The following is a 113,371-nucleotide window of genomic DNA, read 5'->3' as shown; positions in this document are numbered from 1 at the left end:
GTCCTCGCACTCACCCACCAGTCGTGTCAGCTTCACGTACTGCCTCCTCGTCGTCGGATGTCCAGTCCGATGCTCCCGGCACTCACCATGAGTAACAAGGGGTCCGGGTTTCGGTTACTGGAAACCGTAGGGAAGAGTCCGCGTCAGCTACTTGACCACCGTCAGCGGCAGCAGTTTCTTGCCCGTCGGGCCGATCTGGATGTCCAGGTCCAGCTGGGGGCAGACCCCGCAGTCGAAGCACGGGGTCCAGCGGCAGTCCTCGACCTCGGTCTCGTCCAGGGCGTCCTGCCAGTCCTCCCAGAGCCAGTCCTTGTCGAGGCCGGAGTCCAGGTGGTCCCAGGGGAGGACTTCCTCGTACGTGCGCTCCCTCGTGGTGTACCAGGCCACGTCCACGCCGAATTCGGGGAGGGTCTTCCCGGCGGCGGTCATCCAGCGGTCGTAGCTGAAGTGCTCGCGCCAGCCGTCGAAGCGGCCACCCGCCTCGTAGACCGCGCGGATCACCGTGCCGACGCGGCGGTCGCCCCGGGAGAGGAGGCCTTCGACGATGCCGGGCTTGCCGTCGTGGTAGCGGAAGCCGATCGAGCGGCCGTACTTCTTGTCGCCCTGGATCTTGTCCTTGAGCTTCTTGAGGCGGGCGTCGGTCTCCTCGGCGCTGAGCTGCGGCGCCCACTGGAACGGGGTGTGCGGCTTGGGTACGAATCCGCCGATCGACACCGTGCAGCGGATGTCGCCCTGGCCGGAGACGCGGCGGCCCTCGGCGATGACCTTGACCGCCATGTCGCCGATCTGGAGGACGTCCTCGTCCGTCTCGGTGGGCAGCCCGCACATGAAGTAGAGCTTCACCTGGCGCCAGCCGTTGCCGTACGCGGTGGAGACCGTACGGATCAGGTCCTCCTCCGAGACCATCTTGTTGATGACCTTGCGCAGGCGCTCCGAGCCGCCCTCGGGCGCGAAGGTGAGGCCCGAGCGACGGCCGTTCCTGGTCAGCTCGTTGGCCAGGTCGACGTTGAACGCGTCGACGCGGGTGGAGGGCAGGGACAGGCCGATCTTGTCCGCCTCGTACCGGTCCGCGAGGCCCTTGGCGATGTCGCCGATCTCGCTGTGGTCGGCGGAGGAGAGTGAGAGCAGGCCGACCTCCTCGAAGCCGGTCGCCTTGAGGCCCTTCTCGACCATCTCGCCGATGCCGGTGATGCTGCGCTCGCGCACCGGGCGCGTGATCATGCCGGCCTGGCAGAAGCGGCAGCCGCGCGTGCAGCCGCGGAAGATCTCGACGGACATCCGCTCGTGGACGGTCTCGGCGAGCGGCACCAGGGGCTGCTTCGGGTAGGGCCACTCGTCGAGGTCCATGACGGTGTGCTTGGACACCCGCCACGGGACACCGGAGCGGTTCGGTACGACACGGCCGATGCGCCCGTCCGGGAGGTACTCGACGTCGTAGAAGCCGGGGACGTACACCCCGCCGGTCTTCGCGAGCCGCAGGAGGAGTTCCTCGCGCCCGCCGGGGCGGTCCTCCGCCTTCCAGGCGCGGACGATCTCGGTGATCTCCAGCACGGCCTGCTCGCCGTCGCCGATGACCGCGCAGTCGATGAACTCCGCGATGGGCTCGGGGTTGAAGGCCGCGTGGCCGCCCGCGACGACGATCGGGTGGTCGACCGTACGGTTCCTGGCCTCCAGCGGGATGCCCGCGAGGTCCAGGGCGGTGAGCATGTTGGTGTAACCCAGCTCGGTGGAGAAGCTCAGCCCGAACACGTCGAAGGCGGAGACGGGCCGGTGCGAGTCCACCGTGAACTGCGGGACCCCGTGCTCCCGCATCAGCTCCTCGAGGTCCGGCCACACGCTGTACGTACGCTCCGCCAGCACGCCCTCGCGCTCGTTGAGCACCTCGTACAGGATCATGACGCCCTGGTTGGGCAGTCCGACCTCGTACGCGTCCGGGTACATCAGCGCCCAGTGGACATCACACGAATCCCACGGCTTGACCGTGGAGTTGAGCTCGCCACCGACGTATTGGATCGGCTTCTGCACATGCGGGAGCAGGGCTTCGAGCTGCGGGAAGACCGATTCGGCACGCATCAGGAAAAGTTCTTTCGTGGGCCGGCTGGATTGACCCACCAGACTACCCCGGTGCTCAGCCGGCCAGCGCCGCCCGCCATTTCCGGTCGGAGGACTCCGCCCACACCTCGGGCAGCTCGCGCTCCCTGTCCTCGGCGTGCGCCTCCTCCTGGCCGTACAGGAGTCCCCAGGTGAACGCCGTCTCGCCCGCCGCGTGGGCCTTGACCGCGAGGGCGCGCAGGGCCTCGCGGGCCACCACGCTGTCCTGGTGGTCACCGAGCACCGTCTGCACCGCCTTCATCCGGTTGGCGAACCGCTTGGCGGGCCTGCCCAGCGCGGGCTTCGCCGCCTCGCCCGCGTACCGCGCGCGCTTCGCCGCCTTCCTGGCCTCGTGCAGCGCCACGTCCCGCTCCTCGCCGGGGCGCAGGGCCAGCGCGTGCTCGATGCGCCCGGCCAGCCGGGCGTAGTCCTTGAGGATCGCCTTCGGCAGCGCCCTGTCGGGCGGGCCGTCCGCGCCCTTGCGCAGCGGCGGGTCGGCGAGCAGCGCGTCCACCGACTTCAGCAGGGCGAGGTAGCGCTCGCCGTCGAGGACGGCGACGGTCGCGCCGCGCGAGTCGGTGCTTCCCGCCGCGTTCCAGATCTGCACCCGGGCGCGTACGGGGCCGAGGACCAGCGTCCCGGGCAGCGCGTCGACCCGGGCGGTGATGCGCTCGGCGAGAACCTCGTGGTCGCGGTCCACCCCCAGCTCCCCCGCCAGCCATTTCAGCTCGTCCGCGATCGGGTCGGTGACGGACCGGTCGAGGATCCTGCGGTACGTACGGAACGCGGAGCGCATCCGCCGGGTGGCGACCCGCATCTGGTGCACGGCGTCCGGCAGGTCACGGCGGACGGCCGGGTCCTGGGCGGTGATCGCCTCGGCCTGCGCCCTGATGTACGCGAGGACGTGGTCCCCGGCGGTGACCGGCTCGACCCGCTCGGGGGAGCCGTCCACGGCACCCTCCGGGGCGGTCTCCGCCAGGGCCCTGCTGAGCTTGGAGGGGGCGGCGGCGGGCCGCAGCCCGGCCTTGCGGAGCTTCTTCTCGACCGCGTCGAGGATCGCGGGGTCGGCGCCGTCGGCGACCTCCACCTCGACCTCGGCCCAGGCCGCGACCCGGCCGGGCATACCGGTCAGACGCTCGGCGCGGACGGTGTCGACGCTGACCTCGGCGAGCAGTTCGCCGTCCGCGCCGGACAGGTGGGTGACCTCGCGGGAGGTGCGCAGCTGGACGACGGGGATCAGGGCGGAGCCCCGGAGCCGGGAGCGGAGCAGCGCGGCCAGCTCGTCGGGGACGGTGTCCGCGAGCGGGGCCCGGATCTCGTCGCGGATGCCCGTGGACACCGGGAATTTGAGGTGCCAGCCCGCGTCGGCGCCGCCGGTCCTTCGGCGCAGGGTGAGTTTGTTCCCCGCGAGGCGCAGGTCCGCCGTGTCGTAGTAGACCGCGTCGAGCTCCACGACGCCCCGGTCGAAGAGGGACGAGACTCCTGGGACCCGGGTCAGGTCCGGCAGGGCGGGCCGGGCGTCGTCACCGGCACGCACAGGGAGTTCGTACTTGCGTTCGATCTCTCGCTTGGTGTCCGCCATATAGGGAACCTATCCGGCAAAAACGCCCTCAACCGCCGGACGGGCCGGAAAAGCCCGTCCGGCGCCACTTACACACTCACTCACGCGCTCATCGGTCTCTGTACCCGGATCGACTGGAGCAGCCCCACCGCGATCCAGACCGCGAACATCGACGTTCCTCCGTAGGACACGAAGGGCAGCGGGAGCCCCGCCACCGGCATGATCCCGAGGGTCATCCCGACGTTCTCGAACGACTGGAACGCGAACCACGCGATGATCCCGGCCGCCACGACCGTCCCGTACAGCTCGGTCGTCTCGCGGGCGATCCGGCACGCGCGCCACAGCACCACACCCAGCAGCAGCAGGATCAGCCCCGCCCCCACGAAGCCCAGCTCCTCGCCGGCGACCGTGAAGACGAAGTCCGTCTGCTGCTCGGGCACGAACTGCCCGGTGGTCTGCGAGCCCTTGAAGAGCCCCGTCCCGGTCAGGCCGCCCGAGCCGATGGCGATGCGCGCCTGATTGGTGTTGTAGCCGACGCCCGCCGGGTCCAGCTCCGGGTTGGCGAAGGCCGCGAAGCGGTTGATCTGGTACTCGTCGAGCACCCCGAGCGCGGCGATCGCGACCGCGCCGATCACCCCCGCCCCGACCAGGCCGAAGATCCAGCGGTTGGACGCGCCGGAGGCGAGCAGGACGCCGAGCACGATGACGGCCATGACCATGACCGACCCGAGGTCCGGCATCAGCATGACGATCGCCATGGGGAGGACGGCGAGGCCCAGCGCCTTGGCGACCGTCCGGTGGTCGGGATGCAGCTGGTCCCCCGCGTCGACCCGGGCCGCCAGCATCATCGCCATGCCCAGGATGATCGTGATCTTCACGAACTCCGACGGCTGGAGCGAGAAGCCGCCGCCGATGACGATCCACGCGTGGGCGCCGTTGATGGTCGCGCCGAGCGGGGTGAGGACCAGTATCACCAGCAGGACCGACAGGCCGTAGAGCACCGGGACCGCGCCCCGCAGGGTGCGGTGGCCCAGCCAGATCGTGGCGATCATGAGGGCGAACCCTATGCCGGTGTTCAGCAGGTGCCGGAAGAGGAAGTAGTACGGGTCGCCGTGGTTGAGCGCCGTACGGTTCCTGGTCGCCGACCAGACCAGCAGGGAGCCCAGCAGGGACAGGGCGATCGCCGAGAACATCAGCGGCCAGTCCAGCCGCCGCGCCATCGAGTCACGGGCCGCGAGCCGCGCCCACGTACTCCGTTCCGGACCGTAGCCGGAGACCGAGAAGCCACTTGTACCGGCCATCGCTCAGTCCCTCCGGACGTGCGGGGCGGCGCCGCCGGCGACCACCTGGGTGTCGGCCGGAGGCTTCTCCGGCATGTACGGCCTGACCTTCGGGGCGTCGATCGCGCCGTCGGGCCCGATCTTCGGCAGGGCGGTGGCGGGCTGGGGCATCAGCGCCTTCTTCAGGTTCTGCTTGCCCTTCAGGTCCAGCCCGTACATCGCCTCGTAGATCTTGCGGACGGCGGGACCGGAGGCGCCGGATCCCGTACCACCCTGGGAGATCGTCATCACGATCGTGTAGTCCTTGGTGTACGAGGCGAACCACGAGGTCGTCTGCTTGCCGTAGACCTCGGCGGTACCGGTCTTGGCGTGCATCGGGATCTGTTTCTGCGGCCAGCCGCCGAACCGCCAGGCGGCCGAACCGCGCGTCGCCACGCCCGCCAGCGCCTCGTCGATCTCGTCGCGCGTCTTCCGGTCGAACGGCAGCCTGCCGTGCGCCTTGGGGGCGATCTCCTCGACCCGCTTGCCGTCGGCGCTGATGATCGCCTTGCCGACGGTGGGGTTGAAGAGCGTGCCTCCGTTGGAGATGGCCGAGTAGATGGTCGCCATCTGGATCGGGGTGACGAGCGTGTCGCCCTGGCCGATCGAGTAGTTCACCGAGTCACCCGCGCGCATCCGGTCACCTTCGAGGCAGCCTTCGTACGCGATCTGCTCCACGTACGTGCCGCCCTTCTTGCCCTGCTCGCACCAGGAGGCCTTGTTGGCCTTCCAGAAGTTCTTCTTCCACTGCCGGTCGGGCACCCGCCCGGTGACCTCGTTGGGGAGGTCGATGCCGGTCTCCTTGCCCAGGCCGAACTGGTGGGCGGTCTTGTAGAACCAGTCGCCGGGGTTCTTCTTCGGCTTCATCCCCCCGTCCTTCTGCCACTCCTTGTGCGCGATCCCGTAGTAGACGGTGTCGCAGGAGACCTCCAGGGCCTTGCCGATGGTGATGCTGCCGTAGCCCTGGGACTCGAAGTTCTTGAAGACCTGCCCGCCGACGGAGTACGAACTGGGGCAGGGGTAGCTGCCGTTGAAGTCGTACCCGGCGTTGACGGCGGCCGTCGAGGAGATGACCTTGAAGATGGACCCGGGGGCGGCCTGGCCCTGGATCGCCCGGTTCAGCAGCGGGAAGTTCGACTTCTTGCCGGTCAGCTTGGCGTAGTCCTTCGCCGAGATGCCCCCGACCCACGCGTTCGGGTCGTACGTCGGCTGCGAGGCCATCGCCACCACCCGGCCGGTCTTCGCCTCCATCACCACCACGGCACCGGAGTCCGCCTTGTAGTTCACGCCGGTGTTGCGGTCGATCTCCTTGCGGGCGGTCTTCATCGCGTTGTGGAGTTCGTACTCGGCGACGGCCTGCACACGCGCGTCCACGGAGGTGACCACGTTGGCGCCGGGCCGCGCCGCGTCGCTCATGGCCCGGCCGATGACCCGGCCCAGGTTGTCGACCTCGTAGCGGGTCACGCCCGCCTTGCCGCGCAGCTCCCGGTCGTACGTGCGCTCCAGTCCCGAGCGGCCCACCTGGTCCGAGCGCAGGTACGGCGAGAGGGTGTCCTGCGCCTTGGTGATCTCCTCGTCGGTGACGGGTGAGAGGTAGCCGAGCACCTGCGAGGTGTTGGCGAGTCCCGGCGCGGCGTAGCGGCGGACGGCCGTGGGCTCGGCGGTGATGCCGGGGAAGTCCTCCGTGCGCTCGCGGATCTGGAGGGCCTGCTGGGTGGTGGCCTCGTCGGTCACCGGGATCGGCTGGTAGGGCGAACCGTTCCAACACGGCTGCGGCGTCTTCGCGTCGCACAGCCTGACCTTGTCGGTCACGTCCTTGGGCTTGACCCCGAGAACGTCCGCGAGCCGGGCCAGGACCGCCTTGCCGTCGTCCCGCATCTTCATCAGTTCGGTACGGCTGGCCGAGACGACCAGCCGGGTCTCGTTGTCCGCGAGCGGCACCCCGCGCGTGTCCAGGATCGAACCGCGCACGGCCGGCTCGACGACCTGCTGGACGTGGTTGTTCTTCGCCTCGTCCGTGTACTCCTGGCCGTTGCGCACCTGGAGGTACCAGAGCCGGCCGCCGAGCGTGAGCAGCAGGGAGAACACGAGGACCTGAATGACGATCAGCCGGATCTTGACCCGGGGGGTCCGGCCCGTCTCCGGGATGTTGCTCACAGGCGCTTCACCCCCTTGATACGGCCCGCGCGGGCGGCGCGGTTGCGGGCGGCCTTGACCCGCAGCCCGCCGCGCTGGCTCCCGATCTTGAGTCCCGTACCGGTGGTGAGCCAGCCGGCCGCGACGTCACCGCCGCCGCCCCCGGCGCTCTGTGCCTCGGAGAGCGGATCGTTGTCGGCGCGTCTGGCCAGCCACATGATGAGCGGCACGGTGAACGGCGCGAGCAGCAGGTCGTAGACGGCCGCGGTGAACAGCAGGCTGACGAGGCCCACATGGCGGGCCGCGTTGTCACCGACGAGGGCGCCGACGCCCGCGTACAGCAGCGTCGAGCCGACGGCCGCGCCGACGACCACGGCCATCGGGCCGAGCGCCGACCTGATCTGGCCGTTCTCGGGACGGGCCAGGCCCGCCAGGTAGCCGATGACGCAGAGCACCAGCGCGTAGCGTCCCGCGGCGTGGTCGGCGGGCGGGGCCAGGTCCGCGAGCAGCCCCGCGAAGAACCCGATGAGGGCGCCGCCGACATGCCCGTACACGAACGCCAGGGCGAGCACGACGAGGAGCATCAGGTCGGGGACGGCGCCGGGAAGCTGGAGCCGGGCGAGGACGGTCACCTGGATGACCAGGGCTACCACGACCAGCGTGGCCGAGAGCAGCATCCGGTTGAAGCGCATGGGGATCAGCTCTACCTCTGCTCGTCGACAATCTGCCCCGCGTCGGCGCCTGCGGTCGGCGACGGGGTGACCGTGACGGTGACGGTGGGGGTGGGGGTGGGCTTCGGCTTGGCCGGCAGGACGGTGTCCCGCGGGTCCTCCCTGGGCGCCTGGACGACAACGCCGACGATGTCGAGCTTGGTGAAGCCGACGAACGGGCGTACGTACACGGTCCGGGTGAGGTCCCCGCCGGACGGGTCCACGCGCACGACCGTGCCGACCGGGACGCCGGGCACGAAGGGCTTGTCCTTGCTGGAACCGAAGGTCACCAGCCGGTCGCCGGTCCTGACCTTGGCCTTGCCGTTGAGCAGCTGGACGGCGAGCGGGCGGTCGCCCTGCCCGGTGGCGAAGCCCAGTTCGTCGGACTTCTCCATCCGGGTGCCGACGGTGAAGTCCGGGTCGTTGGCGAGCAGTACGGTCGCGGTGCCGGGGCCCACGGTGGTGACGCGGCCGACCAGTCCGTCCCCGTTGAGTACGGTCATGTCGCGGCGGATGCCGTCGTTGGCTCCGGCGTCGATGGTCACGGTCCAGGAGAAGCCCTGGGCCGCTCCTATGGCGATGACCTCGGCGCCCTTGATGCCGTACTGGCCGGTGCCCGCCTTCTTGAGCATGTTGTCCAGCTCGCGCACCCGGCTGCGGTTGCGGTCGTCACTGCCGAGCTTCTGCTTGAGCGCGGTGTTCTCCTGCTGGAGCGCGGCGATGCGGTCATGGCGCTCGCCGGAGTCCCGTACGGCTCCGATGGCGTTGCCGACCGGGTCGACCGCGGAGGCGACACCGTTCTCGACGGGGCCGAAGACGGAGGCGGCTGCCTGCCGCGCGCCGTCGACCGGGGATTCCTCACCCCCGCGGATGTCCACCGTGATCAGTGCGAACGCGATGGCGATCAGCAGCACCAGGAGCAGCCGGCTCTCCTTTGTGTCCCTCACGTGCGGCGGCCGTGCCTTCCTCGTAGGAATGGTTGTGCCTGTGTGTCAACGATCAGCTGGGTCGGTGATCCGCTTGGTCAACGAGCCGCCGTACGGGGAGAAGCGGGCTCCCGCCGCGGGAACCCCCGGACCCGCGAGGGGGCCGGGGGGACGCGCGCGTGCGGCGCGGTGTGATCAGCGGCGCGGCTGGGCGTCCAGGACCTGCTGGAGCGCCTCGAACTCCTCGACGCACTTGCCGGATCCGAGCGCGACGGAGTCCAGCGGGTTCTCGGCGATGTGGATGGGCATGCCGGTCTCCCGGCGCAGCCGCTCGTCGAGGCCGCGCAGCAGGGCGCCGCCACCGGTGAGCACGATCCCGCGGTCCATCACATCGCCCGACAGCTCGGGCGGGCACTTGTCGAGCGTCGTCTTCACGGCGTCGACGATCGCGTTGACCGGTTCCTCGATGGCCTTGCGCACCTCGGCCGCGGAGATGACCACGGTCTTCGGAAGCCCGGAGACGAGGTCCCGGCCGCGGATCTCGGTGTGCTCGTCCTTGTCGAGGTCGTACGCGGAACCGATGGTGATCTTGATGCTCTCGGCGGTCCGCTCACCGAGAAGGAGGGAGTACTCCTTCTTGATGTGCTGGATGATCGCGTTGTCCAGCTCGTCCCCGGCGACCCGGATGGACTGCGCTGTGACGATCCCGCCGAGCGAGATGACGGCGACCTCTGTGGTGCCACCGCCGATGTCGACGACCATGTTGCCCGTGGCCTCATGGACAGGGAGTCCGGCGCCGATGGCCGCGGCCATCGGCTCCTCGATGATGTGCACCTGGCGTGCGCCCGCCTGGGTGGATGCCTCGATGACCGCACGGCGCTCGACGCCCGTGATGCCCGAGGGCACACAGACGACCACTCGCGGGCGGGCCAGATAGCGGCGCTTGTGGATCTTCAGGATGAAGTACCGCAGCATGCGCTCGGTGATCTCGAAGTCGGCGATGACACCGTCCTTCAGTGGCCGGACGGCAACGATGTTGCCCGGCGTCCGGCCGATCATCTTCTTCGCTTCGGCGCCGACCGCGAGAATGCCGCCCGTGTTGGTGTTGATGGCGACGACGGACGGCTCGTTGAGGACGATCCCCCGGCCTCTGACGTACACCAGCGTGTTGGCGGTCCCGAGGTCGACAGCCATGTCACGGCCGATGAACGACATGTTGTTCCCCATGAGGATGCGTCTGGCCTTCCCGAACGAAGCCTTTGACGGCTTTTCAGGAGGGCGAGGTGGGTGCTGTGGCTTGGGCTCATCGTAGTGCCGCCCGCACGCTGACGGCGCGGTGGCCCACCTCAGTAAAGGTGACGATGTTTCGCACCATTGCGTTCCCGGAATCGGCTCGCATATGCCGCAGGGCGACCGAATTCCTTCGGTCGCCCCAGGGCTTCACGGCCGTTTGGCTGACACGCGGTCAGGAAAGTCCGGGGAAGAAAAGCTTCAGTTCCCGAATGGCGGACTCTTCGGAGTCCGAAGCGTGGATGAGATTCTCCCGGACAATCGTGCCGAAGTCCCCCCGGATGGACCCCGGCGCTGCGGCGATCGGGTCAGTCGGGCCCGCGAGGGCGCGGACGCCTTCGATGACCCGCTCGCCCTCGACCACCAGTGCGACAACCGGGCCCGAGGCCATGAACTCGACCAGCGGCTCGTAGAAGGGCCGGCCCTTGTGCTCGCCGTAGTGCTGCTCCAGCGTCTCGTGGTCGAGCGTGCGCAGCTCCAGCGCGGCGATGGTCCAGCCGGCCTTGCGCTCGATACGGCCGATGATCTCGCCGACAAGGCTTCTCTCGACAGCATCCGGCTTGAGCAGGACGAGAGTGCGCTGGGTCATGTGTGCGGCTCCTTGCGGGCATATATACGAGCGGTGCTGCGAGGTTACCGCCCGCCGCCGGGCCCGCGGCACCCGGACCTCGGCTCACCGACCAGTCCTCGGCGGACGGCGTCGGGCGGAACACCCCCGCAGCGGCGGGGAAGAGGTCCGGGTGCCACACAGAGTGAAACAGACGCCACTGACAGCGGCCCTAACGCGCTTCCGCGCCCGATTCCGCCTGGGCGGCCCACCGTGCCTTCGTCTCGTCGATGACCCGGCCGTAATGGACCGACGCCCACCACAGCGCGGTGAAAACCGGGCCGAGGACGAACATCACCGGGACCACCACTCCGCCGGCGATCAGCGCCACGTGGAACGCCCAGCCGAGCGCCACGCCACCGGGGCGGGTGATCAGGCCGCAGAGCAGAACGGACAGGAGCATCGCGACCCCGCAGACCGTCCAGACCGCTCCCGTCGACAGATCGCCCGACTTCATCGCGACCAGTCCGGCAAATCCGATGACGAAGAATTCAGCGATCAGAGTGGACGCACACAGCGTACGCATCGAATTCAGCGCCTTCCCAGAAGCAGCCGGGCCTCGCCCACCGTGATGACCGAACCCGTCACCAGAACACCGGCCCCGGCGAACTCCGCGTCGTCCTCGGCGAGCGTGATCGCCGCCTCCAGCGCGTCGTCCAGCCGCGCCTCGACCACCACCCGCTCGTCGCCGAACACCTCGACGGCGACCGCGGCCAGCTCGTCCACGTCCATCGCGCGGTGGCTGGAGTTCTGCGTGACCACCAGCTCCGTACAGATCGGCTCCAGCGCTTCGAGCACCCCGCGCACGTCCTTGCCCTCGCTCGACCCGACCACCCCGATCAGCCGGCTGAACCCGAAGGACTCGGTGATGCCGTCGGCCGCCGCCCGCGCGCCCGCCGGGTTGTGCGCCGCGTCCAGCACCACCGTGGGCGAACGCCGCATCACCTCCAGCCGACCCGGGGAGGAGACCGACGCGAACGCCTTGCGGACCGTGTCCATGTCCAGCGGGCGCGCGTGCTCGGCGCCGACCCCGAAGAACGCCTCCACTGCCGTCAGCGCCACCGCCGCGTTGTGCGCCTGGTGGGCGCCGTACAGCGGGAGGAACACCTGCTCGTACTCGCCCCCGAGGCCGCGCAGCGTCAGCAGCTGACCGCCGACCGCGATCTCCCGGGCGACGATCCCGAACTCCAGGCCCTCGCGGGCCACGGTCGCGTCGACCTCGGCGGCCTTCTTGAGCATCACCTGCGCCGCGTCCACCGGCTGCTGCGCGAGGACGACCGTCGCGCCCGCCTTGATGATCCCGGACTTCTCCACGGCGATCTCGCCGGGCGTCGACCCGAGCCGGTCCGTGTGGTCCAGGTCGACGGGGGTGACGACGGCCACCGACGCGTCGATGACGTTGGTCGCGTCCCAGCTGCCGCCCATGCCGACCTCGATGACCGCCACGTCCACCGGCGCGTCCGCGAACGCGGCGTACGCCATGCCCGTCAGCACCTCGAAGAACGACAGCCGGTGCTCCTGCGCCGCGTCGACCAGCTCGACGAACGCCTTGATGTCGTCGTACGTCTCCACGAAACGCTCGGCGGGGATCGGCGCGCCGTCCAGGCTGATCCGCTCGGTGACGGACTGGACGTGCGGGCTCGTGTACCGCCCCGTCCGCAGCTCGAACGCGCCGAGCAGCGCCTCGATCATGCGCGCGGTGGACGTCTTGCCGTTGGTGCCGGTGATGTGGATCGTCGGGTACGCGCGCTGGGGGTCGCCCAGCACGTCCATCAGGGCCTCGATCCGCGCGAGCGAGGGGTCTAGCTTCGTCTCCCCCCACCGCCCGGCGAGCTCCTGCTCGACGGCGCGCAGGGCCTTGTCCACCTCGGGGTCCTCGGGACGGGACGGCACCTCGTCACCCCGCTGCGGCCCGGCCTGGGCGCGCAGGGTGCGGCTGCCGGCCGCGATCACGGCGAGGTCGGGGTCTCGGTCTGTCTCGGCGCCGACGATCTCGTCAAACTCGTCGTACTCGCCGGGCTGGTCGGAAGGACGGTGCTCACTCACACGCCCAGTCTACGGAGCGCGCCGTCCCCGTCCGCCGGACGGGCCGATTTCGACCCGTCCGGCGAGCGGGATGTGTGCCTGTCAGCCCTGCGGCAGGCTCGCGATCTGCGCGGTGATCCGCTCGATGTCCGCCTCGGCCTTGGCCAGGCGCGTACGGATCTTGTCCACGACGTTGTCCGGCGCCTTCGCCAGGAACGCCTCGTTGCCCAGCTTGGCCGTCGCCTGCGCCTTCTCCTTCTCGGCCGCGCCCAGGTCCTTCGTCAGCCGCTTGTGCTCGGCCTCGACGTCGATCGTGCCGGACAGGTCGAGGCCCACCGTCGCGCCCGCGACCGGCAGGGTCGCGGTCGCGTGGAACCCGTCGCCCTCCGGCTGGAGCCGGAGCACCTGCCGGATGGCCGCCTCGTGCGCGGCGAGCGACGTACCGGACAGGTCGAGGCGGGCCGGGACCTTCTGGCCGGGCTGGAGACCCTGGTCGGCGCGGAAGCGGCGGACCTCGGTGATCACCTGCTGGAGGTGCTCGATCTCCCGCTCGGCGGCCGGGTCACGGAACCCGCTGTCGGCCGGCCAGTCGGCGATGACCACCGACTCCTTGCCGGTGAGCGTCGTCCACAGCGTCTCGGTGACGAAGGGGACGACGGGGTGCAGGAGGCGCAGGGTCACGTCGAGGACCTCACCGAGGACCCGCCCGGAGACCTTGGCCTGCTCGCCGCCCTCGAAGAAGGTGGTCTTGGACAGCTCGACGTACCAGTCGAAGACCTCGTCCCAGGCGAAGTGGAACAGGGTGTCCGAGAGCTTCGCGAACTGATAGTCGTCGTAGTAGGCGTCGACCTGGGCGACCGTCGCGCCGAGCCGCGACAGGATCCAGCGGTCGGTGGCCGACTGCTGCTCGGGCGCCGGCAGCGGGCCTTCGACCGTCGCGCCGTTCATCATCGCGAAGCGGGTGGCGTTCCAGATCTTGTTCGCGAAGTTGCGGGAGCCCTGGACCCAGTCCTCGCCGATCGGCACGTCGACACCGGGGTTGGCACCGCGTGCGAGCGTGAAACGGACCGCGTCGGAGCCGTACTTGTCCATCCAGTCCAGCGGATTGACCGCGTTGCCGAAGGACTTGGACATCTTCTTGCCGAACTGGTCACGGACCATGCCGTGCAGCGCGATGGTGTGGAACGGGGGGGTGCCGTCCATCGCGTACAGGCCGAACAGCATCATCCGGGCGACCCAGAAGAAGAGGATGTCGTAACCCGTGACAAGAACCGAGTTCGGGTAGAACTTCTCCAGGCTCGGGGTCTGTTCGGGCCAGCCGAGCGTCGAGAACGGCCAGAGGGCGGACGAGAACCAGGTGTCCAGGACGTCGGTGTCCTGGGTCCAGCCCTCACCCGTCGGCGGCTCCTCGTCCGGGCCGACGCAGACCGTCTCGCCGTCGGGGCCGTGCCAGACCGGGATCCGGTGGCCCCACCACAGCTGCCGCGAGATGTTCCAGTCCCTGAGGTCGTCGACCCAGGCGAAGTAGCGGGACTCCATCTCCTTCGGGTGGATCGCGACGCGTCCGTCGCGGACCGCGTCGCCGGCCGCCTTGGCGAGTGTGGCGACCTTGACCCACCACTGGAGGGAGAGGCGGGGCTCGACGGTCGTCTTGCACCGCGAGCAGTGGCCGACGGAGTGGACGTACGGGCGCTTCTCCGCGACGATCCGGCCGTCCGCGCGCAGGGCCGCGACGATGGCCGAGCGCGCCTCGAACCGGTCAAGTCCCTGGAAGGGCCCGGGGACGGTGATGACGGCCCGCTCGTCCATGACCGTGATGTTCGGCAGATCGTGCCGCCGGCCGATCTCGAAGTCGTTCGGGTCGTGGGCCGGGGTGACCTTGACCGCGCCGGTGCCGAACTCGGGGTCGACGTGTGTGTCGGCGACGACCGGGATCGTACGGTCGGTCAGCGGCAGCCTGATCCGCTTGCCGACGAGGTGCGCGTACCGCTCGTCGTCCGGGTGGACCGCGACGGCCGTGTCACCGAGCATCGTCTCGGCGCGGGTGGTCGCGACAACAAGTGTCTCGTCGCCCTCGCCGTACTTGATGGAGACGAGTTCACCGTCGTCGTCCTGGTACTCGACCTCGATGTCGGAGATCGCGGTGAGGCAGCGCGGACACCAGTTGATGATCCGCTCGGCGCGGTAGATCAGCCCGTCGTCGAACAGCCGCTTGAAGATGGTCTGGACGGACTCGGACAGTCCCTCGTCCATCGTGAACCGCTCACGGGACCAGGCGACGCCGTCACCGAGCCGCCGCATCTGCCCGGAGATCTGGCCGCCGGACTCTTCCTTCCACTGCCAGACCCGCTCGACGAACGCCTCACGGCCCAGGTCCTGCCGGGACTTGCCCTCTTTCGCCAGCTCACGTTCGACGACGTTCTGCGTGGCGATACCGGCGTGGTCCATGCCGGGCTGCCACAGCGTCTCGTACCCCTGCATCCGCTTACGGCGGGTCAGGGCGTCGATGATCGTGTGCTCGAAGGCATGCCCGAGGTGCAGGCTGCCCGTGACGTTCGGCGGCGGAATGACAATCGTGTACGGAGGCTTCTCGCTCTTCGCGTCCGCTTCGAAGTAACCGCGTTCTACCCAGCGCTCGTACAGTTTCCCCTCCACCTCGGCCGGCGCGTACTGGGTCGGCAGTTCGGGGGTGCTGGCGGGCTGCGGGTGCTGAGCGTTCTCGGTCACGGGCCCAGTTTAGACCGGCCGGGACTTGGGGGGCGGCGTCACGAGGTCGGGTGCGCGCATCTGCGGCGTTGTCGTCAATCACCATGGCTCCGCCATGCCTCAATCCTCCGCCTTGCAGCTGCACGCACCCGACCTCGCTCCTTCACCCACCCCCCAAGTCCCGGCCGGTCTAAGGTGTCACAGCCCTGTCCTGAAACGAGATGTTCCGTAACGGTGCCGCCCCCGGCGATCCTCAGGGGTGACCCTTCCGTCAGGATGTTCGTATCGCATAAAGCATCTGGAGGGGACAGATCACATGAGCTACAACCAGCCGGGCCCGTACGGTGGGCAGCAGCCTCAGCAGCCAGGACCGTACGGTCAGCCGGGTCCCTACGGCCAGCAGCCGCCGCAGGGTCCGCCGCAGCCCGGCTACGGTTACCCGCAGCAGCCCGGTGTGCCGCCGCAGGGCGAGCCCCAGCCGGGGTACGGCTACCCGCAGCAGCCGGGACAGCAGCCCGGTCCGTACGGGCAGCCCGGACAGCAGCCGGGGCCGTACGGGCAGCCACCGCAGCAGCCTCCGTACGGAGGAGGCCCGTTCCCGCCCCCTCCGGGTGCCGCGCCCAAGAAGCGGACCGGGCTGATCATCGGGGTGGTCGTGGTGGCTCTCGCGGTGATAGCCGGGGGCGCGTACTTCGTGACGCGGGACGGCGGCGGGGGCGGGGGCTCCGTCGCCGACGACGGGGCGCACAAGCTCACCGCCCCGGAGAGCGTGATCGGCGGAACGTACAAGAAGGACAAGGCCCAGAGCGGCGACACCGGCATGAGCGAGAGCGACCTCAAGGACGCCGAGACGTGGGGCGTCAAGAACGCCAAGGACGCGAGCGCCAGTTACAAGTCGGGCGACGAGGCGAACCCGCTGGCCGGCAAGGTGCTGACGTTCAGCGGCGCCTACGGTGAGATCGCCGACCCCGAGAAGACCGTCGACGCGATGTTCGCGTACCTGAAGACGCAGTCCGAGAAGGACGCGGACACCAGCTCCATCGGCACGCTCGTCGGCAGCCCCAAGGCGTTCACGCCGGCCGGGCTCGACAACGCGGTCATGAAGTGCCAGGAGATCAAGGTGAAGACCAGCGACTCCGGCGACGCCGCCGGCGGGCCCGCGGAGATCTCCTTCCCGATGTGCATCTGGGGCGACCACAGCACCGTCGCGTCCGTCACCTATGTCGAGGTGGCGAACGCGGTGACCGGCAAGAGCGCGCCTCTCAAGGACGCCGCCGACATCGCCGCCAAGCTGCGCGACGACGTGCGTGTCAAGCTCTGACGGACTTCCGCCACATGACAGGGGCGCCCGAGCCGGTGTGAACCGGTCGGGCGCCCCTGTCGTGTACTGGATGGCCGCTCTTGCGCGTCGGCCGTTGCGCGGCGTCAGCCGTTACGCGGACTTCTCGTGGCGGCCGTCGTTCTTGACGATGCGCGGCTCCCGCGGGACCAGCGTCGGGTTCACGTGCGAGAGGACCACGTCCTCCGTGATGACCACGCGCGCCACGTCCTTGCGGGACGGGACGTCGTACATCACCGACTGGAGGACCTCTTCCATGATGGCGCGCAACCCCCGCGCCCCCGTGCCGCGCAGGATCGCCTGGTCGGCGATCGCCTCCAGCGACGGGCGGTCGAAGTCCAGCTCCACGCCGTCGAGTTCGAAGAGGCGCTGGTACTGCTTCACCAGCGCGTTGCGCGGCTCGACCAGGATCTGGAGGAGCGCCTCGCGGTCCAGGTTGTGCACCGAGGTCAGGACCGGCAGGCGGCCGATGAATTCGGGGATCATCCCGAACTTCACCAGGTCCTCCGGCATGACCTCCTGGAACTGGTCGCTCGCCTCGATCTCGCGCTTCGAGCGGATCGTGGCACCGAAGCCGATGCCCTTCGCGCCGGCCCGCGACTCGATGATCCGTTCCAGGCCCGAGAACGCGCCGCCCACGATGAACAGGACGTTCGTGGTGTCGATCTGAATGAATTCCTGGTGAGGGTGCTTACGGCCGCCCTGCGGCGGGACCGAGGCCGTCGTGCCTTCCAGGATCTTCAGCAGGGCCTGCTGGACGCCCTCGCCCGAGACGTCACGCGTGATCGACGGGTTCTCGCTCTTGCGGGCGACCTTGTCGATCTCGTCGATGTAGATGATCCCGGTCTCGGCCTTCTTGACGTCGTAGTCGGCCGCCTGGATCAGCTTCAGCAGGATGTTCTCGACGTCCTCGCCGACGTAGCCGGCCTCCGTCAGCGCCGTCGCGTCGGCGATGGCGAACGGGACGTTCAGCATGCGCGCCAGCGTCTGGGCCAGCAGCGTCTTGCCCGAGCCCGTGGGGCCCAGCAGCAGGATGTTGGACTTCGCGAGCTCGATCGCGTCGTCGCGGCCCGCCCCGCCGCCGTTCTCACCGGCCTGGACGCGCTTGTAGTGGTTGTAGACCGCTACCGAGAGGGCCTTCTTCGCGGGCTCCTGCCCGACGACGTACCCCTCCAGGAACTCGTAGATCTCACGAGGCTTGGGCAGTTCCTCCCACCGCACCTCGGAGGTCTCCGCCAGCTCCTCCTCGATGATCTCGTTGCAGAGGTCGATGCACTCGTCGCAGATGTAGACACCGGGACCTGCGATGAGCTTCTTCACCTGCTTCTGGCTCTTCCCGCAGAACGAGCACTTGAGCAGGTCGCCGCCATCACCGATGCGTGCCACGAGGTGCTTCCCCTTCGCCTGGGAGCAGCTTGGTTCAGCGGCTCCTGTGCCTCATATCCGACGGTACCTTGCCCGGGCCCCCGTTCGGGCCCCCCTTGGCGCGGTTCACAAGGTCGTGGGACTCCGCCGTACCGTCCGCGGTGTCCGATCATGACCCGTGCGACCCGCGCCGAGGGCGCCGGGAGCCTCAGGCGGCCGCGGCAGCGGCCGTCGTCTTGCGGGTCGACACGATCTGGTCGACCAGGCCGTACGCGAGTGCGTCGTCGGCGGTGAGGATCTTGTCGCGCTCGATGTCGTCGCGGACCTTCTCGATCGGCGTCGTCGAGTGCTTGGCCAGCATGTCTTCCAGCTGCGCGCGCATCCGGAGGATTTCGTTGGCCGCGATCTCCAGGTCGGAGAGCTGCTCGCGGCCGGTCTGGCTGGACGGCTGGTGGATCAGCACGCGCGCGTTCGGGAGGGCCAGTCGCTTGCCGGGGGTGCCGGCGGCGAGCAGCACGGCGGCGGCGGAGGCGGCCTGTCCCATGCACACGGTCTGGATGTCCGGCTTCACGAACTGCATCGTGTCGTAGATGGCCGTGAGGGCCGTCATCGAGCCGCCGGGGCTGTTGATGTAGATCGAGATGTCCCGGTCCGGGTCCATCGACTCCAGGCACAGGAGCTGCGCCATGACGTCGTTGGCGGACGCGTCGTCGATCTGCACGCCGAGGAAGATCACGCGCTCCTCGAAGAGCTTCGCGTACGGGTCGTACTCGCGCACGCCCTGCGAGGTGCGCTCCACGAAGCGCGGGATGACGTAGCGGTTGTCCACCTGCGGGCCGGTGTAGAGGCCGCTCGCGGAGTAACTCGCGGGATTGTTGTTCATGTGGGTGTTCACCATCCTGATGGCGTTCGCTGGGCGGGGCTGCGGGGGCTGGTCCGGGGCGGGGGCCGTGGGGCTCAGGCCCCGGTGCCGCCGCCGCCCGGAACGTGCGAAGCGGCGGTGATGATCTCGTCGATGATGCCGTAGGCCACGGCCTCCTCGGCGGTGAACCAGCGGTCGCGGTCACCGTCGCGGATGATCGCCTCTTCGGTCTGGCCGGTGTGGCGGGCCGTGATCTCGGCCATGCGCTTCTTCGTACGGAGGAGCTGCTGGGCCTGGATCTTGATGTCGGAGGCGGTGCCCCCGAGGCCCGCGGAACCCTGGTGCATGAGGATGTCCGTGTTGGGCAGCGCGAAGCGCTTGCCGGCCGTGCCGCCGGTCAGCAGGAACTGGCCCATGGAGGCCGCCATGCCCATGCCGATGGTCACCACGTCGTTGGGGATGTACTGCATGGTGTCGTAGACGGCCATGCCGGCCGTCACGGATCCACCCGGGCTGTTGATGTAGAGGTAGATGTCCTTCTCGGGCTCGGCCGCCAGGAGGAGGAGCTGCGCCGTGATCTTGTTGGCGATGTCGTCGTCGACCTGCTGGCCGAGGAAGATGATCCGCTCTCCGAGCAGTCGGCTGTAGACCTGGTCGCCGAGGCCACCACCGAGGGACGGCTCACCGGCGGCGTAAGGCATCAGATTCGTCACGTATCCACCTGCTCGTCTCTGACGGCTGCGGCCGTCTCAGCGTCTTCGTTCCGAGGGTCGGGGGACTCCCCTGCCCTCGTATTCATGGACCCTAACGCGCTGGTCGGCGAGGGCCATCCCGCTTCCGTGACTGTTCGCTGGGAGCGCAAGGCAGTTGGGGCTCCGTACGGCCCTGAGAGGGCCTGGGGCACGCCCGACCCTCCGCCGTGCCGCCGGGGTTCTCCGGGGGCCGTCAGGGGCGCTCCGGGGCGGCGGTGGTGGGTGTCCGCCCGGCGGAAGGGGCGGGCCCCGGGCGCGTGTCGCGTCCGGGGCCCGTCCTCAGTGCGGCCTGCGGGGCGGATCAGGCGTCGGTCTTGCCGGCCTTCTCGGCCTTGCCCTCGTCGTCGCCCTGGTCGGCGGCGGCCGTCTCGACGGCTTCGGCGGTCTCGGCGCCTTCGGCAGCCTCGGCAGCCTCGTCTTCGTCGTCGTCCAGCTCGACGGCCTCACCGTTGGTGTCGATGACCTTCGCCGACTCGACCACCACGGCGAGCGCCTTGCCGCGGGCGACCTCGCCGACGAGCATCGGGACCTGGCCGCCTTCGACAACCGCCTGGGCGAACTGGTCCGGGGACATGCCGGAGGACTGCGCGCGGCGCATGAGGTGCTCGGTGAGCTCCTCCTGGCTGACGTTCAGCTTCTCCTTGTTCACCAGCTCGTCGAGGATGAACTGGGTCTTGATCCCCTTGACCGCCTGGTCCTTGGTCTCCTCCTCGAACTCCTCCTCGGTCTTGCCCTGGATCTCCAGGTACTTCGCGAGGTCGAGGCCCATCTGACCGAGCTGGTGGTGCTCCAGGTTGTGCTTGCGGGTGTTGATCTCGTCCGCGAGCAGCTTCTCCGGGATCGGCACCTCGGCGAGCTTCAGCAGCTCTTCGAGGACCCGCTCCTGCGCCTGGGTGGCCTGGTCGTACTGCTTCATGTTCTCGAGGCGCTTGCGGCTGTCCGCCTTGAGCTCTTCGAGGGTGTCGAACTCGCTCGCCGTCTGGGCGAAGTCGTCGTCCAGCTCGGGAAGCTCGCGGGCGGAGACCGAGAGGACCTTGACGGTGACCTCGGCGGGCTGGCCCTCGGCGGCGCCGCCCTTCAACTCGGAGGTGAAGGTGGCCTCGCCGCCGGCCTCCAGGCCGATCACGGCTTCGTCGATGCCGTCGAGCAGCTCGCCGGAACCGATGGTGTACGACACCTCGCTGGCCACGCCGTCCGGCAGCACCTCGCCGTCGACCTTGGCCTCCAGGTCGATCGACACGACGTCGCCCTCGGCGGCGGCGCGCTCGACCACGTTGGTCGTCGCGAAGCGGTCGCGCAGCTGCTCGACCGACTTGTCGACGTCCTCGTCGGTGACCTCGACCGCGTCCACGGTGACCTCGATGCCGGAGTAGTCCGGGATCTCGATCTCGGGGCGGATGTCCACCTCGGCGGTGAAGGACAGCAGCTCGCCGTCCTTGAGCTCGGTGATGTCGACCTCGGGCTGGCCGAGGACGTTCAGCTCACCTTCGTTGACGGCCTCGGTGTAGAACTTCGGGAGGGCGTCGTTGACGGCCTCCTCCAGCACAGCACCACGGCCGAACCGCTGGTCGATGACCCGGGCCGGGATCTTGCCCTTGCGGAAGCCCTTCACCGTGACCTGCTGGTTGATCTTCTTGTACGCCGCGTCGAGGCTGTCCTTGAGCTCCTCGAAGGGCACCTCGACTGTGAGCCGAACCCGAGTCGGGTTCAGGGTCTCCACGGCGCTCTTCACGGTTCGGTCTCCTTGGTGGCTGATTCTGGGGTTCTGCTGTCTCCGCCGCACTCGCGGCGGCCACAGCGGATTCGGCCCGGCTTCGTCAGATCCTTCAGAGACTCTTCAGACACACAGGCACGCAGCTTGCATAGTAACCGCAAGCGGGAAGAGCCCCACAACGCGATCGTGATCGTGCTTGTCCGTGCGGTCGGGCCACGGGCGGCCGGGCTACTGGTCGGGGTGGCCGGATTCGAACCGACGACCTTCCGCTCCCAAAGCGGACGCGCTACCAAGCTGCGCCACACCCCGTGGTGCGACACGTAGGGTACATGCCCGAAGGCGCTCCGTTCGCCTTTCCCGGCGCGGTGACGGGGAGGTGGCGGGAAGGGGTGACGGGACGGGTGACCGCGAGGGATGCGCCGCACCGGTGCCAAGTGATGTGCGGGGAGCGGCGGTGACCCGCTACGATGCTGTTCGTGCCGCGGTCGTTCGACCGGCGGCGCTCGCTGTGCGGGCGTAGCTCAATGGTAGAGCCCTAGTCTTCCAAACTAGCTACGCGGGTTCGATTCCCGTCGCCCGCTCCACATGACTCAGGGCCAGGTCAGAGGCACGTCCTCCGAAACTGGCCCTGCGCCGTTCTCGATCCGCGATCCGGGCTATGTGCCCGCCACGTGCCCGTCCGGGCCGGACTCCTGCTTCCGAGCCTGCTCGACAGCGGCACTCACCGCGTTGCCGATCAGCCGCTCACGCTCAGCCGTCGCGTGCTGGTAGACCAGCGCGGCGCGAGCCGTACTGTGGCCCATTCTCGTCATCAGCTCACGCGTACTCGCCCCGGTGGCCGCCGCCAAGGTATTGCCGGTGTGCCGAAGATCATGGAAGTGCAAGCCCTTGATCCCCGCCTCTTCACACGCCTTGCGCCACAGCCGATTGAAGTGATTCCGGCGGGGAGTCGCCCCCTTGGCGCCGATGAAGACCTGGCCGTCCGCGCCGTGCTCCGAGTAGATCGCGAGATGCGTGGACAGGTCCCCCGCGATCACTGCCGGAACCGCCACAGTGCGCTTGCCGGCCGCGCTCTTGGGCTCCTTGATCAGCCGCTTGCCGCTGTGCAGTTCGGCGACATTCCGCCGGACCCGGAGGGTGCCCCCCGCCAGGTCCAGATCACGCCTGCGCAGGCCGACGAGTTCTCCCCAGCGAAGCCCTGAGAAGGCCGCCAGGAGGACCAAGGCTCGATAGCGGGGCTGGATCGCAGCGGCGACCGCGTAGACCTCCTGAACGGTCGCCGTAGGCCGCTCGGGCGTGTGTGCCGAACTGGCGCCCTTGATCCGACAGGGGTTGCGTCGGATCAGGCGGTCCTCAACGGCCGTCATCAGGATCGCGCGCAGGAGCGCGTACGCCTTCGCCACCGTTGACGGACCGACCCCGGAACCCAGTCGAGCGACCCGCCAGGCCCTCACCATGGCCGCCGTGATGTCCGCCACGGCCACCTTGCCGAATGTCGGAACGAGGTGGTTCCGCAGCAGCGAGCGGTACAGATCCGCCGTCGAGGCGCTGATGCCCCGTTCCGTGATCCATGTGGCGGCGTATGTGCCGAAATCGACCTTGCCCGCGTCCGGATCGAACCAGTCACCGATCCGCAGTTCGGCCTGTCGCTCAGCCAGCCAGTCATCAGCGTCGCGCTTCGTGCGGAAGGTTGACGGGGCGGGACGGTCCACGCCGTCAGCACCAAGGTAACGAGCCTGGTACCGCCCAGATGCCAGCTTGCGTACACGGCCGAACGATCGCTTCTTCGCTGCCATCAGGCCACCGCCCGCAGCCGTCGGGAGGTAGGCCGGACCGTGTTGGACGCGATGAACGTCGCGACGACGCTCTCCGAGATCCGAACGTGTCGACCCACCTTGACGTACTCGATCCGTCGTTCCTCGATCAGCCGCCGGGGGAACCGGACAGTAGTGCCGAGCAGTTCGGCGACCTGTTCGACGGTCAGCAGTCGGTCAGACATGCTCACCACTCCCCCTCGTCTTGGAGTCCGGCCCGTACCTCGCGGACGATCTCGCGGTTGGCTTGGATGTCGCGGTGGATGTTGGCGGCGAGCCAGGATTCGCCGGGGGTGTGGCCGTGGCCGGCGTAGGCCCAGTGGGCGACCGTGAGCGTGGTGGCTTCGGGGTGGTCGTCGGGGTTGGGCAGGCCGAGTGCGTTGCGTTGTTGGTGGGCGCGGTAGTCGGCGCGGACCTGTCGGAGGGCGCCGAGGGTGGTGGAGTAGCGCCGGGATTTCGTGGAGAAGTGGCCCCGGAAGCCGAGCATGTGCGCCCAGGCCCACAGGCGGCGGTCGGGGTAGGCGGCGTCGAGGTCCCAGCACGCCCGGATCAGGCGGCGCGTGTGATCCGGCAGGTCGGGGAGTTTGTCGAGTTCGGCGAGTTCCCCGATGCGGCGGTCGACGGTGCCGGTGGTCTCGGCGGCTTTGGTGGCGTACTTGGCGACGTAGGAGGCAACGGCCTGTTCGGTGAGGTCTTCGCCGTTGCCGAACGCGCCGATGGGCTGGACGTCGAGCTGTGTGCCCCAGCGCAGGACGCGGGCCGGGTGGTCGCCGGCGGCCGGGAGGGCGATCTCGGCGCGGGCGGCGGCGGCGCGCAGTCCGTCGGTGAGCAGGTCGAGGGTGGCCCAGGCCGGCGGCGGGGAGTCCGGTCCGTCAGGTCCGTCGAAGCGGATCACCGCGTGAAAGTGGATCGCACCGCGCTTCTGGTACTCCGCGACCTTGCCGTAGGAGACCCGAAGGCGTTCGCGTAACGCCTTCTGGGTGATGCCGACGCGGGCGGCAAGCTCACGCGGGAGGTAGATGGTGACGTAGCGCCACAGGTGCCCGGCGTGGTTGTTCCACAGCACCGCCCCGGCGTAGTCGTACGTCCCGGGGTCCAGTGCGGTCCCCAGCTCGGTTGCTCCGTCAAGGTGTTGGGTGCCGCAGCGGCAGCGCCCGGAGGTGGGTCGGTTGTGGACGGGGCCGAAGCTGGGGGCGGTGAGGGTGGCGAAGACGCGGGGGTGGTTGCGGACGGTGTGGGGGGTGCCTTTGGCGGGGTCGCCGGTGAGTCCGGCGCGGATGAGGTGGTAGGTGTCGCCGGCGTAGGTCCAGGCGCAGGAGGGGCAGCGTGAGGCCCGCCGGTTGCCGCAGGCGACGCGGAGCCGGCCGCCGGGTTCGGTGTCGGTGGTGAAGGCGTGGAGGACGGTGCCGGTGGCGGGGTCGATGGTCTTGGTCCCGCCGGAGAGGTGGATGGGGTCGGCGCATCCTCCGGTGCGGCGGATCTGGTCTTGCCAGCGGTCGAAGCCAGTGGACCCGGCCACCCTCAGGAGATCTCCCAGGGTGGTCGAGTCCAGGCCCGCCAGGGTGGCGGAGTCGCTCACTTGCTCTCCTCCGGCGGGGTGTTGGCGTCGATCCAGTTCTCGGCGCAGACCTTGTGGACGGGCTTGCCACGGTCGGAGCGGAGCGGGGTCGGCGTGCCGCAGAGGACGCAGGGCTTGTCGCCGGTGTGGTCGAAGTGCTCGGACGAGCGCCAGTTCAGGAAGGCCATGGCAGTCACCGGCCGACGCGGACGAGGGCGGGGATGGTGGTGTGGCCGGTGCCGTGGCAGGTCCGGCAGGCCACGGTGATCGTCTGGCGGGAGCCGTCCGGGGTGCGGGTGCCGGTGGTGATGGCGACGGTGGGGAAGCCGTCACAGTCCGGGCAAAGGCGCGTCCGGGCAGGGCTGTGCTGGGGCATCATGGGTGGGTCCTTCCGGGTCTTCGGATCGGGATGGGTGGGCGCCCGGGGCGGCGGAAGTTTGGCGACAGAGGCCGCCCCGGGGGCTGCTACTTGCTGCGGTGCGAGGAGCGCTTGAGGGTGAGGCCCACGCCGCCGGTGGCCGAGAGAACGGCGACCGTCGCGGCGGCGGCGACGTGCAGGATGAGGGCGATCATGAGGATGATCAGGGCGATTCCGCCGGTGATCGTGACCGTGAGCAGGATGGGTCCGGTGTAGTTGCGCGGTGCGGCCCGGACGATGACGATCTGTTTCGGGTCGGTGCCGGGCGGGAGCTGTCCGAGCAGGTCGGCCGGGATGTGCCCGGCGTTGAACTGGTCCTCGGGGTAGCGCATGGTGGTCACCCCTTTCCCGGGGGGCAGTGGTGGGTGCGGGCGGCGAGTTCGGCGGCGGAGCGGTCCAGGTAGTCGACGGAGAACCCGCAGCCGGGGGCGGTGCAGGCGGCGGTGTGCTTGGTACGCCCTCGGCCGTCGGTGTGGGTGCCGACCTGGACCGGACCGATACGCAGCAGGTCCCGGAAGCGGTTCGGACGCGGCATGAACTTCCCTCCTTGTCAGGCGAGTTGGGCGACGATCGCGTCAGCGAGTTGCGGCGGGACACCGAGCCGGGCCCGCAGCGTTCCGGGGTCAATCACGCTGCCGGTTGCGGTGTGGTGTGCGTCCGCGATCTTCCGGGCGTGATCGAGCAGGGCGGGAGGCACCGGCGGAGTGGCGGCCGGCAGGGGCGCCGGGGGCAGCTCCGGGACCTCGGGGGCAGGCTCGGAGACCCGCTCGACATCGATCTCCATCACCGGTTCCGTGTCCGGTTCGGCCGGCGGTGCGGGGATGTCGTCCGCGACGGGCGGGGTGACGAGGTTGTGGACCTGTCGCATAAGCGCGCCGAAGGCGAGGAGCGCGGCCGAGGGCGGTACGGCGGCCACGACGTAGTGAAGGCGGGGTGCGCCCGCGCCGACGCCAGCGACGTTGAGGCCGATCGAGCCGAGCGACCCGGCCACGGTCAGGCCGATGGCCCACCAGTCGGTGACACCGCGCAGTGCGGCCCGGAACATGAGGACTTCACCGGCCACGATGAACAGGTCCAGTGTGGCGGGCCAGGCCCAGGTGCGGGCGTTGGAGGCGGCGAGGCCGTTGGTCTTGGCGACGTCGGCGAGGTGGGCGTAGGAGAGCCAGAACGCCACCGCCGTCAGCGCGAGGATCACGACCCCGGCAATGAGGATCGCGGTCCGTTCGGCTTCCTGCTTCGTCATCACAGGGTCCTTCCGTGTGGTCAGGAGTTGTCGGCGGTGCCGGTGCCGAAGCAGGCGAGGCAGAAGCCCTCCTGCTGTCCGACGTTGCGGTGCTTGCGGCCGACGCGGACGCTCACGGCGACCTGTCCCGAGCCCTTGCACACCCCGCACTCAGCAGGCGGGACAGGCGCCGTCTTCGGGGTGGTGCGAGGGGTGGTGGTCTTCCGGGCCATGGCGGTGATTCCTTCCGGTTTCAGGCATGGGCGGGGTAGGGACCTGGCGCGAGAAGGCCGCGCCGACCTGTGGAGCAGGGGGTGTTACTCGGTGACCGGCCGGGGGGTGATGAGCGGCCGGGCGGGGTCCGGGGCCACCGCGTCGGGGGCGGCCGGGCGGAAGGGGGCCAGGGCCGAGAGGTGCGGGGTGAGGTGCGCGTACTCCCGGCAGATCGCCACCGCTTCCGCCGGGGTCATCTCGGGGGTACGGATGCGGGACCAGCCGCCGGACGAGTCGCCAGCCACCGCGACGCCGGGGCGGTCCGGGGCGATCGTGGTCACGGCCGAGACCGCGTCGGGGGCGATGTCCCCGAGGCCCATTTCGGCGGTCTGCTTGTCGTTGACCCGGTGGATCACACGGCCGGTGAGCTGAGCCCGCAGGGTGGTGGCGCCCTTGCCGAGGTCGGAGCCGAAGCGCTGCCCGCAGATTTCCAGATAGATGCCGACAGCGCGGGCCATCTGACCGAGACGGATCATCTGCATGACCATCCGGTCCCGCCGCTCCTCATCCTTCCTCGCGGCCGTGAGGAACAGCTCCGCCACCTCGTCCACCAGGACCACCAGCGGAACGGGCCGTACGGACTTGGGCAGCTCCCACAGGTCCGAGACCTGATGCTCACTCAGCAGCGAGAACCGCGTCTCCATCTCTTCCACCAGGGCATCCAGCAGCGCGGACGCCTCGTCCGGTGTGGTGGCCAGGGCGGAGAGGCGGGAGGCGAAACGCCCTTGCTCGACACCGCGCTTGCAGTCGATGCCGATCAGTCCGACGGGGAGTTTGGCCAGGCCGGCGATGAGGTTGCGCTGATACATCGACTTGCCCGACTGATTCGCACCCAGGGTCAGGGCGTGCGGGATCTTCTGGTAATCGCGGACGAACGCGCTCCCGTCCTCCCGAAGCGCCACCGCAACCACCAACTCGCCCGACGGGCCCCGGCGCGGCATCCGCACCCGACGCAGCACGTCGTACCCGGTCATCCGCAGCTCGATAACCCCCGGCCTGGCCTCCACCACGTGGACGGAGTGGACACCCCAGGCGTGCCGCAACCGCTCCGAGGCGGCGGCCACGTCGGCAGGCTCCAGACCGGCCGGAAGCCGCAGCGACACAAGCAGACCAGTCGAAGTGCCCCGGACGCGGCGGACCTTCGGCGGGACCGGCTGCACATCGCGGCGGGCGACGTTGCGGACCATGAACGCCCGCAACCGGGAAGGCTGCACCGTCAGCCCGCACACATCCATCGTGGAGCCGTACGTCACCGTGAACCGGCCGATCGCGAGCGGCATGCCCACCAGCGACCAGTACACCCGAGGCGCCCGAGCCCTCGCGTAACCGAGACCACCCGCAGCCGCTACAGCCCCGGTGACCTCAGCGATCGTGGTCAGATCCGACATGGCGTCAGATCCCCGCCGTGATCGCGACCGCACGGAAGGAGATGCCGTGACGCTTCTGCCCGTTGAACTCGTTCTCCCAGTCCCGCGCCTTGAGCCCGATCACCGACACCGGCGTCCCCGGGGTCAGCTTCTCCGGGATGCCCGTGTTCGGCACGGTCACCTGGTAGAGGTTCCCCTCCCCCTCGTCCGAGATCAGCAGACCCACCGTCGCGAGCTGAGCACCGGTCTCCCGATCCACCGCGATCTCACCGGTCTGCTTGTTGACCAGCTTCGGCACCGGCGCCGTAGCCACGAACACCACGGCGGTCGAAACGTCAATCTTGAAGGACGGCATGCGTCACTCCTCAGTCGAGGGCACGCGAATCGAGCGTGCCAACTGGCTTGAGCCACTTACTGGCTTAAGCCAGTTGAGCATGGCGCGGCACGCCGGGTCAAGTATCTGGCTTGAGCCAGTTGCTAGACTCCTCACATGACCCCGTCAGGCGCCCCGGCTCAACAGCCGCCCAGCAGGCGCATCGCCGAAGATCTACGCCGCAAGATCGAAACTGGAGAACTTCCGAGCGGCGCCAAACTGCCGTCCGAACGAGTGCTCGCCGAGAAGTACGGAGCAGCCCGCAACACCGCACGCGAAGCCGTTCGGCTACTCGCCGAGCAGGGACTTGTCACTGCGAAACACGGCAGTGGGGTATTCGTGCGGACGCCGCAGCGACTGTTCCGCTTCGGCAGTGATCGCTACTCGCTCAAGAACCGTGAGACGGGACTGACGCCGTTCCGGCTCGAAGCGAAGCGACAGGGCAAGGTGGCGAGAATCGATGTTCCGTCGATCACCAGGGCGATTCCGCCGGCCGACGTGGCGGAGCGACTGCGGGTTTCCGCGACCGAGGAGAGCGTCGTGCACCGCGAGAACCATTACTTCGCGGATGACGAGCCGGTGCAGATCGTTTCGACGTACCTGCGGTGGGACGAAGCCGAAGGGACGCTGCTCATGCAGCCCAAGACGGGGAAAGACGGGATCTACGGTCGTCTTGAGGATCTTGGACACGTCATGACCCGGGTGCGCGATGAGATCAGCGCCCGGATGCCGACACCCGAGGAAGCCGCAACACTGCAACTCCTACCAGGGGTCCCGGTTCTCGAAGTTCTACACACCAGCCTTGACCAGGATGGAGCCCCGTTCGAGGTGTCGCGCTACGTCCACCGGGCGGACCAAACTGGCTTGCTCTACGAACTGCCCGTCGAGTAGCTGGGAGATGCTGGTGGAGAGCGTGGTTGTACGCCCCTTCGAGAACAGCGATCTACCGGGCGCCGCCGCCGCATTGGTCGATGTCCACAAGACGGACGGGTATCCGGTCGAGGGCATCAACGACCCGGAAGCCTGGATCAGGTCTGATGACACTTTGGCAGCGTGGGTAGCCGAATCAGACGGCAAGATCGTCGGTCATGTGGCGGTGATGCGAGCCCATCACGAAACCGCCGTCGAGTTGTGGGCGAAGCAGAGCGGCGACGACGAATCCCACATCGGAGTGCTCGCCCGGCTCTTCGTGGTCCGTACGGCCCGGAAGCATGCGACAGGCCAGCAACTCACTGAGGCCGCCACCGCCTACGCACGGGCGCGGGGGCTGCGTCTTGTCCTCGATGTCATGGCCAAGGACGCCTCAGCGATCCGTCTCTACGAGCGGCTCGGATGGCGCAAGATCGGCGAGACCGTCCACCACTACGGCGACAGCGAGTCCATCCCAGCCGTCTGCTACGTCTCCCCGACCGACTGAGCTGTTACAGGTTTCTCTACCTCATCAAGGCACCCGGCTGCGCTCCGCTCCGCCGGGCGCGCTTCCCGGCTGCGGCTGCGCCCGCGCTCCTGCCTCCGGCCCGCTCGGCGCTGCCGCCGCCGACGCGCGCCCGCAGTGGATAAGCCCGAGGACATGAGACGAGAACCAAGCCGCAGCACAAGGCATGCCTCCGGCGGGGGCGCTACGGCACCGGGATGGAGGGAGCGCCGTACGCGAGTGCCGGCCGGATCGTGGCGAGCGTCGTGGGCTCCCATCCCGACCACCTCCGACCCAGGCAAAGCCGAGCAGTTGGGGCCCAGGTCGTCAAGGTCGTTCGTACAGTGGCGCGCTCCACCTTGACGACCTGGGCCCCAACTGCTCCACGGTGTGTGGGTCGAAGGCGGACGGGATGGGAGCCGGGGTGAGTGGTGGGTTGAGGTAGCGCCTTAGGAACAAAGGTTTCGTGGCCGCGTCGAGGCACAGATTTTAAAATCTAAGGCTACTGACGCTACTCAACCTTCGAACTTGCGGTTGCTGGCCTTCGTAGGTGAGAATGGGACCACACCGTCGCCCGACAGGGCAGCATTCAGGGCGTGTTCCACATCAGAAGGGGGCGAGGTAGCTCATCTCCCGCGAGACGCAGGGACGTTGCAGCGGCTAACCCTGGTATGGTTTGCGGCTACGCACAGGGAACGCCGAAACGGCACTTGACCTCATCTGCTTTGCCGGCTGCAGAGGTCAAGCGCCTTCGACTCTCGCAAGAAGGATCCATGAACAACCAAGAGAACCAACCCGCCTCAACGTATTGCAACTGCAATACGTTGGTGAGACACCAAGTTAGCGTCGAGCCTGCCCCGCGCGCAAGTCGTCAACGCTCGACGGAAGCGATCAACACGATCTCGATGCTGCTCTCAGCCGCTGCGGCGGTGGGAGCGCTCCTGCTCGCCAGCCAGAGCGGAGCACCTCCCGTGCCCGCCGCGTGCCCGATGCCTCAGGAACTCACGGGGAGCCACGGGGAAGTCTGGACATCCGGACGACTCTTCCCAGATGAGCGCCACGGGAGGTCAAACACCCAGTAGATACGGGGTCTTCCAAACTAGCTACGCGGGTTCGATTCCCGTCGCCCGCTCCACAGCTTCGGCCCGACCCGTGTGCGCAAGCCACCGGTCGGGCCGTTCGCGTGCGCCGCTCAGAACGTGATGTTGCTGATCGTGTCCGCTATCGAGTTCAGCGTCCGGTTCACCGCCGGCGCCATGTTCGTGGACGCGAGGAAGAAGCCGAACAGCACGGCGACGACCGCCGGTCCGCCCTTGAGGGAGCCGCCTCGGATCAGCACCACGAGGATGATCGCCAACAGCACCACCACAGACAGTGAAATGGCCACAACTGCTCACACCCTCCGTCGGTCCGCCTCGCTCCGCCCATCGTGCCATCAACGGCCTTGTTGATGTTGCCCTGTGACGAAACATCGACGTCAAGTTCTCGCCAATCGCGCGCCCCGCGCGCCGGATCGCGGCCAACTCCGCCACACCCGGCGGGAGATGAATACCCGCGCGAATTCGATCCGACACCCGGCCGTGCGCACATTTGATCCACAGCTCATTCTCACGTCACTCGCGGACGGCTCACGAAGAGGTCGCGTTGGCAATTGACGCAGCGCCACCTCGGGCGTCACGGAGTCGATCAAGGTCGCCCGTATGCCCTCTTTAACGCTGATTAATTGGTGCATAAGGGGCAGTTGTCGGTGGTGTCAGACGTGCGCGCATTCCCTTCCCCGAGCAGATCGGGAAGGTTTTACGAATCGCTTTGCGCGCGGCTAGGGTGCGGCAGATGTTCCAGGCTCCCCACGGTTATGACAGGACCCCACTCCCTCAGACCACTCCGGCACCCGAGCCGAAGTCCCCCACCGGAACTGATGCTTCCGCTGTGGCCGACACGCCGAGACCCGCCAAGCGGGACGCGTTCTTCGACAACGCCAAGTACCTGGCCATCGTGCTGGTGGCCGTCGCGCACGCCTGGGAACCGGTCATGGACGGCAGCCGCGCCACCAAGGCGCTGTATCTGGTCGTCTACGGCTTCCACATGCCGACCTTCATCATCGTCTCCGGGTACTTCTCCCGGAGCTTCACCGCGCGCCCGCACCAGGTCAGGCGGCTGCTGACCGGCATAGCCGTGCCGTATGTCGTCTTCGAGGTCGGCTACTCGCTCTTCAAGCGGGCCGCCGACAGCTCTTCCGGCACTCCCCACCCCATCAGCCTGCTGGATCCCTGGTACCTCACCTGGTTCCTGGCCGCGCTGTTCATCTGGCGGCTCACCGCGCCGATCTGGCGCGCGCTGCGCCACCCGCTGCCGGTCGCGCTCGTGATCGCGGCGCTGGCGTCGCTGGCGCCGGACATCGGCGACGACCTCAACCTCCAGCGTGTGATGCAGTTCCTGCCGTACTTCGTGCTGGGCCTGAGCCTGCGGCCCGAGCACTTCCAGCTGGTACGGCGGCCCGAGGTGCGGAAGCTGGCGGTGCCGCTGTTCGCGGGAGCGCTGGTGCTCGCGTACGCCGTGGCGCCCCGGATGCGGACCGGCTGGCTCTACCACAGCACCAGCGCCCAGCAGCAGGGCGGACCGTGGTGGTCCGGGCCCGTGATGACACTTGTCCTCTTCGGCTGCTCGGTGGTGCTGTCGGCCGGTTTCCTGGCCTGGGTGCCCCGGCGCAGGATGTGGTTCACGGTGCTGGGCGCGGGCACGATCTGCGGCTATCTGCTGCACGGATTCCTGGTCAAGGGCGCGGTGTTCGCCGGGCTCTTCGACACGTACCCCTGGCTGTCGGATCCGGCCGGTGAGGTGGTCGTGTCGCTGGTGGCGGCCGTGGCGGTGACCCTGCTGTGCACTCCCCCGGTACGGCGGCTGTTCCACTTCGCCGTGGAGCCGGAGATGGCGTGGGCGTTCCGCCGGGACGTCGTGGCGGCGGGCCGGGCGGCCCCGGTGGGCGGGGAGGCCGCCGCTCCTATCGCGTCAGGCCGAGCAGGCGTCGTACCGTCGCGTACTTCTCGGTGAGCCGGGTCCGGGTCGGCTCGTCCAGTACGGCGAGCCGGGCCGGATCGGCGTTGTGCGCGAGGTCGGACTCCTTGACGAGGAGCGCGCCGGGTGTGGCCAGGATCCGCGCGGTGTACGTACGGAGGTCCTCGCCCTTCGCCTTCGTGAGCGCGAGGACCATGTCCTTGACCGGCTGCGGCAGCGGGGCGGCGGCGAGCCACTCCCGTGACAGGGCGTCGTCCTCGACCGCGTCGTGCAGCCAGGCGGCGGCGATCTGCCCCTCGGACCCGCCCCTGGCCCGGACGCCTTCCGCGACCGCGCTGAGGTGCTCGGTGTAGGGCCGGCCGGCCTTGTCGGTCTGGGCGGCGTGGGCCTCGCGGGCCAGGGTTTCGACCTCGGCCAGGGTCAGGTGCGGCATGGCCGGACTGTACCCGCCGCCGCGTTCCGGCGGACAGGTCTCAGGCCGCCGCCCCCGTGCGGGAGAAGGCCGGGGCGGTGAGGGAGGTCATGCGGGCGGCGATGCGGGCCGCGTCGGCGCGGGGCAGGCTGTCCGCGATCAGGCCGTCGGCGAGGAAGAGAACGCGGTTGGCATGGGCGGCCGCCGCCGGGTCGTGGGTGACCATGACCACCGTCGCGCCGAGGGAGTCCACGGCCGTGCGCAGGAGCGCCAGGATCTCGGCCGCCGTGGAGGTGTCGAGGGCGCCGGTCGGCTCGTCGGCGAAGACGACGTCGGGCCGGCCGACGAGGGCGCGCGCGATGGCGACGCGCTGCTGCTGGCCGCCGGAGAGTTCGGCGGGGCGGCGCCCGGTCTTGTCGGCGAGGCCGAGCCGGCCGAGGATCTCGGCGGTACGGCGCCGGTCGGGCCGGTGGCCCGCGAGGCGCGTGGGCAGCTCGATGTTCTGGCCGACGGTCAGCGCCGGCAGCAGGTTGAACGCCTGGAAGACAAAACCGAGGCGGGTGCGGCGCAGTTCGGTGAGCCTGGTCTCGTTCATGCCGGTGATGTTCGTGCCGCCGAGGTGTACGGAGCCGGTCGTGGGGTGGTCGAGACCGGCCGCGCACTGGAGGAACGTGGACTTGCCGGAGCCCGAGGGGCCCATGACGGCGGTGAAGCTGCCGCGCGGAAGGGCGAGGTCGATCCCGCGCAGGGCGTGGACGGCGGCGGGGCCGCGTCCGTACTGACGGCGTACGTCGCGGAGTTCGACGGCGATGCCGCTCTCCCCGCCGCCGGTGCGCAGGTCGCCTTCATCGTGGTTCCGGGTGCGATTGCGTCGTAATCCCATGGCGTCCGCCCTCTCGTCCGTACTGCCGGCCCTTGCCCTCCTGACGCTAGTGAGCGGGGGTGGGGGCGGCCATGGCGGTGCCCGGCGGAGCAGAGGTGGGGGTAGCCCCAGCGGGGCGCCGCCGAGGTGGGGAAAGTTGCTTGTTAAACTCTTTGGTAAAGTAACTACTGACGATCCCTTGACCTTCTCTTGACTCAAGCCGACGGAGGAAAGCCCATCGGACACGCGGAGACCCTCATCGCCATGGGCGGCGCGTTTCTCGCCGCCGCCCTGCTCGCCCGCCTCGGCAGCCGTATCGAGCTGCCGACCATCCCCCTGTTCATCCTGGCCGGGATCCTCCTCGGCCCGCACACCCCCGGCATCGTGCTGGTCTCCGACCCGCACGACCTGGAGATGCTCTCCGCCCTCGGCCTGGTCCTGCTGCTCTTCTACCTGGGCCTGGAGTTCCATCTGGACGACCTCAAGGCGGGCGGCCGGAAGATGGCCCTCGCCGGAGGCGCGTACCTGGCGCTGAACGTCGGGGCGGGGCTGGGCTTCGGCTTCGCACTGGGCTGGGGGACGTCGGAGGCGCTCGTGCTGGCCGGGGTGCTCGGCATCTCGTCGTCCGCGATCGTCACCAAGGTCCTGGTCGACCTGGGCCGGATCGGCAATCCCGAGACGAAGCCGATCCTGGGCATCATCGTGGTCGAGGACATCTTCCTGGCGCTCTATCTCGCGGCGCTCCAGCCGATCCTGTCCGGCGCGGACAGCGTCCAGGCGGCGCTGCTGGACGGCGGGAAGGCCTTCGGGTTCCTGCTGCTGCTCGCGCTGGCGGCGCGGTTCGGGACGAAGGTGGTCGGGCGGCTGATCGACACGAAGGACGACGAGCTGCTCGTCATCTCCTTCCTGGGGGCGGCCGTGTTCGTGGCGGGGGTCTCGGAGTGGTTCGGGGTCGCGGACGCCATCGGCGCGTTCATGGTGGGTCTGATGCTGGGCAGTACGTCGTCGGGCGAGCGGATCCGGAAGCTGGTCCACCCGCTGCGGGACGCGTTCGGCGCGATCTTCTTCTTCGCCTTCGGTCTGTCCATCAACCCGGGCGATCTGCCGACGGTGCTGTGGCCGGTACTGGCGGCGGTGGCGGTGACGCTGGTGATGAACGTGGTCGCGGGGCTGGTGGCGGCCCGTATCAACGGCTTCGGCGCGGGGCCCGCGGCGAACATCTCCACGACGCTGCTGGCGCGCGGCGAATTCGCCCTGATCCTGGCGACGATGGCGGCGGGGGCCGCGCTGGACGAGCGGCTGGCGCCGTTCATCGCGGGCTATGTGCTGGTCCTGGCGGTCCTGGGGCCGCTGGCGGCGGGCCGGTCGCACTGGCTGGCACGGCTGCTGCCGGGCGGGCGGACGCCCGAGGCGGCGGGCGGGAGCGGCGGGGCGGCGGCGGTGAGGGACAAGGAGCCGGTGGGCTGAGGGTGTGGGCGGTGCGGTACGACTGGGAGGTGCGTCCCGCACGTCACACCCAGCACCAGCAGGTCACACCCCTCACGGAGGCAACGCGTGTCACGTCCGGTCACCATCGTCACAGGGGGCAGTCGGGGGATCGGCGCGGCGACGTGCGTCCGGCTGGCGGCGGAGGGGCACGACCTGGCCCTCGGGTACGTCACTGACGGCGCCGCCGCCGAATCGACGGCGCTCGCCGTGCGGGCGGCCGGGGCGCGGTGTGTCACCGTACGGGCGGACACCGCCGACGAGGCGGACGTGGACGGCTGTTCGACGTCGCCGCGGCCGCGCTCGGGCCGGTGGACAACCTGGTCAACAACGCCGCGGTGACCGGCCCGCTGGGCCGGCTCGCCGACACGCGCACCGCGGACCTGCGGCGGGTGCTGGAGGTGAACCTCCTGGGCTACCTGCTCTGTTGCCGCAGGGCGGCCAGGGACATGGGGGCGCTCGGCTCGGGCGCGATCGTCAACGTCTCCTCCACCGCCGCCGGGCTCGGCAGTCCCGGCGAGTACGTCCACTACGCGGCGACAAAGGCGGCCACCGACTCCCTGACGGTCGGCCTGGCGAAGGAACTGGGCCCCGACGGCATCCGCGTCAACGCGGTCGCGCCCGGCATCATCAACACCGGGATGCACGCGACGATGGGCGACCCCGACCGCCCCGCCAAGGCGGCCCCCACCATCCCCCTGGGCCGCCCGGGCGAACCCGACGAAATCGCCGCCGCCATCGCCTGGCTCCTCTCCCCCGACGCCTCGTACACGACGGGCACGGTGCTCCGGGTCTCGGGCGGGCGGTAGGAGACCCATGGACGAGAACCGAGCGGACGCGCCCCAGGGGCCTTTGGCGGTTCCCCCGCCCGGCGACGGTCTGGTGCTGCGGGAGTGGACCGAGGACGATCTCCCCGTGATGGCCGAGCTGTTCGACGAGCCCGACGTGGCCCGGCGTACCCCGCTCGCCTCACCCTTCGACCTCGCCGCCGCCCGCGCGTATCTGCACCGGGCCCGGCGGGCTCAGGAGGAGGGCAGGGCCCTGCACCTCGCCGTCACCCTTGACGGCGGCCGCGCCCTCGGCGAGGTGCTCCTCAACCGCCGTACCGGCGGCATCGGTTACGCCGTCGGCGCCGCCCACCGGGGGCGGGGGCTCGCCGCGCGGGCGGTGCGGCTCGTCGTCGCGCACGCGCTGGGCGTGGCGCGGCTGCCCCGCGTCGTGCTGGAGATCGAGCCGGACAACCACCCGAGCATCGCGGTGGCCCGCGCGGCCGGGTTCCGGCTCACGGACGCGCCCCCGGAGACCGTCACGGACAAGGGGCGTACGTACACGCTGCTCACCTGGGTGCGCGAGGCCGCCGGTACCGGCTGACGTTCCCGCCGCTCACCGGCGCGCGCGGCCCCGGATGCGCCAGGCCTGGTAGAGGAGGTACGCGCCCACCAGGACCACCAGGGCTCCCAGGAACGCGTACTGGCTCTTGCCCGACATGCCCGAGCCGCTCACCGCGCCCGTGCCCTGGGCGATCCAGAGTGCTCCCAGCACGCACAGAATGACCCCGCCCACACCGCGAACCACCATGTTCTGTTCCATTCCGGGTCGCCCAGTCCGCGCGAGTGCGCGCGTGACCGCCCCAGCTTCGCCCTTCGGAGCCCTCGCGGAGGCCGGGAAAGTCTTACGGAAGTGGAACGTCACGCCTCGCGGCAGATCAGCAGCAGCGCCCTGTCGTCGTTGACGTCCTTCGCCACCGCCTCGATCAGATGCCAGGCCGCCCCCTCGAAGCCGCCCGCCACATAGCGGTCGGCCTCGCCGGTCAGGCGGTCGATTCCCTCGGCGAGATCACGGCCCGGGGCCTCCACCAGACCGTCCGTGAACAACATCAGGACGTCACCCGGCCGCAACGAGCCCTTCACGGAGTCGAACTGCGCCGCGTCGTAGACGCCCAGCAGCGGGCCCTCTCCGGACATCTCGTCCCAGCGGCCGCTGCCCGCGTGCAGCTGGAGGGCGGGCAGGTGGCCCGCGGAGAGCAGTTCGTAGTCGCCGGAGTCCAGGTCGAGGACCAGGTGGATGGAGGTGGCGAACCCCTCGTCCCAGTCCTGGCGGAGCAGATAGCCGTTGGCCGCCGGGAGGAAGCCGTGCGGAGGGAGCGACCCGAGCAGGCCGCCGAAGGCCCCGGACAGCAGCAGCGCCCGCGAGCCCGCGTCCATCCCCTTGCCGGACACGTCCGTGAGGACCACTTCCAGCGTGCGCCCGCCGTGCGTACGGGCCGCCACGACGAAGTCCCCGGAGAAGGACTGCCCGCCCGCCGGGCGCAGCGCCATCTCGTGGTGCCAGCCCTTGGGCAGCTGGGGCAGCGCGCTCTGCACGCGGATGCGTTCGCGCAGGTCGAAGAGCATCGTCCCGCCGCGCCGCCACGGCACCCCGACCCGGGCCCTGAACTGGGCGATCAGCAGGCCGAAGAGCCCGCAGGCCGCGACGACCAGCACCACGCCGGGGGTGACCCGGCCGGTGCCTTCCGTGTACGGGCCGAGGACGACCGACTCGACGATCAGCGCGGTGGCCGCGGCGGCGTACAGGCCGAGCAGGCTGGCGGGCCGCAGCAGCAGACCGCCGGCCACGATGGGCAGGACGAGGGTGGAGGGCGCGCACCAGACCGGGACCGCGACCGTGACGACGGCGATGACCGGGACGGTGAGCAACAGCCCCACGAGGGCGATCCAGTCGGACCCGTCCCCGCGGAAATAGTCGACCCCTGATTTGCGCAGGGCGATACGGCCCCGGTGCAGCGTTCTGCGCATCCGGGCCGTGGAGGAGTCCGTTCTCGCGTTACCGGCCATTGTTGTGGACCCTATCCATCCACCTGCTCCGCGTGCAGGGGGACCCCCGTGACATTGTGTTCGAAATCGGGTCGCCCGATCGTCGTACCCCTGCTACTCATGGCATATGACGACTGATCTGCGCGAGCTGGCGCCGGCCGACTGGGACCGCTGGTACAAGGTGCTCGAACACGCCTTCGGCGGCATCACCGAGACGTCCCAGGAACGTGTCCTGTGGAGAGATCTCACCGAGTTCGGAGGGCGCTTCATCGGCGTCTGGGACGAGGACGAGTGCGTCGCGACGGCCGGGGCGTTCAGCTTCGGTCTCACGGTTCCGGGCGGGGCGCGCGTGGACGCGGCGGGGGTCACGATGGTGAGCGTGGCGCCGACGTACCGGCGGCGCGGGGTGCTCTCGGCGATGATGCGGCGCCAGCTGGACGACGTACGGGCGTGGGGCGAGCCGCTGGCGGTGCTGACTGCGTCGGAGCCGCCGATCTACGGTCGGTTCGGGTACGGAGCGGCGACGCAGGAGCTGTCCGCGGAGATCGACACGGTACGGGTACGGATCCCGCCGCCCGCCCGCCCCGGGGACGCGGACCGGATCCGGCTGCGGCAGGTCAGGCCGAACGACCCCGCCGTACAGGCCGCGTGTGAGGAGATCTACGCCTCGCAGGTCCCGGTACGGCCCGGGATGATCGCCCGCGCGCCCGGCTGGGAGCGGCTGCCCGTCCTCAACGGCGAACGCGAGCGCGACGGGATGTCGCCGCTCCAGTGCGTGCTGGTGGAGCGGGACGGCGAGGTGGCGGGGTTCACCCTCTACCGCGTGAAACCGGAATGGGACCGCTCGGGCCCGAACGGCACGGTCGAGCTGCGCGAGCTGTACGCGCGTGACGCGGAGGCGTACGGCGAACTGTGGCGTTTCCTCTTCGGCATCGACCTGACCTCGACGGTCCGGGCGCGCAACCGGCCCATGGACGACGCGTTCCAGTACCTGGTCTCGGACGTGAGGCGCTGCGGGCTGCGGGTGCGGGACGCGCTGTACGTACGGCTGGTGGAAGTGGGCGCGGCGCTGGAGGCACGGACGTACCGGACGCCCGTGGACGTGGTGCTGGAGGTCGAGGACACCTTCTGCCCCTGGAACGAGGAGCGTTGGCGGCTGACCGGCGACACGAAGGGCGCGTCCTGTGTCCGCACGGCGGACCAGGCCGATCTGGCCCTTTCGGTACGGGAGCTGGGCGCGGCCTATCTGGGCGGGGTGTCGCTGATCTCGCTGGCGGGCGCGGGCCGCGTGGCCGAACTGCGCCCGGGCGCGCTGGGGGAGGCGGCGGCGGCCTTCGGCTCGGACGTCGCCCCTTGGCTGCCGCACGGCTTCTAGGGCCTGTCCGGCTGGGAAGAAGCGGGATCGCCGCTCTGGCAGCGCGGGCACCAGAACAGATTGCGGGCGGCGAGCGGTGCGGTACGGATCTCCGTACCGCAGAGGAGGCAGGGCAGCGCCGCCCGGCGGTAGACGTAGACCTCGCCGCCGTGGTCGTCCACGCGGGGCGGGCGGCCCATGGCCTCGGGGGTGTGCGCGGGGCGGACGGTGTCGATGCGGTTGTTCCGTACGCCCTCGCGCATCAGCTCCACCAGGTCCGCCCAGATCGTGTCCCATTCGGCGCGGGTGAGGTCCTTGCCGGGGCGGTACGGGTCGATGCCGTGCCGGAAGAGGACCTCGGCACGGTAGACGTTGCCGACCCCGGCGACGACCTTCTGGTCCATGAGGAGGGCGGCGACGGTCGTACGGGAGCGGGAGATCCGGGCCCACGCCTTCTCGCCGTCGTCGCTCGGGCGCAGGGGGTCGGGGCCCAGCCGGTCGTGTATCGCCCGCTTCTCGGGATCGGTGATCAGGGCGCAGGTCGTGGGACCCCGCAGGTCCATGTAGGCCGTGGCGGAGACGAGGCGCAGCCGGACGGTGTCCGTGGGCGGCGGGGCGGGCGCGTACCCGAGGGCGACCTTGCCGAACAGGCCGAGGTGGATGTGGACCCAGCCGGTCCGCCCGAAGCCCAGGAAGAGGTGCTTGCCGTGGGCGTCCACCGCGTCGAGGAGCTGGCCGTCGAGCAGGGCCGCGCTGTCGGAGAACTTGCCCTGCGGGCTGCTGACCCGTACCGGCCGGCCGCCGAAGCGGTCGAGATGGTCCTCGGCGAGGCGGTGGATCGTATGCCCCTCGGGCACGGTGGTCTCCTCGGAAACGCTGTCGGCATGACGGTGCCGCCGGGCGGCCGTTCAGGGGTGCCCGGCGGCACAGGGGTCGTGGGGTGGTTCTGGCCCTGCTGGTCCTGCTAGTCCTGCTGCGGGTGGTGCGGCGGGATCGGCGGCAGGACGTGGGTGCTCTCGTACTCCGCGAGCATCTCGATCCGGCGCGCGTGCCGCTCCTCGCCCGAGTACGGCGTGGTCAGGAAGGTCTCGATGAAGGAGGTCGCCTCCTCCTCCGTGTGCATCCGGCCGCCGACGGAGATGACGTTCGCGTTGTTGTGCTCACGTCCCAGCGCCGCCGTCTGCTCGCTCCAGGCGAGAACGGCCCGTACGCCCTTGACCTTGTTGGCCGCGATCTGCTCGCCGTTGCCGGAGCCGCCGATCACGATGCCGAGGCTGTCCGGGTCGGCCGCCGTACCCTCCGCGGCGCGCAGGCAGAACGGCGGGTAGTCGTCCTGGGCGTCGAAGACGTGGGGACCGCAGTCGACGGGGTCGTGGCCCTGGGCCTTGAGCCACTGGACGAGGTGGTTCTTGAGTTCAAAGCCGGCATGGTCGGAACCGAGGTACACGCGCATGCTCCGAGTGTGGCATGTGTGTCGCTGGGTGACCGTCATCGGGGGCCGGGACGGTACGTGTCAGCCCCGGCGGCCGGCCAGCTTCCACGCGGCGGGCAGCGCGCCCATCGCCAGCGCGGCCTTGAGCGCGTCGCCCAGCAGGAACGGCACCAGGCCGGCCGAGACGGCGGCGCTCAGCGGCATGTCCGCCGACACGGCGAGGTACGGGACGCCGACCGCGTAGATGATCGCGGAGCCCAGGACCATCGTCCCGGCCGTCCGGACGACGGACCGGTCGCCGCCGCGGCGGGCCAGCGCGCCCACGACCGTCGCGGCGAGCAGCATCCCGAGGACGTAACCGAGCGTCGGGAAGCTCACGCCGGAGGCCCCTTCGGAGAACCACGGGACCCCGGCCATGCCGAGCAGCGCGTACAGCGCCAGGGAGAGGAAGCCGCGGCGGGCGCCGAGGGAGACGCCGATGAGCAGCGCGGCGAACGTCTGTCCCGTGACCGGCACCGGTGAGCCGGGGACCGGCACGGAGAGCTGGGCCGCGACGCCGGTCAGGACGGCGCCGCCGACCACCAGGGCGAGGTCACGCGCGCGGGTGCGGTGGGCCGGGAGGAGATCGGCGAGGACCACTCCGGTACGGGGGGCGGCGGCAGCGGTGCTCATGGGGACTCCGGCGGTCGTGAGGGGGTGCGCCGGGCAGGCCGTGGCGTGTACCGGGCAGGGGGACGGTCCGACCGTAACCCGGCCGTCCCGGCCCGATCACCGTCGGACGCCCACAAAGAGGAGGTCAGCGGCTTGTCGGGGGTGTCACAAGGGACCTGCCCGCATCCGAGCCCTCTTGCTGTTAGCGTGCACCTGCATAAGATGTGCAATAAGAGTTTCGGAGGGCTTGGACATGGCCGTTTACACACTTCCCGAACTTCCGTACGACTACGCGGCGCTCGAACCGGTCATCAACCCGCAGATCGTCGAACTGCACCACGACAAGCACCACGCGGCCTACGTCAAGGGCGCCAACGACACGCTCGAACAGCTCGCGGAGGCGCGGGACAAGGAGTCGTGGGGGGCCATCAACGGCCTGGAGAAGAGCCTGGCGTTCCACCTCTCCGGCCACATCCTGCACTCGATCTACTGGCACAACATGACCGGTGACGGCGGCGGCGAGCCGCTCGCGGCCGACGGTGTCGGGGAGCTGGCCGACGCGATCGCCGCGTCCTTCGGTTCCTTCGCGGGCTTCAAGGCCCAGCTGACCAAGGCGGCGGCGACCACGCAGGGGTCGGGGTGGGGCGTCCTCGCGTACGAGCCCGTCAGCGGACGGCTCATCGTGGAACAGATCTACGACCACCAGGGCAACGTCGGCCAGGGCTCGGTCCCGATCCTGGTCTTCGACGCCTGGGAGCACGCCTTCTACCTCCAGTACAAGAACCAGAAGGTGGACTTCGTCGAGGCGATGTGGCGGGTCGTCAACTGGCAGGACGTGGCGAAGCGCTACACGGCCGCCCGGAAGAACGCCAACAACCTCCTGATCGCCCCCTGACGGGGGACCTCCCCCGAGGGAGGTCGCACACGTCCTGCTCGTGATCGTCTTCTCAGCCTTCACGGCGGGCGGAAAGAAGGAGGCCCTCCGCGAGGACGTGACTCGCGGGGGGCCTTCGTCGTCGTGCGGGGCGGAACGGCACTTCCCCGTACGAGCGGGGATCTACTCGAAGCTCGGCGCCGCGGTCCTGGTGCGCTTGATCTCGTAGAAGCCCGGGATCGACGCGACCAGCAGCGTGCCGTCCCAGAGCTTCCCCGCGTCCTCGCCCCGGGGGGCGGGGGTGATGACCGGGCCGAAGAAGCCGATCTGCTCGCCGTCCGCGCCGGGGACGGCGATGACCGGGGTGCCGACCTCCTGGCCCACCTTGTCTATGCCCTCCTTGTGCGACGCGCGCAGCTCCTTGTCGTACGTGTCGGAGTCGGCGTACTCCAGCAGGTCGGCCGGCAGGCCGACGTCGTCCAGGGCCGAGGCGATCGCCTCACGCGTGGGGCCCTCGCCCCCGTTGTGGACGCGGGTGCCGAGCGCGGTGTAGAGCTTGCCGACCACCTCGTCGCCGTGCTTCTGCTGGGCGGCGATCACCACACGGACCGGCCCCCACGCCGTGGTCCGCATCATCTCCCGGTACTGCTCGGGCATCTCGTCGAGCTTGTCCTCGTTCAGGACGGCGAGGCTCATCACGTGCCACCGGATGTCGATGTCCCTGACCTTCTCCACCTCAAGGACCCAGCGGGAGGTGATCCATGCCCAGGGGCACAGCGGGTCGAACCAGAAATCGACGGGAGTCTTCTCGGACATGTCTCTCCTCTGAAACGGGCGTCCCGGGTACCCGCGGGCGCCCCACGGACCTCGACGCTGCAACGTCCCGGCCGGACGGCGGAATTCCCGGCTGACCGATCACAGCGGCACATGCGAGGATCGTCACTGTTTCGAACGACCCCCGCACGACCACGCACCACCCGCGAAACCCCACGAACGAGTCACGAAGGAGTGCCCGTGCCCGGTGAGAACCTGTCCCGCGACGAGGCCCGTGTACGGGCCGGCCTGCTGTCCGTAGACGGGTACGAGGTGGACCTCGACCTGCGCTCGGCGGTGGGTGAGGCGCCGGACGGCTCCGGGCCCCGTACCTTCCGCTCGGTGACGACCGTCCGCTTCCGCTCCTCGGAGCCGGGCGCGGCGGCCTTCGCCGATCTGATCGCCCCGAGTGTGACCGCCGTCACCCTCAACGGCCGCGCCCTGGACCCCGCCACCGTCTTCGACGGCTCACGGGTCACGCTGGAGGATCTCCGCGCGGAGAACGTGCTGGTGGTCGACGCGCAGTGCGCGTACAGCCGGTCCGGCGAGGGCATGCACCGCTTCGTGGACCCGGAGGACGGCGAGGTCTACCTCTACACGCAGTACGAGCCGGCCGACGCCCGCCGCGTCTTCACCAATTTCGAGCAGCCCGACCTCAAGGCGCCGTACCGCTTCCAGGTGACCGCGCCCGAGGGCTGGCGGGTCTGGAGCAACGGCGAAGGGACCCAGGGCGACGACGGGGTGTGGCGCTTCGCGGAGACGAAGCCGATCGCGACGTACATCACGGCGATCCTCGCGGGCCCTTACCACCACGTCACCGACTCCTACCGCCGTACGTTCGACGACGGCACGGTCCTGGAGATCCCGCTCGGCGCGATGTGCCGCAAGGGGCTCGCCCGGCACTTCGACGCGGACGACGTCTTCCTGCTGACCAAGCAGGGCCTGGACTTCTTCCACGACCGCTTCGACTACCCGTACCCCTTCGGGAAGTACGACCAGGCGTTTGTGCCCGAGTACAACCTGGGCGCGATGGAGAACCCGGGGCTGGTGACCTTCCGCGAGGAGTACATCTTCCGCGGCAAGGTGACGCAGGCGTCGTACGAGCACCGGGCGAACGTCATCCTGCACGAGATGGCCCACATGTGGTTCGGCGACCTCGTCACCATGACCTGGTGGGACGACCTGTGGCTCAAGGAGTCCTTCGCCGAGTTCATGGGCACCTTCGCGCTGGCCGGGGCGACCCGCTTCCAGGACGGCTGGATCACCTTCGCCAACAACCGCAAGTCCTGGGCCTACCGCGCGGACCAGCTGCCGTCCACCCACCCGATCACGGCCGACATCCGTGACCTGGAGGACGCCAAGCTGAACTTCGACGGGATCACGTACGCCAAGGGCGCGTCCGTCCTCAAGCAGCTGGTCGCGTACGTGGGGCAGGACGCGTTCCTGGAGGGCGCCCGGCGCTACTTCAAGCGGCACGCGTACGGGAACACCAGCCTCGGCGACCTGCTCGCCGTGCTGGAGGAGACGTCCGGGCGGGACATGGCCCGCTGGTCGCGGTCCTGGCTGGAGACGGCCGGGGTCAACTCCCTGACCCCGGAGGCCGTCTACGACGCGGACGGCCGGATCACCGAGCTGGCCGTGCTCCAGGAGGCCCACCCGTCCCACCCCGAACTGCGCCCGCACCGGGTGGCGGTCGGTCTCTACCGGCGCACGGCCGACGGGGATCTCGTACGGTACGCGCGCGGCGAGACGGACCTCGCGGGGCCCCGGACGGTCATCACGGAGCTGACGGGCGCGGAGAAGCCCGATCTGATCCTGGTCAACGACGAGGACCTGACGTACTGCAAGATCCGCTTCGACGCCGCCTCGCTGGACACCCTGCGCACCCATCTCGGCGCTCTCACCGACCCGCTGGCGCGTGCGCTGTGCTGGTCCGCGCTGTGGAGCCTCACCCGTGACGCGCTCATGCCGGCGCGGGACTTCGTCGGACTGGTGCTCACCCACGCGGGGCGCGAGACGGACATCGGGGTGCTCCAGATGCTGCACGCGTGGGCGCGGGGCGCGCTCACCCTCTACGCGGTCCCCGAGTGGCGCGAGGAGGGCGGGCGGCTGCTGGCCGAGGGCGCGCTGCGGGAGCTGCGGACGGCCGAGCCCGGTGGTCAGCACCAGCTGACGTGGGCCCGCTTCTTCGCCGCGGTCGCCACGACGGACGCGGACTTCCAGCTGCTTCAGGGGCTGTTGGACGGGACGGCCAAGATCGACGGGCTCGATGTCGACCAGGAGCTGCGGTGGGCCTTCCTGGAGCCGTTGACCGCGCACGGCCGCGCGGACGAGGCCGCCGTCGCGGCGGAACTGGCCCACGACGACACGGCGTCGGGCAAGCGCCACGAGGTGCGCTGCCTGGCGGCCCGGCCGTCGGCGGCGGTGAAGGCGCAGGCGTGGGTGCGGCTGGTCGAGTCGGACACGCTGTCGAACGCGCTGGTCGAGGCGACGATCGCCGGGTTCGCCCGGTCGGACCAGCGGGAGCTGCTGGCTCCGTACTCGGAGAAGTACTTCGAGGTGATCGAACGGGTGTGGGCGGAGCGTTCGATCCAGATCGCCATGCATGTGGTGCGCGGGCTGTTCCCGGCGGCGCAGGGCGACCGTTCGACCCTGGAGGCGGCCGAGGCGTGGCTCGCCTCGCACGAGGAGGTGGCCCCGGCGCTGCGCAGGCTGGTGCTGGAGGCGACGGACGACCTGGCGCGGTCGCTGCGGGGGCAGGCGTGCGACGCGGCCGCCGCGGGGCGGTGAGGGGCGGTGACGGGCGAGCCTTACGGCGTTCGAATGCTGAGCGGTACGTGATCGGCAGTCGAAGGCCCGTACTTTAGGGCGAGCTTGTCCGGTTTTGTCGACGAACGTGTAACAACGGGTTAGAAGGCGGTCACAGGAGGGGCAGACCCCGGGACATGAACAACAACACCCCGGTTACCCCCCGCCCCCTCAGTCACCTCGGCAACGACGTGCAGCGCCGCGTGTTCTCGGCCGCGCAGCTGCGCGAGCACGGAGTCGCGGCCGCGCGCGCCGCCGCGCAGTGCCGCCCCGGTGGCCCCTGGCAGCAACTGCTGCCGGGGGTCTACCTGTTGCACCCGGGGCCGCCGACGAGCGAGGAGCGGCTGCACGCGGTGCTGCTGTACGCGGGACGCCCGGGCCCCGAGGCGGCGAAGGGCGTTCCGGCGCAGCCGGGCTCCTCCCCCGGCGGTCGCCCGCCGTCCCCGTCCCGGCCTGCGTCCCCGTACGGCGGGGTGATGGTCACCGGTCTCGCCGCGCTCGCCCTCCACGGGTTCGGGTCCACCCCGGGCCTGCGGGCCCTCGACCTGATCGACGTGCTGGTGCCCCGTACCCGCCGGCTGCGGTCCACGGCGTTCGCCCGGCTGATCCGCGCCCACGCCCTGCCCCGGCCCGAGATGGTGACCGGGGTGCCGGTGGCGCCGGTGGCGCGCGCGGTGGCCGACGCGGTCGCGGAGCTGTCGGACGCGGCTGTCGTACGGGCGCTGCTCACCGAGGCCGTGCGGGGCGGGCACTGCGAACCGGCCTCTGTCGTACGGGAGTTGAGCCAGGCGCGGCTGCTGGCCCGGCCGCATGTGGTCGACGCGGTGGACGCGCTGCTCGCCGAGGGGCGGCCGGTGGCCGAGGGGCGGTTGTACGAGATGGTGCGGACGTACGCGCTGCCCGAGCCGGTCTGGAACGTCGACCTGCGGCTGCCGGGCGGACCGCACCTGGGCGGGGTGGACGCGTACTGGCCGGAGCAGGCGGTGGCCGTGGAGCTGGACACCCGGGCGCCCCGGCAGGGCGGGCCGGGCGGGCCGCAGGAGGACGACACGATCTGGTCGGAGTACGCCCGCAGGCGGGAGCACCTGGAGCGGGTGGGCGTCACCGTCGTGCATCTGACGCCGAGAAAGCTGCGGGAGTCCCTGGAGCAGCAGGCGATGGTGGTCGGTACGGCGCTGACGGCGGCGGATGAGAGGGATCCGGCCGCGTATGTGGTGGTCCTGCCGAGGTGAGACGCGGCAGCACACAAGAAGAGGGGACGGACGCGGTCGCCCGTCCCCTCCTCGGGCCGTTCGCGGAACTCGGCTCAGCCGCAGAACTCCGCCTCCACGACCCGCGCCGGGTCACCGGTCCAGTCGGCATTGAAGTTGAGGGAGAGCGAGTGGGTGCCGTCGGCGGTGGTGAAGGCGCCCGAGGAGGAGCCGTGGATCCCGCCGGTGTGGCCCCAGACGACCGTGCCGCAGGACAACCGGGTCCTCTCCAGGCCGAGTCCGTAGCCGGCGGCCTCCCCGTCCTCCCCGCCGCCGAGCGCGACGGTGGTCTTCATCTCCTTGAGCTGGGCCGGGGGCAGCAGCCGGCCCTTGAGCAGCGCGCTGTAGAAGCGGTTGAGGTCGGCGGCGTCGGAGATCAGGCTCCCGGCCGCTCCCGCCATCGTCGCGTTGAGTTCGGTGACGTCGTGGACCGTCTGCGCGGGGTCGTCGGCGAGGACGGCGTACGCGCGGCCCGACGGCCGCGGCAGCCGGGGGTCCGTACCCGGCAGGCGGGTGCTCCTCAGGTGCAGGGGCCGCAGGATACGGCGCTCGATCTCGGTGGCGTACGGGCGTCCCGTCACCTTCTCCACGACCAGGCCGGCGAGCACGTAGTTGGTGTTGGAGTAGTTCCAGTCCGTGCCGGGGGCGAAGTCCGGCGCGTGCGCCATGGCGATCGCGACGAGTTCGCCCGGCTGCCAGGTCCGGTAGCGGTTCTTGAGGAAGTCGGTGGTGAAGACCTTCTGCTGGAAGCCGGGGTCGGCGGTGTAGCTGTAGATGCCGCTGGTGTGGTTGAGGAGCTGACGGAGGGTCACCCGGCGTCCGTCGTGGCCGTTGCCGCTGACCACGCCGGGCAGCCAGTGGTCGACGGTGTCGTCCAGGTCGAGCCGTCCCTCGGCCTCCAGTTGGAGCAGGACGGTCGACACGAAGGTCTTGGTGACGGAGCCGACGCGGAAGCGGTCCCGCGCCCCGCGCTCGCGGCCGGTGGCCGTGTCCCCCACCCCCGCGGTGCCGGACCAGGTGCCGGTACGGCTGTTCACCTGGGCGAGGACGCCGGGCACCCCGTCCGCGACGGCGGCGTCGAGGGCCCGCTGGGTGGCGGAGTGCCGCGCTCCCGCGTCCTTCACGGCGGACCCCGCCCCGCCGGAACCGGAACCCGCCACCGGCGGACTCGCCACGGCGGGACCGGCCGGCGCGGTGAACGCGAGGGCCGCCGCCGCCAGCACTCCGGTCCAGGCGAGACGGGCGCGGTGCGTGGCGCGTCGCGGGGCGCGCCGCCCGGTGCGGTGAGAGGGGGCCGTACGTGCCGACATGGGGGAACTCCTCCGTGCGTGAGGTGCGGTCGGCGGACAGGACCGCCGCGGGGCGCGGGGAGTTGCCCGGCGCGGCGGGGTTGATCGCGTTTCGGTCGTTCGCAAGCGGCGGCCGCAGAATACGGGAGGGCCGCCCCCGGCCGCGTACTACGCGCGTCACTGTGTCCGCAGAGCGGACGGAATCGCTCCGTCGTGCCGCCGAACGACCGCGCGGGCCGGGCACGTTCGCCGGTTTGGGGCGGTTCCTCCTCCGTGGCGGGTGACCCGCGTTGGCGGGTGTACGCCATGACCGAATCCCGCCGCCGGCAACACTCCACAAACCCCTGTTATGTACGAAAAGCTGAGCGGTCACCGGTACCGAAATCCGGATCTTCTCTTTCCACACCACAGGGATGCTGATGACCTCCGAATCCGCAGGCTCCATATCCGGGCCGAGACGCGTGGCCAGGATCGCGGCAGCCGCCGGCCTCGTGGCCGCGCTGATCGCCACGGGCGCCGCCCCCGCGTTCTCCGAGACGGGCACCGACGACCCGGGCGCCACCGCCGCAGTGAAGTCCGACCGGTCGTCCGACAAGCTCGGCGCCGTGGACGCCCAACTGCTCTCCCAGGCCGAGGCCGAGGGCGCGAAGACCGTCACGCTGATGGTCGCCACCGCCCCCGGTGCGACCGAGCAGGTGGCGGGCCAGCTGAACGACGTCGCCGGTGCGACCGTCGGCAAGACGTACGACAAGCTCGGTTACGTACGCGCCACGCTCCCGACCGCCAAGGCGGACGCGGCGATCAAGGCGGCCTCGAAGCTCTCCTCCGTCCACGGCATCGATCTCAAGCAGGAGATCCAGCTGGACGACCCGACGCCGGCGGCCGACACGGTCGCGCACGCGAAGGGCTCGAAGGGCTCCGCCGTCCAGAAGTACCCGGCGCCGAGCAGCAGGACCCCGGCGAAGAACCCGTACAACCCGTCCTTCGAGACCGGTGCGGTCGACTTCGTCAAGCAGCACCCGAAGGCCGACGGCCGCGGTGTCACCATCGGCATCCTGGACTCGGGCGTCGACCTGGGCCACCCGGCCCTCCAGAAGACCACCACGGGCGAGCGCAAGATCGTCGACTGGGTGACCGCGACGGACCCGGTGTCCGACGGCGACGGCACCTGGCTGCGGATGAACGGCGCCGTCAGCGGTCCCACGTTCACGGCGTCGGGCCGGACCTGGACGGCGCCGGCCGGCGCCTACAAGTTCCTCCCCTTCGCCGAGCGGGTCACGGTCGGCGGCGACATGGCCGGTGACCTCAACCGCGACGGCGACACGACCGACGTCTGGGGCGTGCTCTACGACCCGGCGAACGGCACCGTGCGGGTCGACCTGGACAACGACGGCAACTTCACGAACGACACCGCGCTGAAGCCGTACAAGGACGGCTTCCAGATCGGCTACTTCGGTACGGACAACCCGGCGACCCCGATCGTCGAGCGCATCCCGTTTGTCGTCGAGATCCGCAAGGACGTCGTCTACAACGGGTCCGGCGCCACGTCGGACTACGTCAACATCGGCGTCATCCAGGGCGAGCACGGCACGCACGTCGCCGGCATCACCGCCGCCAACGGCCTGTTCGGCGGCAAGATGAACGGCGCCGCCCCCGGCGCCAAGCTGGTCTCCTCCCGCGCCTGCACCTGGAGCGGCGGCTGCACCAACATCGCGCTGACCGAGGGCATGATCGACCTCGTCGCCAACCGTGGCGTCGACATCGTGAACATGTCCATCGGCGGCCTGCCGGCGCTCAACGACGCCAACAACGCGCGCGCCCAGCTCTACACGCAGCTCATCGACGTGTACGGCGTCCAGCTGGTCATCTCGGCCGGCAACGACGGCCCCGGCACCAACACCATCAGCGACCCCGCCGTGGCGGACAAGGTCATCTCCGTCGGCGCCTCCATCTCCAAGGAGACCTGGGCCGCCAACTACGGCTCCGGTGTGACGACGAAGTACGGCCTGCTGCCGTTCTCGGCCCGCGGCCCGCGTGAGGACGGCGGCTTCACGCCGACCATCACCGCGCCCGGCGCGGCGATCAACAGCACCCAGACCTGGTACCCCGGCGGCCCGGTCGCCGAGGCGGGCTACACCCTGCCGCCCGGCTACTCGATGCTCCAGGGCACCTCGATGGCGTCCCCGCAGGCCACCGGCGCGAGCGCGCTGCTGATCTCGGCCGCCAAGCAGAAGCACCGCACGCTCACGCCCGCCGACCTGCGGACGGCGCTCACCAGCAGCGCCGACAAGATCCCCGGTCTCCAGGCGCACGAGCAGGGCGCGGGTCTCATCGACGTCGTCGGGGCGTGGAAGGAGATCGAGCGCGGCGCCACCGCGCACGAGTACACGGTGAAGGCCCCGGTCGACACCGCGATCGACTTCGCGCTGGAGACCCCGGGCTTCGGTACGGGTCTGTACGACCGCGAGGGCGGCCTCCAGGCCGGCAAGAGCCGGACGTACGACGTCACCATCACCCGGACCACCGGCCCCAAGGGCGCGGTGGAGCACCGGCTGGACTGGAAGAACAACGACGGCACGTTCCGGCTGCTCGGCAGTGACAAGGTCAAGCTGCCGCTGAACCAGCCGGTCACCGTCACCGTCCAGGCCAGGCCCTCCTCGGCCGGCGTGCACAGCGCCATCCTGGAGGCGGACGACCGTCGTACGGAGGGTGTGGACAAGCAGATCCTCGCCACCGTGGTCGTCTCCAAGGAGCTGGCGAAGCCGTCGTACGCCTTCAAGGCGTCCGGTTCGGTGCAGCGCAACAGCTCGAAGTCGTACTTCCTGACGGTGCCCGAGGGTGCGAAGGCCCTGGAGGTGGCGCTCGGCGGACTCGCCAAGGACAGCCAGACCAGGTTCATCTCGATCCACCCGTACGGTCTGCCGGTCGAGGACAGCTCGACGATCTTCTGCTACCCGAACTACGAGAACCCCTCCAACACCTGCCGTCCGGACCTGCGTTCGTACGCGGACCCGACCCCCGGCGTGTGGGAGATCGAGGTCGAGGCGCGTCGTACCTCGCCGCTGCTCGACAACAAGTACACGCTGGACGTGTCGGTGCTCGGCGCGACCTTCGACCCGGCGGTGACCACGCTGCCCGAGGCGAAGATCGGCACACCGACCCCGGTCCAGTGGACGGTCAAGAACAACTTCGCCGCCATCGACGGCAAGCTGGCGGGTGGCTCGCTGGGCTCGGCGAAGATCGAGCGGCCGACGGTCGCGGACCAGCAGAAGCTCGTCTCCACGATCGTCGTCGGTGAGGGCGTCGAGCGCCTGGACGTCGCCATCGGCAACACCTCGGACATCTCCGCCGACCTCGACCTCACGGTTTCCAAGGGCACCGTGGTCGTCGGGCAGTCGGCGGACGGCGACTCCGAGGAGTCCGTCAGCCTCGTCAACCCCGCCGCCGGTACGTACACGGTGACGGTGGACGGCTACTCGGTCCCGGCCGGTACCACGGAGTTCGACTACCGCGACGTCTACTACTCGCCGTCGCTGGGCTCCATCAAGGTGGACGACACCAAGACGGTCAAGCTCGCCAACGGCGCGTCGGCGCAGGTCACGGCCGATGTCGTGGTGAACAGCGCGGCTCCCGAGGGACGTCAGTTCTTCGGCGACGTGCAGCTGCTGAACGCACGCGGCACGGCCGCGGGCACCGGCAGCGTCCAGATCACGAAGACCACCGGCTGAACCAGGCCGGTGTGAGACACCTGTGATGCCCCGGTCCCCCGCCGAGGGGGGCCGGGGCATCACGCTCTCCGGAGGGGCACTCACCTGTCGGCGGCGGGCACTCCCGTCACTTGGACGCCCTGATACCGCCGATGTTGACGTCCGCGCACGTCCGCTCGATGAACTCGCCGACCGCGTAACTGGACCGGCGGGCCGCCTCCTCGCGCTCCGGCTCCGGGTGCTCGTACCACGCGAGCAGCCGGTCGAAGTCGTCGGAAACGCCGCCGGGCAGGTCGTCGTTGAGTGTCTCGATGACGTGCGTGCGGTCGTGCGGGGTCAGTTCCTCACTCCGCTGGAGGTCGAGGGACGCGGCCGTACGGCAGAACGCCTCCGCCTTCGCCGGGTTGTCGAACCCGCTCGGCTCCGCGTCCCCGAACACCAGAAATCCCGTGGTTCCCAGCACGATCGCCGCCGCGCCCAGCCCGACGGCGAGAAGACTCTTCTTCATGATCAGGTGCCCGCTTTGATCGCGTTGAGGTCGTGCTGGTCGTAGTGGGTCGGCCAGATCTCCACCCTCATGCAGGAGTTGTTGTCCGAGTCGTTCGACCCCTTGCGGTGTCCCAGGTCGGCGGTGTGCCCGAACTCGTGGCAGCCGAGGCTGCGCCACTGTGAGGCGGTCTTGGACTGGTACGTGTTGAACCGGACGCGGATGATGTCGCACGACGTCCACAGCGCGTTCCAGTTGGTGCAGTCCGTACGGCCGTGCCACCCGCTGTCGCCGTAGTTGCTGTCGTAGACCTCGATGTCGCCGCCGCCCCACGACGTCGTGATGACGCTGCGTTCGAGTTCGGCCTTGCCCTGGTTCATGGCGTTGGTGCCGTTGGTCGTCAGGCTGAAACCCTTGACGGCCTGGTTCCTGTTGTCCGGGTCGGTCCCGTTGTCGTCGTGGTCGGCGTAGGCCGTGGCGGGGATCGCCAGGGCGAGTGCGGCCGCGGCGGCGAGGACGGCGGTCAGCCGGGGAGCGTGGCTCAGCATGCGGTTCCCTTTCGGTCGGGATGGGCGGAGGACGGGACGGTGTGCGACACGGGCGGGCGGGTCATCCGCCGGCACCGGGTTCCGAACCGTCGTCGACCGAGTCGTCGGGGAACGGCTCGTCGGCCCCGTCCTCGGGCGCGGGCGCGCTCTGGGAGGGACTGGGGACGACCGGCGGCTCATCGACGGTCTGGAGCTGGTCCTTGTTCTCCGGCTGGAGCAGGAAGCGGATCCTCTGTTCCAGGTCGAAGGCGTCCTGCCAGCCGATGTCGGCGGTCAGCTCCGATTCGGGATCGGCCGACAGGACGAGGGACCCGTCGGCGGCCTCCAGGGCCCGCCCCTGCGTGTTCATGAGCCGGAACCGGTTGGGGACGTCGTCGCTCCTCTTCAGGAAGTAGAAGCCCTTGTCCCCCACCTTGCTCCAGGCCACGTTCTCCACCTGGTAGCCGGCTCCCGTCTCGTCCCATCCCCATTCTTCGAGGACGATCGTGGCCGGCAGGGTGATCTTCCCGAACTTGACGTCGACCCGGAGCGTCACGTCACGCGCCTGCTCGACACCGCCCTCCTCGACGCTGCCGACGCTGCGGCCCGGCTGGATGTCCGTGACCGTCGCCTTGATCACGTACCGCGACGACCCGACCAGCTGCTCGACGTTCTTGAAGACGAGGGTCTCCCGTCCGTGCACGATGCGCTCGGCCTGCGTGTCGCGCTGCCGGGTCGGCTCGCCACCTCCGCCGGCCCAGGCGGTGCCCCCGATGACGGCGGTCGCGACCGCCACGGCCACCGCGATTTTCCACTTCGCTCCCGATGCACTCGCTTTCACCATGTTTTCCCCCACTTCATCTCGCCTTCACGATGTACTCATGTCGTGAAGATCACGCGAGGATAGTAGGGGGTCCCTGACCTGCACGAAAGGATCAATGGCCCCTACAACAAGGTCAGTTGGCGGGGCACTCCTGCCCCTGAGCCGCCGGGAGGGTCCGCTGGACCCACTGGCGCCCCCAGTCCAGCGCGTCGCGCGCGGGCGCGGACTCGCCGTCGTCGTAGGCGGGGTCGCCGGCCCGGTAGGTCTGCGGCCCCTCCCCCGGGATCCCGGAGACGACGACCAGCATCCGCGCACCGGTCCTGTAGTACTCCCGGACCTCCGCGCCCTCGGCGGTGAAGACCAGTCGTGGCTTCCCCGCCGCCGGCCGGTAGGAGCGCTCGACGTCGAGCACGATCCTGAACCTCTCCTCCCCGCCGAGGGACTCGACCCGGGCGACCGTCCCCTCGGCGACCGCGGTGGAACAGGCGAGGAGGGCCTCATCGGTCAGCCTGGCCTCGGAGCCACTGTCCCCGGCGCCCCCGGCGCCCGACGCGAGATACGCCGCGCCCGTGCCCAGGAGCACGGCGGCGACGGACGCCGCGAGGGCGAACAGCGCTCTCCGCCGTAGCCGCCGCCCGCGCCCCGCCGGATCCGGGGCGGCCGGGGCCGCCCCGGCCAGCCCGTCGCCGATCCGGTGGAGCTGCTCCCGTACCAGGGCCATGTCCCGTTCCGCCGCCGCGCGCCCCTCCCCGTCCCCGTCGCCGTCCCCGTCCGCGCTCCCGGGTGGTGCGGACTCCCCCAGCAGAACCGCCATCAGGTGCTCGTCCCTCTCCACCCTCACACCACCTCTTCCAGTTGAAGTCGTTCCCGCATCAGCTTCGCCGCCGCGAACAGCCGGCTCTTGACCGTCCCGACCGGGATCCCCAGCTCCTCGGCGATCTGCGGCACCGAGAGATCCACGTAGTAGCGCAGGACGAGCGCCTGCCGCTGTGCCTCGGGCAGCCCGTCGAGCGTCTCGGCGACGGCCATGGCCAGCAGTCCGCCCTCCGGTCCGCCCTGTATTCCCGAGTCCGGCGCGCTCAACAGGGTGAGCCGCGTGCTCACCCGCTCCTGCCGGTGTTTCGTACGGTGCCAGTCCGCCGCGAGGTTCGAAGCGACCACGGCGGCCCACGCGCCGACATCACGGGGTGGCTCCTCACCGCGTGCCCGGCGTTCGAGCAGCCGCAGCCGTACCTGCTGCAAGCCGTCCTGCAGATCTTCCTGAGGGACCCCGCCGAGCGCGAGCACGGCACGCACCCGGCGGGCCTGCACCTCGTCCAGCGGATCCACTGCCGCACCCGGGGATCTCCTGATCCGCACCGATGCTCTCCCCTCCGTCGCACTCCCCAGCAATTCGCGCTGCTCCTTAGACGCCGGAGCCGTACGAAACGTTCGGCCCCGGTGCCACGACCGCGCCCGTCCCGTCCCTCGGACAAGTGACTGGACAAGACGGGCGGGCTGACCCGCATCATGGAGCGGCACCCATGCCGCGCGTACATACGGAGGAGACCCCGTGAAGGTCGGAATCGTCGGAGCCACCGGTCAGGTCGGCACAGTCATGCTCAGGATCCTGGCCGAGCGGAGCTTCCCGGTCACCGAGCTGCGGCTCTTCGCCTCCGCCCGGTCCGCGGGGTCCACCCTGGACTGGCAGGGGAAGCCGGTCACGGTCGAGGACTCCGGTACGGCCGACTGGTCCGGGCTGGACATCGTGATCTTCTCCGCCGGGGGGTCGACCTCGAAGGCGCTGGCCGAGAAGGTCGCCGCGCAGGGTGCCGTAGTGATCGACAACTCGTCCGCGTGGCGGCGTGACCCCCAGGTCCCGCTGGTCGTCTCCGAGGTCAACCCGCACGCGATCAAGGACCGCCCCAAGGGCATCATCGCCAACCCGAACTGCACCACGATGGCCGCCATGCCCGTGCTGCGCCCGCTGCACCAGGAGGCGGGGCTGGCGGCGCTCGTCGCCACCACCTACCAGGCGGTCTCCGGCTCGGGCCTCGCCGGGGTCGCGGAGCTGCACGGCCAGGCGAAGCAGGTCGTCGCCGACGCGGACAAGCTCACGCACGACGGCGGGGCGGTCGAGTTCCCCGCGCCGGCCGTCTACCAGCGCCCCATCGCCTTCAACGTGGTGCCGCTCGCGGGCAGCCTCGTGGACGACGGCTCCTTCGAGACGGACGAGGAGCAGAAGCTCCGCAACGAGTCCCGCAAGATCCTGGAGATCCCGGAGCTGAAGGTCTCCGGGACCTGCGTACGGGTGCCGGTCTTCTCCGGGCACTCGCTCCAGGTGAACGTACGGTTCGACCGCCCGATCAGCGTGGAGCGGGCGTACGAACTGCTCAAGGACGCGCCCGGCGTCGAGCTGTCCGAGATCCCGACGCCGCTCCAGGCGGCCGGGAAGGACGCGTCGTTCGTGGGGCGGATCCGGGTGGACGAGACGGTGGAGAACGGTCTCGCGCTCTTCGTCTCCAACGACAACCTGCGCAAGGGCGCGGCGCTGAACGCGGTCCAGATCGCGGAGCTGGTGGCGGCGGAGCTGGCGGGCTGAGCCGGACGCGTGTGAGGGCCCGGCCGAGAAATCGGCCGGGCCCGCCCGTCGATCGGACAGGCATCACCCCGGCGCGTCGCTCAGGCCGTCCTCACTGCTCCGGTCCCACAGCGCGGCGTCGCCGAACCGGAAGTGGTCGGTCGGCGGGAAGCGGATTGCGGTTGTCCGCGATCTTCTCGGCCGTGGTGACGGTCAGGTCCGCCTTCGGCTCGAAACTGGAGATGTCGGAGACCATCGCCTGCTCGGGCAGCGCTTCCCAGTCCTCGGCGAGGAACTGGGCCGAAAGCCCGGCCACGATGCGGTTGTGGAACGGGGCGGCGGATGCCCGTATGACGATCTTTCTGTCGATGAGTTCGATCCGTAGCTGATCGAGCTCAGGGAGGGTCTCCAGAAAGCGCAGCAGTTCGGTGCCCGGTGTCGTCCCGCACGGTTTCCTCGGCAGTCTCGTGATGCGTCGGGGTCATCGCGGCGCCGCCTCCTTCCGCCGTCAGCGTGGGGACAGCGCCCGTCCTCCCCGCCACGGTAGCCCGAGGTCCCCACGATCGGGTGAACGCGACCCGCCGTGGAAGGATGGGCCGAAACGCCCTATACCGAGGAGATGACCGGGTGCCTGGCACAAATCTGACCCGCGAGGAGGCGCAGCTGCGTGCGCGCCTGCTCACCGTGGACTCGTACGCGATCGATCTCGATCTGAGCGGCGCGCAGGAGGGCGGCACCTACCGGTCCGTGACCACGGTGCGCTTCGACAGCGCGGAGGCCGGGGCAGAGACCTTCATCGACCTGGTGGCGCCCGCCGTCCACGAGGTCGTCCTCAACGGCACCCCGCTGGACCCCGCCGCCGTCTTCAAGGACTCGCGGATCGCGCTGGCCGGCCTGCTGGAGGGTCCGAACGACCTGACGGTCGTCGCGGAGTGCGCGTACACGAACACCGGTGAGGGCCTGCACCGGTTTGTCGACCCGGTCGACGAACAGGCCTACCTGTACACGCAGTTCGAGGTCCCGGACGCCCGGCGCGTGTTCGCGTCGTTCGAGCAGCCGGACCTCAAGGCGACGTTCCGGTTCTCCGTACGGGCCCCCGAGGGCTGGACGGTCATCTCCAACTCGCCGACGCCGGAGCCGAAGGAGAACCTCTGGCACTTCGCGCCGACGCCGCGCGTCTCGACGTACATCACCGCGCTGATCGCCGGCCCGTACCACGCGGTGCACAGCACGTACGAGAAGGACGGGCAGTCGGTGCCGCTGGGCATCTACTGCCGGCCCTCGCTGGCGGAGTTCCTGGACGCGGACGCGATCTTCGAGGTCACGCGGCAGGGATTCGACTGGTTCCAGGAGAAGTTCGACTACGCGTACCCCTTCGCCAAGTACGACCAGCTGTTCGTACCGGAGTTCAACGCGGGCGCGATGGAGAACGCGGGCGCGGTGACCATCCGCGACCAGTACGTGTTCCGCTCGAAGGTGACGGACGCGGCGTACGAGACGCGCGCCGAGACGATCCTGCACGAGCTGGCCCACATGTGGTTCGGCGACCTGGTCACCATGGAGTGGTGGAACGACCTCTGGCTGAACGAGTCGTTCGCCACGTACACCTCGATCGCCTGCCAGGCCGACGCGCCGGGCTCGCGGTGGCCGCAGTCGTGGACGACGTTCGCCAACTCCATGAAGACCTGGGCCTACCGCCAGGACCAGCTGCCCTCCACCCACCCGATCATGGCGGACATCCGCGACCTGGACGACGTGCTGGTCAACTTCGACGGCATCACGTACGCCAAGGGCGCCTCGGTGCTCAAGCAGCTGGTCGCGTACGTCGGCCAGGACGAGTTCTTCCGGGGGGTGCAGGCGTACTTCAAGGCGCACGCCTTCGGGAACTCCCGGCTCTCCGACCTGCTGGGCGCGCTGGAGGAGACGTCCGGGCGTGACCTCAAGGCCTGGTCGACGGCGTGGCTGGAGACGGCCGGGATCAACATCCTGCGCCCGGAGATCACCCTCGACGCGGCGGGTCATGTGGCGTCGTTCGCCGTCACGCAGGAGGCGCCCGCCCTGCCCGCCGGCGCCAAGGGCGAGCCCGTCCTGCGCCCGCACCGGATCGCGATCGGGTGCTACGACCTGGACGGGAACGGCAAGCTGGTCCGTACGAGCCGGATCGAGCTGGACGTCGACGGGGAGCGCACGGAGGTGCCGTTCCCGCGGAACACCCCGCGTCCGGCCGTGGTCCTGCTCAACGACGACGACCTGTCGTACGCGAAGGTCCGCCTCGACGAGGAGTCGCTGCGAGTCGTCACCGCGCACCTCGGGGACTTCGCGGAGTCGCTGCCGCGCGCCCTGTCCTGGGCCTCCGCCTGGGACATGACGCGGGACGGCGAGCTGGCGACGCGCGACTACCTGGCGCTGGTGCTGTCCGGGATCTCCAAGGAGACGGACATCGGCGTCGTGCAGTCGCTGCACCGCCAGGTGAAGCTGGCGCTCGACCTGTACGCGGCGCCGGTGTGGCGCGAGACGGGTCTGACGCAGTGGACGGAGGCGACGCTGGCGCACCTGCGGGCGGCGGAGCCGGGCAGCGACCACCAGCTGGCGTGGGCACGGGCGTTCGCGTCGACCGCCCGTACGCCGCAGCAGCTGGATCTGTTGCAGGGGCTGCTGGACGGTACGGAGACGGTCGAGGGCCTGGCCGTCGACACCGACCTGCGCTGGGCGTTCGTCCAGCGGCTGGCGGCGGTGGGGCTGCACGACACCGAGGAGATCGCGGCGGAGTACGAGCGCGACAGGACCTCGGCGGGCGAACAGCACGCGACGGCGGCACGCGCGGCGCGGCCCTCGGCCGAGGCCAAGGCGGAGGCGTGGGCGTCGGTGGTGGAGAGCGACAAGCTGCCGAACTCCCTCCAGGAGGCGGTGATCGGCGGCTTCGTCCAGACCGACCAGCGTGAGCTGCTCGCGCCGTACACGGAGAAGTACTTCGCGGCGGTCGCGGAGGTGTGGGAGTCCCGTTCGCACGAGATGGCGCAGCAGGTGGCGGTCGGGCTGTACCCGTCGCTCCAGGTCTCGCGGGAGACGCTGGACGCGACGGACGCGTGGCTGGCGTCCGCCGGGCCGAACGCGGCGCTGCGGCGGCTGATCTCGGAGTCGCGCGCGGGTGTGGAGCGCGCGCTGCGGGCCCAGGAGGCGGACGCGGCGGCGGCGCCTGTCGTCTAGGGCCTGCCCGCCGGTCCCGGAGGTCCCGGAGGTCCCGGAGGTCCCGCTGTCCTGGACGGCGGGGCCTCTTCGGGGTGTCGGCGGCATTCTCCCCGGTGGGATTCGGGTACGCGAAAGCGCCGCACGGCGGCCGTGCGGCGCTTTCCCGGTGCGTGGGGCGGGTGGTCAGCCCTGCTTCGGCTTGGTGACGCGGTGGGACGGGTGGGACTTGTCCAGGACCAGCACCAGGCCGGTGATGACCGCGAACAGCAGCAGCGGGATGCCCACGAACAGGCCGAGGGTCTCCACCACGCTCAGGCCGGGGCCCGGGTCGTCACCGTCGTCGCGGCTCAGTGCGAGCGCCGGGGACGTCATGAGCAGCATCATCAGCGTCGTACCGGCCGCCAGGGCGCCCGCGCGCATCGCGTTCTTCTTGTCCACGGTGCAAACGTAGCGAATGGCCGGGTCCGCCGCGCGCGCGGGGTCCCGTACGGCTCGACGCGCCTCCCGTACGGCCCTGCCCGACTCCCGTACGGCCCCCCTCGACTCCTTCCTTACGGCCCCGCTCGACTCTTCCCGTACGGTTCTGCCCGTCTCCTCCCGTACGGTTCTGCCGCGCGCCCGGGCCGTCACGGTCGCAGCACGTCCATCAGGCGGTGCAGCCGGGGAGACGCGGCCAGTTCCTCCAGCGTCATCGGCCGGCCCGTCGCGTCCGCCACCGGCAGGCGCCAGTTGGGGTACTGGTCCCAGGTGCCCGGCAGGTTCTGCGGCCTGCGGTCGCCCACCGCGTCCGGCAGCCAGACCCCGACCATCCGCGCCGGGGTGCGCAGCAGGAAGCGGTAGACCGCGCGGATCTCCTCCTCCTCGTCACCGGGGCCCCCGGGCAGCAGCCCCAGACGCCCCAGGTACGTGAGCCACTCCCCGACCTCCGTGCGGTCCGCGGCCTGTTCCTGGGCCAGCGGGCGGGTGAGCAGGCCCAGCCGGTGGCGCAGTTCCACGTGCTCGCCGGTCAACCGGGCGGCGGTGGACGGCAGGTCGTGGGTGGTCGCGGTGGCGACGCAGTCCTCGCGCCAGGTCCCGGGCGGCAGGGGCGGCTGTCCCGGCCCCTCCCAGTCCCGTTCGAACCAGAGCACGGACGTGCCGAGCACCCCGCGCCGCTCCAGCGCCTCGCGCACCCCCGGCTCGACCGTGCCGAGATCCTCCCCGACGACCGGGGCGCCCGCGCGGTGCGCCTCCAGGGCGAGGACGGCGAGCATCGCCTCGGCGTCGTACCGCACATACGTTCCCTGGGTGGGCTGCTCGCCCTGCGGGACCCACCAGAGCCGGAACAGCCCCATCACATGGTCGATCCGCAGCGCCCCGGCGTTCCGCAGCAGGCCCTTGAGCAGGCCGCGGTACGGGGCGTAGCCGGACGCGGCGAGCACGTCGGGGCGCCAGGGCGGCAGGCCCCAGTCCTGGCCGAGGGCGTTGAAGGCGTCGGGCGGGGCGCCGACCGACATGCCGGCGGCGAAGGCGTCCTGCTGGGCCCAGGCGTCGGCTCCCCCGGGGTGCACGCCGACAGCGAGGTCGTGGACGATCCCGACGGCCATGCCCGCGTCCCGTGCGGCGCCGGACGCGGCGGCGAGCTGCTGGTCGGTCAGCCAGGCCAGCCGGCAGTGGAAGTCGACACGGTCGAGCAGATCGCGGCGGGCCCGGGCGGTCTCGGGCGAGCGCGGGTCGCGCAGCCCGGCCGGCCAGTCGTGCCACCGCGGTCCGTGCGCCTCGGCGAGCGCGTACCAGGTGGCGTGGTCCTCCAGGGCCTGCCCCTGGGCGGCGAGGAAGTCGCAGTACTCGGCGCGGCGGCCGGGGCCGAGGGGGACGGCCGCCAGGATCTCCAGGGCGGGGAGCTTGAGCGCCCATACGGCGTCGCGGTCGATCAGCGCGTCCTCGCCGAGGACGGAGGCGCGCAGGGCGGCGGCCTTCTCGCCGAGCGCGTCGAGCTGTTCGCGGTCCGCGCCGCGCACGTACGCGTACTCCGGCACGGCCTCGATCCGCAGGTGGACCGGGTCGGGGAAGCGGCGCGAAGAGGGGCGGTACGGCGAGGGGTCGGTCGGGTCGCCGGGGACGGCGGCGTGCAGCGGGTTGATCTGGACGAAGCCGGCGCCGAGGTGACGGCCCGACCAGGCGGCCAGCTCGGCGAGGTCGCCGAGGTCGCCCATGCCCCAGGAGCGCTCGGAGAGCAGGGAGTAGAGCTGTACCAGGAAGCCGTGGGTACGGGGCGGGGGCTGCGGCACCTGATGGGGGGCGACCACCAGGGTGACGGTGGCCGTACGGCCGTCGGGGGCGCGCGCGGTGAGGCGGTGGACGCCGAGGGGGGCGTGGGCCACGACGGCGGCGGGGTCGGTGGTGGGGGCGGGGTCGGGCGCCGGAGCCGTACCGCCGTCCTCCGGTTCCACCTGGAGGGTCGTCCCGGGCGGCAGCCCCGTCAGGGCGGCCGGGACCTCGGGCCGTTCCCCCTCGGGGGCGCTCCACAGCACCACCGTCGGGGGCAGCAGCCGCTCCGCGGCGGTGGACTCCGCGCGGGTGAGCGCGTCCGTCACCGCCTCCGGCGTGGACGCGTCGACCCCGAGCGCGGCGAGCACCGCCACGACGGTGTCGTCAGGGACCTTGACGGTGATGTCGGGCGAGGGGGCGTACGAGGTGGCGACACCGTGCAGTGCGGCGAGCCTGGCCAGGCCCATTCAGACTCCTGGGGACTCCGTGCCCCCGGCGGTGCCGGGAGCTGTGGGTTCGCTGGTGAGCGGGGCGGTGTCGGCGAGTGGGGGCTCGCTGGTCAGCGGTTCCGCGTCGGCGAGCGGCGGTTCGCTGGTCAGCGGGCCGGGCGCGGACCGCGCGGGACCCGGCACCGACGGTCGGGGGATCGGCTGTTCGGAGGGGCCGGAGAGCAGGCGCGGTGCGGGTGCGGCCATGACGGCTTCTCCAAAGGCTGGGGGAACAGGACACAACAGCCCTACCCAGCGTAGGCGGACCCAGGCGCGTACGGAGGGTGAACCTGTGCCGGTGAGGAGGTGCCGGGTCACGATGCGTCTCCCGCGTGTCACGATCCCTCCCCCGCCCGGCAGTTGGTACCCCTGCCTATCACAAGGGGCAAAGGAGACACAGCGGCCACGCGCATTGACACCCCGACCACGGGGTGGTGGGCTCGTCCCCGCTTGGCGCGAATCCTCGCGAGTCTTGGGGGGACCAGGGAACACGAGAGGAGCACGGCGTGCGGCTCGGGCGTACAGGACGGACGGCCACGGCGGTCGCGATGGCCGTGATCGGCGGGCTTCTCGGCGGGGCGCCGGGCGCGTACGCGGCCCCGCACGACCCGGGCTCCCCGGTCGCCGCCACACCCGACCCCGAGGGCCGGGCGGACGTGCCTGACGTGTGGCCCAGGCCGCAGACGATCAAGGCGGCCGGGCGGGCGGTCCCGCTCGGTGACCTGGTCACCGTCGTCGCGGGCGAGGGCGCCGACCCGGTCGCCGTCCAAGCGCTCACGGACGTACTGCGCGCCGCCGGTGTCCGTACGGTCGGTCAGGCCTGGGCCACGGATCCGCCCGGCGCGGGCACGGTGGTCCTGGCCGGCGGCCCCGGCGCGCGCGACGCGCTGCGCGCCCTGCGCGCGCCCGACAGCACCGACCTGCCGTCCGGCGGGTACCGGATCGCGGTGGGCCGGGTCGCGGGGCGCGACACGATAGCGCTGGACGGCGTCGGCGAGGACGGCCTCTTCCACGGCGCGCAGACCCTGCGCCAGCTGATCGTGAAGCCGCCGGTCACGAAGCCGGGCGTGAAGGCGGGGGCGAAGGCGGGGGCGAAGGCGGACGCGAAGGCGAGCACCAAGACGGGCGGCCCGGCGACCGTCCCCGGCGTGGTGGTGCGCGACTGGCCCGGCACGCTCGTACGCGGCACGACGGAGGGCTTCTACGGAGAGCCGTGGACCCATCAGGAGCGCCTGGCGCAGCTCGACTTCATGGGGCGTACCAAGCAGAACCGCTTCCTCTACGCGCCGGGCGACGACCCGTTCCGGCAGGCGCGCTGGCGCGATCCGTACCCGGCGGCGGAGCGTGTCCAGTTCCGCGAGCTGGCCGAGCGGGCCGGCCGCAACCATGTGACGCTCGCCTGGGCCGTGGCACCCGCGCAGTCCATGTGCATGGCGTCGGAGAAGGACCTCGGGGCGCTGAACCGCAAGATCGACGCGATGTGGGCGCTGGGGGTGCGGGCCTTCCAACTCCAGTTCCAGGACGTGAGTTACAGCGAGTGGCACTGCGACGCGGACGCGGACACGTTCGGCTCTGGTCCCGAGGCGGCGGCGAAGGCGCAGGCCCGGGTCGCGAACGCGGTGGCGGCGCATCTGGCGGAGCGGCACCCGGACTCCGAGCCGCTCACGGTCATGCCGACCGAGTACCACCAGGACGGCGTCACCGCGTACCGCACGGCGCTCGCGGGGACGCTCGACGGCGGCGTCCATGTGGCGTGGACGGGGGTCGGGGTCGTACCACGCACCATCACGGGCCGTGAACTGTCGGACGCGAAGGCCGCGTTCGCGCATCCGATGGTGACGATGGACAACTACCCGGTCAACGACTACGAACCGGACCGTATCTTCCTCGGCCCGTACACCGGCCGGGAGCCCGCCGTCGCGGGCGGCTCGGTCGCGCTGCTCGCCAACGCCATGGAGCAGGCGTCGGCGTCCCGTATCCCCCTCTTCACCGCCGCCGACTACGCCTGGAATCCACGGGGTTACGTACCGAAGGAGTCCTGGCGGGCCGCCGTGGACGACCTGGCGGGCGAGGACGCGGCGACCCGCGAGGCGCTGCGCGCCCTCGCGGGCAACGACGCCTCGTCCCTCCTCGACCCGTCCGAGTCCGCCTATCTCAAGCCGCTGTTCACCGCTTTCTGGGCGTCCCGTGCCACGTCGGACGTACGCGCCAGGAGCCGCGCGGCGGCCGGACTGCGCGCCGCCTTCACGGTGATGGCCGGGGCGCCGGAGCGTCTCGCGGGGACGGCCGGGGGCCGGCTGGACGACGAAGTACGGCCGTGGCTCGACCAGTTGGCGCGCTACGGGCGCGCCGGGGAGCTGGCCGTCGACATGCTCACCGCCCAGGACCGCGGTGACGGCGCCGACTCGTGGCGGGCGTCGCTGGAGCTGGAGCCGCTGCGCGGCAAGCTGCGTACGAGCGAGGCCGTGGTGGGCAAGGGCACCCTGGACCCGTTCCTCGACCGGGCCGTCAAGGCGGCGGCGGGGTGGACGGGCGCGGACCGTGACACCGGCGAGGACGTCACCGAGGACGCCCGGTCGTACACCGTGCGCCTCGGCCGCGCGAGACCGGTCACGGCGGTGACCGCGATGACCGGGCCGGGCACGGGCGCCGGCGCGAGCGTCGAGGTGCGGGTCCCGGGTGAGGGCTGGCGCCCGCTGGGCCCGCTGTCGACGAGCGGCTGGACACAGTCGGACGCGAAGGGCCTGCTCGCCGACGCGGTACGGATCGTGTGGCCGGGCGCGGGTGCCGGTTCCGGCGTCTCCGGACCGGGCGCGCCCGCCCCCTCCGTACGGCATGTCGTGCCCTGGTTCGCCGACGAGCCGGGGGCGCGGCTGGACCTGGCGCCCCGCGAGGCGGACGCCCAGATCGGCGGGGAGCCGCGGACGGTCGAGGCGCGGCTGGCGGGGCGGCGGCCCGGCGAGGTGCGCGGGTCGCTCACCGCGAAGGCGCCGTCCGGCATCCGGGTGACGGTGCCCAAGGAGACGACCGTGCCGCGCGGCGCCCTGACGACCGTCCCCATCGAGGTCAGGGTGAAGGCGGGCACCCCGGCCGGTTCGTACGACGTGCCGGTCGCCTTCGGCGGCGAGCGGAGCACGCTGACCGTACGGGCCTCGCCACGCACCGCCGGCCCCGATCTCGCGCGCGGCGCGACCGCCTCGTCCTCGGGCGACGAGACCCCGGACTTCCCGGCGTCGGCCGCGATCGACGGGGACCCCGCCACCCGCTGGTCCTCCCCGGTGGAGGACAGCGCCTGGTGGCAGCTGGAACTCCCGGCCGCGGCGAGGGTCGGGCAGGTCGTCCTCACCTGGCAGGAGGCGTACGCGAGCCGTTACCGCGTCCAGGTCTCCGCCGACGGCCGCACTTGGCGGACGGCGGCGACGGTCTCGGACGGCCGGGGCGGGCGGGAGGCGATCGGGATGGACGCGAGGGACACCCGGTTCGTACGGGTCCAGGGCGACGCCCGCGCGACGAAGTACGGATACTCGCTGTTCTCGGCGGAGGTCTACGCGGTGGCGCCGTAACGGGAACCCCGGCTCGGCGCACGCCTCCGTTCCCCCCGGCCCACACCCGCCTGACCAGGGGGAACGACAAAGGCCCGGATCTCAGGCTGAAATGCCGTCGATCCGGGCCACCGCGTCCTCCGCGCCGTACGGTTGCAGGTACGGCATCCAGCGCGGGTCACGGTGTCCGGTCCCGATGATCCGCCAGGCGAGCCCGGACGGCGGGGCCGGTTGTTGGTGCAGGCGCCAGCCCAGCTCACGCAGGTGCCGGTCGGCCTTGACGTGGTTGCACCTGCGGCACGCGGCCACGACGTTGTCCCACGCGTGCTGTCCCCCGCGGCTGCGGGGGACGACGTGGTCGACGCTGGTGGCGGCGGCGCCGCAGTACATGCAGCGGCCCCCGTCCCTGGCGAAGAGCGCACGACGGGTCAGTGGAACGGGCCCCCGGTAGGGGACCCGCACGAACCGCTTCAGCCGTACGACGCTGGGGGCTGGGACGACGCGGGTCGCGCTGTGCATGAAGGCGCCGGATTCCTCGAGGCTGGTGGCCTTGTTCTCCAGGACGAGGACGAGCGCGCGGCGGAGCGGTACGACGCCGAGCGGCTCGTACGACGCGTTGAGGACCAAGACATGCGGCACGGATGCCTCCTATTACGCCGGCGGCGCGTGGCTCGCGCCGGGACGATCTGCTCCAGTCTCTCCTCATGCCTGGTCGAAACGCCACCACGTCCAGGTAACGGGCTCGGAGTGTTTTCGACCACAGGACGACCCCAGGACACCCGCTCGCCCCTCCTGCCCGCCCCAATACCGCGCCCCACCGCGCCCGCATCGCGTGAGGAGTGTCTCTCCGCACCCTCGGGGCGGAGGAGGCCGCCCACTGCCCCGTTAGTGTGGTTGGCCAGCCCTGCCCCTATCCGGAGGTTCCCGTCGTGTCCTGGTCCGCCCTGCCGGCCGCAGCCCCGCCGTCCGGTCCCGGCACCCTCGACGAGGCCGGGAACCGGGCGAACGACGCGGCGGGCTGGGTGGAGGACAACTGGTCCACCTGGCTCAGCGTCGGCCTGCGCATCCTGCTGATCCTGGTGATCGCCCTCGTCCTGCGCCATGTGATCCGCCGCGCGCTCACCAAGCTCATCGAGCGGATGAACCGCAGCGTGCAGGCGGTGGAGGGCACCGCGCTGGGCGGGCTGCTGGTGAACGCGGAGCGCCGCCGCCAGCGCTCGGAGGCCATCGGTTCCGTGCTCCGCTCGGTCACGTCGTTCCTGATCCTCGGCACGGCCGCCCTGATGATGCTGGGGGCGCTGAACATCAATCTGGCGCCGCTGCTGGCATCCGCCGGGGTCGCCGGGGTGGCGCTGGGCTTCGGCGCCCGCAACCTCGTCACCGACTTCCTCTCCGGGGTGTTCATGATCCTGGAGGACCAGTACGGCGTCGGCGACAGCATCGACGCGGGGGTGGCCACCGGCGAGGTGATCGAGGTCGGCCTGCGCGTGACCAAGCTGCGCGGCGAGAACGGCGAGATCTGGTACGTGCGCAACGGCGAGGTGAAGCGGATCGGCAACCTCAGCCAGGGCTGGGCCACGGCGGCCGTCGACGTGGTGGTGCGGCCCTCCGAGAACCTGGAGAAGGTCCGCGCGGTCATCAAGCAGGTCGCGGAGACGATGGCCAAGGACGACCCGTGGGCGGAGCGCCTGTGGGGCCCGATCGAGGTGCTGGGCCTGGACTCGGTCCTGCTGGACTCGATGACCGTACGGCTCTCGGCCAAGACGATGCCCGGCCAGGCGCTGAGCGTGGAGCGCGAGCTGCGGTGGCGGGTCAAGCGGGCGTTCGACGAGGAGGGGATACGGATCGTCGGGGGTGTCCCGCCCCAGGTGGACGAGGAGCCCGTGGACCCGTCGGCCGGCGTGTCGGCCCCCTCGGCCCTGTCCAGCCCCACCTCGCCGCAGTCCCAGGCCGCGTCCCCGCTGACCCCGCAGGTGCCGCCGCCGGGCAGCCCGGGCCAGGGCAAGTGACCGGCGCGCGATGACGTCTCCGTACCGGTGAGGTCTCCGTACCGATGACGTCCTGTGTAACAAGCACCGACCGCCCGCCTTCTCCCGCACCCCCGCAGGTAACGCTTTGGTTGCCTCGGGGGTGCTTTGCGCCGGGGGGTATTGACTGATTCCTGACGCCAGGCCTACTTTCCTCGCATCCCAATAGGAAACTTTCCTAACAGTGTCACCGACGTGCCACGCGGGAGAGCGAGCAGAGACAAGGCAGGTGTCCGGTCAGTGTCAGGATCATCCACTCCGTCACCGGGGACACCCAGCGTGCTGCGGGCCATGAACGACCGGGCCGCGCTGGACCTGCTCATAGCCCACGGGCCGCTCACGCGCACCAGGATCGGTGAGCTGACCGGCCTCTCCAAGCCCACCGCGTCCCAGCTGCTGACCCGGCTGGAGAGCGCGGGCCTCGTCCGTACGACCGGCAGCCAGAGCGGCCGGCCGGGACCCAACGCCGTCCTGTACGAGATCGACCCGCGCGCCGGCCACGTGGCCGCGCTCTCCGCGGGACCCACCGGCATCGACGCGGTGGTCGCCGACATCACCGGCGCGGTCGTGGGCAGCTGCCGGGTCGAGGCGGAACCCGCCACGAAGGACGTGGGCCACCGCACCGCCCAGCTGGTCGCCGAGGCCGTGGACGGCGCGCTGCGCGCGGCCGGGCTCGGCCACGACGACCTGCGCTGCACGGTGATCGGCACCCCGGGGGCCATCGACCCGCACACCGGCCAGCTGCGGTACGCGCCGCACCTGCCGGGCTGGCACTCCCGTACGCTCCAGGCCGATCTCGCGGAAGTACTGGGCACCCCGGTCTTCATCGAGAACGACGTCAACCTCGCGGCGATCGCCGAGCAGTACGAGGGCGCGGCCCAGGACCACGACGACTTCGTGCTCGCCTACCTCGACGAAGGGGTCGGCGCCGCGATCGTGCTGGGCGGCACCCTGCTCAGGGGCGCCACCGGCGGCGCCGGGGAGATCGGCTACATGCCGCTGCCCGGCGCGCCTCTCGCCCGGGGCGGGGTCCGCGACTGGGCCGGCGACGACGCCGGCGGCGGTTTCCAGAGCCAGGTCTCCAGCCCCGCCGTACGCAAACTCGCCGGCGGGGTGCCGCTGGCCGAGGCCCTCGCCGACGAGGGCGTACGGGACCAGGTGGCGGCCATGCTGGCCACCGGCCTCGCGGCCGTGGTCGCGGTGGTCGATCCCGAGCTGGTCGTGCTCTCCGGCGCGGTCGCGGAGGCCGGCGGGGAGGCGCTGCGGGAGCGGGTCGAGACCGAGCTGACCGGGCTCATCCTGCCCAGACCCCTGCTGCGGATCAGCGACCTCGACGGCGACCCGATCCTGACCGGGGCGCTGCGGTCGGCCCTGACCCAGGCGCGCGACACCGTCTTCGACACCACCTGACACCGCGCCCCCGCGGACCGGCGCCTCGCGCGCCGCGTCCTCCCGTACCCCCATATCCCACACCACTCTTGTCCCGCACCCGTACCCGCACCGGTGTGCATCCCCCGCCTTCCCGCGACGCCCCCGCGTCCCCAGAACCCACCCGCCGCCGTTTTCCCGTACCCCTCCCCCGTAAAGGAAGTCCGCCATGGCGCGATGGCGTATACGCACCTGCGTGTCCGCGGCGCTCGCCGCATCGGCGCTGCTGTTGTCCGGCTGCGCGAATCCGAGCACCGGGAGCGACACCGACGACCCGACCAAACCGGTCACGCTGAAGTTCTGGCACGGCTGGTCGGCGCCCGGCGAGGTGAAGGCGATCAACGCGAACATCGCCCGCTTCGAGAAGCTCCACCCGAACATCAAGGTCGTCTCCACCGGCAACGTCGGCGACGAGACGATCAACCAGGCGCTGCGCGCCGGCGGCAGCAAGGCTCCCGACGTGGTGACGTCGTTCACCACCAACAACGTCGGCCAGTACTGCTCGTCCGACATGTGGGTGGACCTCGACCCCTTCTTCAAGAAGAGCGGGATCGACAAGGCGAAGATCTTCCCGAAGACGCTGCTGGACTACACCCAGTACCAGGGCGTCCAGTGCGCGGTGCCGCTGCTCGCGGACGCGTTCGGCATGTACTACAACAAGGACGCGTTCAAGGCCGCCGGGATCGCCTCGCCGCCCCGGACGATGTCCGAGCTGAAGGCCGACGCGGTCAAGCTGACCGAGAAGAACAAGGACGGCTCGATCAAGCGCGCCGGCTTCATGCCGAACTACCAGCTCTACCAGAACGCGCCGGACCGGATGTTCGCGCAGTGGGGCCCCAAGTACTTCGACAGCAAGGGCAAGGCTCAGCTCGCCGACGAGCCGAAGACCGCGGACTTCTTCACGACGATGAAGTCCATCGCGGACGCGCAGGGCGGGTACGCGGCCATGGAGCGGCTGCGCCAGACCTTCGGCGACGAGTACTCCAACGGCAACGCCTTCCTGAACGGCAAGCTCGCCATGCACCTGGACGGTGAGTGGCGCGGGCTGATGCTGGACGACGAGAAGGCGAAGTTCGACTGGGGCGTGGCGCCGCTGCCCGTACCGGACGACCAGGCGGACACGTACGGGCGCGGCTACCTGACCGGCACCGTCGCCGGGATCGCGCACAGCAGCATGCACCAGAACGCCGCGTGGGAGCTGGTGAAGTTCCTGACGGTCGACACCGACTCGGTGGTCAGCTTCGCCAACGCGATCCACAACGTGCCGTCCACGAACGAGGCCCTCAAGTCCCCGAAGCTGGACCAGGACCCGGCGTTCCAGGAATTCCTCAAGATCGCCCAGAACCCGTACAGCCAGGCGGTCCCGCCGTCCAACAACGGCGGTCAGTACATCAACTCGTTCGGTGACTTCTCGCAGTCCGTCGAGTCGGGCAGGACACCGCTCAAAGACCTGCCCGGCGCTCTGAAGGAACTCGACGACCAGATCGACGCCGACAACGTCCAGTCGGAAAACTGAGGAGCCGGGTCATGGCACTGTCACTCACCACCTCGGCGAAAGCCGCCAGGTCCGGGGCGGCCGGGGCACCGCGCAACACCCCGCTGCGCCGCAAGCAGAACCGCGACCGGATGCGCGTCCTGGGCTTCCTGTCCCCGTGGCTGATCGGTTTCTCGGTCTTCTTCGCCTATCCGCTGATCGCCACCGTCTACTTCTCGTTCATGCACTACAACCAGATCAAGTCCCCGGACTTCGTGGGGCTGCGGAACTGGAAGTACGTGTTCCAGCAGATGCCGCTCTTCGGTCCCGCGCTGTGGAACACGATGTGGCTGGTTGTCGTGATGGTCGCCCTGCGGGTGGCCTTCGGCCTGGGTATCGGCCTGCTGGTGACGAAGATCAAGACGGGCGTCGGCCTGTTCCGTACGGCCTTCTACATCCCGTACCTGGCACCGCCGGTCGCCGCGACCGTGGCCTTCGTCTTCCTGCTGAACCCGTCCACGGGCCCGGTCAACGAGATGCTGGGCTGGATCGGCCTGCACGGCCCGAACTGGTTCAACGACCCCAGCTGGTCGAAGCCGTCGCTGGTGCTGCTCTCCGTGTGGGGCATCGGCGATCTGATGGTCATCTTCATGGCCTCGCTGCTGGACGTGCCCAAGGAGCAGTACGAGGCCGCCGATCTCGACGGCGCGGGAGCCTGGTCGAAGTTCCGTTACGTCACCTGGCCGGCGATCACCCCGATCGTGCTGTTCGCCGTGGTCACCGGGGTCGTACAGACGATGCAGTACTACACGCAGGCCCTGGTCGCCGGGAAGCTCGCGTCGGGTGTCTCCATCGGGCCCGGCACGGTGATCCAGCCCGGCTACCCCGACCACTCGACCCTGACCGTCCCGCAGCTCGTCTACTCGCTGGGCTTCCAGAACTTCAACACCGGCGCGGCATGTGTGCTCTCACTCGTGCTCTTCGCCATCGCCATGGCCGTCACCCTGCTGCTGATGCGCAAGAGCGTCGGCCTCATCCCGGCGGAGGACTGAGATGACCACCACGACCCTGACCGCGCCACCCGCCGCCGCCGGGCGGACCCGCGACCGCGGACCCGACGCCGCCCGGCACCGCCGCAAGCGGATCCTGAACTGGATAGCGGTCCACTCCGTCGCGCTCGCGCTGGCGCTCTTCTTCATCCTGCCGTTCGTGTTCGTCTTCCTCACCTCGGTGATGAGCGACGGGCAGGCGCTGAGCGGCGACCTGTGGCCGACCTCGTGGCACTGGTCGAACTACTCGACGGTGTTCCACACGCCGGGCTTCCTGACCTGGTGGCGCAACTCGCTGGTGTACGCCGTGCTGGGCACCGTCTTCACGGTCTGTTCGTCGGTCCCGGTCGCGTACGCCCTCGCCAAGTTCCGCTTCCGGGGCCGCCGTACGGCCATGATCCTCGTCATCTCCACGATGATGCTGCCGCCGCAGGTCATCATCATCCCGATGTACCTGGTGTGGGCGCAGCAGTTCCACCTGTCGGGCTCGCTGTGGCCGCTCATCATCCCGATGGCGTTCGGCGACGCGTACTCGATCTTCCTGCTGCGGCAGTTCCTGCTCACCATCCCGCAGGAGTACATCGAGTCGGCGAAGGTCGACGGTTGCGGCGAACTGCGCACGCTGCTGAAGATCGTCGTACCGATGGCCAAGCCCGGCATCGCGGCCGTCGCCCTCTTCCAGTTCTTCTACTGCTGGAACGACTACTTCGGCCCGCAGATCTACGCCGCGCAGAACCCGGGTGCCTGGACACTGAGTTACGGGCTGGAATCCTTCAAGAGCGCGCACTCGGTCAACTGGAACCTGACCATGGCGGCAACCCTGCTGGTGATGGCCCCGGTCATCATCGTGTTCTTCTTCGCACAAAAGGCCTTCGTTGAAGGCGTCACGCTCACCGGAGTAAAGGGCTGAGAACCATGAAGCTCGCAGTGGTAGGCGGAGGATCGACCTACACACCCGAACTCATCGACGGATTCGCACGGCTGAGGGACACCCTGCCGATCGAGGAACTCGTACTGATCGACCCGTCGGCCGACCGGCTCGAACTGGTCGGGGGCCTGGCCCGGCGCATCTTCGCCAAGCTCGGCCACCCGGGGCGCATCACCACCACGTCCGACCTGGACGCCGGGGTGGAGGGCGCCGACGCCGTACTGCTCCAGCTGCGGGTCGGCGGACAGGCCGCGCGCAACCAGGACGAGACGTGGCCGCTGGAGTGCGGCTGCGTCGGACAGGAGACGACGGGCGCCGGGGGGCTCGCCAAGGCGCTGCGCACGGTGCCGGTGGTGCTCGACATCGCCGAGCGGGTGCGCCGTACCAACCCCGACGCGTGGATCATCGACTTCACCAACCCGGTGGGGATCGTGACCCGCGCGCTGCTGGAGGCCGGGCACAAGGCCGTCGGGCTGTGCAACGTGGCCATCGGCTTCCAGCGCAAGTTCGCCGCGCTGCTGGACGTCGCGCCGTCCGAGGTCTACCTGGACCACGTGGGGCTCAACCACCTCACGTGGGAGCTGGGGGTGCGCCTGGGCGGGCCCGAGGGCGAGAACCTGCTGCCCAAGCTGCTGTCCGAGCACGCGACGGCGGTGGCGGAGGACCTGCACATGCCGCGCGAGATCGTCGAGCGGCTCGGCGTCGTCCCCTCGTACTACCTGCGGTACTACTACCAGCACGACGCCGTCGTACGGGAGTTGCGGACGAAGCCGTCGCGCGCCTCCGAGGTGGCGGCGATGGAGAAGCAGCTGCTGGAGATGTACGGCGACCCGTCCCTGGACGAGAAGCCGGAGCTGCTCGCCAAGCGCGGCGGCGCCTTCTACTCGGAGGCCGCGGTGGACCTGGCGGCGTCGCTGCTGCGGGGCGGCGGCAGTCCGGTGCAGGTGGTGAACACGTACAACAACGGCACGCTGCCGTTCCTGCCCGACAACGCGGTCATCGAGGTCCAGGCGAAGGTCGGCACGTCCGGCGCGGTGCCGCTCGCGGTGCCGAAGCTGGACCCGCTGTACTCGGGGCTGATCGCGAACGTCACGGCGTACGAGGATCTCGCGCTCCAGGCGGCGCTGCACGGGGGGCGCGAGCGCGTCTTCAAGGCGCTGCTGTCGCATCCGCTGATCGGGCAGTACGAGTACGCCGAGGCGCTCACCGACCAGCTGATCGCGCACAACCGGGAGCACCTCGCGTGGGCATGAGCACGGGTACGGGCACGGCCGGCCCGGCGGCGGGGCGCGGCAGCGTCCTCGCCGTCGACGCCGGGAACAGCAAGACCGATGTGGCCGTGATCGGCGCCGACGGTTCGGTGCTGGGCACGGCCCGCGGGGGCGGCTTCCAGCCGCCGGTCGTCGGGATCGAGGCGGCGATCGACATCCTGGCGGTGGCGATCGCCGAGGCCGCGGCGGCGGCGGGGCTGCCGGGGCTGGACTTCGCCGACCATGTGTCGGCGTGTCTGGCCAACGCCGACCTGCCCGTGGAGGAGCGGGAGTTGGCGGAGGCCGTGCAGGCGCGGGGGTGGGGGCGTACGACCGACGTGCGCAACGACACCTTCGCGATACTGCGGGCCGGACTGCCGAGCGGCGCCGCGCCACGGGGCGTGGCCGTCGTGTGCGGCGCGGGCATCAACTGCGTCGGCATGCTGCCGGACGGGCGTACGGCGCGGTTCCCCGCGCTCGGGCGCATCTCCGGTGACTGGGGCGGCGGTTCGGGGCTCGCGGAGGAGGCGCTGTACTACGGCGCCAGGGCCGAGGACGGCCGGGGCGAGCCGACGGAGCTGGTACGGACCCTGCCGGGGCACTTCGGGCTGGCGACGATGTACGACCTGATCGAGGCGCTGCACCGGGGGCACATCCCCTACGCGCGGCGGCACGAGCTGGCGCCGGTGCTGTTCGCGACGAGCGCGGCGGGCGACCCGGTCGCCCGGTCGCTCGTGGACCGGCTGGCGGAGGAGGTCGTGGCGCTGTCGACGGTCGCGCTCGGCAAGCTCGATCTGCTGGGCGAGGAGGCGCCGGTGCTCCTCGGCGGCAGTGTGCTGGCGGCGCGTCATCCGCAGCTGGACGACGGGATCGCGGAGCGGCTCGCGGCGAAGGCGCCGAAGGCGTATGTGGAGGTGGTCACGGCGCCGCCGGTGCTGGGGGCCGCTCTGCTGGGTCTCGACCACGTGGGGGCGAGCGCGGAGGCGCATGTGCGGCTGGGTGAGCACTTCGTGTGAGGTGTGGTGCCGGGCAGGTGCCGCCGCCGGGGATCCTCCCGGCGGCGGCACCGTCGTTTTTACGGCCCTGATTCACGGCCCTGATTCACGGGCCTGATTCACGGGCCTGATTCACGGCCCTGATTCACGGCCCTGGAGCCCGCGCCCTTCGGGCACTTGGCGGATGATCGCCACGAACACCCACGAACGCCCCGGAACGGGAACCGATCAAGCGTGCGCGGCGTATTCATGGTGGGAAGCCGGACAGGCGCGGGCACTCACCGGCCCGACGCGATCCGTACAAGATCGCGTCAAGGCTGCTGCCAATGTCCGTCCCTGCGGCCATACTGCTGGTCGGGAGGGGTTCCCGGGCTCGCAAGGGGGTGAGCCACCGCCGTCCAACTGACCCAGGGGGAGGTCACGTGACATACCCAGCGTCTCCGTCGCCCGCACCGCACGGCGCGTGGGCCGAGACCGTGGAGCGCCTGCGCGCTTCCGCGACGACGGAGCCCGGGCGGCTGCGGATCATCGGGGCCGCGCTGGCCCTGCTGGTCGTGGCCTTCGGCGCGGTGACGGCCTGGGAGGTCTCCGACCGCTTCGCCGCCGCCGACGACGTGGTGACCCGCAGTCAGCCGCTGAGCGCGGACGCGGCGAACATATACCGCTCGCTGGCCGACGCGGACACGGCCGCGGCGACGGGCTTCCTGGCGGGCGCGCAGGAGCGGCCCGAGGACCTGGCGCGGTATCAGAAGGACATAGAGACGGCGTCCCGGCTGCTGGTCAAGGCCGCGGCCAACACCGGCGGTTCCGGCGGCGGCGACTCGGCCCGCCAGATAGCGACGCTCAACGAGGCCCTCCCCCGGTACACCGGTCTGATAGAGCGCGCCCGGGCGAACAACCGCCAGGGGCTGCCGCTGGGCGGCGCCTATCTGCGGTACGCGAACCAGCAGATGACGAGTGAGCTGCTGCCGGCGGCCGAGAAGCTGTACGCGGAGGAGACGGCCAGGCTCGACCGGGACAACAACGACGCGCGGGTGTGGCCGTTCGTCTCCCTCGCGCTGGGCGTGCTGGCCTTCGCGGTGCTGTTCTGGGCGCAGCGGCGCAACTATCGGCGTACGAACCGGCTGTTCAACCACGGCCTGCTCGCGGCGACCGCCGCGTCCACCGTCATCCTGCTCTGGCTGGCCGTGGGACACACGGTCGCGCGGACCGAGCTGAACAACGCGCAGGTGCACGGGCAGGAGTCGCTCGCGGTCCTGAACGACGCGCGGATCAACTCGCTCAAGGCCCGGGCGAACGAGAACCTCACGCTGGTGGCGCGGGGCGCGGTCCTCACGGCGGACGGCGACGACAAGTACGAGACGGACTACACCTCGGGCATGGCGAGGCTCACCACCGCGCTCGACCGGGCGAAGGGCCTGGCCGACGACAGCTCGGGCGTCAAGCCGGTGGCCGACGCCATCGCCTCCGCCGACGAGTGGCGGCAGCGCCACAGGTCGGCCAGTGCCACGGACAAGGCCGGTGACTACGAACTCGCGCTGGCGATGGTGATCGGTGCCGAGGGATCCACCGGTGAGTGCTTCGACCAGGTGGACGCGGCCCTGGAGAAGGCGATCGCGCACGAACAGGTGGAGTTCGGCGCCTCCGCCGCGGACGGCAGGAGCGCGCTGACGGGACTGGCCGTCGGGGCCGGGGTCCTGGCACTGCTCGGCGCGGTGGGCGCGATCCTGGGCATAGGCCGCAGGCTTTCGGAGTACCGGTGAGAGGCGGAGGGATGACTTCCATGGACAGGCTCCGCCGGTCCGGCGGGCTTCGCGAGGCCCGCGGGCTCCGTCGCTGGGGCAGGCTCCGTGGCTGGGGCGGCGTCACCGCCATGGCCACGGCCTGTGTGCTGACCGCGTCGCTCACCCTGCTGCCGCTCGCCCACAGCACGTCGGAGAAGGGACCGGACCAGGCGGCCCAGCGCGTGGTCACCGGCGTGTCCGCCGCCGCGGAGGACTGCTCGGAGCCGGAAGCCAGCCTGCCGCCCTCCAGCGCCGACGGACCGACGATCGAGCGGATCAAGGCCCGGAAGAAACTGGTCGTGGGCGTCGACCAGAACAGCTACCGCTGGGGGTACCGCGACCCGGAGTCGAACAAGATCCAGGGCTTCGACATCGATCTCGCGCGGGCGATCGCCAACGACATCCTGGGCAGCCCCGACGCGATCATCTTCCTCGCGATCCCCACCAACCAGCGGGTGCCTGCGTTGGAGAAGGGCACGGTGGATCTGGTCGTCAGGACGATGACGATCAACTGCAACCGGATCAAGCAGGTCGCCTTCTCCACCGCCTACTTCCAGGCGGGCCAGCAGGTGCTCGCCCCCAAGGGCTCGACGATCACCGGGCGCGACAAGTCACTGGCCGGGAAGCGAGTCTGCACGGCGGAGGGCTCGACGGCGTACGAAGCGCTGAAGGCGGAGTCCTTCGGCGCGATCTACCAGGACAAGAACGACGGAAAGCCGGGTGACGAGGACCTGTTGACGGTCCCCAACCAGCTCGACTGCCTGGTCCGGCTCCAGCTGGGCGAGGTCGACGCGGTGGTGACGGACAACGCGCTCGCCGCCGGCCAGGCCGCGCAGGACCCGACGGTCGAGCTGACGGGCAAGCCGTTCACCACGGAGTACTACGGCGTCGCGGCCAAGCTCGGGAACGACGACCTGGTCCGCCGGGTGAACGAGGTGCTGGTGGGGTATCGCGCCGGTGGGGAGAACAGCCCCTGGATGACCTCGTACCGGAAGTGGCTGGCGGCGGGGCTGCCGGGGATCACCGCGCCGCCCGCGGCCAAGTACAGGAACGGGTAGCGGGGCCGCGCGGGCGGCCCCGGGATGTGCGGTGTTCCGACACGGAGTTCGGCAGGACACGAGCGAGCGGAGAGGTGATCGATGGGCGGCGCGGACTCCATCCCCGACTCCAGGGGAGTGCCACCGGGACCGGTGATGGACCGGGACGAGGCCGACCGTGCGCTGGCGCGCCTGGAGGCCGAGCACGAAGCCATCGAGACCTCCCTCCTCGCCCTCCAGGACCACGCGGGCCGCAGGCTCCTCGAAGGGGCCGCGCTCACCGGCGTCACGAAGGACCGCTGGGCCGCGACCGAGCAGTCGATCACCCTGCTCTGGACGTACTTCGACGCCTACAGCGCGGCCCTGAGCGGTGCCCGTGACGCCCGCGCCCGGCGGCGCTGGCCGAACCGCGACGATCTGGTGGAGCTGACCGAGACACTGCGCGGCAGCAGCGTCACGCTCTCGGGGCCGGCCGCCCTCGCCGGGCCGGCGGAACACCAGCCGCCGTCGTCCATCACCGGCCCCGCCAAGCTCTCCGAGCGCTTCACGCTCGCGGAGCTGGTCACCCGGATGAACGAGCTGTACGCGCGCTCGCTCGACATGGTCGTGGCCGCCGACTCGGTGTGGTCCGCGCTGCCCGCCCGGATCGACCTGCTCTCCGCCGAGCTGCGGCGCACGCTGTCGCTCGCGCACTCGGTGGGCGTACGGCCGGGGGAACACCCCGCCGGGGATGACCTGGAGTCGATCACGCACGAACTGACCGCCCTGCGCGCCCAGGTGGTGTCCGACCCGCTGGGCTTCTGGCGGCCCGCGTCCGGAAGTTCGGCCCCCGGCGGAGGCCGGCCCGACACCGAGCGGTACGACCGGGCGGCCCGCGCGCTGGAGGACGTACGGCGGGAGATCGAGGCGGTCCTGGCGGTGCGCCAGGACTCGGAGGAGCGGCTGATGCGGCTGCGTGACGTCGTGTCGCGCGCGGACCGCACGCTGACCGAGGCCCGCGCCGCGCGTGGCGAGGTGCTCGCGAAGATCGCCGCGTCGGAGGTGCCCGCGGTCAGCGGCCCGCCGACCGTCCTCCACGAACGGCTGTCGACCGCCGCCGAGTACCGCAGGCACGCCCAGTGGCACCGGCTCTCCCCCCTGCTGGAGTCGCTGGAGCGCGAGGCCGAGGACGAACTGCTGCGGGCCCGCGAGTCGTTGACCGCCGTCACGCAGCCGCTCGCGGTCCGGGCGGAGCTGCGCGGGCGGCTCGACGCGTACAAGGCCAAGGTCGCCCGGCACGGCATGGCGGAGGACCCGCTGCTGATCGAGCGGTACGACGCGGCCCGCCGGATGCTGTGGAGCGCGCCCTGCGACCTGCGGGTCGCCGAGCAGGCCGTCCTGCGCTACCAGCAGGCGGCGGCGGACCTCCTGGTCCCGCGCGCCCCGGGCCCGGCGGACAGCGGGGGGCGGCCGTGAGCCGCACCAGGAGGACAATGAAGACAGCAGCGGGGCCGGCGCGACCGGGCGATCCGCAGACAGACCCGGCGACAGATCCGGCGACAGACCCGGCGACAGGGACACGGACAGGAGGGGACCGATGAGCGGGACGGGCACATGCCAGCGCCCCGGGTGCGAGGGCTCGTACGAGGACATGGGCGGCGGTGAGCTGTACTGCGACACCTGCGGTCTCGCCCCGGTGGTGGGCGCGCGCGGCGAGCTGTCCTCGCCGGCCACGGGCGTCACGGGCGGCGGCCGGGTCAGCGGGCGCTCCGTGCGCGGCAGTTCGTCCTCGCGCGCCTCCTCCCGGGCCTCCTCGCGCTCCGCCACCTCCCGCCGCTCGGTGTCCGGCCGGCTCTCCCTGGCGCAGTCGGGCACGGCGACGACCGGCCGGTCGGTGTCGGTCCGCAGCTCCGGTGTGTCCTCCTCGGCCTCGGGGCGCGGCAGGCTGGGCGCCGGGCTGGTCTCCGTACCGGACGTCCCGCGTCCCGACCCGCAGGCCGCGGTGATGGAGAACGCGGAGGTGCCGGAGCGCAAGCGGTTCTGCTCGCGTTCCGACTGCGGCGCGCCGGTGGGGCGTTCGCGCGGTGACCGGCCGGGCCGTACGGAAGGGTTCTGCACCAAGTGCGGCCACCCGTACTCGTTCGTGCCGAAGCTGACCCGGGGCGATGTGGTGCACGGGCAGTACGAGGTCAAGGGCTGCCTGGCGCACGGCGGTCTGGGGTGGGTCTACCTGGCGATCGACCGCGCCGTCTCGGACCGCTGGGTGGTCCTCAAGGGCCTGCTGGACACGGGCGACCAAGACGCGATGGAGGCGGCGATCTCCGAGCGGCGCTTCCTCGCCGAGATCGAGCACTCCAACATCGTCCGCATCTACAACTTCGTGGAGCACCTCGACCAGCGGACCGGCTCCATGGACGGCTACATCGTCATGGAGTACGTGGGCGGGAAATCGCTCAAGGAGATCGCCAACGAGCGGCGCACGGGCACCGGCCAGCGTGATCCGCTGCCGGTGGAGCAGGCGTGCGCGTACGGCATCGAGGCGCTGGAGGCGCTCGGCCACCTGCACAGCCGGAACCTGCTGTACTGCGACTTCAAGGTCGACAACGCGATCCAGACCGAGAACCAGCTCAAGCTCATCGACATGGGCGCGGTCCGCCGGGTGGACGACGACGAGTCGGCGATCTACGGCACCGTCGGGTACCAGGCGCCGGAGGTGGCGGAGACGGGCCCGTCGGTCGCCTCGGACCTGTACACGGTGGCGCGCACGCTCGCGGTGCTGACCTTCGACTTCCACGGCTACACCAACGTGTTCGTGGACTCCCTGCCGGACCCGGGCACCATCGAGGTCTTCCGTACGTACGAGTCCTTCTACCGCCTGCTGGTCCGGGCGACGGACCCGGACCCGGCGCGCCGGTTCTCCTCGGCGCTGGAGATGGCGGAGCAGCTGACGGGGGTGCTGCGGGAGGTCGTGGCGCTCCAGACGGGGCGCCCGCGCCCGGCGCTGTCGACGCTGTTCGGCACGGAGGTACGGGTCACGGACACGGAGCTGTTCGCCCAGCCGGCGGAGGACGTGTCCCGCCTGGGCGGCCGTGCCGCGGCGACCGGGGGCCGGGCGGCGCGCCGGAAGGGCCGCCGTACGGAGCCCTTGCCGGACAGGGAAGCACCGGCCGCGCTTTCCGGCGCCCCGGGCCCCACGGCCCAGATCCCGGCCCAGATCCCGGACCGGGTCCGGTCCCCCGCGTACGCCTCGGCCCAGGCCCCCGCCCCGGGCCAACTCCCGGCGTACGGCCCGGGCCAGGGCCACGGCTCGGCCCTGCCGATCCCGGGCCAGGGCCAGGGCGAGGCCCCGGCACCCCTGCCGCTCGGGGCCCAGGCCCCGGCCTACGGCCCGGGTCCGGTTTCCGCACCGCCCGCGGGACAGGCCTACGCCGCGTACGGCCCTGGCGCCGGTCAGGGACAGGGCGCGGTGGTGGCCGCGCACGTGAACGGGGGCCCCGCGCGGGGACCGCGCCTCGCCGTCATGGACGCGACCGCGACCGCGCTCGCGCTGCCCGTCCCCCGGGTCGACCCGAACGACCCGAACGCGGGGTTCCTGGCGAGCCTGATGGCCGCCGCCCCCGCCGAACTCATTTCCGCGCTGGCGTCGGCCCCGGCCGACACCGTGGAGCGGCGGCTGCGCGAGCTGCGGGCCCGGCTGGAGATGAACGACCTGGTCCCCGCCGGTGAGGCGCTGCGCGCGCTGGAGGCGGAGCACCCCGACGACTGGCGGATCGTCTGGTATCGCGGCCTGTTCGCCCTGGCCACCGGTGACCACGAGAGCGCGGCGCTGTCGTACGACGCCATCTACGACGCGTTCCCCGGCGAGCCCGCGCCCAAGCTGGCGCTGGGGGTCTGCGCCGAGGTGCTCGGCCAGCTCGACAACGCCGCCGAGTACTACCGCCTGGTCTGGACGACCGACCCGAGCTATGTCAGCGCCGCGTTCGGCCTGGCCAGGGTGCAGTTGGCCGCCGGTGACCGGGCCTCGGCCGTACGGACCCTGGAGTCCGTCCCCGAGGCGTCGATCCACTACACGGCGGCGCGCGTCGCGGCCGTACGGGCCCGGCTGCGCGAGCGTGACGTGGCCGTACCGGACCGGGGACCCACCTCGGGCGCGGGCGCGGAACCGGCCCTGATCGACGATCTGTCGGCGGCGGCACGGCAGGTTTCGGCGCTCCAGCAGTTCGACCTGGACGCGGTGCGGCGTGAACAGTTGTCGACGGAGGTACTGGGCACGGCTCTGGACTGGGTACTCTCCGGTAGTCCCGGGGGCCGCCCCGGCCCGGCCGTGCTGCTCGGCAGCGCGCTGGACGAGCGCGGCCTGCGTTTCGGGCTGGAACGCTCGTACCGGGTACTCGCCCGGCTCGCTCAGCGCGGCGAGGAGAGGATCGAACTGGTGGAGCGGGCCAACCGTTTCCGCCCCCGGACGTGGGTGTGAGTGATGGCGCAGATGCACCGGTCGACCGATGGCCCGACCTGCCCCGGCTGCGGGGATCCGCTGGAGCCCGGCGACCTGTTCTGCGGGGCGTGCGGGTACGACCTGTCGGCCGTGGCCACGGGCACGGGCGGCGGTGACCGCCCGACGGTCGCCCTGAACGGCGGCCCGGTCGGCGCCGGCCCCGGGGGCGGCACACCTGTCGGCAGCGGTCCCGTCGGGAGCGCACCTGCCGGTGGTGGTCCCGCGGGCGCCGTCGCGTGGCCGCCGGCCGCCGAGACGGACAGCTCGAACGTACCCGCCCCCGTCCACGTGCCCAGCGAGCTGCCGGGCCTGGACTCGACGGGCACACCCCTGTCGGTCCACCCGCCCGCGCCTCCGGCCGGACCCCGGCAGCCGGGACCCTCCGTGGCCGCCCACCCCCCCGTACCACCGCGGCCGGCCCAACAGCCCGCCGCCGCCCACCCGCCCGTACCACCGACACCGCCCGCCGCGCCCGCGAGCGCGCAGGCCCCGCCCCCGCACGGAAGCGGTGCGCCGCTGTCACCCCCGGCCGCCGGCACGGCCCCGCACGCGGGCGACTTCGAGCTGCCCGCGCCCCACCCGCCCGTACGGTCCGACGCGCCGGGCGCGGGCGCCCCGGCCGGGAGCCCCGCCGGGGACCCCCGTACCGCGTCCCCCGCGCCCGGCGCGAAGCTCTGCGTCGCCTGCCGCGCCGGCCGCGTGGACCTTGACGGCTACTGCGAGAACTGCGGCCACGCCCAGCCGCGCGAACGCGACCACATGGAGCAGGAGTTGGGGACGGTGGCGGCGGTCAGCGACCGGGGCCTGCGCCACCACCGCAACGAGGACGCGTTCGCCGTGTCCGCGGCGGCCCTGCCCGACGCCTCCCCCGCCGTCGTGGCCATCGTCTGCGACGGCGTGTCCTCCGCGACCCGCCCCGACGAGGCCTCGGCCGCCGCCGCGGCCTGCGCCAACGAGTCGCTGCTGGCCGCCCTGCCGCGCGGCACCCACCCGCAGCAGGCGATGCACGAAGCGATCGTCGCCGCCGCCGAGGCGGTCAACTCGCTGGCCCCGGAGCCCGGCCGGGCGTCGGAGCACGAGCCGCACCGCCATCAGAACGCCCCCGCGTGCACCATCGTCGGCGCCGTCGTCGCGAGCGGACTGCTGGTCGTCGGCTGGATCGGCGACAGCAGGGCGTACTGGGTCCCCGACGACCGCAGCGGCCCCCCGGCCCGCCTCACCGAGGACGACTCGTGGGCCGCGCAGATGGTCGCGGCGGGCCTGATGAACGAGGCGGAGGCGTACGCGGACGAGCGCGCCCACGCCATCACGGGATGGCTCGGCGCCGACGCGTACGAACTGGAACCGCACACCGCGTCGTTCAAACCGGACCGCCCCGGCGTCGTGGTGGTCTGCACGGACGGGCTGTGGAACTACGCCGAGGGCGCCGACGACATGGCCAGGGTCCTGCCCGCCGACGCGGCGGTCCGGCCGCTGCACGCCGCACGGGTCCTGGTCGGGCACGCGCTCGACGGAGGGGGCCACGACAACGTAACGGTGGCCCTGGTGCCGTTCGCCGTACCGAGGCAAGGGGCAGGATCCGCGTACGAAAAGGCCCCCGTCCTCCCCTGATCCCCCTTCTCTTGTTCCGGTCTGTGGAGCGTCAAGGAGCGAAACGCGATGGCCAACTTCTCCAAGTCGAACGTGCCGCAATTCTCGGTCGACGTGTACCAGAACGAATACCTGCCCGAGGGCGGCCGCGAGGTCAACGCCATCGTCACCGTCACCTCCACGGGCGGCGGCACCTCGGGCCGGGTCCCGCTGCTCGGCGCCTCGGCCGGCCCTTCGGCGGTGCCCGGCAGCAGCCCCGACGCGGCCGTGGTGATCATGGTCGACTGCTCGGGGTCGATGGAGTACCCGCCGACGAAGATGCGCAACGCGCGCGACGCGACGGCCGCCGCCGTGGACACCCTGCGCGACGGAGTCGCCTTCGCGGTGATCGCCGGTACGCACCTGGCGAAAGAGGTCTACCCGGGCAACGGCAAGCTGGCCGTCGCCGACGCGCGGTCGAGGGAAGAGGCGAAGCAGGCGCTGCGCCGGCTGAACGCGGGCGGCGGCACGGCGATCAGCACCTGGCTGCGGCTGGCGGACCGGCTGCTGAACTCCGCCGAGGTCTCCATCCGCCACGGCATCCTCCTCACCGACGGCCGGAACGAACACGAGTCGGCCGAGGCCCTCAAGTCGGCGCTGGACGACTGCGGCGGCCGTTTCACCTGCGACGCCCGGGGCGTGGGGACGGACTGGGAGGTGAAGGAGGTCACCGGCATCGCGTCGGCGCTGCTCGGCACCTCCGACATCGTCGCCGACCCCGCCGGACTGGCCGCGGACTTCACGCAGATGATGGCGAACGCGATGGGCAAGGAGGTCGCGGACGTGGCGCTGCGGCTGTGGACGCCGGTCGGGGTGGAGATCGCGTTTGTCAAGCAGGTCGCGCCCCGGGTCGAGCAGCTCACGGACCGGCGTACGGAAGCGGGCCCCCGGGCCGGCGACTACCCGACCGGTTCCTGGGGCGACGAGTCCCGCGACTACCACGTGTGCGTACGGGTCCCGGAGGCCGGGATAGGCAGGGAGATGCTGGCCGCACGCGTCTCGCTCATCATCCCGGCTCCGGACGGCGGCTCTCCCGAGGTGCTGTCCCAAGGGCTGGTACGGGCGGTGTGGACGGACGACATGGAGGCCTCCACGTCCATCAATCCACAGGTCGCCCACTACACCGGGCAGGCCGAGCTGGCGCAGGTCATCCAACAGGGGCTGAGCGCACGGAAGATGGGCGATCTGGACGGGGCGACGGCGAAACTGGGCCGCGCCGTGCAGCTCGCCGCCTTCTCCGGGAACGCGGATACGGCGAAACTGCTTTCGAAGGTGGTGGACGTCGTCGACGAAGCGAGCGGTACTGTGCGACTGAAGGCGAAAGTCGCGGAAGCGGACGAGATGACCCTCGAGACCCGCTCCACCAAGACGGTTCGTGTCAAGAAGTAGCGCGACCTGGCGGCGCCGAGCGGTACCGCCCGGGAACCAGCGGTGAGAAATCCGGCCTCCGGGCCGCACAGGAAGGGGGAAGCGCCGATATGCCCACATGCCCGAACGGACACCAGTCGGGTTCCGACGACTGGTGCGAGGTCTGCGGCCATCGCATGACAGGCCCGGCGCCCACGGGCTCCGTACCCCAGCCTCCTCCCCCACCGCCGGCCGCGCCCGGCTACGGCTTCCCGCCGGCTCCCGTGCCCGACGCGACCGTCCAGGCGCAGCTCTGCCCGCAGTGCCGCACCCCGCGCGAGCCGATGGCTCCGTTCTGCGAGCAGTGCCGGTGGAACTTCCTCACGAACACGGCCACGTCGTACACCCCGCTGGCGCCGCAGGGGGGACCGGTCAGCCGGCCCACGGGACCGGTCCCCGGCGTGAACCTGCCGCCGGGCTTCCAGTCCCAGGGGCCGCCGAGGCCGCCGGACCCGTACGAGTACCAGAGTTCGCGCCCCTCCCAGCTCAACCGGCCCGCAGAGCCGCTCGCGGCCGAGCAGGGCCAGCAGCCGGGATCGCCCCACGCCCCGCAGCAGGGCCCGCCGCCGTCGGTCTTCCAGCGGCAGGGTCCGCCGCAGCAGGGACAGCACCAGCAGGGTCCCCCTCAGCAGGGGTCGCATCCGCAGGGTCCGCACCAGGGCGGCCCGCACCAGCAGGGCCCGCCGCCGTCGCCGTACCAGCACCAGGGCCCCCCGCTCCCGCCCGTCTTCCAGCAGCAGTCCTCGGCCCCGCCCGCGCCGCCCCAGTCGCGCGGGACCGCCGAGGACGACTGGATGCTCCCGCCGCCCTCGGCCGGCCAGTCGCCGCTGCCGCAGCACGGCGCGCCCTCCCCGCAGCACGGACCGCCCGGCGCGCCGTACGGTCCGCCCGTCGCATGGACAGCGGTCGTCGCCCCGGACCGCGAGTACTTCATGGCGATGATGCAGCGCAGCGGCCCCGAGGCGACGGGGCTGAACCTGCCCGCGTACTCCCCCGAGCAGCACCTCACGCTCGACGGGAACCAGCTGACCATCGGCCGCCGCCGGCACTCCACCGGTGAGTCCCCCGACATCGACCTGTCCGTCCCGCCGGAGGACCCCGGGGTCTCGCACCAGCACGCGGTCCTGGTCCGCCAGCCGGACAAAACCTGGGCCGTCGTCGATCAGAACTCCACGAACGGCACCACGATCAACGGCGCCGAGGACCCGATCCAGCCCTACGTCCCGGTCCCGCTGTCGGACGGCGACCGGGTGCACGTCGGCGCCTGGACGACGATCACGGTCCGCCGGGGCTGAGCGCCGTCCGCCCGGCGGATCAGCGTGCGACCGGGCCGGTCACGGTCCGCCGGGGCCGATCAGCCCGGCGGCCGCCGGACCCGTGGGTTCGAGCGGCCACACGTACGGCCCCGCGGGGTCGTCCAGCCAGGCCCACTGGCGGCCGCCGCTGACCGTGACGCCGTACCGCTCACGGGCCGGGCGCTGCTCCAGCTCCCAGAGGGAGAGCGCCTCGTGCGGGTCGAGGCTGCCCTCGGTCAGCGCGAGCAGGAAGCGGAAGAGGTCGTTGTCGGTCACGCCCTTCGGCAGTCCGCCGAGGGGCCGTGCCGCCATGGGCACCCCCTTGGATGTGCCCCGCAGCGGTACGAAGAAGGCCGCGGTCCGGAGGAAACGCCCTTCAGCGAAGTCCGGCCGGCCCGCTGGCCCCGCCTCCCCGACCTTGAGGGCGATCAGTCCGGTGGCGAGCGGGGCGAGGATCCTGGCCCCGGGGGCGCACTGCGCCAGCCAGTCGGTGGGCACCGACGGCAGGGTGCAGGTCGCGATGATCCGGTCGAACGGCGCGCGCTCCGGGCAGCCGCGCGCCCCGTCCCCGGTGACGACAGCGGGCCGGTGGCCGGCCGTCGTGAGGTGGGTGCGGGCGGACTCCGTGATCTCCGGGTCCAGGTCGATGGTGGTGACGTTCTCCTCGCCGAGCCGGTGGGAGAGGAGCGCCGCGTTGTATCCGCTGCCCGCGCCGATCTCCAGGACGCGATTGCCGTCCCGTACGTCCAGCTCGTCCAGCATCCGGGCCATCAGGGAGGGCTGGCTGCTGGACGAGATCAGCTCACCGTCCCGTACCCGCGTCGCGATCGCGCTGTCCGCGTACGCCCCGCGCAGCCAGCGCTCCCGCCGCCGGGGGTCGGGGTCCCCGTACCAGAGCCGGTCGTAGCCGCCGGGCCTCCCGACGAAGTAGTACGGGACGAACAGATGGCGCGGGACCTGCGCGAACGCCGTACGCCAGGCCGGATCGTCCAGTGCCCCCGACAGGCCGATCTCCCGTACGAGCGCGGCTCGCGCCTCGTCGGCCGCCGCGTCGTCCGGTCTGTACGCGTCCTGGTCCCGGTGTGCGCCCATCTCTCCACTGTCCTGGGTTCACGGCCAGGAAGCGAGTGGGCCGGGTCCGTACGGCGGGTCCGCACCGGACCGGACTGGAAAGGGCCCGGCCGCCCTAGGTCGCTGGACCGAGGCAGAGAGCCGGTGCGGTCTGAGACGATGGACGGGTGAACGAGATTCCGCACGGCACCCTTCAGGAGCAGACCTTCTACGAGCAGGTCGGCGGCGAGCAGACCTTCCGGCGCCTGGTCCACCGCTTCTACCAGGGGGTCGCCGGGGATCCCGAGCTGCGGGCGATGTACCCGGAGGAGGACCTCGGCCCCGCCGAGGAGCGCTTCACGCTGTTCCTGATGCAGTACTGGGGCGGCCCCCGCACCTACAGCGACCACCGCGGCCATCCCCGCCTGCGGATGCGGCACGCCCCCTTCGCGGTGAACCAGGCCGCGCACGACGCGTGGCTCGGGCACATGCGGGTGGCGGTCGACGAGCTGGGACTGTCCGAGGAGCACAGGAAGCAGCTCTGGGACTACCTCACGTACGCGGCCGCGTCGATGGTGAACACGGCGGGCTGAGGCCTGAGGCTCTGAGGCCTGCCTCAGGCCCGGCCTCAGGCGGGCGTGACCGACAGGCCGCCGACTCCGGCCCTGCGTACCGCGATCGAGCCGTACCGCGTCCGCAGCCGGAGCCAGTTGCCGGACGCGAGCAGCGCCACCGCCTTCTCCGGGGCCCCGCCCGCCGGCACCAACGCCCGTACCGGACGCAGGAATCCGAGCGACTGGGCGGCGTGCGCGGCCCGCAGCGGGAGCGGGGTCTCCCCGAGCGTCCTGGACCAGATCTCGCGCCCGATCCGGTCCCGCTGGGCCCTGGTCCGGTCGTCGGGCGCCAACCTCTCGTCCCTGGAACGGAATTCGCCGACCGCCGCGGCCACCGCACCGCGTATCGCGTCCTCCTCCGGCAGCCCGGGGAGCTGCTGCCAGCCGCCGCGCGGCGGCAGCATCCCGGCCCACGGGGGGCCGGTGACGGCGGCCGGAACCCCGGCCGTGCCCGCCGACTCCTCAATGCCTTCGAGGAGTTCACCCGCGGAGACGGTGACGTCCAGCACGTGCGGTGTGGCGAGCCTGGCCGAACGGATGGCGAGCACGTCGAACGACGCCGGCCTACCGAACACGGCGAGCGCGCCGCCGCCGGCCTGGATCCTGACCGCCGCGGCGCGGTCGTAGTGGATCAGCCGGCCGAGGAAGGCGGCGAGGTCCGCCGCCTCCCTCGCGTCGGCGAAGTCCAGTGTCAGGACGGGCGATGTCATGCCGCGAGAGCATCCTTCTTCTTGTTGCCGCGCTTGCCGCCGACGCCGTTCGGGCCGTCCGGGCCGTCCGGGCCGTTCACGCCGTCGTCCAGGTAGTGGAGGAGGAAGGACTTCTCCTCGTCGGTGATGCGCCGGGGCCGTCCCGCCTCCAGGTTGTACGGCACCACCACCGTCGAGGCCTTCACGTACACCTCGTCCGCGCCCTCGGCGTCCTTGATCTCGTACGCGATGGTCAGCGACGCGGCCGTGATCGCCGTCACCCAGGACTCGATGATCACCGGCTCGTGCCGGTGGACCAGCGGGCGCTTGTAGTCGATCTCGTGCCGGGCCACGACGGACCCGCCGGAGAACGACGGCGAGCCGTCCCCGGGCGCCAGCCGGAACATGAAGTCGATGCGGGCCTCCTCCAGATAGCGGAGGAAGACCACATTGTTGACGTGCCCGAAGGCGTCCATGTCCGACCAGCGCAGGGGGCAGCTGTAGATGTGCCGGGCCATCTCAGCCTCGCGTCAGCTTCTTGTAGGTGGCACGGGTGGGACGGGCGGCGTCCGCGCCGAGGCGCTCGACCTTGTTCTTCTCGTACGAGTCGAAGTTGCCCTCGAACCAGAACCACTTGGAGTTCCCCTCGTACGCGAGGATGTGCGTCGCGACCCGGTCGAGGAACCACCGGTCGTGACTGACGACCACGGCCGCGCCGGGGAATTCGAGGAGCGCGTTCTCCAGCGAGGAGAGCGTCTCGACGTCGAGGTCGTTGGTCGGTTCGTCGAGGAGCAGCAGGTTGCCGCCCTGCTTGAGGGTCAGCGCGAGGTTCAGGCGGTTGCGCTCACCGCCCGAGAGGACGCCGGCCGGCTTCTGCTGGTCGGGGCCCTTGAAGCCGAACGCGGAGACGTACGCGCGCGAAGGCATCTCGACCTGGCCGACGTTGATGTAGTCCAGCTCGTCGGAGACGACGGCCCACAGCGACTTCTTGGGGTCGATGTTGCCGCGGCCCTGGTCGACGTAACTGATCTTGACGGTCTCGCCGACCTTGATCGAGCCGGAGTCGGGCTGCTCGAAGCCCTGGATCATCTTGAACAGCGTCGTCTTTCCGGCGCCGTTGGGGCCGATCACGCCGACGATGCCCATGCGGGGCAGCGTGAAGGAGAGGTCGTCGATCAGCACCTTGTCGCCGAACGCCTTGGTGAGGTGCTCGACCTCGACGACCACGCTGCCCAGACGCGGGCCCGGCGGGATCTGGATCTCGTCGAAGTCCAGCTTCCGCATCTTGTCCGCCTCGGCGGCCATCTCCTCGTAACGGGCCAGGCGGGCCTTGGACTTGACCTGCCGTCCCTTGGCGTTGGAGCGGACCCACTCCAGCTCTTCCTTGAGCCGCTTGGCGCGCTTGATGTCCTTCTGGCCCTCGACCTTGAGGCGGGCCTGCTTGCTCTCCAGGTACGTGGAGTAGTTGCCCTCGTAGCCGATGGCGCGGCCGCGGTCGAGCTCCAGGATCCAGCCCGCGACGTTGTCGAGGAAGTACCGGTCGTGAGTGACGGCGACGACGGTGCCGGGGTACTTGGCCAGGTGCTGCTCCAGCCACTGCACGGACTCGGCGTCCAGGTGGTTGGTGGGCTCGTCGAGGAGCAGCAGGTCGGGCGCCTCGAGGAGCAGCTTGCAGAGCGCGACGCGGCGGCGCTCACCACCGGAGAGGTTGGTGACGGGCCAGTCGCCGGGCGGGCAGCCCAGGGCGTCCATGGCCTGTTCGAGCTGGGTGTCCAGGTCCCACGCGTTGGCGTGGTCGAGGTCTTCCTGGAGCTTGCCCATCTCGTCGAGCAGGGCGTCGGAGTAGTCGGTGGCCATCAACTCGGCGACCTCGTTGAAGCGGTGGAGCTTGCCCATGATCTCGGCCGCGCCCTGCTGGACGTTCTCCAGCACCGTCTTGGTCTCGTCGAGCGGCGGCTCCTGGAGGAGCATGCCGACCGTGTAACCGGGCGAGAGGAACGCGTCCCCGTTGGACGGCTGCTCCAGGCCCGCCATGATCTTCAGCACGGTGGACTTTCCGGCGCCGTTCGGACCCACCACACCGATCTTCGCGCCCGGCAGGAAGCTCAGCGTCACGTCATCGAGGATGACCTTGTCGCCGTGCGCCTTACGCGTCTTGCGCATCGTGTAGATGTACTCAGCCAAGAGAAACCGTCCGGCAATCGAGAAGGGCCAATGTGCGGCTCCGCCGCGTGAGGGCAGATACACCCCATCTTGCCTGACGTCCATCCCCAGGCGAAAACCGCCCGTCCAGCCCCCGGACACACCGCGCCGACCTGCGGTGACCGGGAGCCATCCCGGTCACTTTCCGTCAGTGCGGGTTGCGGTGTCGGCGTCGGCCTTGACGACGTAGACCTCCCAGGGCTCCCGTCCGGGGCCGTGGACCCACACCTTGTCCTGGAGGGCGTAGCAGCAGGTCGTGTCGTTCTCCTCGAACGTGGCCAGTCCGGCCTCCTTGAGGCGGCCGGTCGCGGCGGTGACCTGGTCGGTCGACCCGACCTCGACACCGAGGTGATCCAGCCGGGTGTCCTGGCCGGCCTCGCCCTCGATGAGGACGAGCTTGAGCGGGGGCTCGGTGAGGGCGAAGTTGGCGTAGCCGTCGCGGCGCTTGGCCGGCTCCGTGCCGAACAGTTTCGAGTAGAAGGCGATCGACGCCTCCAGGTCGCTGACGCGCAGGGCGAGCTGAACACGAGACATGGCAGGGCTCCCATCGGGTTGCATTGATACCTGTCGATGCAAGGTTGCGTCCTGAATCGAGGACTGTCAATATAGAGGGATGTCGAATCAGTCGAATCCAGAGCTGGTGCTACTCGGTCGGAGCGACGAGGCCGGGGGCTGCTGTCCGGGTCCGGGGCTGTTGACCGCTCCCCTGGGCGAGGACCAGGCGGGGGAGCTGGCGAAGGTGTTCAAGGCGCTGGGTGATCCGGTCCGGCTGCGGCTGTTGTCGATGATCGCCTCGCGGGCGGGCGGTGAGGTCTGCGTATGCGACCTGACCCCGGCCTTCGACCTGTCGCAGCCGACGATCTCGCACCACCTCAAGCTCTTGCGGCAGGCGGGGCTCATCGACTGTGAGCGTCGTGGCACGTGGGTCTACTACTGGCTGCTTCCGGAGATGACCGACCGGCTCGCGAGCGTCCTGACCCGGCCCGCGGGCGCGGGAGCCGATTCGTGAGCGGTGGCGCACCGAAAGGGCCGGCAGCCCCGGCAGCACAGGAAGAGCCCGCCGAGAACGTGGCCGGCCGCCTGTCGTTCCTCGACCGCTACCTCGCCGTCTGGATCCTCGCCGCCATGGCCGCCGGTCTCGGCCTCGGCCGCCTCGTCCCGGGCCTGGGGAACGCCCTGGCCGAGGTGACCGTGACCGGGGTGTCCCTTCCGATCGCCCTGGGCCTGCTGGTGATGATGTATCCGGTGCTGGCCAGGGTCCGCTACGACCGTCTCGACACCGTCACCCGCGACCGCCGTCTGCTGCTGCCGTCCCTGCTGCTGAACTGGATCGCCGGCCCGGCGCTCATGTTCGCCCTGGCGTGGCTGTTCCTGCCGGACCTGCCCGCCTACCGCACCGGCCTGATCATCGTCGGGCTGGCCCGCTGCATCGCCATGGTCATCATCTGGAACGACCTCGCCGGCGGCCACCGCGAGGCCGCCGCCGTCCTGGTCGCCCTCAACTCCGTCTTCCAGGTGATCGCGTTCTCGGCGCTCGGCTGGTTCTACCTCTCCTACCTGCCGGGCCGGCTGGGACTGGAACAGACAGGCCTCGACGTGTCCGTCTGGGAGATCACCCGCAGCGTGGTCATCTTCCTCGGGATCCCGCTCGCGGCCGGCTACCTCACCCGCCGTACCGGGGAGAGGGCCAAGGGCCGTACCTGGTACGAGTCCGCGTTCCTCCCGCGCCTCGGCCCCTTCGCCCTGTACGGGCTGCTGTTCACCGTTGTCGTCCTGTTCGCCCTGCAAGGCGACGCCATCACCTCACAGCCCCTCGACGTCGTCCGCATCGCCCTGCCGCTGCTGGTCTACTTCGCGCTCATGTGGACCGGCTCCATGCTCCTGGGCCGCGCCGTGGGCCTGGACCACCCGCGCGCCACCACCCTCGCGTTCACCGCGGCGGGCAACAACTTCGAACTGGCCATCGCCGTGGCCGTCGCGACCTTCGGCGCCTCCTCGGGCCAGGCGCTCGCCGGGGTGGTCGGCCCGCTCATCGAAGTGCCCGTCCTGATCGGTCTCGTGTACGTGGCCCTCCACGCCCGCCGCTACTTCACCCCCGCCCACCCGCCCACACCCCAGGAAGACCCCGCCCATGCCTGAGGACACCGCACCGCGGCCGTCGGTGCTGTTCGTCTGCGTCCACAACGCCGGACGCTCCCAGATGGCCGCGGCCTTCCTGACCCACCTGGCGGCCGGCCGCGTCGAGGTCCGCTCCGCCGGCTCCACCCCCGCCGACACCGTCAACCCCGCCGTCGCGGAGGCCATGAGGGAGGTCGGCATCGACCTCTCGGCCAACATCCCCAAGCTGCTGACCACCGAGGCGGTTCAGGCCTCCGACGTCGTCATCACGATGGGCTGCGGCGACACCTGCCCCGTCTTCCCCGGCAAGCGCTACCTGGACTGGCAACTCCCCGACCCGGCCGGCCAGAACGCCGACGCGGTCCGCCCCATCCGCGACGAGATCGAAACCCGCGTCCGCGCCCTCATCGAAGAAATCGCCCCAGCGGCACCACGCTGAAACAGGGCGCTCGCGCCGCCGTCGATCGTGGGCGGCGGCGTCAGTCGGCCGAGTGGCGGCGGTCGGCCGGCCACGCGCGACCCCGCTCGCCGGCTTCGGCCGGGAGCGGGGGTGTTGATGCGTGCCGTCTCTTCCTACTCGGTGGTGGTCGGGGGCGAGGACGTGGCCTTCTTCCTGCGGAGGAGGAAGACCGCTCCGCCGCCGATCACGAGGAGGCCGATCGCGATGCCCGCGATGAGGGGGGTCGCGCTGGAGCTGCCCGTTTCGGCGAGGTTGGCCGGGGTGCCCGCCGTGGCCGCGCCCGCCGAGTCCGTGCCCAGTTGGGTGGTGATGTGCTCGTCCGGCGGGGGCGCGGTGCCGGTGGTGCGGCAGTCCAGGACGCCCTTGAAGGTCTTGGTGAATCCGTCGGGGCCGTTCACCGCGAACTCGTACGGCTGGTCCTCGACCACGGGCACCGTGACCGTACGGGACTCGCCGGGGGCGACCGCGTGTTCGTCGCCCGCCAGCTCGAAGGTGAACTCCGCGTCCCCCTCGTTGGCGACGGTGACGTCGACCCCGCTCCTGGCGCAGTTCTTCTCCGCGGAGACCGCCGGGATGGCGCCGCCCTCGGCCCAGGTGGCGGTGGCCGTCGCCGAGACCGTGGAGTCGCTCGACCCCGCCAGGATCTGCGTCTGGCTCCTGGTCACGCCGGCGAAGGCCCGGCCGACCGGTACGGAGGTGGTGGCCTGCACGGCGAGTGAGGCGGTGCCGTCGTCGGCGTCGACGGGGACGTCGAAGTAGAGCTGCGAGCCGTCGGTCGCGGTGGTGACCTGCTTGCCCGCCTTGTCCGTGATCTTCACGCCCGTGGCGCTCGCGACGTCCGCCACGCCGACGTCGACGGGCGGGGTCACCGTGACCCGGCCGGCGTTCGTGCGGACGGTGACCGGTCCGAGCCGCTCGCCCGCCCTGCCGGAGACCGCGGCGGACTCCAGGGTGAGCGAGGCCTTGGGCTCCGGGGTGTCGCGCGCGTTCTTCTCCAGCCAGTCGGCCAGCTTCTCCGCCGCCGGGTCACTGGCGTCGACGTCGGCGTCGTCCGAGAAGCGCCAGATGGCGACCTGGGTGCCGGCGGCCGCGGTCTGGTCGGTGAGCGGCCCGGACTTCGCCGCCGCGGCGAGGGCCGCCAGATCGTCGACCTGCGGGTAGGAGTGCTCCAGGATCCAGCGGATCCTGCCCGCGTCGTCGTTGGCGCCCAGCGACGTCTGGGCCCAGGGCGTCTCCTGGTACTTCGCCTGCGCCTGGGTCGGGTTGTGGATGTCGACGCAGTACGTCTTGAGCGTGCCGCCGCCCTCGACCGTCATCTCGAACAGGCCGGCGGGCAACTCCTGGTCCGCGCCGTCCGTGTGGAGCACGGCGCCGCCGAACGTCTTCAGTCCGTCGAGCGTGGCGGACGCGCCACCCTGGTGCTGGGGCACGTCGTCGGCGGCGGCCGTAGCGGCCCCGGCCAGGGTGCCCATCGCGAGGAGACCGGGGACCAGCACGACGGCGGCGAGGCGGGCGGCGCCCCGGCGCCACGCGGAACCCGCGGCCGGCACGGACGGCGCGGAGACCCCGGACAGCGCGGACGCGTCGGACGGCGCGGGTGACTCGGATATCGCAGAGACCACAGAATTCCCCTTCGGGCGAGGAGTTTCGCGTGGGACGCGTGGGGGGTTGCGCCTCGCCGGCTGACTCAAGTGCCCCGTGAGTACACCGGAATCCTATGGACGGCGGGTGTCGCGGGTGCCCAATCAAGCGATCAGGCAACCGTTCCGAATCGGAATCGTTATCGAATGATCGACGTATCCATGGAATACGACCGCACGTATCGACAAGTCTTCACAGCCACCTCTCAGGACCCGGCCGCCGCCTACACCCCGGCCCCCGCGCCCACCCCCGCACCGACAGGTTCCTCCCGCCCCCCGGAGTCCGCCCCGGGCACGGGCAACTGGCCCTGCACCTGCCGCACCTGCCGCGCCTGCTCCGCCCGATCCGTCCGCGGCGCCGCCTCCTGGCCCTGGGTCGCGGTGCCGTGACGCTCCGTCAAGGACGGAGTCGCCCTGGCCACACGCCTGAACGCCGACGTCCCGCGCGTCAGATCGTGGCCCACCGCCACCGCGTCGATGTCCACGAACGTCCGCCACTGGCCGTCCCGTTCTTCCTCCCGCACCCTCAGCCGGCCGTGCACCACGAGGGGCTCCCCGACGGAGACCGAGGCCGCCAGATTCGCGCCCAGGGTCCGCCACGCCCACACCGTGTAGAAGCTCGTGGGCCCGTCCGCCCAGGTCTCCTTCTGCCGGTCCCAGCGACGGGCGCTCACCGCGAATCGGAACCGCGCCACTCCCCCGGTCGCCGACTCCCTGAATTCCACGCCCGTCGCCACATTGCCCACCACGGTCACCACTGTGTCGTTCATAACCGCCCACTTCCGTCCGACTGCATTGCGTGATGCCACTGCACCCATGCTGAGCCGAACGGAAAGAATCCGCTGACGCCTGTGGATTACCCGCCAGTTGTGGAAAAGTCCATCACCCCGTCACTCCCCGCCCCGGCCGCTCCCGTCGCCCCGCCGCTCCCGTCGCCGCGCCGCCACCGCGCCGCCCCTCACCGCGCCAGCGGCACCACGCCCGAGACCGTCACGTACTGCTCCCGCACCTCGCGGTACCGCATCAGCTCCGCCGACACGGGATCGAGCACCTTCGCCCGCCCGCACCCGGCCGCCGCCTCCCGCAACCGCCGCTCCGCGTCCTGCCCGTACCGCCGCGCGGGCCCCCGCGCCGCCGCCCCGCAGGCCCACTCCACGAACGGCCCCCCGATGATCCCCGCGAGCATCACCAGCACCGGCGGCAACAGCCCCGGTTCCAGGACGCCGACGATCTGTCCCGTCAGCCAGAGCGCGCCGAAGATCTGGAGCAGCGTCATGGAGGCCTGGGCCAGGACGGCGGCCGGCCACCACGCCGGGCGCGGCGGGCGGCCCACCGGCGCCCCCACCGTCACCGCCAGCTCGTCCAGCGCCTCGGGGAGCCCCTCCGCGCCCCGTACCGCCGCCTCGCGCACCGCGTGTGCCCAGGGCGCGGGCAGACCGGCGGACGCCTCCTCCGCCACCGTACGGACCGCCTGTTCGACCCGCTGGCGGGCCGTCAGCTCCTCCTCCACCAGCACCTCGGACGACGTGGCCTCACCCCCGGGCGTGCGCTTCCGCTCGTACCAGCGGTACAGCCGCAGCCACGGCGTGCCGCAGGCACGCCCCGCGTTCCTTTGCCACTCGCGCTCCGCCGCCTCACCGGCGGCCACCGCGCCGACGGCCCAGGCCAGCCGGTCCGCGAACTGCTCGCGCGAGCGCTCGCCGAGACCGGGGTGCCCGTCGGCGACGTACGCGGACCGCATCCGTACGGAGGCGGCGTCGACGTCGGCGGAGAGGCGGCGCGAGGCGGCGTTCCGTTCCTGTACGAACCGGCCCAGCAGCTCACGCAGTTCGCCCACGCCCTGCCCGGTGAGCGCGGAGAGCGCGAGGACGGTGGCGCCCGGTTCGCCGTGTTCGCCCAGGGCCATGCCGTCCTCGTCGAGCAGCCTGCGCAGGTCGTCGAGCACCTGGTGGGAGGCGTCGCCGGGCAGCCGGTCGATCTGGTTGAGCACCACGAACGTGACCTCGGCGTGGCCCGCGAGCGGCCGCAGATAGCGCTCGTGGAGCGCGGCGTCCGCGTACTTCTCGGGATCGACCACCCAGATCACGGCGTCCACGAGCCCCAGCACCCGGTCCACCTGGTCGCGGTGACGGGTGACGGCCGAGTCGTGGTCGGGGAGGTCCACCAGGACGAGGCCGTGCAGTTCCTCGTCGCCGTCCCCGCCCGCCAGCGGCCTGCGGCGCAGCCGTCCCGGGATGGCGAGCCGGTCGAGCAGCCCCGCCGCGCCGTCCGACCACGTGCAGGCGATCGGGGCGGAGGTGGTGGGCCGGCGCAGCCCGGTCTCCGAGATCGGCACTTCGGCGAGGGCGTTGAACAGCGTCGACTTGCCGCTGCCGGTCGCTCCCGCGATGGCGACGACGGTGTGGCGCGAGGACAGGCGCTGCCGGGCCGACGCCTCGTCGAGGACGCGGCCCGCCTCGGCGAGGATGGACCCTTCCAGGCGGGTACGGGAGAGGCCCACGAGCTCGCCGAGGGCGTCGAGCCGGACCCGCAGGGCGCCGCCGTAGGGCCCGCCGATGGGCGTGTGGGTCTCACCCGCCCCGAGCGCGCCGGAGGCGCCGTGAGGGCCGTCAGGGCCGCCGGGGTGCCCGGTCCCGCCGAGGCCGTCCCAGCCGCCGGATCCGTCGGTCGGTCCGTGGGCGGATCCGGCGGCCCGTCCGTCCGTCGCCCTGTCCAAACCGTCCAACCCGTCCAGCCCCTCAAGGCCGTCCAGCCCGTCCAACCCGGACCGCCCGCCCGCCCGACCCCTGGCACCACGCTCTCCCGCCCGGCGCGCGATCAGCCCGTCGTCCCAGCGCCCGGCGCCCTTCCCCGTACCGCCCGCTCTGTCCGCCCCGCCCCCGCCCCCCGCGCCGGCGTCCTTCGTCACGTCCGCGGCGGCGTTCACATCAGTCACGTCGGTCACCTTTCCTCCTGCTTTCCTTCTGGAGCACGGACAGCGCGGCGATCAGTTCCGCCTGGGGCTCCGGCGTCACCTCAAGGGCGTCGAGGGGCGCGAGCCGCCGGTCGCGCTCCCCGTGCAGGACACGGTCGATGTACGTCGCCACCAGCTCGGCGCCCCGGTCACGCAGCCGCAGCGCGGCCTGCGCCCCGACACTCTCGGCGAGCCGCTCCCCCGCGACCCGGGCGCGGCGCCCTCCAAGGAGGGCGGTCGCGAGGAGGGCGGCGACGGCCTCGGGTTCGGGCGCGGCGCTGCGTTCCAACTGCCGTACCTCGTCCTCGGCCAGCTCCTCCAGGACGCGGCGCCAGCGCCGTACGGCCATCCCGATCCGCTCCGTCACCTCGCCGTCCGCGCCCGACACGTCGACGCCCTCGGCGGCCGGCTCGCGCCGCCAGGCCTCCTCCACCCGTTCGTCGGCGGCGGCGACGGCGCACTGGAGGAGCGCGCCGAGGCTCTCCACGAGCGAGTCGAGCAGTTCCCGCGACGAACTGTCCCTCGGGTAGCCCCGCCAGCGGGTACGCGCGTCCCCGGCCAGGACGGCGCCGCGCTGGAGCTGACGGCGCACCCGCTCGCCCTCGGCGGTGTACGCGTCCTCCACCGCCGCCATGAGCCGTACGGACGCCGCGTACTGCGCGGCCACCGCACCCGCCAGCTCCGGCATCCGTACGTCCAGCGAGTCGATGACCCCCGACGCGGTGCGTACCACGGCCTGCTGACGGGCCGCCGGGTCCTGCACCCGGTGCGCGAGCCAGGCGAGCAGCGGGGCGACGGCGGTGGTGGGCAGCAGTCCGCTGCCGCCGCCGGCCGACTCGGGCAGCTCGGGAATCGTGAAGCGGGGTACGTCCCCGAGGCCGGCCCTGGTCAGGAGGGCCCCGTACTGCCGTGACACCTCCTCGACCAGCTGGTGGGGGACGCGGTCCAGGACGGTCACGAGCGAGGCGTCGTACTCCTTGGCCGTACGCAGCAGATGCCACGGCACGGCGTCGGCGTAACGGCTGGCGGTGGTCACCATGACCCACACGTCGGCGGCGCAGATCAACTCGGCGGCCAGCAGCCGGTTCTCCACCACGAGCGAGTCGATGTCGGGCGCGTCGAGGAGCGCGAGGCCTCGGGGCAGGGTGGCGGCGGTGTCGATACGGAGGGAGTCGGCGCCGGCGCGCTCGCGTCCGGCGGGTCTCCCGCCCCTGCCGGTACGGCCGAAGGGCCGGGGGTGTCCTCCGGCGGGGCCGAAGGTACGACCGATGCCGGAGCCGACGCCTGGACCGCCCCCTTGCCCGACCCCGCGTCCAGCGTCCCGCCCGACTTCTCGACCGACTTCTCGACCGACCGATGTCCCGTCTCTTCTCCCGTCCCCGCCGCTCTCCACCTCCACCTCCCCCTCGTCCCCGTCCTCCCCCTCGGGCAGCCAGATCCGGGTGAGGTGCGGCAGGATCCGCATGCCCGCGAACCAGTGGTGGTCGTCGGGATGGCACACCAGGACGGGGGTACGCGTGGTGGGCCGCAGCACCCCCGCCTCACTGACGCGGCGCCCCACAAGGGAGTTGACGAGGGTGGACTTGCCGGCGCCGGTCGACCCGCCGACAACGGCGAGCACCGGGGCGTCGGGCTCGCGGAGCCGGGGCAGCAGGTAGTCGTCGAGCTGCGCGAGCAGCTCGGCCCGGGTCTGCCGGGCCCGCGGCGCCCCGGGAAGAGGCAGTGGAAGACGCACCGCCGCGACACGGTCGCGCAGCGCGGAGAGTGCGTCGATCAGCTGGGGGCGTACATCCAAGGTCACCACATGCGAAGAATGCCCGCTTTTAGCGGCTTTTTGAAGCGTATAGACATCTCTGCGCGCCGATCAGACACTCGGGACAGACGGGATGAGTGGGACACAGGCATAACGACTGCACAACACCCGTGGCGCGAGAGCGAAAAAGCGGTGCGGGAATCGCACCTGCCTGCGATTATCGGTTCGCTTCACTGAACCTCCACATCGTGCCACGCACGTGAAGCAACCGGGTCAGGGGGATCGGAGCCCTATCCTTGTCCCGGCAAGGTCACGGAACCACCCGCCGGGGGCTCCGGGACACCCGAGGCCGCTCGTCCGGCCCCCGTAGCTCAGTGGATAGAGCAGGTGCCTTCTAAGCACTTGGCCGCAGGTTCGAGTCCTGCCGGGGGCACATTTCTACGCGCGAAGCGCAGCTCTCCCCAAAGGAGAGCCTTTCCGCAGGTCAGAGGCAGCGTAGCGGGCACCGCGTAAGACCCACATCAGAGCTGCGCCGCGCCGCGCGCGGCCACTCGCCGGCCGCTGCCCGGCACCGCCGGCGCCACAGGACCGAGGCGGTCCGGTCGACAGGAGAACCCGTTCGGCGGCGTTCGGCGGTCAAGACAATGCAGTTATGTCGTCCGGTATATATGCTGCGGTACGGAGCGGATCCCGCCCGCCTCCGGGACGGCAGGGATTCGCCTACGACGCCGTCCGGACGCCGGCGGTGAGGACCCGGGCTCGGTCGGCCAGCGCCACTCGCACCGCGTCGAACGGCTGCGGGCTGCGCAGTGCGCGCGAGGTGACCATGGCGCCCTCCACCCCCGCCACCACGGCGTGAGCGAGCTCCCGCGCGTCGGCGTTTCCCACGCCGTGCACGATCAGCTGGAAGGCCACGCCGTCGACCATGGCGGAGAACGAGCGGCGCGTGGCGTCCTGGAGGCCCTCGGACTCCTCGCTCGCCTCGATCACCAGCGGCGCGATGGCGCAGCCGCGCTGATAGCCGCTGCTCACCATGCCTTCACGGGCCAGGTCGAAGTAGGTACGGACGAGATCCTCGGCCGACGACGACGCGGCCGCCGCCCGGTTGATGATCTCCACCTGCTCCTGGGCGTGGCTGGCGGCCGCCTCGGCCGCCATCTGCCCCTTGCCCTGGGGGAAGTGGTAGTAGACCGACCCTCGGGGTGCCGCGCTCCGCTCCACCACGTCGGACAGCGCCGTGCCGTGGTAGCCCCGCTCGCGGATGAGCTGTCGCGCGGCCTCGACCATCCGCTGCCTGCTGTCTGACTTCCTACCCATGCCCCCAGTCTATCCGATCCCACGACTTGCTATCTATACCGAGCGACATAGTATGGGTTTCAGAGATCAGAGAAGTGGACCGAGGACCCCAGACCCCAGACCCCAGACCTCGGACCTCGGACCACGGACCACGGACCACGCAACGGCATCGCGCCGATCCGGCGCCGGAAGGGATCGTCATGCCATTCGTGAACATCGATCTGCTCCAGGGGAAGTCTCCCGAGTACCTGGCAGCCGTATCCGACGCCGTGCACGAGGCGCTGGTCGAGGGGCTCGGAATGTTTCCCGAGGACCGATTCCAGGTCATCCACCAACTCGCGCCCGGAGAACTGGTCTTCAGCCGAGATTTCCGTGGCGGACCCCGTTCCGACAACTTCATCGTTTTCACCATCACCGACGGCCTGGACCGCGGCGACAACGCGAAGAAGGTCTTCTACCGTGCCCTGGTCCGCAATCTGGCGGAAAAACCCGGGGTGAATCCCACGGACGTGTTCGTCAAGATGCTCGTGACCCCGCCCATCAATTTCTCCTTCGCCGACGGCGTGCCGGCCACCGAGACGGCCGCGCGGGAAGCGCTGGACCGTGCGGCCACGGTGCCGGGCGTCCGCGACGCGTACACCAGGGCGGAGCTGGCGGAGGCGGTCACCCAGTTGTTCCGGGACAACAACCGCGGCCCGATCGTGTCGATGCTGCGCGACACCTTCCTGCTGAAAATGCCGGCCTCCATGCCGTACGGCGGGGAATTCAAGGGAGCCGAAGAGTTCGACAACTACTTCAAGCGGGTCGTTGAACAGGGGAACGAGTATGACGAGTCGTTCACCACCGTCCTCAGGCGTGTCATCGAGGCGGACGATCACCTGATCGCCGAAATCTCCATCACCGCCAAGGGGCGGACGACACAGCAGTCGATGAACATCGAGAACGCGTGGGTATTCGACATCACCGACGGTAACTTCGTCTCGGCGCAGATCTACGCCGACACCGCCAGCGGTGTGAAGACTGCGGGCTGAGCACCTCTCTTCCACTTTCCGGGCTGGAACAAAAGCGGTCGGCCGGTACGCAACCGCCTCCTCCGCCACCACCCCACCACCCCACCACCCAGTCAGGAGACCGACATGACCTCCGTACTCATCACCGGCGCCTCCAAGGGCATCGGTCGAGCCATCGCCATCGAACTCGCCGCCCGCGGCCACCGCGTTGTCGCCACCGCCCGCCGGCCCGAAGACCTGGACGACCTCCCCGTCGACCAGCGCCTGCGCCTCGACGTCACCGATCAGAAGAGTGTCGACGAAGCCATCCGCGACGCGGGGGAGATCGACGTACTCGTCAGCAACGCCGGCGCCACGATCCGCGCGTCCCTGGAGAGCGTGCCTCTCTCCAAGGTCGAAGAGCTCTTCCAGCTCAACACCTTCGGCCCCCTGCGGGTCGCCCAGGGCGTGCTGCCCGCCATGCGCGAACGCGGCGCGGGACGACTCATCTTCGTCTCCAGCATTCAGGGCCGGCTCGTCGTGCCGATCATCGGCCCCTACGCCGCCAGCAAGTGGGCCATGGAGGCGTTCGCCGAGACTCTCGCCGTAGAAGCGGGGCACTTCGGCATCAAGGTGACCATCCTCCAGCCGAGCACCGTCTCCTCCGGCGGGGCCGAGCGCGCGAAGTCGTACTTCACGGACAACGACCCGTACACCCCACTGTTCAAGCAATTCGCCCCGCTGCGCGGCACCTCCATCTTCGAGCCCGTCACCCCTGAGGAGGTGGCCACCGCGCTCGCGGACACGCTCGAACAGCCGGATCCCCCGCTGCGCCTCCCGATCGGCGAGCCCGCCAAGGTCGCCCTGGAGGCCCGCAAAGCAGCCCCGGAGGACGCCCCCTTCGTACCGCTTCCGCTGGACTGGTAGCTACCGCCTCCGCTCGGCCGGTGGCCAGGTCAGCCCGAGTGCGGCGGACCCCCCGGGTGGGGAACGACGTGCAGTTGGGCCGGCCCGTTGAGGGAGAGCGAGGGGACCGGGGACGGAACCTGGTCGGGGTGGGCGAGCGCCAGGAGAGGAAGGCGCTCGAACAGGGTGGTCAGAGCCACATGGGTCTCCATCCGGGCCAGGTGGGCTCCCAGGCAGAAGTGGGGGCCGTGGCCGAAGGCGAGGTGCTCCTTGCCGGTCCGTGCGGGGTCGAACACGTCGGGGCTGTCGGGGTGCAGCTCAGGGTCGCGCCCGGCGGCCGCGAAGGCGATGATGACAGGCTCGCCCCGGCGGATGACGACCCCTTCGCCGAGATCGATGTCCTCGATGGCGTAACGCATCGGGTGATGCATGATCGGGCCGTTGTGACGCAGCGTCTCTTCAACGACGTCTTCCCAGCCGACGTCGCCCGCGCGGAGCCGGCCGAGGTGTCCGGGCGCGGCCAGCAGGGCGTGGACGGCGCTGGTGATGAGGTTGACGGCGGTCTCGTACCCCGCAGCGAGCATGAGGAAGAGATGGTCGAGCAGTTCCCTGTCGGTCAGCGGCGCCTCACCGTCCGCGGACGGTGTGAGGAGATCGTTGGTGAAGTCGGAACTCGGGTGTGTCTTCTTGTACTCCAGCAACTCCGCCAGGCGGGCGTCGAGTTCGGCCAGCCGGGCCTGGCCCTGTTCGGCGGTCGCCGTGGTGTCCATCAGCGCGTCGATGGAGGCGCCGAGATCCTCCCTGAGGACGTCGGGGACACCGAACAGATCGCAGACGACGGTCATGGTCAGCGGAAGGGCGAGCGCGCGCCGGATGTCGGTACTCCGGCCGGGCGGCAGCGCGTGGATCGCGTCGACAAGGCGGTCCGCGGTCGTCCGGACCTGCGGGCGCATCGCCTCCACCCGCCGAGGTGAGAACGACGGGGCCATGCGGCGGCGTAACCTGCGGTGTTCCTCGCCGTAGGCGTTCAGGAAGTTCCGCATGAGGGCCGAGACCGCCAGGGGCCATCCTTCGGGGACCTCGGCGAGACCGGGCCAGTGGCGGTACGGATCACGGGAGACGCGCGGGTCGCCCGTCAGCTTCTGGATGACACTGTGCCGGGTGACGGACCAGGCGCGGACACCTCCCGGCAGCTCCACCGGCGTCGCCGGACCCCTGGCACGCAATACGGCCGCGTCCGCGTGGGCGGCACGCGCGGTGGGGTCGAGCACAGGACACCCGGAATCGGACAGCGCGGTCATACCCTGCTCCTTCGTGCCGCCGTGCTGCCGGGGCGCACGGCACGACCGTCGGTTTTGTACGCGGTTTTGTACGCGGCACTCCCGGAACGCCCACCTCGGCAGAGCTGGTTCCTTCTTCTCTTCTACGCGCCGGCCCGCGCCCTGGCAACGGCGCACATCGCGCCACCGACGACACGAAGGTCAGGTGGTACTTGAGCGCGCGCCGGCGCTCCCGGGCGCCCCGGAACGCGTCTTGGGCGCCCGGGAGCATGTCCCGGGCGCCCAAGGCATGTGGTTCAGCCGGCGGGGTCAGCCGATGCGGGCCACTCCCGCGTACAGGCCGCAGTCCTCGTCCTCCGGGGCCGGGGTGTCCTTGAACCACTCCGTGGCCGTCACCACGCCCGGGGCGACCAGGTCGAGGCCGTCGAAGAAGCGGGTCACACCGTCGCGGGTACGGAATCCGAGGGTGATGCCACCCTTCGCGTACTCCGCCGTCACCCGCGACGACAGCTCCGGGAACAGGTCGGACGCGGCGTGCGACAGCACCAGGTAGCTGCCGGCGGGCAGGGCGCCCACGAGCGTGTCCGTGATGCCGTACGGGTCCTGGTCCTCGGGGATGAAGTGCAGGAGCGCGATGAGCGACAGGGCGATGGGCCGGCTGAAGTCCAGGAGCGTACGGGCGTGTTCGAGGATCACCTCGGGCTCGCGGACGTCCGCCTGGATGTAGTCGGTGACGCCCTCCGGCGAGCTGATGAGCAGGGCCTCGGCATGCCGCAGGACGATGGGGTCGTTGTCCGTGTAGACGATCCGCGCCTTGGGATTGATCCGCTGGACGATCTGGTGGAGGTTCGGCTCGGTCGGGATGCCCGTACCGATGTCCAGGAACTGGTCGACACCGTTCCGCGCCAGCCAGGCGGAGGCGCGCTGCATGAACGCGCGGTTCTGCCGGGCGGCGGCCTTCGCCTCCGGGGGGAGCTTCTCGCCCACCTCCTGGTCGACCTGGTAGTTGTCCTTGCCGCCGAGGAGGAAGTCGTAGACACGCGCCGGATGCGGCTTGCTGGTGTCGACCTGAGGCTTGGGCGTACTCGCCGTCATGAGGCGCTCCTATGCGGACGTGATCGTGGACAACACATTGATCGTGGAGAAGGTGACGTGTACCTGTACCCGGTGCGATGGTAGTCGCGGTGCCGGAGCGGACGCGGACAGGCCCCATGCGCGCAGACCCTCTGCGTACGGAACGCTCACCGGCCCCCTTTCTCTCCCGCCTGCTTCGTTTTCCGTCCGGCTACACTCGGACGCCCCGGGGGCTTGACCAGGACCGATGCCCCAGTACCACTGGAGCGTTCGTTCATGGCCATGCGTCGCGTGCTGGGGAAGCGCATCGTGGAGATCGACGAAGCCGCCTACGACGAGCTTCTCGCCCGCCACGAGGGTGTGGTCCTGGATGTCGGTACGGGGGACGGGAAGCACCCGTTCCATCTGGCCCGGCAGCGGCCTGACCAGCTGGTCATCGGGCTGGACGCGGCCAAGGACAACCTCCGCAAGACCGCGGCGAAGGCGGCCGCGAACCCCGCCAAGGGCGGCCTGGCCAACCTGCTCTACCTCTGGGCGCCCGCCGAGCAGCTGCCGGCCGGGCTGCGGGGCGTCACGGAACTGCACATGCTGATGCCCTGGGGCAGCCTGCTGCGCGGAATGCTCGGCTCCGATCCCTCGATGCTGCGGGGTCTTGCGGCGGTCTGCGAACCGGACGCGCGCTTCCTGACCACGCTGAACCTGCACGCGTGGCGCCCGCCCGTACCGGAAGTGGGCGACCACCCGGAACCGACCCCCGAGTCGGCGGTCAAGGGCCTCGGCCCGCTCCTGGCGGCGGCCGGCTGGCGGCTGGACGAGGCGAAGTACCTGGACGCCGAGGAGATCGCCTCGCTCGCCACGTCGTGGACACGCCGGCTGAACTCGACACGGGCGCAGCTCGACGTCCTCGCCCTCACGGGGGTCATCAACCCGTCAAGTGACGAGGCGGCGGAACCGCCCGCGCCGGATGTGTGAGTCGTTCAGGGAATCGTTCAGCGGGAGGTGTCTTCCTTCGGCTGCTGCTGCGCCTTCGCCGCTTCCAGCACAAACTCGTACGCCCGCTTCCTCGACCACGTCGGCAGCGTCGCCAGCGCCAGCGCCAGCGTCTTCGAGGAGACCGACTGCGCCGCCAGCGCTCTGACCAGGGCGGACAGGTCGACGTCGGAGTCCGTGCCCCCCTCGGGGACTTCCTCCGCCGGATCCACGCAGCAGAGCACGTCGCCACCGCCGGTCACCCGCGTCGCCGCCTCCGCCACCGACCCCCACCAGGGGCGTTCCGCCGCGGCGGAAGTCGCGGCGGCCACGGCCACGGTCCGGACGCCCAGCGTCCGCCCCGCCTCGTCCAGGATCTTCGGCAGTTCGGCGACGGAGGCCCTGAACACCACCCGCGACAGACGGTGCGCGCCCAGCAGCCTGCCGATCTGCCGCCTGCGCTCGTGGTGGGCGAGGAGGACAGGGACGGGGTACGGCGACAGCGCGGCGACCGCCAACTCCGCCGGGAGCCCGATGACTTCCACCGCCGGCCGGTGCGGGGCCGCGAGCAGCTTGCCGACCGGCGCGCTCCGGGTGTCCTCGGTCGACACGGCCAGGACCCGCCCGCCCTCCGCGATCGCCGGCAGGACCGAGTCCCAGGGATCCGCGTCCGCCCCCAGTACGGTGATGACCTGGCCGGCCCCTGCGTCCTCCGCGATCACCGTGTCCGCCGCCGCGATCTCCGCCGCGAGGCGGTCGTCCCGCTCGTCACCGGCGCGGTAGAGGACAAGCCGGCCCTCGGCGGCCTCGGTGTCCCGCTCGACGACGATCGTGATCTCGGCGTCCGGGTCCGTGAGCGCGTGCAGCAGGTCGCGGGGCAGGTCGGAGGACGCGTGGTCGGCGTCGGTGGCCAGGGTGTTCGGCAGGCGCTCGGAGCTGAGCCGTACCACCGCGCCCGAACCGGGCCGCCAGGCGGAATTGGCCAGTGCCCGGACGGTGAAGGTGTGATCACCGACGCTCAGGGTGATCCGCAGCGGACCGGCCAGCCGCGCGGGGGCCGGCCCGTCGAACGTGGCGCCGACGCCGATCACACAGGTCGCACGGCTGGTGATCTCGGAGCTGGAGGTGAATTCGAGGGTCTTGGTGTGGGTCGCGCGGATGTCCCGGTGCCCCCGGCACCGCAACCGCATCAGCTCGGCCGACATCGCGCACCCGCTTTCCCTGTGGTGTCCCTGGGGGACCCGGTACAGGGGCGATCATCGCAGCAGGTCGATCGAGTGGCGAATTCCGCGCGGCATAGAGTGCGTGCGTGCCGTCGTACAGCATTGGCCAGGCAGCGGGACTGCTCGGCGTGAGTTCGGAGACCGTCCGCCGCTGGGCCGACGGGGGTCAGCTGCTCATGGAGCGGGACGGCGCGGGGAATCGCGTGATCGACGGGGTCAGCCTCGCCGGTTTTGCCAAGGACCGGGCCGTGGGGCTGCATCCGGTGGCCGACGAGGTGTCCACCTCGGTGCGCAATTCCTTCGCCGGCATCGTGACCGGGGTGGTGCTGGACGACGTGGTGGCCCAGGTGGAGGTCCAGTCGGGGCCGCACCGGCTGGTGTCCCTGGTAACCCGCGAGGCCGTCGAAGAACTGGGAATCGAGGTCGGGGTGACCGTCACGGCCCGCGTCAAGTCGACCAACGTGCACGTCGACCGCCCCTAGGGCGTATCCGCGCAGGAGAAGCGCCCGGCGCCCGGCGCCGCGCGGTGTTCGAGCGTGGTTGGCAATCGTTCGTGTTCTCGTGCTTCGGTGACACGGCGAGGTGCCATACCCGGCAATCCAGGACGAGTTAACGTCCCGAAGGGAAGACCTGGTGTCCCTCCGAGAAAAGAGAACGCGACCATGCGCATGCTCACCAAGACCCGGACGGCCGCCGCCGTCGGCACACTGCTGCTCGTCGCCACGACAACATCGGCCCACGCCACCGAACCCGCTTCCGCCAGGGCGTACGTCCAGCGCTGCACGGACCTCGGCAGGGGCGACCTCTGCATCGACGTCAACGGGCGGGCCGGCGGCCAAGGGACCATCGGCGTCGGCTACTGGAAGCGCTCGGGCGACGCCGTGCACGTGCGGCTCGGCTGGCAGAACACGACAGGCGGCGGGGCGAACTTCAGCCGCACCGTCCGCGGACCGCTGACCCCTGGAACCAACACAGGCACCGAGACCTGGTCCACCCACCTGGCGGCCGGTTGCGTCTACCCGCTCATCGAGGTCGTCGGGGCGGGCACCCTCAAGGGCAAGGAAGTCTGCGTGCCTTCCTGACCGGTGCGGGGACGTCCCGCCGCCCACGGGCCACCCGGCGAGTATGTTTAGTCGCGGAACTTAGTCGCGGAACTCCGCGGCCCTTCGTGGACCTCGGCGGCGGGGCGGCAGACAAGGGGAGCACCATGGACCAGGAGTTGTGGACCGACGTGGATCGCTACTTCGGTGATCATCTGGTGGGGAAGGACGCCCTCCTCGACGCGGCACTCGCGGACAGTACCGCCGCCGGGCTGCCGGCCATCCATGTCGCCCCCGTACAGGGGAAGTTGCTGAATCTGCTGGCCCGGATGCAAGGGGCGCGGACAATCCTGGAGATCGGCACGCTCGGCGGGTACAGCACGATCTGGCTCGCCCGCGCGCTGCCCCCCGGCGGGCGGCTGATCACCCTGGAGGCCGACCCGGCCCACGCCGGCGTGGCCCGCGCCAACCTCGCACGCGCGGGGCTGGCCGGTACGGTCGAGGTGATCACCGGTCCCGCGCTGGAGACGCTGCCCCGGCTGGCGGAGGCCGGACACGGGCCGTTCGACCTGATCTTCATCGACGCCGACAAGCCCAGCAATCCGGAGTACCTGACCTGGGCCCTGGCGCTGTCCCGGCCCGGCAGCGTCATCATCACGGACAACGTCGTGCGGGCCGGTGAGGTGATCGACCCGGAGAGCACCGACCCCAGGGTGCAGGGGGTACGGCGCTTCACCGAACTCGTCGCCGCCGAGCCCCGGTTGAGCGCGACCGCGCTCCAGACGGTGGGCAGCAAGGGGTACGACGGGTTCGCCCTGGCCCTCGTCACGGCGGGCGCCCCCTCGGCACCGGAGGCCCGTGACACCCCTGACGCCCCTTCCCGCAGGACCGGCGCCCTGCGCGAGACCTTGCGCGGACTCGACGTGTTCGCCGGTGAACTCCCCACCTTCCAGCCGCACACGGCCCCCTCGGATCCCGAACAGCTCTTCGTGGACTGGCTCTTCGAGGCCGTGGACGCGGGCGTACGCGAGCCGCACGCGATGACACTGTCGACCGTCGATCCGGAAGGGAACCCGGCGGCACGGGTGTTGATCCTCAAGAACGTGGACGCGGACGGCTGGCAGTTCGCCGTGCACGCCGCCAGTCCCAAGGGCCGGGACCTCGCCGCCCACGGCCGGGCCGCGCTCACCTTCTACTGGCCCCAGTTGGCCCGGCAGGTACGGGTACGCGGCCCGGTGGCCGCCGAGCCGCCCGAGCGGAGCGCCGCCGACTTCCTCGCCCGCTCCCCCGAAGCCCGCGCGGAAGCGCTACTCGGCCTCCAGAGCGGCCCGTTGACGGATCTCACGGCCCGCGACGCGGCCACCGGGGCATCCCTGGAACGTGTCGAGCGGGAGCCGGGGCTGGTGACGCCGGAATGGACGCTGTACTCCCTGCGCGCCGAACAGGTCGAGTTCTGGCAGGGCGACCGGCAGCGCAACCACACCCGTCTCCAGTACACCCGACAAGCAGGAGGAGAAAGAGAAGGAGAGGGAGAGGGAGAAGGAGAGGGAGGGCGCTGGGTGAAGCAGTTGCTGTGGCCGTGAGGTGAGGCCGGCTCCCGGGTGTCCTACCGGGAAGCCCCCAGGAGGACACCCGGAAAGCCCCCAGGAGGCCGCCCCCTCAGCCGAGTTCGAGACTCGTGACCGCGAAGAGTCCGGCGAGGTCTACATCCGGGTCAGGTCCGGTGTACATCCGCGCCGCCTCGAACGACGGGCTCAGCCCGAGCCGTTCCATCAGTTCGACGGACGGCGCGTTGATGTCGGGGACGTCGATCGCCACCGGCGCGCCCGGGGAGGTCGCCGACAACCCGCCCACCAGCGCGGCGGCGACCTCCTGCGACGAGGCGTAGAGCGGGCCGATGCGGGAGGCGCCACGGGAGGCGCGCATGACGGCGAAGCCGTCCAGTTCGCCGTCCCGGATCGCGACCAGCGCGGTCCTGTCGGGCAGACCCACCCAGGACGCGAGGAAGCCCGGCCGGGGAGCGGGGAAGAACCGCCGGTCGTACGCGGCGAGTTGGCCGAACGGTACGGTACGGGCGTCGCGCAGCGTGATCCCGTCCCGCCACTCACCGCCCCGCGCACCCCCGGCCCCGCCGCCGTCACCGCCCCCGCTCGACGGCACCCCTTCGTACCGGATGTTGTTCCAGGCCCGGCGGAAGCCGGACGCGCGGTAGTTGTCCTGCTGGTCGATCACCCCGTCGAGCCCGACGTTCCGCCCAGCCAGGCGCGCCATGCCCGCGCGCCACACCTGGATCCCGTACCCCTGACCCCGTACGGAGGGCCGGGCGATGTAGAACCCGATGAAGCCGAAGTCCGTCCCGTAGCGCACGGCGGAGATCGAGGCCACCGGCTCCCCGTCCAGCCGCCCGAAGAGGAACCCGTCCGGGTCCGTGGGGAAGAACGCCTGCCCGTCGGAGTCCCCCGGATTCCATCCCTCGTCGGCCGCCCACTCACCGAGCGCCCTGATGTCGTCGGCGCTCGCGCCCGCGATCTCGAACTGTCCCACCCTGCACCTCCAGGTACATTTCGCCCCAAAGTACAGCAGGTGTGGGGTCCGCCACCCCGGGATTCCCCACCCCGGGGTCCCGCACCCCAAGACCCCGCACCCCAGGACCCCGTACCCCGGGAGCCCCCACCGCACGACCCCACACCGCGGAACCCTTCGCGGGCGCTACGAGCCGTACACGCTGAAGCCCGACAGCTGTCCGGCCGGCCACCCCGTGTTCGCGGTGAACTGGAGCCGTACGTAACGGGCGTTGGCAGCCGTCGCGAGTGTCACCGTCACGGCGTTCCCCGAGGCGGGGTCGAAGGCGCGGCCCGCCGCCGCCGAAAGGGTGCTGAAATCCGAGCCGTTGGTGGAGCCCAGCACGGCCACGGTCTGCGTACGACTCCCCCACGCCGGGTTCGGCGGCAGCGAGAGCACCACGCGCTTGACGGCCGACGCCGCTCCCAGATCGACCTGGATCCACTGCGGGAAGGCGTTGTTGGCGCTCTCCCAGTAGCTCGAACTGTTCCCGTCGACGGCGTTGCCCGCGCCGTAGTTCTGCGTGGAGCTGCTCGCCGAGGCGGGCCTGTTCAGCGCCAGGTCCCCCGTCGGCTGCGTCGGCCCGCCGCCCCCGGGGAACGGCACGGTGGGACGTACCGCCGTCAGCGCCAGTTGTCCCTTCAGCATCCGCCCGCCGTCGGCGGTGAGCCGCAGGTAGTAGTCGGCGGAGCAGGCCGTGCCGTCCTCGTTCAGCGCCCGGATCCCGGACCCCGCCGGCACCTCCGCGCTCGTCTCCGTGGTCTTCGCGATCTGGTTGCCCTCGTTGAACTCGTCGAACATCGAGATGTAGAAGCCCTGCACCCCCACCCGGCAGAGGTTGTAGAACTGACGCCACATCAGCTCACCATGGGCCCGGTGCCCCGACTGGAGATCGCCGGGGATGACACAGGGCTGGTAGTCGATGCCATGGGCGTTGCAGTCGGCCTGGTCGGGGGTGTTGAGGTCCCGGTAGAACTGGTCGGCCTGACTGACGTTGGTGATCCGCCCGACCATCCAGGGCGAGATCATGTCGAACGAGTGGTACACGTCGAGGAAGCCGGGGCGTGAGTCGTTGATGCCGTTGCGCCAGTGGGTGGGCACCCCGCCGATCACGTAACACCCCTGCGCCTTGAACCAGTCGACGACGTCCTTGCAGGGCGCGGGCGCGAACGGCCGCCCGGGGTCGCTGAATCCGAAGCCCCAGATGCAGACGACGGGCTTGCCGTTCTGTACGGCGTACGCGCTCGACGCGGTGTACGCCTTCATCTTGTTCGTCCAGTCCTGCTTGATCTCCGACTGCATG

Annotated in this window: 100 protein-coding genes, 3 tRNA genes and 2 pseudogenes (2 of these 105 only partly in view); 42 read left to right on the top strand and 63 right to left on the bottom strand. The window is 70.9% G+C overall.

All coding sequences use genetic code 11. From position 1 onward, the window contains the following. The 12 genes from ACIO1C_RS07770 to ACIO1C_RS07715 form a co-directional block, all read right to left on the bottom strand. Positions 1-36, bottom strand: the 5' portion of a protein-coding gene (locus ACIO1C_RS07770) for a hypothetical protein (protein WP_401859662.1). Its footprint begins 168 nt before the window's first position; the window shows 36 of its 204 coding nt (coding positions 1-36); it begins with the start codon at positions 34-36; its stop codon lies off the left edge, out of view. A gap of 111 nt (positions 37-147) precedes the next feature. Continuing rightward, positions 148-2,073, bottom strand: coding sequence for a TIGR03960 family B12-binding radical SAM protein (locus ACIO1C_RS07765; protein ID WP_401859661.1), 1,926 nt, complete (start codon positions 2,071-2,073; stop codon positions 148-150). Positions 2,074-2,128: 55 nt separating this feature from the next. Next, a complete protein-coding gene (locus ACIO1C_RS07760) occupies positions 2,129-3,673 on the bottom strand; it encodes a CHAD domain-containing protein (protein WP_401859659.1) in 1,545 nt (514 codons plus the stop codon). Positions 3,674-3,753: 80 nt separating this feature from the next. Next, complete coding sequence (rodA, locus tag ACIO1C_RS07755; RefSeq protein ID WP_401859657.1) at positions 3,754-4,953, bottom strand: rod shape-determining protein RodA; 1,200 nt, start codon at positions 4,951-4,953, stop codon at positions 3,754-3,756. 3 nt (positions 4,954-4,956) lie between these two features. After that, positions 4,957-7,128 carry a penicillin-binding protein 2 gene (gene mrdA, locus ACIO1C_RS07750; RefSeq protein WP_401859655.1) on the bottom strand — a complete coding sequence of 724 codons (2,172 nt, stop codon included), beginning with the start codon at positions 7,126-7,128 and terminating at the stop codon, positions 4,957-4,959. Next, a complete protein-coding gene (mreD, locus tag ACIO1C_RS07745) occupies positions 7,125-7,799 on the bottom strand; it encodes a rod shape-determining protein MreD (RefSeq protein WP_401859653.1) in 675 nt (224 codons plus the stop codon). The genes mrdA and mreD overlap by 4 nt, the downstream gene beginning before the upstream one ends. A gap of 11 nt (positions 7,800-7,810) precedes the next feature. Further along, complete coding sequence (gene mreC, locus ACIO1C_RS07740; protein WP_401859651.1) at positions 7,811-8,764, bottom strand: rod shape-determining protein MreC; 954 nt, start codon at positions 8,762-8,764, stop codon at positions 7,811-7,813. A gap of 174 nt (positions 8,765-8,938) precedes the next feature. After that, a complete protein-coding gene (locus ACIO1C_RS07735; protein WP_401859977.1) occupies positions 8,939-9,958 on the bottom strand; it encodes a rod shape-determining protein in 1,020 nt (339 codons plus the stop codon). Between the two features lie 250 nt (positions 9,959-10,208). Further along, positions 10,209-10,622 (bottom strand): nucleoside-diphosphate kinase, encoded by a 414-nt coding sequence (gene ndk, locus ACIO1C_RS07730; RefSeq protein WP_401859649.1) that lies wholly within the window; start codon positions 10,620-10,622, stop codon positions 10,209-10,211. A 190-nt stretch (positions 10,623-10,812) separates the two neighbouring features. Beyond that, the gene (locus tag ACIO1C_RS07725) at positions 10,813-11,166 is read right to left on the bottom strand and encodes a DUF4233 domain-containing protein (RefSeq protein ID WP_401859647.1); all 354 of its coding nucleotides are present in this window, start codon (positions 11,164-11,166) and stop codon (positions 10,813-10,815) included. Between the two features lie 5 nt (positions 11,167-11,171). Next, positions 11,172-12,686, bottom strand: coding sequence for a bifunctional folylpolyglutamate synthase/dihydrofolate synthase (locus ACIO1C_RS07720; protein ID WP_401859645.1), 1,515 nt, complete (start codon positions 12,684-12,686; stop codon positions 11,172-11,174). Between the two features lie 81 nt (positions 12,687-12,767). Further along, positions 12,768-15,392, bottom strand: a complete 2,625-nt coding sequence (locus ACIO1C_RS07715) for a valine--tRNA ligase (RefSeq protein ID WP_401859644.1) — start codon at positions 15,390-15,392, stop codon at positions 12,768-12,770. Between the two features lie 295 nt (positions 15,393-15,687). Between ACIO1C_RS07715 and ACIO1C_RS07710 the strand changes: the two genes are divergently transcribed. After that, positions 15,688-16,692, top strand: coding sequence for a hypothetical protein (locus ACIO1C_RS07710; RefSeq protein ID WP_401859643.1), 1,005 nt, complete (start codon positions 15,688-15,690; stop codon positions 16,690-16,692). Positions 16,693-16,803: 111 nt separating this feature from the next. Here ACIO1C_RS07710 and clpX read toward each other — a convergent pair whose 3' ends face one another. The 5 genes from clpX to ACIO1C_RS07685 form a co-directional block, all read right to left on the bottom strand. After that, positions 16,804-18,096 carry an ATP-dependent Clp protease ATP-binding subunit ClpX gene (clpX, locus tag ACIO1C_RS07705; protein WP_161311458.1) on the bottom strand — a complete coding sequence of 431 codons (1,293 nt, stop codon included), beginning with the start codon at positions 18,094-18,096 and terminating at the stop codon, positions 16,804-16,806. A 187-nt stretch (positions 18,097-18,283) separates the two neighbouring features. Then, positions 18,284-18,973 carry an ATP-dependent Clp protease proteolytic subunit gene (locus tag ACIO1C_RS07700; protein ID WP_327236646.1) on the bottom strand — a complete coding sequence of 230 codons (690 nt, stop codon included), beginning with the start codon at positions 18,971-18,973 and terminating at the stop codon, positions 18,284-18,286. 59 nt (positions 18,974-19,032) lie between these two features. Next, the gene (locus ACIO1C_RS07695; protein WP_327238704.1) at positions 19,033-19,638 is read right to left on the bottom strand and encodes an ATP-dependent Clp protease proteolytic subunit; all 606 of its coding nucleotides are present in this window, start codon (positions 19,636-19,638) and stop codon (positions 19,033-19,035) included. Positions 19,639-19,990: 352 nt separating this feature from the next. Further along, on the bottom strand, positions 19,991-21,421 hold the full coding sequence (gene tig, locus ACIO1C_RS07690; protein WP_401859642.1) for a trigger factor: 1,431 nt from the start codon (positions 21,419-21,421) through the stop codon (positions 19,991-19,993). A 214-nt stretch (positions 21,422-21,635) separates the two neighbouring features. Then, positions 21,636-21,712 (bottom strand) — tRNA-Pro (locus ACIO1C_RS07685). Positions 21,713-21,913: 201 nt separating this feature from the next. Here ACIO1C_RS07685 and ACIO1C_RS07680 point away from each other — a divergent pair. Further along, positions 21,914-21,987, top strand: a tRNA-Gly gene (locus ACIO1C_RS07680). 72 nt (positions 21,988-22,059) lie between these two features. On the opposite strand, the gene ACIO1C_RS07675 is transcribed toward ACIO1C_RS07680, so the two are convergent. The 11 genes from ACIO1C_RS07675 to ACIO1C_RS07625 form a co-directional block, all read right to left on the bottom strand. Then, the gene (locus tag ACIO1C_RS07675) at positions 22,060-23,199 is read right to left on the bottom strand and encodes a tyrosine-type recombinase/integrase (protein ID WP_401859641.1); all 1,140 of its coding nucleotides are present in this window, start codon (positions 23,197-23,199) and stop codon (positions 22,060-22,062) included. Next, positions 23,199-23,402 carry an excisionase family DNA-binding protein gene (locus tag ACIO1C_RS07670; protein ID WP_401859640.1) on the bottom strand — a complete coding sequence of 68 codons (204 nt, stop codon included), beginning with the start codon at positions 23,400-23,402 and terminating at the stop codon, positions 23,199-23,201. The genes ACIO1C_RS07675 and ACIO1C_RS07670 overlap by 1 nt, the downstream gene beginning before the upstream one ends. A 2-nt stretch (positions 23,403-23,404) precedes the next feature. Then, positions 23,405-24,796 (bottom strand): replication initiator protein RepSA, encoded by a 1,392-nt coding sequence (gene repSA, locus ACIO1C_RS07665; RefSeq protein WP_401859639.1) that lies wholly within the window; start codon positions 24,794-24,796, stop codon positions 23,405-23,407. After that, positions 24,793-24,963 carry a hypothetical protein gene (locus tag ACIO1C_RS07660; protein WP_401859638.1) on the bottom strand — a complete coding sequence of 57 codons (171 nt, stop codon included), beginning with the start codon at positions 24,961-24,963 and terminating at the stop codon, positions 24,793-24,795. The genes repSA and ACIO1C_RS07660 overlap by 4 nt, the downstream gene beginning before the upstream one ends. A 5-nt stretch (positions 24,964-24,968) precedes the next feature. Continuing rightward, entirely contained in the window at positions 24,969-25,151 is a 183-nt protein-coding gene (locus ACIO1C_RS07655) for a hypothetical protein (protein WP_401859975.1), read from the bottom strand. An 89-nt stretch (positions 25,152-25,240) separates the two neighbouring features. Next, positions 25,241-25,525: a hypothetical protein gene (locus ACIO1C_RS07650; protein WP_401859637.1), complete on the bottom strand. Its 285-nt coding sequence runs from the start codon at positions 25,523-25,525 to the stop codon at positions 25,241-25,243. A gap of 5 nt (positions 25,526-25,530) precedes the next feature. Next, complete coding sequence (locus ACIO1C_RS07645; protein WP_401859636.1) at positions 25,531-25,728, bottom strand: mobile element transfer protein; 198 nt, start codon at positions 25,726-25,728, stop codon at positions 25,531-25,533. 15 nt (positions 25,729-25,743) lie between these two features. Next, the gene (locus ACIO1C_RS07640) at positions 25,744-26,436 is read right to left on the bottom strand and encodes a DUF2637 domain-containing protein (protein WP_401859635.1); all 693 of its coding nucleotides are present in this window, start codon (positions 26,434-26,436) and stop codon (positions 25,744-25,746) included. Positions 26,437-26,456: 20 nt separating this feature from the next. After that, entirely contained in the window at positions 26,457-26,648 is a 192-nt protein-coding gene (locus ACIO1C_RS07635; protein WP_401859634.1) for a hypothetical protein, read from the bottom strand. 84 nt (positions 26,649-26,732) lie between these two features. Further along, positions 26,733-28,076 carry an FtsK/SpoIIIE domain-containing protein gene (locus tag ACIO1C_RS07630; protein ID WP_401859633.1) on the bottom strand — a complete coding sequence of 448 codons (1,344 nt, stop codon included), beginning with the start codon at positions 28,074-28,076 and terminating at the stop codon, positions 26,733-26,735. Between the two features lie 4 nt (positions 28,077-28,080). Further along, positions 28,081-28,410: a hypothetical protein gene (locus ACIO1C_RS07625; RefSeq protein ID WP_401859632.1), complete on the bottom strand. Its 330-nt coding sequence runs from the start codon at positions 28,408-28,410 to the stop codon at positions 28,081-28,083. 135 nt (positions 28,411-28,545) lie between these two features. On the opposite strand from ACIO1C_RS07625, the gene ACIO1C_RS07620 reads away from it, so the two are divergent. Both ACIO1C_RS07620 and ACIO1C_RS07615 read left to right on the top strand, forming a co-directional pair. Then, positions 28,546-29,319 (top strand): GntR family transcriptional regulator, encoded by a 774-nt coding sequence (locus ACIO1C_RS07620; protein WP_401859631.1) that lies wholly within the window; start codon positions 28,546-28,548, stop codon positions 29,317-29,319. Positions 29,320-29,326: 7 nt separating this feature from the next. Next, positions 29,327-29,845: a GNAT family N-acetyltransferase gene (locus ACIO1C_RS07615; protein ID WP_401859630.1), complete on the top strand. Its 519-nt coding sequence runs from the start codon at positions 29,327-29,329 to the stop codon at positions 29,843-29,845. Between the two features lie 1,189 nt (positions 29,846-31,034). Here ACIO1C_RS07615 and ACIO1C_RS07610 read toward each other — a convergent pair. Next, positions 31,035-31,229 carry a hypothetical protein gene (locus ACIO1C_RS07610; RefSeq protein ID WP_161311462.1) on the bottom strand — a complete coding sequence of 65 codons (195 nt, stop codon included), beginning with the start codon at positions 31,227-31,229 and terminating at the stop codon, positions 31,035-31,037. A gap of 446 nt (positions 31,230-31,675) precedes the next feature. On the opposite strand from ACIO1C_RS07610, the gene ACIO1C_RS07605 reads away from it, so the two are divergent. Then, positions 31,676-32,893, top strand: coding sequence for an acyltransferase family protein (locus ACIO1C_RS07605; RefSeq protein WP_401859628.1), 1,218 nt, complete (start codon positions 31,676-31,678; stop codon positions 32,891-32,893). On the opposite strand, the gene ACIO1C_RS07600 is transcribed toward ACIO1C_RS07605, so the two are convergent. Then, positions 32,844-33,290, bottom strand: a complete 447-nt coding sequence (locus ACIO1C_RS07600) for an HD domain-containing protein (RefSeq protein ID WP_401859626.1) — start codon at positions 33,288-33,290, stop codon at positions 32,844-32,846. The genes ACIO1C_RS07605 and ACIO1C_RS07600 overlap by 50 nt on opposite strands. Positions 33,291-33,330: 40 nt before the next feature. Continuing rightward, on the bottom strand, positions 33,331-34,152 hold the full coding sequence (locus ACIO1C_RS07595) for an ABC transporter ATP-binding protein (protein WP_401859624.1): 822 nt from the start codon (positions 34,150-34,152) through the stop codon (positions 33,331-33,333). 243 nt (positions 34,153-34,395) lie between these two features. Here ACIO1C_RS07595 and ACIO1C_RS07590 point away from each other — a divergent pair, with 243 nt between their 5' ends. The 3 genes and pseudogenes from ACIO1C_RS07590 (at position 34,396) to ACIO1C_RS07580 (ending at position 36,987) form a co-directional block, all read left to right on the top strand. Beyond that, complete coding sequence (locus ACIO1C_RS07590) at positions 34,396-35,598, top strand: cation:proton antiporter (protein WP_401859622.1); 1,203 nt, start codon at positions 34,396-34,398, stop codon at positions 35,596-35,598. Between the two features lie 87 nt (positions 35,599-35,685). Then, positions 35,686-36,425, top strand: a pseudogene (locus tag ACIO1C_RS07585) (SDR family oxidoreductase). Positions 36,426-36,432: 7 nt separating this feature from the next. Next, on the top strand, positions 36,433-36,987 hold the full coding sequence (locus ACIO1C_RS07580; protein ID WP_401859620.1) for a GNAT family N-acetyltransferase: 555 nt from the start codon (positions 36,433-36,435) through the stop codon (positions 36,985-36,987). 12 nt (positions 36,988-36,999) lie between these two features. On the opposite strand, the gene ACIO1C_RS07575 is transcribed toward ACIO1C_RS07580, so the two are convergent. Together ACIO1C_RS07575 and ACIO1C_RS07570 are read right to left on the bottom strand one after the other, a co-directional pair. Continuing rightward, the gene (locus ACIO1C_RS07575) at positions 37,000-37,194 is read right to left on the bottom strand and encodes a hypothetical protein (RefSeq protein ID WP_401859618.1); all 195 of its coding nucleotides are present in this window, start codon (positions 37,192-37,194) and stop codon (positions 37,000-37,002) included. A gap of 110 nt (positions 37,195-37,304) precedes the next feature. After that, positions 37,305-38,450, bottom strand: a complete 1,146-nt coding sequence (locus ACIO1C_RS07570) for a PP2C family protein-serine/threonine phosphatase (RefSeq protein ID WP_401859616.1) — start codon at positions 38,448-38,450, stop codon at positions 37,305-37,307. Between the two features lie 106 nt (positions 38,451-38,556). Between ACIO1C_RS07570 and ACIO1C_RS07565 the strand changes: the two genes are divergently transcribed. Beyond that, a complete protein-coding gene (locus ACIO1C_RS07565; RefSeq protein WP_401859614.1) occupies positions 38,557-39,804 on the top strand; it encodes a GNAT family N-acetyltransferase in 1,248 nt (415 codons plus the stop codon). Here the strand turns inward: ACIO1C_RS07565 and ACIO1C_RS07560 are convergent. The 3 genes from ACIO1C_RS07560 to ACIO1C_RS07550 all read right to left on the bottom strand — a co-directional run bounded on the left by ACIO1C_RS07560 (position 39,801) and on the right by ACIO1C_RS07550 (position 41,887). After that, complete coding sequence (locus ACIO1C_RS07560; RefSeq protein WP_401859612.1) at positions 39,801-40,640, bottom strand: Fpg/Nei family DNA glycosylase; 840 nt, start codon at positions 40,638-40,640, stop codon at positions 39,801-39,803. The genes ACIO1C_RS07565 and ACIO1C_RS07560 overlap by 4 nt on opposite strands. A gap of 107 nt (positions 40,641-40,747) precedes the next feature. After that, positions 40,748-41,236 carry a ribose-5-phosphate isomerase gene (locus ACIO1C_RS07555; RefSeq protein WP_401859610.1) on the bottom strand — a complete coding sequence of 163 codons (489 nt, stop codon included), beginning with the start codon at positions 41,234-41,236 and terminating at the stop codon, positions 40,748-40,750. A gap of 60 nt (positions 41,237-41,296) precedes the next feature. Next, complete coding sequence (locus ACIO1C_RS07550; RefSeq protein WP_401859608.1) at positions 41,297-41,887, bottom strand: biotin transporter BioY; 591 nt, start codon at positions 41,885-41,887, stop codon at positions 41,297-41,299. Positions 41,888-42,119: 232 nt separating this feature from the next. Between ACIO1C_RS07550 and ACIO1C_RS07545 the strand changes: the two genes are divergently transcribed. Continuing rightward, complete coding sequence (locus ACIO1C_RS07545; protein WP_401859606.1) at positions 42,120-42,761, top strand: superoxide dismutase; 642 nt, start codon at positions 42,120-42,122, stop codon at positions 42,759-42,761. Positions 42,762-42,923: 162 nt separating this feature from the next. On the opposite strand, the gene ACIO1C_RS07540 is transcribed toward ACIO1C_RS07545, so the two are convergent. Beyond that, positions 42,924-43,556, bottom strand: coding sequence for a DsbA family protein (locus tag ACIO1C_RS07540; RefSeq protein ID WP_401859604.1), 633 nt, complete (start codon positions 43,554-43,556; stop codon positions 42,924-42,926). Positions 43,557-43,754: 198 nt separating this feature from the next. On the opposite strand from ACIO1C_RS07540, the gene pepN (ACIO1C_RS07535) reads away from it, so the two are divergent. Both pepN (ACIO1C_RS07535) and ACIO1C_RS07530 read left to right on the top strand, forming a co-directional pair. Continuing rightward, complete coding sequence (gene pepN / locus ACIO1C_RS07535; RefSeq protein WP_401859603.1) at positions 43,755-46,343, top strand: aminopeptidase N; 2,589 nt, start codon at positions 43,755-43,757, stop codon at positions 46,341-46,343. A 155-nt stretch (positions 46,344-46,498) separates the two neighbouring features. Continuing rightward, complete coding sequence (locus tag ACIO1C_RS07530) at positions 46,499-47,593, top strand: hypothetical protein (RefSeq protein ID WP_401859601.1); 1,095 nt, start codon at positions 46,499-46,501, stop codon at positions 47,591-47,593. 74 nt (positions 47,594-47,667) lie between these two features. Here ACIO1C_RS07530 and ACIO1C_RS07525 read toward each other — a convergent pair whose 3' ends face one another. Continuing rightward, the gene (locus ACIO1C_RS07525) at positions 47,668-48,921 is read right to left on the bottom strand and encodes a serine hydrolase domain-containing protein (protein WP_401859599.1); all 1,254 of its coding nucleotides are present in this window, start codon (positions 48,919-48,921) and stop codon (positions 47,668-47,670) included. 392 nt (positions 48,922-49,313) lie between these two features. On the opposite strand from ACIO1C_RS07525, the gene ACIO1C_RS07520 reads away from it, so the two are divergent. Further along, positions 49,314-52,628 carry a S8 family serine peptidase gene (locus tag ACIO1C_RS07520; RefSeq protein WP_401859597.1) on the top strand — a complete coding sequence of 1,105 codons (3,315 nt, stop codon included), beginning with the start codon at positions 49,314-49,316 and terminating at the stop codon, positions 52,626-52,628. 106 nt (positions 52,629-52,734) lie between these two features. On the opposite strand, the gene ACIO1C_RS07515 is transcribed toward ACIO1C_RS07520, so the two are convergent. From ACIO1C_RS07515 to ACIO1C_RS07495, 5 genes are all read right to left on the bottom strand, one after another. Further along, the gene (locus ACIO1C_RS07515; protein WP_401859595.1) at positions 52,735-53,115 is read right to left on the bottom strand and encodes a hypothetical protein; all 381 of its coding nucleotides are present in this window, start codon (positions 53,113-53,115) and stop codon (positions 52,735-52,737) included. Between the two features lie 2 nt (positions 53,116-53,117). Beyond that, positions 53,118-53,642: a hypothetical protein gene (locus ACIO1C_RS07510; RefSeq protein ID WP_401859593.1), complete on the bottom strand. Its 525-nt coding sequence runs from the start codon at positions 53,640-53,642 to the stop codon at positions 53,118-53,120. Positions 53,643-53,703: 61 nt separating this feature from the next. Beyond that, positions 53,704-54,465: a hypothetical protein gene (locus ACIO1C_RS07505; RefSeq protein ID WP_401859592.1), complete on the bottom strand. Its 762-nt coding sequence runs from the start codon at positions 54,463-54,465 to the stop codon at positions 53,704-53,706. Positions 54,466-54,577: 112 nt separating this feature from the next. Continuing rightward, entirely contained in the window at positions 54,578-55,279 is a 702-nt protein-coding gene (locus tag ACIO1C_RS07500; protein ID WP_401859590.1) for a hypothetical protein, read from the bottom strand. Positions 55,280-55,281: 2 nt separating this feature from the next. Continuing rightward, positions 55,282-55,803: an RNA polymerase sigma factor gene (locus tag ACIO1C_RS07495; RefSeq protein ID WP_401859588.1), complete on the bottom strand. Its 522-nt coding sequence runs from the start codon at positions 55,801-55,803 to the stop codon at positions 55,282-55,284. A 193-nt stretch (positions 55,804-55,996) separates the two neighbouring features. Here ACIO1C_RS07495 and ACIO1C_RS07490 point away from each other — a divergent pair, with 193 nt between their 5' ends. Then, the gene (locus tag ACIO1C_RS07490; protein ID WP_401859587.1) at positions 55,997-57,025 is read left to right on the top strand and encodes an aspartate-semialdehyde dehydrogenase; all 1,029 of its coding nucleotides are present in this window, start codon (positions 55,997-55,999) and stop codon (positions 57,023-57,025) included. A 91-nt stretch (positions 57,026-57,116) separates the two neighbouring features. Here ACIO1C_RS07490 and ACIO1C_RS07485 read toward each other — a convergent pair whose 3' ends face one another. Beyond that, positions 57,117-57,320, bottom strand: coding sequence for a hypothetical protein (locus ACIO1C_RS07485; protein ID WP_401859585.1), 204 nt, complete (start codon positions 57,318-57,320; stop codon positions 57,117-57,119). A 311-nt stretch (positions 57,321-57,631) separates the two neighbouring features. On the opposite strand from ACIO1C_RS07485, the gene pepN (ACIO1C_RS07480) reads away from it, so the two are divergent. Then, positions 57,632-60,211 carry an aminopeptidase N gene (gene pepN, locus ACIO1C_RS07480; protein WP_401859583.1) on the top strand — a complete coding sequence of 860 codons (2,580 nt, stop codon included), beginning with the start codon at positions 57,632-57,634 and terminating at the stop codon, positions 60,209-60,211. Positions 60,212-60,376: 165 nt separating this feature from the next. Here the strand turns inward: pepN (ACIO1C_RS07480) and ACIO1C_RS07475 are convergent, their stop codons facing one another. From ACIO1C_RS07475 to ACIO1C_RS07465, 3 genes are all read right to left on the bottom strand, one after another. Beyond that, positions 60,377-60,631: a hypothetical protein gene (locus ACIO1C_RS07475; protein ID WP_327236626.1), complete on the bottom strand. Its 255-nt coding sequence runs from the start codon at positions 60,629-60,631 to the stop codon at positions 60,377-60,379. Positions 60,632-60,819: 188 nt separating this feature from the next. Continuing rightward, positions 60,820-62,910, bottom strand: a complete 2,091-nt coding sequence (malQ, locus tag ACIO1C_RS07470) for a 4-alpha-glucanotransferase (RefSeq protein WP_401859582.1) — start codon at positions 62,908-62,910, stop codon at positions 60,820-60,822. Continuing rightward, entirely contained in the window at positions 62,911-63,138 is a 228-nt protein-coding gene (locus tag ACIO1C_RS07465) for a hypothetical protein (protein WP_401859580.1), read from the bottom strand. It abuts the gene before it with no gap. A gap of 299 nt (positions 63,139-63,437) precedes the next feature. On the opposite strand from ACIO1C_RS07465, the gene ACIO1C_RS07460 reads away from it, so the two are divergent. Next, a complete protein-coding gene (locus tag ACIO1C_RS07460; RefSeq protein WP_401859578.1) occupies positions 63,438-66,494 on the top strand; it encodes a beta-N-acetylglucosaminidase domain-containing protein in 3,057 nt (1,018 codons plus the stop codon). A gap of 81 nt (positions 66,495-66,575) precedes the next feature. Here ACIO1C_RS07460 and ACIO1C_RS07455 read toward each other — a convergent pair whose 3' ends face one another. Next, positions 66,576-67,112, bottom strand: a complete 537-nt coding sequence (locus ACIO1C_RS07455) for an HNH endonuclease (RefSeq protein WP_161306982.1) — start codon at positions 67,110-67,112, stop codon at positions 66,576-66,578. A 290-nt stretch (positions 67,113-67,402) separates the two neighbouring features. Between ACIO1C_RS07455 and ACIO1C_RS07450 the strand changes: the two genes are divergently transcribed. The 14 genes from ACIO1C_RS07450 (at position 67,403) to ACIO1C_RS07385 (ending at position 87,250) form a co-directional block, all read left to right on the top strand. Continuing rightward, positions 67,403-68,482: a mechanosensitive ion channel family protein gene (locus tag ACIO1C_RS07450; RefSeq protein ID WP_401859575.1), complete on the top strand. Its 1,080-nt coding sequence runs from the start codon at positions 67,403-67,405 to the stop codon at positions 68,480-68,482. 309 nt (positions 68,483-68,791) lie between these two features. Then, positions 68,792-69,910 carry an ROK family protein gene (locus ACIO1C_RS07445; protein WP_401859973.1) on the top strand — a complete coding sequence of 373 codons (1,119 nt, stop codon included), beginning with the start codon at positions 68,792-68,794 and terminating at the stop codon, positions 69,908-69,910. Positions 69,911-70,097: 187 nt separating this feature from the next. Continuing rightward, positions 70,098-71,444: an ABC transporter substrate-binding protein gene (locus ACIO1C_RS07440; RefSeq protein WP_401859574.1), complete on the top strand. Its 1,347-nt coding sequence runs from the start codon at positions 70,098-70,100 to the stop codon at positions 71,442-71,444. A gap of 11 nt (positions 71,445-71,455) precedes the next feature. Next, on the top strand, positions 71,456-72,454 hold the full coding sequence (locus tag ACIO1C_RS07435; RefSeq protein WP_401859572.1) for a carbohydrate ABC transporter permease: 999 nt from the start codon (positions 71,456-71,458) through the stop codon (positions 72,452-72,454). A 1-nt stretch (position 72,455) separates the two neighbouring features. Beyond that, positions 72,456-73,361, top strand: coding sequence for a carbohydrate ABC transporter permease (locus tag ACIO1C_RS07430; protein ID WP_401859570.1), 906 nt, complete (start codon positions 72,456-72,458; stop codon positions 73,359-73,361). A gap of 5 nt (positions 73,362-73,366) precedes the next feature. Then, entirely contained in the window at positions 73,367-74,632 is a 1,266-nt protein-coding gene (locus tag ACIO1C_RS07425; protein ID WP_401859569.1) for a 6-phospho-beta-glucosidase, read from the top strand. After that, on the top strand, positions 74,629-75,645 hold the full coding sequence (locus ACIO1C_RS07420) for an N-acetylglucosamine kinase (protein WP_401859567.1): 1,017 nt from the start codon (positions 74,629-74,631) through the stop codon (positions 75,643-75,645). The genes ACIO1C_RS07425 and ACIO1C_RS07420 overlap by 4 nt, the downstream gene beginning before the upstream one ends. A 305-nt stretch (positions 75,646-75,950) precedes the next feature. After that, on the top strand, positions 75,951-77,387 hold the full coding sequence (locus ACIO1C_RS07415) for a hypothetical protein (RefSeq protein ID WP_401859565.1): 1,437 nt from the start codon (positions 75,951-75,953) through the stop codon (positions 77,385-77,387). A gap of 20 nt (positions 77,388-77,407) precedes the next feature. Then, a complete protein-coding gene (locus ACIO1C_RS07410) occupies positions 77,408-78,466 on the top strand; it encodes a glutamate ABC transporter substrate-binding protein (protein ID WP_401859564.1) in 1,059 nt (352 codons plus the stop codon). Between the two features lie 81 nt (positions 78,467-78,547). Then, positions 78,548-79,900, top strand: coding sequence for a hypothetical protein (locus tag ACIO1C_RS07405; protein WP_401859562.1), 1,353 nt, complete (start codon positions 78,548-78,550; stop codon positions 79,898-79,900). Positions 79,901-80,021: 121 nt separating this feature from the next. Beyond that, positions 80,022-82,898, top strand: a complete 2,877-nt coding sequence (locus ACIO1C_RS07400) for a tetratricopeptide repeat protein (protein WP_401859560.1) — start codon at positions 80,022-80,024, stop codon at positions 82,896-82,898. Between the two features lie 3 nt (positions 82,899-82,901). Further along, positions 82,902-84,530: a protein phosphatase 2C domain-containing protein gene (locus ACIO1C_RS07395; protein WP_401859558.1), complete on the top strand. Its 1,629-nt coding sequence runs from the start codon at positions 82,902-82,904 to the stop codon at positions 84,528-84,530. 48 nt (positions 84,531-84,578) lie between these two features. Then, on the top strand, positions 84,579-85,937 hold the full coding sequence (locus ACIO1C_RS07390) for a VWA domain-containing protein (protein ID WP_401859556.1): 1,359 nt from the start codon (positions 84,579-84,581) through the stop codon (positions 85,935-85,937). 89 nt (positions 85,938-86,026) lie between these two features. After that, positions 86,027-87,250 carry an FHA domain-containing protein gene (locus tag ACIO1C_RS07385; protein WP_401859554.1) on the top strand — a complete coding sequence of 408 codons (1,224 nt, stop codon included), beginning with the start codon at positions 86,027-86,029 and terminating at the stop codon, positions 87,248-87,250. Positions 87,251-87,289: 39 nt separating this feature from the next. On the opposite strand, the gene ACIO1C_RS07380 is transcribed toward ACIO1C_RS07385, so the two are convergent. Continuing rightward, a complete protein-coding gene (locus ACIO1C_RS07380) occupies positions 87,290-88,342 on the bottom strand; it encodes a methyltransferase domain-containing protein (protein WP_401859552.1) in 1,053 nt (350 codons plus the stop codon). Positions 88,343-88,488: 146 nt separating this feature from the next. On the opposite strand from ACIO1C_RS07380, the gene ACIO1C_RS07375 reads away from it, so the two are divergent. Further along, the gene (locus tag ACIO1C_RS07375; protein WP_401859550.1) at positions 88,489-88,893 is read left to right on the top strand and encodes a globin; all 405 of its coding nucleotides are present in this window, start codon (positions 88,489-88,491) and stop codon (positions 88,891-88,893) included. A 35-nt stretch (positions 88,894-88,928) separates the two neighbouring features. Here ACIO1C_RS07375 and ACIO1C_RS07370 read toward each other — a convergent pair whose 3' ends face one another. The 4 genes from ACIO1C_RS07370 to ACIO1C_RS07355 form a co-directional block, all read right to left on the bottom strand. Then, positions 88,929-89,624, bottom strand: a complete 696-nt coding sequence (locus tag ACIO1C_RS07370; protein WP_401859549.1) for a hypothetical protein — start codon at positions 89,622-89,624, stop codon at positions 88,929-88,931. Further along, a complete protein-coding gene (locus tag ACIO1C_RS07365; RefSeq protein ID WP_401859547.1) occupies positions 89,621-90,121 on the bottom strand; it encodes a thioesterase family protein in 501 nt (166 codons plus the stop codon). The genes ACIO1C_RS07370 and ACIO1C_RS07365 overlap by 4 nt, the downstream gene beginning before the upstream one ends. A 1-nt stretch (position 90,122) precedes the next feature. Then, positions 90,123-91,787 (bottom strand): energy-dependent translational throttle protein EttA, encoded by a 1,665-nt coding sequence (gene ettA, locus ACIO1C_RS07360; RefSeq protein ID WP_401859545.1) that lies wholly within the window; start codon positions 91,785-91,787, stop codon positions 90,123-90,125. Positions 91,788-91,943: 156 nt separating this feature from the next. Beyond that, positions 91,944-92,339 carry an ArsI/CadI family heavy metal resistance metalloenzyme gene (locus ACIO1C_RS07355; protein WP_401859543.1) on the bottom strand — a complete coding sequence of 132 codons (396 nt, stop codon included), beginning with the start codon at positions 92,337-92,339 and terminating at the stop codon, positions 91,944-91,946. 79 nt (positions 92,340-92,418) lie between these two features. Between ACIO1C_RS07355 and ACIO1C_RS07350 the strand changes: the two genes are divergently transcribed. The 3 genes from ACIO1C_RS07350 to ACIO1C_RS07340 are packed head-to-tail and all read left to right on the top strand — an operon-like array spanning position 92,419 to position 94,362. After that, the gene (locus ACIO1C_RS07350; RefSeq protein WP_401859541.1) at positions 92,419-92,814 is read left to right on the top strand and encodes an ArsR/SmtB family transcription factor; all 396 of its coding nucleotides are present in this window, start codon (positions 92,419-92,421) and stop codon (positions 92,812-92,814) included. Positions 92,815-92,873: 59 nt separating this feature from the next. Next, a complete protein-coding gene (gene arsB / locus ACIO1C_RS07345) occupies positions 92,874-93,944 on the top strand; it encodes an ACR3 family arsenite efflux transporter (protein ID WP_401859971.1) in 1,071 nt (356 codons plus the stop codon). After that, entirely contained in the window at positions 93,937-94,362 is a 426-nt protein-coding gene (locus tag ACIO1C_RS07340) for an arsenate reductase ArsC (RefSeq protein ID WP_401859539.1), read from the top strand. Before arsB ends, ACIO1C_RS07340 begins: the two co-directional genes overlap by 8 nt. A 134-nt stretch (positions 94,363-94,496) precedes the next feature. Here the strand turns inward: ACIO1C_RS07340 and ACIO1C_RS07335 are convergent, their stop codons facing one another. From ACIO1C_RS07335 to ACIO1C_RS07320, 4 genes are all read right to left on the bottom strand, one after another. Next, complete coding sequence (locus ACIO1C_RS07335; protein WP_401859537.1) at positions 94,497-96,005, bottom strand: LAETG motif-containing sortase-dependent surface protein; 1,509 nt, start codon at positions 96,003-96,005, stop codon at positions 94,497-94,499. Positions 96,006-96,247: 242 nt separating this feature from the next. Next, positions 96,248-96,793: a single-stranded DNA-binding protein gene (locus ACIO1C_RS07330; protein ID WP_401859535.1), complete on the bottom strand. Its 546-nt coding sequence runs from the start codon at positions 96,791-96,793 to the stop codon at positions 96,248-96,250. A gap of 188 nt (positions 96,794-96,981) precedes the next feature. Next, positions 96,982-98,967 carry a GTPase gene (locus tag ACIO1C_RS07325; RefSeq protein WP_401859533.1) on the bottom strand — a complete coding sequence of 662 codons (1,986 nt, stop codon included), beginning with the start codon at positions 98,965-98,967 and terminating at the stop codon, positions 96,982-96,984. After that, the gene (locus ACIO1C_RS07320; RefSeq protein ID WP_401859969.1) at positions 98,951-100,771 is read right to left on the bottom strand and encodes a dynamin family protein; all 1,821 of its coding nucleotides are present in this window, start codon (positions 100,769-100,771) and stop codon (positions 98,951-98,953) included. The genes ACIO1C_RS07325 and ACIO1C_RS07320 overlap by 17 nt, the downstream gene beginning before the upstream one ends. Positions 100,772-101,089: 318 nt before the next feature. Here ACIO1C_RS07320 and ACIO1C_RS07315 point away from each other — a divergent pair. Continuing rightward, positions 101,090-101,162, top strand: a tRNA-Arg gene (locus ACIO1C_RS07315). 287 nt (positions 101,163-101,449) lie between these two features. On the opposite strand, the gene ACIO1C_RS07310 is transcribed toward ACIO1C_RS07315, so the two are convergent. After that, the gene (locus tag ACIO1C_RS07310; RefSeq protein WP_401859531.1) at positions 101,450-102,046 is read right to left on the bottom strand and encodes a TetR/AcrR family transcriptional regulator; all 597 of its coding nucleotides are present in this window, start codon (positions 102,044-102,046) and stop codon (positions 101,450-101,452) included. 179 nt (positions 102,047-102,225) lie between these two features. Between ACIO1C_RS07310 and ACIO1C_RS07305 the strand changes: the two genes are divergently transcribed. Next, entirely contained in the window at positions 102,226-103,056 is an 831-nt protein-coding gene (locus ACIO1C_RS07305; protein WP_401859967.1) for a tautomerase family protein, read from the top strand. A 105-nt stretch (positions 103,057-103,161) separates the two neighbouring features. Continuing rightward, positions 103,162-103,941 carry an SDR family oxidoreductase gene (locus tag ACIO1C_RS07300; protein WP_401859529.1) on the top strand — a complete coding sequence of 260 codons (780 nt, stop codon included), beginning with the start codon at positions 103,162-103,164 and terminating at the stop codon, positions 103,939-103,941. 29 nt (positions 103,942-103,970) lie between these two features. Here ACIO1C_RS07300 and ACIO1C_RS07295 read toward each other — a convergent pair whose 3' ends face one another. Both ACIO1C_RS07295 and ACIO1C_RS07290 read right to left on the bottom strand, forming a co-directional pair. Beyond that, positions 103,971-105,221: a cytochrome P450 gene (locus ACIO1C_RS07295; RefSeq protein WP_401859527.1), complete on the bottom strand. Its 1,251-nt coding sequence runs from the start codon at positions 105,219-105,221 to the stop codon at positions 103,971-103,973. Positions 105,222-105,509: 288 nt separating this feature from the next. Further along, positions 105,510-106,295, bottom strand: coding sequence for an SAM-dependent methyltransferase (locus tag ACIO1C_RS07290; RefSeq protein ID WP_401859525.1), 786 nt, complete (start codon positions 106,293-106,295; stop codon positions 105,510-105,512). Between the two features lie 255 nt (positions 106,296-106,550). Between ACIO1C_RS07290 and kamB the strand changes: the two genes are divergently transcribed. After that, entirely contained in the window at positions 106,551-107,246 is a 696-nt protein-coding gene (gene kamB / locus ACIO1C_RS07285; protein WP_401859523.1) for a 16S rRNA (adenine(1408)-N(1))-methyltransferase KamB, read from the top strand. Between the two features lie 17 nt (positions 107,247-107,263). On the opposite strand, the gene ACIO1C_RS07280 is transcribed toward kamB, so the two are convergent. Further along, a complete protein-coding gene (locus ACIO1C_RS07280; RefSeq protein WP_401859521.1) occupies positions 107,264-108,448 on the bottom strand; it encodes a DUF371 domain-containing protein in 1,185 nt (394 codons plus the stop codon). Between the two features lie 104 nt (positions 108,449-108,552). Between ACIO1C_RS07280 and ACIO1C_RS07275 the strand changes: the two genes are divergently transcribed. The 4 genes and pseudogenes from ACIO1C_RS07275 to ACIO1C_RS07260 all read left to right on the top strand — a co-directional run bounded on the left by ACIO1C_RS07275 (position 108,553) and on the right by ACIO1C_RS07260 (position 111,089). Next, the gene (locus ACIO1C_RS07275; protein ID WP_401859520.1) at positions 108,553-108,948 is read left to right on the top strand and encodes a molybdopterin-binding protein; all 396 of its coding nucleotides are present in this window, start codon (positions 108,553-108,555) and stop codon (positions 108,946-108,948) included. 180 nt (positions 108,949-109,128) lie between these two features. Then, positions 109,129-109,548, top strand: coding sequence for a hypothetical protein (locus ACIO1C_RS07270; protein ID WP_401859518.1), 420 nt, complete (start codon positions 109,129-109,131; stop codon positions 109,546-109,548). 125 nt (positions 109,549-109,673) lie between these two features. Beyond that, a pseudogene (locus ACIO1C_RS07265) lies at positions 109,674-110,336 on the top strand (O-methyltransferase); the annotation flags it as partial. A gap of 93 nt (positions 110,337-110,429) precedes the next feature. Then, positions 110,430-111,089 carry a pyridoxal 5'-phosphate synthase gene (locus ACIO1C_RS07260; protein WP_401859965.1) on the top strand — a complete coding sequence of 220 codons (660 nt, stop codon included), beginning with the start codon at positions 110,430-110,432 and terminating at the stop codon, positions 111,087-111,089. A 76-nt stretch (positions 111,090-111,165) separates the two neighbouring features. On the opposite strand, the gene ACIO1C_RS07255 is transcribed toward ACIO1C_RS07260, so the two are convergent. Then, complete coding sequence (locus ACIO1C_RS07255; protein ID WP_401859516.1) at positions 111,166-112,050, bottom strand: GNAT family N-acetyltransferase; 885 nt, start codon at positions 112,048-112,050, stop codon at positions 111,166-111,168. A gap of 165 nt (positions 112,051-112,215) precedes the next feature. Beyond that, a protein-coding gene (locus tag ACIO1C_RS07250) for a discoidin domain-containing protein (protein WP_401859514.1) crosses the window boundary here: on the bottom strand, positions 112,216-113,371 show its 3' portion. Its footprint extends 542 nt past the window's final position; only the last 1,156 of its 1,698 coding nucleotides appear in the window; its start codon lies off the right edge, out of view; its stop codon occupies positions 112,216-112,218.

The sequence above is a fragment of the Streptomyces sp. NPDC087420 genome (assembly GCF_044744165.1).
Classification (GTDB): Bacteria; Actinomycetota; Actinomycetes; order Streptomycetales; family Streptomycetaceae; genus Streptomyces.
Note: the sequence above shows the minus strand (reverse complement) of the source record. Positions and strands in the feature narration are given on the sequence as shown.

Excerpts from the sequence above, each read along its gene's own strand:
- ACIO1C_RS07620 (WP_401859631.1), top strand. The coding sequence starts at position 28,546 with ATGACCCCGTCAGGCGCCCCGGCTCAACAGCCGCCCAGCAGGCGCATC.
- ACIO1C_RS07660 (WP_401859638.1), bottom strand. The coding sequence starts at position 24,963 with ATGGCCTTCCTGAACTGGCGCTCGTCCGAGCACTTCGACCACACCGGC.
- mreD (WP_401859653.1), bottom strand. The coding sequence starts at position 7,799 with ATGCGCTTCAACCGGATGCTGCTCTCGGCCACGCTGGTCGTGGTAGCC.
- ACIO1C_RS07655 (WP_401859975.1), bottom strand. The coding sequence starts at position 25,151 with ATGCCCCAGCACAGCCCTGCCCGGACGCGCCTTTGCCCGGACTGTGAC.
- ACIO1C_RS07710 (WP_401859643.1), top strand. The coding sequence starts at position 15,688 with ATGAGCTACAACCAGCCGGGCCCGTACGGTGGGCAGCAGCCTCAGCAG.
- ndk (WP_401859649.1), bottom strand. The coding sequence starts at position 10,622 with ATGACCCAGCGCACTCTCGTCCTGCTCAAGCCGGATGCTGTCGAGAGA.
- ACIO1C_RS07365 (WP_401859547.1), bottom strand. The coding sequence starts at position 90,121 with ATGGCCCGGCACATCTACAGCTGCCCCCTGCGCTGGTCGGACATGGAC.
- ACIO1C_RS07600 (WP_401859626.1), bottom strand. The coding sequence starts at position 33,290 with ATGCCGCACCTGACCCTGGCCGAGGTCGAAACCCTGGCCCGCGAGGCC.
- ACIO1C_RS07540 (WP_401859604.1), bottom strand. The coding sequence starts at position 43,556 with ATGTCCGAGAAGACTCCCGTCGATTTCTGGTTCGACCCGCTGTGCCCC.
- ACIO1C_RS07735 (WP_401859977.1), bottom strand. The coding sequence starts at position 9,958 with ATGTCGTTCATCGGCCGTGACATGGCTGTCGACCTCGGGACCGCCAAC.
- ACIO1C_RS07465 (WP_401859580.1), bottom strand. The coding sequence starts at position 63,138 with ATGGCCGCACCCGCACCGCGCCTGCTCTCCGGCCCCTCCGAACAGCCG.
- kamB (WP_401859523.1), top strand. The coding sequence starts at position 106,551 with ATGGCCATGCGTCGCGTGCTGGGGAAGCGCATCGTGGAGATCGACGAA.
- ACIO1C_RS07300 (WP_401859529.1), top strand. The coding sequence starts at position 103,162 with ATGACCTCCGTACTCATCACCGGCGCCTCCAAGGGCATCGGTCGAGCC.
- rodA (WP_401859657.1), bottom strand. The coding sequence starts at position 4,953 with ATGGCCGGTACAAGTGGCTTCTCGGTCTCCGGCTACGGTCCGGAACGG.
- ACIO1C_RS07400 (WP_401859560.1), top strand. The coding sequence starts at position 80,022 with ATGAGCGGGACGGGCACATGCCAGCGCCCCGGGTGCGAGGGCTCGTAC.
- ACIO1C_RS07635 (WP_401859634.1), bottom strand. The coding sequence starts at position 26,648 with ATGGCCCGGAAGACCACCACCCCTCGCACCACCCCGAAGACGGCGCCT.
- ACIO1C_RS07545 (WP_401859606.1), top strand. The coding sequence starts at position 42,120 with ATGGCCGTTTACACACTTCCCGAACTTCCGTACGACTACGCGGCGCTC.
- ACIO1C_RS07525 (WP_401859599.1), bottom strand. The coding sequence starts at position 48,921 with ATGTCGGCACGTACGGCCCCCTCTCACCGCACCGGGCGGCGCGCCCCG.
- ACIO1C_RS07515 (WP_401859595.1), bottom strand. The coding sequence starts at position 53,115 with ATGAAGAAGAGTCTTCTCGCCGTCGGGCTGGGCGCGGCGGCGATCGTG.
- ACIO1C_RS07390 (WP_401859556.1), top strand. The coding sequence starts at position 84,579 with ATGGCCAACTTCTCCAAGTCGAACGTGCCGCAATTCTCGGTCGACGTG.
- ACIO1C_RS07765 (WP_401859661.1), bottom strand. The coding sequence starts at position 2,073 with ATGCGTGCCGAATCGGTCTTCCCGCAGCTCGAAGCCCTGCTCCCGCAT.
- ACIO1C_RS07695 (WP_327238704.1), bottom strand. The coding sequence starts at position 19,638 with ATGCCTTACGCCGCCGGTGAGCCGTCCCTCGGTGGTGGCCTCGGCGAC.
- ACIO1C_RS07630 (WP_401859633.1), bottom strand. The coding sequence starts at position 28,076 with ATGTCGGATCTGACCACGATCGCTGAGGTCACCGGGGCTGTAGCGGCT.
- ACIO1C_RS07520 (WP_401859597.1), top strand. The coding sequence starts at position 49,314 with ATGCTGATGACCTCCGAATCCGCAGGCTCCATATCCGGGCCGAGACGC.
- ACIO1C_RS07425 (WP_401859569.1), top strand. The coding sequence starts at position 73,367 with ATGAAGCTCGCAGTGGTAGGCGGAGGATCGACCTACACACCCGAACTC.
- ACIO1C_RS07550 (WP_401859608.1), bottom strand. The coding sequence starts at position 41,887 with ATGAGCACCGCTGCCGCCGCCCCCCGTACCGGAGTGGTCCTCGCCGAT.
- ACIO1C_RS07625 (WP_401859632.1), bottom strand. The coding sequence starts at position 28,410 with ATGCCGTCCTTCAAGATTGACGTTTCGACCGCCGTGGTGTTCGTGGCT.
- ACIO1C_RS07405 (WP_401859562.1), top strand. The coding sequence starts at position 78,548 with ATGGGCGGCGCGGACTCCATCCCCGACTCCAGGGGAGTGCCACCGGGA.
- ACIO1C_RS07530 (WP_401859601.1), top strand. The coding sequence starts at position 46,499 with ATGAACAACAACACCCCGGTTACCCCCCGCCCCCTCAGTCACCTCGGC.
- ACIO1C_RS07650 (WP_401859637.1), bottom strand. The coding sequence starts at position 25,525 with ATGCGCTACCCCGAGGACCAGTTCAACGCCGGGCACATCCCGGCCGAC.
- ACIO1C_RS07555 (WP_401859610.1), bottom strand. The coding sequence starts at position 41,236 with ATGCGCGTGTACCTCGGTTCCGACCATGCCGGCTTTGAACTCAAGAAC.
- ACIO1C_RS07565 (WP_401859614.1), top strand. The coding sequence starts at position 38,557 with ATGACGACTGATCTGCGCGAGCTGGCGCCGGCCGACTGGGACCGCTGG.
- ACIO1C_RS07295 (WP_401859527.1), bottom strand. The coding sequence starts at position 105,221 with ATGACCGCGCTGTCCGATTCCGGGTGTCCTGTGCTCGACCCCACCGCG.
- malQ (WP_401859582.1), bottom strand. The coding sequence starts at position 62,910 with ATGGGCCTGGCCAGGCTCGCCGCACTGCACGGTGTCGCCACCTCGTAC.
- ACIO1C_RS07310 (WP_401859531.1), bottom strand. The coding sequence starts at position 102,046 with ATGGGTAGGAAGTCAGACAGCAGGCAGCGGATGGTCGAGGCCGCGCGA.
- ACIO1C_RS07725 (WP_401859647.1), bottom strand. The coding sequence starts at position 11,166 with ATGCGTACGCTGTGTGCGTCCACTCTGATCGCTGAATTCTTCGTCATC.
- ACIO1C_RS07590 (WP_401859622.1), top strand. The coding sequence starts at position 34,396 with ATGGGCGGCGCGTTTCTCGCCGCCGCCCTGCTCGCCCGCCTCGGCAGC.
- ACIO1C_RS07290 (WP_401859525.1), bottom strand. The coding sequence starts at position 106,295 with ATGACGGCGAGTACGCCCAAGCCTCAGGTCGACACCAGCAAGCCGCAT.
- ACIO1C_RS07420 (WP_401859567.1), top strand. The coding sequence starts at position 74,629 with ATGAGCACGGGTACGGGCACGGCCGGCCCGGCGGCGGGGCGCGGCAGC.
- ACIO1C_RS07445 (WP_401859973.1), top strand. The coding sequence starts at position 68,792 with ATGAACGACCGGGCCGCGCTGGACCTGCTCATAGCCCACGGGCCGCTC.
- ACIO1C_RS07575 (WP_401859618.1), bottom strand. The coding sequence starts at position 37,194 with ATGGTGGTTCGCGGTGTGGGCGGGGTCATTCTGTGCGTGCTGGGAGCA.
- ACIO1C_RS07595 (WP_401859624.1), bottom strand. The coding sequence starts at position 34,152 with ATGGGATTACGACGCAATCGCACCCGGAACCACGATGAAGGCGACCTG.
- ACIO1C_RS07280 (WP_401859521.1), bottom strand. The coding sequence starts at position 108,448 with ATGTCGGCCGAGCTGATGCGGTTGCGGTGCCGGGGGCACCGGGACATC.
- ACIO1C_RS07440 (WP_401859574.1), top strand. The coding sequence starts at position 70,098 with ATGGCGCGATGGCGTATACGCACCTGCGTGTCCGCGGCGCTCGCCGCA.
- ACIO1C_RS07505 (WP_401859592.1), bottom strand. The coding sequence starts at position 54,465 with ATGGTGAAAGCGAGTGCATCGGGAGCGAAGTGGAAAATCGCGGTGGCC.
- ACIO1C_RS07675 (WP_401859641.1), bottom strand. The coding sequence starts at position 23,199 with ATGGCAGCGAAGAAGCGATCGTTCGGCCGTGTACGCAAGCTGGCATCT.
- ACIO1C_RS07340 (WP_401859539.1), top strand. The coding sequence starts at position 93,937 with ATGCCTGAGGACACCGCACCGCGGCCGTCGGTGCTGTTCGTCTGCGTC.
- ACIO1C_RS07615 (WP_401859630.1), top strand. The coding sequence starts at position 29,327 with ATGCTGGTGGAGAGCGTGGTTGTACGCCCCTTCGAGAACAGCGATCTA.
- ACIO1C_RS07350 (WP_401859541.1), top strand. The coding sequence starts at position 92,419 with ATGTCGAATCAGTCGAATCCAGAGCTGGTGCTACTCGGTCGGAGCGAC.
- ACIO1C_RS07305 (WP_401859967.1), top strand. The coding sequence starts at position 102,226 with ATGCCATTCGTGAACATCGATCTGCTCCAGGGGAAGTCTCCCGAGTAC.
- ACIO1C_RS07580 (WP_401859620.1), top strand. The coding sequence starts at position 36,433 with ATGGACGAGAACCGAGCGGACGCGCCCCAGGGGCCTTTGGCGGTTCCC.
- ACIO1C_RS07415 (WP_401859565.1), top strand. The coding sequence starts at position 75,951 with ATGTCCGTCCCTGCGGCCATACTGCTGGTCGGGAGGGGTTCCCGGGCT.
- ACIO1C_RS07670 (WP_401859640.1), bottom strand. The coding sequence starts at position 23,402 with ATGTCTGACCGACTGCTGACCGTCGAACAGGTCGCCGAACTGCTCGGC.
- ACIO1C_RS07385 (WP_401859554.1), top strand. The coding sequence starts at position 86,027 with ATGCCCACATGCCCGAACGGACACCAGTCGGGTTCCGACGACTGGTGC.
- ACIO1C_RS07700 (WP_327236646.1), bottom strand. The coding sequence starts at position 18,973 with ATGGTGAACACCCACATGAACAACAATCCCGCGAGTTACTCCGCGAGC.
- ACIO1C_RS07645 (WP_401859636.1), bottom strand. The coding sequence starts at position 25,728 with ATGCCGCGTCCGAACCGCTTCCGGGACCTGCTGCGTATCGGTCCGGTC.
- ACIO1C_RS07430 (WP_401859570.1), top strand. The coding sequence starts at position 72,456 with ATGACCACCACGACCCTGACCGCGCCACCCGCCGCCGCCGGGCGGACC.
- ACIO1C_RS07395 (WP_401859558.1), top strand. The coding sequence starts at position 82,902 with ATGGCGCAGATGCACCGGTCGACCGATGGCCCGACCTGCCCCGGCTGC.
- ACIO1C_RS07380 (WP_401859552.1), bottom strand. The coding sequence starts at position 88,342 with ATGGGCGCACACCGGGACCAGGACGCGTACAGACCGGACGACGCGGCG.
- ACIO1C_RS07435 (WP_401859572.1), top strand. The coding sequence starts at position 71,456 with ATGGCACTGTCACTCACCACCTCGGCGAAAGCCGCCAGGTCCGGGGCG.
- ACIO1C_RS07640 (WP_401859635.1), bottom strand. The coding sequence starts at position 26,436 with ATGACGAAGCAGGAAGCCGAACGGACCGCGATCCTCATTGCCGGGGTC.
- ACIO1C_RS07760 (WP_401859659.1), bottom strand. The coding sequence starts at position 3,673 with ATGGCGGACACCAAGCGAGAGATCGAACGCAAGTACGAACTCCCTGTG.
- ACIO1C_RS07410 (WP_401859564.1), top strand. The coding sequence starts at position 77,408 with ATGGACAGGCTCCGCCGGTCCGGCGGGCTTCGCGAGGCCCGCGGGCTC.
- ACIO1C_RS07510 (WP_401859593.1), bottom strand. The coding sequence starts at position 53,642 with ATGCTGAGCCACGCTCCCCGGCTGACCGCCGTCCTCGCCGCCGCGGCC.
- ACIO1C_RS07330 (WP_401859535.1), bottom strand. The coding sequence starts at position 96,793 with ATGAACGACACAGTGGTGACCGTGGTGGGCAATGTGGCGACGGGCGTG.
- ACIO1C_RS07605 (WP_401859628.1), top strand. The coding sequence starts at position 31,676 with ATGTTCCAGGCTCCCCACGGTTATGACAGGACCCCACTCCCTCAGACC.
- ACIO1C_RS07270 (WP_401859518.1), top strand. The coding sequence starts at position 109,129 with ATGCGCATGCTCACCAAGACCCGGACGGCCGCCGCCGTCGGCACACTG.
- ACIO1C_RS07370 (WP_401859549.1), bottom strand. The coding sequence starts at position 89,624 with ATGACATCGCCCGTCCTGACACTGGACTTCGCCGACGCGAGGGAGGCG.
- ACIO1C_RS07570 (WP_401859616.1), bottom strand. The coding sequence starts at position 38,450 with ATGGCCGGTAACGCGAGAACGGACTCCTCCACGGCCCGGATGCGCAGA.
- ACIO1C_RS07355 (WP_401859543.1), bottom strand. The coding sequence starts at position 92,339 with ATGTCTCGTGTTCAGCTCGCCCTGCGCGTCAGCGACCTGGAGGCGTCG.